This is a genomic window from Kribbella sp. NPDC058693 (assembly GCF_042715335.1).
In the GTDB taxonomy this organism is placed as follows: Bacteria; Actinomycetota; Actinomycetes; order Propionibacteriales; family Kribbellaceae; genus Kribbella; species Kribbella jiaozuonensis.
In genome coordinates this window covers 54891-170233 of record NZ_JBHXSQ010000001.1, presented here as the reverse complement: position 1 = coordinate 170233, position 115343 = coordinate 54891, and the positions used below count along the sequence as shown (strand labels likewise).

Annotated in this window: 104 protein-coding genes, 2 pseudogenes and 1 riboswitch (2 of these 107 cut by a window edge); of the genes and pseudogenes, 78 read left to right on the top strand and 28 right to left on the bottom strand. The window is 68.4% G+C overall.

The annotated features are described in order from the left end of the window. The 6 genes and pseudogenes from murD to ftsZ form a co-directional block, all read left to right on the top strand. Positions 1-242: the 3' end of a UDP-N-acetylmuramoyl-L-alanine--D-glutamate ligase gene (murD, locus tag ACFWUU_RS00830; protein WP_380171558.1), read on the top strand. Its footprint begins 1195 nt before the window's first position; the window shows 242 of its 1437 coding nt (coding positions 1196-1437); the start codon falls outside the window, past its left edge; it ends in the stop codon at positions 240-242. Between the two features lie 15 nt (positions 243-257). Next, complete coding sequence (gene ftsW / locus ACFWUU_RS00825; protein WP_137254532.1) at positions 258-1508, top strand: putative lipid II flippase FtsW; 1251 nt, start codon at positions 258-260, stop codon at positions 1506-1508. Between the two features lie 22 nt (positions 1509-1530). Next, entirely contained in the window at positions 1531-2619 is a 1089-nt protein-coding gene (gene murG / locus ACFWUU_RS00820) for an undecaprenyldiphospho-muramoylpentapeptide beta-N-acetylglucosaminyltransferase (protein WP_137254533.1), read from the top strand. Next, positions 2616-4088, top strand: coding sequence for a UDP-N-acetylmuramate--L-alanine ligase (gene murC, locus ACFWUU_RS00815; protein WP_380171556.1), 1473 nt, complete (start codon positions 2616-2618; stop codon positions 4086-4088). Before murG ends, murC begins: the two co-directional genes overlap by 4 nt. A gap of 18 nt (positions 4089-4106) precedes the next feature. After that, entirely contained in the window at positions 4107-4847 is a 741-nt protein-coding gene (locus ACFWUU_RS00810; RefSeq protein WP_380171554.1) for a cell division protein FtsQ/DivIB, read from the top strand. Positions 4848-5007: 160 nt separating this feature from the next. Beyond that, positions 5008-5953: pseudogene (ftsZ, locus tag ACFWUU_RS00805) on the top strand (cell division protein FtsZ); the annotation flags it as partial. Positions 5954-6600: 647 nt separating this feature from the next. Here the strand turns inward: ftsZ and ACFWUU_RS00800 are convergent. Next, positions 6601-7122, bottom strand: a complete 522-nt coding sequence (locus ACFWUU_RS00800; RefSeq protein ID WP_380171552.1) for an ArsR/SmtB family transcription factor — start codon at positions 7120-7122, stop codon at positions 6601-6603. A 56-nt stretch (positions 7123-7178) separates the two neighbouring features. On the opposite strand from ACFWUU_RS00800, the gene ACFWUU_RS00795 reads away from it, so the two are divergent. The 6 genes from ACFWUU_RS00795 (at position 7179) to ACFWUU_RS00770 (ending at position 11550) form a co-directional block, all read left to right on the top strand. Next, positions 7179-8162 (top strand): S41 family peptidase, encoded by a 984-nt coding sequence (locus ACFWUU_RS00795; RefSeq protein WP_380171550.1) that lies wholly within the window; start codon positions 7179-7181, stop codon positions 8160-8162. 9 nt (positions 8163-8171) lie between these two features. After that, positions 8172-8897, top strand: a complete 726-nt coding sequence (pgeF, locus tag ACFWUU_RS00790) for a peptidoglycan editing factor PgeF (RefSeq protein ID WP_380171548.1) — start codon at positions 8172-8174, stop codon at positions 8895-8897. Further along, positions 8894-9607, top strand: coding sequence for a YggS family pyridoxal phosphate-dependent enzyme (locus ACFWUU_RS00785; protein WP_380171546.1), 714 nt, complete (start codon positions 8894-8896; stop codon positions 9605-9607). The genes pgeF and ACFWUU_RS00785 overlap by 4 nt, the downstream gene beginning before the upstream one ends. An 81-nt stretch (positions 9608-9688) precedes the next feature. Beyond that, entirely contained in the window at positions 9689-10234 is a 546-nt protein-coding gene (locus tag ACFWUU_RS00780; RefSeq protein WP_380171544.1) for a cell division protein SepF, read from the top strand. A 50-nt stretch (positions 10235-10284) separates the two neighbouring features. Continuing rightward, entirely contained in the window at positions 10285-10590 is a 306-nt protein-coding gene (locus ACFWUU_RS00775; RefSeq protein ID WP_137254542.1) for a YggT family protein, read from the top strand. Between the two features lie 198 nt (positions 10591-10788). Then, the gene (locus tag ACFWUU_RS00770; protein WP_134098310.1) at positions 10789-11550 is read left to right on the top strand and encodes a DivIVA domain-containing protein; all 762 of its coding nucleotides are present in this window, start codon (positions 10789-10791) and stop codon (positions 11548-11550) included. A gap of 219 nt (positions 11551-11769) precedes the next feature. Here the strand turns inward: ACFWUU_RS00770 and ileS are convergent, their stop codons facing one another. Then, the gene (ileS, locus tag ACFWUU_RS00765) at positions 11770-14919 is read right to left on the bottom strand and encodes an isoleucine--tRNA ligase (RefSeq protein WP_380171542.1); all 3150 of its coding nucleotides are present in this window, start codon (positions 14917-14919) and stop codon (positions 11770-11772) included. A 485-nt stretch (positions 14920-15404) separates the two neighbouring features. Here ileS and ACFWUU_RS00760 point away from each other — a divergent pair, with 485 nt between their 5' ends. The 9 genes from ACFWUU_RS00760 (at position 15405) to ACFWUU_RS00720 (ending at position 26197) form a co-directional block, all read left to right on the top strand. After that, positions 15405-16106, top strand: a complete 702-nt coding sequence (locus ACFWUU_RS00760) for a TraR/DksA C4-type zinc finger protein (protein WP_380171540.1) — start codon at positions 15405-15407, stop codon at positions 16104-16106. A gap of 23 nt (positions 16107-16129) precedes the next feature. Next, entirely contained in the window at positions 16130-16693 is a 564-nt protein-coding gene (gene lspA / locus ACFWUU_RS00755; protein WP_380171538.1) for a signal peptidase II, read from the top strand. A 32-nt stretch (positions 16694-16725) separates the two neighbouring features. Beyond that, positions 16726-17631, top strand: coding sequence for an RluA family pseudouridine synthase (locus tag ACFWUU_RS00750; protein ID WP_380174245.1), 906 nt, complete (start codon positions 16726-16728; stop codon positions 17629-17631). Then, positions 17628-18278 (top strand): DUF998 domain-containing protein, encoded by a 651-nt coding sequence (locus ACFWUU_RS00745; protein ID WP_380171536.1) that lies wholly within the window; start codon positions 17628-17630, stop codon positions 18276-18278. The genes ACFWUU_RS00750 and ACFWUU_RS00745 overlap by 4 nt, the downstream gene beginning before the upstream one ends. A 105-nt stretch (positions 18279-18383) precedes the next feature. Then, positions 18384-21932, top strand: coding sequence for a DNA polymerase III subunit alpha (gene dnaE, locus ACFWUU_RS00740; RefSeq protein ID WP_137254547.1), 3549 nt, complete (start codon positions 18384-18386; stop codon positions 21930-21932). Between the two features lie 33 nt (positions 21933-21965). Further along, positions 21966-22592 carry a hypothetical protein gene (locus ACFWUU_RS00735; RefSeq protein WP_233714716.1) on the top strand — a complete coding sequence of 209 codons (627 nt, stop codon included), beginning with the start codon at positions 21966-21968 and terminating at the stop codon, positions 22590-22592. A 48-nt stretch (positions 22593-22640) separates the two neighbouring features. After that, entirely contained in the window at positions 22641-24464 is a 1824-nt protein-coding gene (locus tag ACFWUU_RS00730) for a DUF3352 domain-containing protein (RefSeq protein ID WP_380171534.1), read from the top strand. 73 nt (positions 24465-24537) lie between these two features. After that, the gene (locus tag ACFWUU_RS00725; RefSeq protein ID WP_380171532.1) at positions 24538-25791 is read left to right on the top strand and encodes an amidohydrolase; all 1254 of its coding nucleotides are present in this window, start codon (positions 24538-24540) and stop codon (positions 25789-25791) included. 34 nt (positions 25792-25825) lie between these two features. Next, on the top strand, positions 25826-26197 hold the full coding sequence (locus ACFWUU_RS00720; protein ID WP_380171530.1) for a VOC family protein: 372 nt from the start codon (positions 25826-25828) through the stop codon (positions 26195-26197). Here the strand turns inward: ACFWUU_RS00720 and ACFWUU_RS00715 are convergent, their stop codons facing one another. Together ACFWUU_RS00715 and ACFWUU_RS00710 are read right to left on the bottom strand one after the other, a co-directional pair. Further along, a complete protein-coding gene (locus ACFWUU_RS00715) occupies positions 26198-26953 on the bottom strand; it encodes an SDR family NAD(P)-dependent oxidoreductase (RefSeq protein ID WP_380171528.1) in 756 nt (251 codons plus the stop codon). It lies immediately after the preceding gene. A 27-nt stretch (positions 26954-26980) separates the two neighbouring features. Beyond that, the gene (locus ACFWUU_RS00710) at positions 26981-27700 is read right to left on the bottom strand and encodes an SDR family oxidoreductase (RefSeq protein WP_380171526.1); all 720 of its coding nucleotides are present in this window, start codon (positions 27698-27700) and stop codon (positions 26981-26983) included. Positions 27701-27800: 100 nt separating this feature from the next. On the opposite strand from ACFWUU_RS00710, the gene ACFWUU_RS00705 reads away from it, so the two are divergent. Both ACFWUU_RS00705 and ACFWUU_RS00700 read left to right on the top strand, forming a co-directional pair. Further along, positions 27801-28676 carry a LysR family transcriptional regulator gene (locus ACFWUU_RS00705; protein ID WP_380171524.1) on the top strand — a complete coding sequence of 292 codons (876 nt, stop codon included), beginning with the start codon at positions 27801-27803 and terminating at the stop codon, positions 28674-28676. A 39-nt stretch (positions 28677-28715) separates the two neighbouring features. After that, positions 28716-29852 carry a serine hydrolase domain-containing protein gene (locus ACFWUU_RS00700; RefSeq protein ID WP_380171522.1) on the top strand — a complete coding sequence of 379 codons (1137 nt, stop codon included), beginning with the start codon at positions 28716-28718 and terminating at the stop codon, positions 29850-29852. A gap of 3 nt (positions 29853-29855) precedes the next feature. Here the strand turns inward: ACFWUU_RS00700 and ACFWUU_RS00695 are convergent, their stop codons facing one another. The 4 genes from ACFWUU_RS00695 to ACFWUU_RS00680 form a co-directional block, all read right to left on the bottom strand. Beyond that, a complete protein-coding gene (locus tag ACFWUU_RS00695; RefSeq protein WP_380171521.1) occupies positions 29856-30428 on the bottom strand; it encodes a dihydrofolate reductase family protein in 573 nt (190 codons plus the stop codon). Between the two features lie 83 nt (positions 30429-30511). Further along, entirely contained in the window at positions 30512-32344 is a 1833-nt protein-coding gene (gene recQ, locus ACFWUU_RS00690; protein ID WP_380171519.1) for a DNA helicase RecQ, read from the bottom strand. 59 nt (positions 32345-32403) lie between these two features. Beyond that, positions 32404-32829 carry a VOC family protein gene (locus ACFWUU_RS00685; RefSeq protein ID WP_137254557.1) on the bottom strand — a complete coding sequence of 142 codons (426 nt, stop codon included), beginning with the start codon at positions 32827-32829 and terminating at the stop codon, positions 32404-32406. Next, entirely contained in the window at positions 32826-33668 is an 843-nt protein-coding gene (locus ACFWUU_RS00680; RefSeq protein WP_380171517.1) for a helix-turn-helix domain-containing protein, read from the bottom strand. The genes ACFWUU_RS00685 and ACFWUU_RS00680 overlap by 4 nt, the downstream gene beginning before the upstream one ends. Positions 33669-33790: 122 nt before the next feature. Between ACFWUU_RS00680 and ilvD the strand changes: the two genes are divergently transcribed. The 4 genes from ilvD to ACFWUU_RS00660 all read left to right on the top strand — a co-directional run bounded on the left by ilvD (position 33791) and on the right by ACFWUU_RS00660 (position 37174). Next, complete coding sequence (ilvD, locus tag ACFWUU_RS00675) at positions 33791-35641, top strand: dihydroxy-acid dehydratase (RefSeq protein WP_380171515.1); 1851 nt, start codon at positions 33791-33793, stop codon at positions 35639-35641. Positions 35642-35713: 72 nt separating this feature from the next. Continuing rightward, the gene (locus ACFWUU_RS00670; protein ID WP_137254560.1) at positions 35714-35965 is read left to right on the top strand and encodes a hypothetical protein; all 252 of its coding nucleotides are present in this window, start codon (positions 35714-35716) and stop codon (positions 35963-35965) included. Between the two features lie 12 nt (positions 35966-35977). After that, positions 35978-36196 (top strand): hypothetical protein, encoded by a 219-nt coding sequence (locus ACFWUU_RS00665; RefSeq protein WP_137254561.1) that lies wholly within the window; start codon positions 35978-35980, stop codon positions 36194-36196. Further along, positions 36197-37174, top strand: a complete 978-nt coding sequence (locus ACFWUU_RS00660) for a RimK family alpha-L-glutamate ligase (RefSeq protein ID WP_380171513.1) — start codon at positions 36197-36199, stop codon at positions 37172-37174. It begins immediately after the preceding gene. On the opposite strand, the gene ACFWUU_RS00655 is transcribed toward ACFWUU_RS00660, so the two are convergent. The 4 genes from ACFWUU_RS00655 to ACFWUU_RS00640 form a co-directional block, all read right to left on the bottom strand. Further along, a complete protein-coding gene (locus tag ACFWUU_RS00655) occupies positions 37146-37448 on the bottom strand; it encodes a type II toxin-antitoxin system PemK/MazF family toxin (RefSeq protein WP_130446637.1) in 303 nt (100 codons plus the stop codon). The genes ACFWUU_RS00660 and ACFWUU_RS00655 overlap by 29 nt on opposite strands. Beyond that, entirely contained in the window at positions 37448-37684 is a 237-nt protein-coding gene (locus ACFWUU_RS00650; RefSeq protein WP_130446636.1) for a YlcI/YnfO family protein, read from the bottom strand. Before ACFWUU_RS00650 ends, ACFWUU_RS00655 begins: the two co-directional genes overlap by 1 nt. Positions 37685-37719: 35 nt before the next feature. Beyond that, complete coding sequence (locus ACFWUU_RS00645) at positions 37720-38550, bottom strand: SDR family NAD(P)-dependent oxidoreductase (protein WP_380171511.1); 831 nt, start codon at positions 38548-38550, stop codon at positions 37720-37722. A gap of 86 nt (positions 38551-38636) precedes the next feature. Further along, entirely contained in the window at positions 38637-39308 is a 672-nt protein-coding gene (locus ACFWUU_RS00640; protein ID WP_134098356.1) for an LON peptidase substrate-binding domain-containing protein, read from the bottom strand. 263 nt (positions 39309-39571) lie between these two features. On the opposite strand from ACFWUU_RS00640, the gene hisD reads away from it, so the two are divergent. Genes hisD through hisH form a run of 4 tightly spaced genes read left to right on the top strand, consistent with a single transcriptional unit; the run spans position 39572 to position 43249 of the window. Next, complete coding sequence (hisD, locus tag ACFWUU_RS00635; RefSeq protein WP_380171509.1) at positions 39572-40897, top strand: histidinol dehydrogenase; 1326 nt, start codon at positions 39572-39574, stop codon at positions 40895-40897. Continuing rightward, complete coding sequence (locus ACFWUU_RS00630) at positions 40897-42015, top strand: histidinol-phosphate transaminase (protein ID WP_380171507.1); 1119 nt, start codon at positions 40897-40899, stop codon at positions 42013-42015. The genes hisD and ACFWUU_RS00630 overlap by 1 nt, the downstream gene beginning before the upstream one ends. Then, positions 42012-42611 carry an imidazoleglycerol-phosphate dehydratase HisB gene (gene hisB, locus ACFWUU_RS00625; protein ID WP_380171505.1) on the top strand — a complete coding sequence of 200 codons (600 nt, stop codon included), beginning with the start codon at positions 42012-42014 and terminating at the stop codon, positions 42609-42611. Before ACFWUU_RS00630 ends, hisB begins: the two co-directional genes overlap by 4 nt. Further along, the gene (gene hisH, locus ACFWUU_RS00620; protein WP_380171504.1) at positions 42608-43249 is read left to right on the top strand and encodes an imidazole glycerol phosphate synthase subunit HisH; all 642 of its coding nucleotides are present in this window, start codon (positions 42608-42610) and stop codon (positions 43247-43249) included. The genes hisB and hisH overlap by 4 nt, the downstream gene beginning before the upstream one ends. Here the strand turns inward: hisH and ACFWUU_RS00615 are convergent. Next, the gene (locus ACFWUU_RS00615) at positions 43246-43653 is read right to left on the bottom strand and encodes a ferritin-like domain-containing protein (protein ID WP_380171502.1); all 408 of its coding nucleotides are present in this window, start codon (positions 43651-43653) and stop codon (positions 43246-43248) included. The two genes, hisH and ACFWUU_RS00615, sit on opposite strands and share 4 nt — an antisense overlap. Then, the gene (locus tag ACFWUU_RS00610) at positions 43650-44204 is read right to left on the bottom strand and encodes a cell division protein FtsK (RefSeq protein WP_380171500.1); all 555 of its coding nucleotides are present in this window, start codon (positions 44202-44204) and stop codon (positions 43650-43652) included. Before ACFWUU_RS00610 ends, ACFWUU_RS00615 begins: the two co-directional genes overlap by 4 nt. A gap of 152 nt (positions 44205-44356) precedes the next feature. Between ACFWUU_RS00610 and rimP the strand changes: the two genes are divergently transcribed. The 9 genes from rimP (at position 44357) to ACFWUU_RS00565 (ending at position 53635) form a co-directional block, all read left to right on the top strand. Then, complete coding sequence (rimP, locus tag ACFWUU_RS00605) at positions 44357-44896, top strand: ribosome maturation factor RimP (protein WP_137254571.1); 540 nt, start codon at positions 44357-44359, stop codon at positions 44894-44896. A 1-nt stretch (position 44897) separates the two neighbouring features. Continuing rightward, positions 44898-45890: a transcription termination factor NusA gene (gene nusA / locus ACFWUU_RS00600; protein ID WP_380171498.1), complete on the top strand. Its 993-nt coding sequence runs from the start codon at positions 44898-44900 to the stop codon at positions 45888-45890. Positions 45891-45935: 45 nt separating this feature from the next. Continuing rightward, positions 45936-46232, top strand: coding sequence for a YlxR family protein (locus ACFWUU_RS00595; RefSeq protein WP_137254573.1), 297 nt, complete (start codon positions 45936-45938; stop codon positions 46230-46232). Between the two features lie 135 nt (positions 46233-46367). Beyond that, positions 46368-49619 carry a translation initiation factor IF-2 gene (gene infB / locus ACFWUU_RS00590; RefSeq protein WP_380171496.1) on the top strand — a complete coding sequence of 1084 codons (3252 nt, stop codon included), beginning with the start codon at positions 46368-46370 and terminating at the stop codon, positions 49617-49619. A gap of 113 nt (positions 49620-49732) precedes the next feature. Next, the gene (gene rbfA / locus ACFWUU_RS00585; RefSeq protein WP_371401525.1) at positions 49733-50173 is read left to right on the top strand and encodes a 30S ribosome-binding factor RbfA; all 441 of its coding nucleotides are present in this window, start codon (positions 49733-49735) and stop codon (positions 50171-50173) included. Beyond that, positions 50174-51061: a tRNA pseudouridine(55) synthase TruB gene (gene truB, locus ACFWUU_RS00580; protein ID WP_380171494.1), complete on the top strand. Its 888-nt coding sequence runs from the start codon at positions 50174-50176 to the stop codon at positions 51059-51061. It abuts the gene before it with no gap. A gap of 21 nt (positions 51062-51082) precedes the next feature. Then, on the top strand, positions 51083-51853 hold the full coding sequence (locus ACFWUU_RS00575; RefSeq protein WP_380171492.1) for a class I SAM-dependent methyltransferase: 771 nt from the start codon (positions 51083-51085) through the stop codon (positions 51851-51853). A 10-nt stretch (positions 51854-51863) separates the two neighbouring features. Continuing rightward, complete coding sequence (locus ACFWUU_RS00570) at positions 51864-52721, top strand: LLM class flavin-dependent oxidoreductase (RefSeq protein ID WP_380171490.1); 858 nt, start codon at positions 51864-51866, stop codon at positions 52719-52721. A 17-nt stretch (positions 52722-52738) separates the two neighbouring features. Then, positions 52739-53635, top strand: coding sequence for an NAD-dependent protein deacetylase (locus ACFWUU_RS00565; RefSeq protein ID WP_380171488.1), 897 nt, complete (start codon positions 52739-52741; stop codon positions 53633-53635). A gap of 40 nt (positions 53636-53675) precedes the next feature. On the opposite strand, the gene ACFWUU_RS00560 is transcribed toward ACFWUU_RS00565, so the two are convergent. Further along, positions 53676-54677 (bottom strand): SGNH/GDSL hydrolase family protein, encoded by a 1002-nt coding sequence (locus tag ACFWUU_RS00560; protein WP_380171486.1) that lies wholly within the window; start codon positions 54675-54677, stop codon positions 53676-53678. A gap of 120 nt (positions 54678-54797) precedes the next feature. Here ACFWUU_RS00560 and ACFWUU_RS00555 point away from each other — a divergent pair, with 120 nt between their 5' ends. From ACFWUU_RS00555 to ACFWUU_RS00535, 5 genes are all read left to right on the top strand, one after another. After that, the gene (locus ACFWUU_RS00555) at positions 54798-55760 is read left to right on the top strand and encodes a bifunctional riboflavin kinase/FAD synthetase (RefSeq protein WP_380171484.1); all 963 of its coding nucleotides are present in this window, start codon (positions 54798-54800) and stop codon (positions 55758-55760) included. Positions 55761-55885: 125 nt separating this feature from the next. Next, positions 55886-56149, top strand: a complete 264-nt coding sequence (gene rpsO, locus ACFWUU_RS00550; RefSeq protein ID WP_267901756.1) for a 30S ribosomal protein S15 — start codon at positions 55886-55888, stop codon at positions 56147-56149. A 272-nt stretch (positions 56150-56421) separates the two neighbouring features. After that, complete coding sequence (locus ACFWUU_RS00545; protein WP_380171482.1) at positions 56422-58638, top strand: polyribonucleotide nucleotidyltransferase; 2217 nt, start codon at positions 56422-56424, stop codon at positions 58636-58638. After that, entirely contained in the window at positions 58635-59948 is a 1314-nt protein-coding gene (locus tag ACFWUU_RS00540; RefSeq protein ID WP_380171480.1) for a M16 family metallopeptidase, read from the top strand. Before ACFWUU_RS00545 ends, ACFWUU_RS00540 begins: the two co-directional genes overlap by 4 nt. A 51-nt stretch (positions 59949-59999) precedes the next feature. Beyond that, a complete protein-coding gene (locus tag ACFWUU_RS00535; RefSeq protein WP_380171478.1) occupies positions 60000-61358 on the top strand; it encodes an FAD-binding oxidoreductase in 1359 nt (452 codons plus the stop codon). Here the strand turns inward: ACFWUU_RS00535 and ACFWUU_RS00530 are convergent. Beyond that, positions 61297-62478, bottom strand: a complete 1182-nt coding sequence (locus ACFWUU_RS00530; protein WP_380171476.1) for a cytochrome P450 — start codon at positions 62476-62478, stop codon at positions 61297-61299. The two genes, ACFWUU_RS00535 and ACFWUU_RS00530, sit on opposite strands and share 62 nt — an antisense overlap. Then, positions 62475-63101 (bottom strand): hypothetical protein, encoded by a 627-nt coding sequence (locus ACFWUU_RS00525; protein WP_380171474.1) that lies wholly within the window; start codon positions 63099-63101, stop codon positions 62475-62477. The genes ACFWUU_RS00530 and ACFWUU_RS00525 overlap by 4 nt, the downstream gene beginning before the upstream one ends. A 77-nt stretch (positions 63102-63178) precedes the next feature. On the opposite strand from ACFWUU_RS00525, the gene ACFWUU_RS00520 reads away from it, so the two are divergent. From ACFWUU_RS00520 to ACFWUU_RS00500, 5 genes are all read left to right on the top strand, one after another. Continuing rightward, on the top strand, positions 63179-63796 hold the full coding sequence (locus ACFWUU_RS00520; protein WP_380171472.1) for a TetR/AcrR family transcriptional regulator: 618 nt from the start codon (positions 63179-63181) through the stop codon (positions 63794-63796). 142 nt (positions 63797-63938) lie between these two features. Next, positions 63939-65621, top strand: a complete 1683-nt coding sequence (locus ACFWUU_RS00515; RefSeq protein ID WP_380171470.1) for an ATP-binding cassette domain-containing protein — start codon at positions 63939-63941, stop codon at positions 65619-65621. Between the two features lie 291 nt (positions 65622-65912). Continuing rightward, complete coding sequence (locus ACFWUU_RS00510) at positions 65913-67523, top strand: ABC transporter substrate-binding protein (protein WP_137254586.1); 1611 nt, start codon at positions 65913-65915, stop codon at positions 67521-67523. Further along, positions 67520-68446 carry an ABC transporter permease gene (locus tag ACFWUU_RS00505; RefSeq protein ID WP_137254587.1) on the top strand — a complete coding sequence of 309 codons (927 nt, stop codon included), beginning with the start codon at positions 67520-67522 and terminating at the stop codon, positions 68444-68446. Before ACFWUU_RS00510 ends, ACFWUU_RS00505 begins: the two co-directional genes overlap by 4 nt. Continuing rightward, positions 68439-69344: an ABC transporter permease gene (locus tag ACFWUU_RS00500; protein ID WP_137254588.1), complete on the top strand. Its 906-nt coding sequence runs from the start codon at positions 68439-68441 to the stop codon at positions 69342-69344. Before ACFWUU_RS00505 ends, ACFWUU_RS00500 begins: the two co-directional genes overlap by 8 nt. Before the next feature lie 35 nt (positions 69345-69379). On the opposite strand, the gene ACFWUU_RS00495 is transcribed toward ACFWUU_RS00500, so the two are convergent. Beyond that, positions 69380-70576 carry an RNA-guided endonuclease InsQ/TnpB family protein gene (locus ACFWUU_RS00495; RefSeq protein ID WP_380171468.1) on the bottom strand — a complete coding sequence of 399 codons (1197 nt, stop codon included), beginning with the start codon at positions 70574-70576 and terminating at the stop codon, positions 69380-69382. A 107-nt stretch (positions 70577-70683) separates the two neighbouring features. Here ACFWUU_RS00495 and ACFWUU_RS00490 point away from each other — a divergent pair, with 107 nt between their 5' ends. From ACFWUU_RS00490 to ACFWUU_RS00465, 6 genes are all read left to right on the top strand, one after another. Further along, on the top strand, positions 70684-71682 hold the full coding sequence (locus tag ACFWUU_RS00490) for an ABC transporter ATP-binding protein (RefSeq protein WP_380171466.1): 999 nt from the start codon (positions 70684-70686) through the stop codon (positions 71680-71682). Beyond that, a complete protein-coding gene (locus tag ACFWUU_RS00485; RefSeq protein WP_380171463.1) occupies positions 71682-72677 on the top strand; it encodes an ABC transporter ATP-binding protein in 996 nt (331 codons plus the stop codon). Before ACFWUU_RS00490 ends, ACFWUU_RS00485 begins: the two co-directional genes overlap by 1 nt. A 63-nt stretch (positions 72678-72740) precedes the next feature. Next, entirely contained in the window at positions 72741-74531 is a 1791-nt protein-coding gene (locus ACFWUU_RS00480; RefSeq protein ID WP_380171461.1) for a hypothetical protein, read from the top strand. A 36-nt stretch (positions 74532-74567) separates the two neighbouring features. After that, a complete protein-coding gene (gene dapB, locus ACFWUU_RS00475; RefSeq protein ID WP_380171459.1) occupies positions 74568-75314 on the top strand; it encodes a 4-hydroxy-tetrahydrodipicolinate reductase in 747 nt (248 codons plus the stop codon). Further along, positions 75315-75758: a hypothetical protein gene (locus ACFWUU_RS00470; protein ID WP_380171457.1), complete on the top strand. Its 444-nt coding sequence runs from the start codon at positions 75315-75317 to the stop codon at positions 75756-75758. It abuts the gene before it with no gap. Positions 75759-75943: 185 nt separating this feature from the next. Beyond that, complete coding sequence (locus tag ACFWUU_RS00465; protein ID WP_380171455.1) at positions 75944-78391, top strand: ATP-binding protein; 2448 nt, start codon at positions 75944-75946, stop codon at positions 78389-78391. A gap of 349 nt (positions 78392-78740) precedes the next feature. Here the strand turns inward: ACFWUU_RS00465 and ACFWUU_RS00460 are convergent, their stop codons facing one another. The 3 genes from ACFWUU_RS00460 to ACFWUU_RS00450 all read right to left on the bottom strand — a co-directional run bounded on the left by ACFWUU_RS00460 (position 78741) and on the right by ACFWUU_RS00450 (position 82376). Beyond that, positions 78741-80453, bottom strand: coding sequence for an alpha/beta hydrolase (locus ACFWUU_RS00460; RefSeq protein WP_380171453.1), 1713 nt, complete (start codon positions 80451-80453; stop codon positions 78741-78743). A gap of 105 nt (positions 80454-80558) precedes the next feature. Beyond that, on the bottom strand, positions 80559-81170 hold the full coding sequence (locus ACFWUU_RS00455; RefSeq protein WP_137254597.1) for a GNAT family N-acetyltransferase: 612 nt from the start codon (positions 81168-81170) through the stop codon (positions 80559-80561). 18 nt (positions 81171-81188) lie between these two features. After that, on the bottom strand, positions 81189-82376 hold the full coding sequence (locus tag ACFWUU_RS00450) for a DUF418 domain-containing protein (RefSeq protein WP_380171451.1): 1188 nt from the start codon (positions 82374-82376) through the stop codon (positions 81189-81191). A gap of 163 nt (positions 82377-82539) precedes the next feature. Between ACFWUU_RS00450 and paaA the strand changes: the two genes are divergently transcribed. Genes paaA through paaE form a run of 5 tightly spaced genes read left to right on the top strand, consistent with a single transcriptional unit; the run spans position 82540 to position 86001 of the window. Next, positions 82540-83448: a 1,2-phenylacetyl-CoA epoxidase subunit PaaA gene (gene paaA, locus ACFWUU_RS00445; RefSeq protein WP_380171449.1), complete on the top strand. Its 909-nt coding sequence runs from the start codon at positions 82540-82542 to the stop codon at positions 83446-83448. Continuing rightward, entirely contained in the window at positions 83445-83723 is a 279-nt protein-coding gene (gene paaB / locus ACFWUU_RS00440; RefSeq protein WP_130379720.1) for a 1,2-phenylacetyl-CoA epoxidase subunit PaaB, read from the top strand. Before paaA ends, paaB begins: the two co-directional genes overlap by 4 nt. Further along, positions 83720-84454, top strand: coding sequence for a 1,2-phenylacetyl-CoA epoxidase subunit PaaC (gene paaC, locus ACFWUU_RS00435; RefSeq protein WP_380171447.1), 735 nt, complete (start codon positions 83720-83722; stop codon positions 84452-84454). Before paaB ends, paaC begins: the two co-directional genes overlap by 4 nt. After that, the gene (gene paaD, locus ACFWUU_RS00430; protein ID WP_380171445.1) at positions 84448-84915 is read left to right on the top strand and encodes a 1,2-phenylacetyl-CoA epoxidase subunit PaaD; all 468 of its coding nucleotides are present in this window, start codon (positions 84448-84450) and stop codon (positions 84913-84915) included. Before paaC ends, paaD begins: the two co-directional genes overlap by 7 nt. Beyond that, entirely contained in the window at positions 84916-86001 is a 1086-nt protein-coding gene (gene paaE / locus ACFWUU_RS00425; RefSeq protein ID WP_380171443.1) for a 1,2-phenylacetyl-CoA epoxidase subunit PaaE, read from the top strand. Positions 86002-86013: 12 nt separating this feature from the next. On the opposite strand, the gene argG is transcribed toward paaE, so the two are convergent. Further along, entirely contained in the window at positions 86014-87447 is a 1434-nt protein-coding gene (argG, locus tag ACFWUU_RS00420; RefSeq protein WP_380171441.1) for an argininosuccinate synthase, read from the bottom strand. A gap of 129 nt (positions 87448-87576) precedes the next feature. On the opposite strand from argG, the gene ACFWUU_RS00415 reads away from it, so the two are divergent. The 4 genes from ACFWUU_RS00415 (at position 87577) to ACFWUU_RS00400 (ending at position 92335) form a co-directional block, all read left to right on the top strand. Then, positions 87577-88389 (top strand): metal-dependent hydrolase, encoded by an 813-nt coding sequence (locus ACFWUU_RS00415; RefSeq protein ID WP_380174243.1) that lies wholly within the window; start codon positions 87577-87579, stop codon positions 88387-88389. Positions 88390-88629: 240 nt separating this feature from the next. Beyond that, positions 88630-89568: a 4-hydroxy-tetrahydrodipicolinate synthase gene (gene dapA / locus ACFWUU_RS00410; protein WP_380171439.1), complete on the top strand. Its 939-nt coding sequence runs from the start codon at positions 88630-88632 to the stop codon at positions 89566-89568. Then, entirely contained in the window at positions 89565-91259 is a 1695-nt protein-coding gene (locus ACFWUU_RS00405) for a ribonuclease J (RefSeq protein ID WP_137254605.1), read from the top strand. Before dapA ends, ACFWUU_RS00405 begins: the two co-directional genes overlap by 4 nt. A gap of 47 nt (positions 91260-91306) precedes the next feature. Then, on the top strand, positions 91307-92335 hold the full coding sequence (locus ACFWUU_RS00400) for a LacI family DNA-binding transcriptional regulator (RefSeq protein ID WP_137254606.1): 1029 nt from the start codon (positions 91307-91309) through the stop codon (positions 92333-92335). Here the strand turns inward: ACFWUU_RS00400 and ACFWUU_RS00395 are convergent. Together ACFWUU_RS00395 and ACFWUU_RS00390 are read right to left on the bottom strand one after the other, a co-directional pair. After that, positions 92312-93376 carry a fatty acid desaturase family protein gene (locus tag ACFWUU_RS00395; protein ID WP_380171437.1) on the bottom strand — a complete coding sequence of 355 codons (1065 nt, stop codon included), beginning with the start codon at positions 93374-93376 and terminating at the stop codon, positions 92312-92314. The two genes, ACFWUU_RS00400 and ACFWUU_RS00395, sit on opposite strands and share 24 nt — an antisense overlap. 75 nt (positions 93377-93451) lie before the next feature. Then, positions 93452-94531 (bottom strand): fatty acid desaturase family protein, encoded by a 1080-nt coding sequence (locus tag ACFWUU_RS00390; RefSeq protein ID WP_380171435.1) that lies wholly within the window; start codon positions 94529-94531, stop codon positions 93452-93454. A 198-nt stretch (positions 94532-94729) separates the two neighbouring features. Here ACFWUU_RS00390 and ACFWUU_RS00385 point away from each other — a divergent pair, with 198 nt between their 5' ends. Together ACFWUU_RS00385 and ACFWUU_RS00380 are read left to right on the top strand one after the other, a co-directional pair. Continuing rightward, on the top strand, positions 94730-96256 hold the full coding sequence (locus ACFWUU_RS00385; RefSeq protein ID WP_380171433.1) for an alkaline phosphatase D family protein: 1527 nt from the start codon (positions 94730-94732) through the stop codon (positions 96254-96256). Between the two features lie 108 nt (positions 96257-96364). Next, positions 96365-98425, top strand: a complete 2061-nt coding sequence (locus ACFWUU_RS00380; protein ID WP_380171430.1) for a prolyl oligopeptidase family protein — start codon at positions 96365-96367, stop codon at positions 98423-98425. Positions 98426-98438: 13 nt separating this feature from the next. Here the strand turns inward: ACFWUU_RS00380 and ACFWUU_RS00375 are convergent, their stop codons facing one another. Continuing rightward, positions 98439-99803 carry an aminotransferase class V-fold PLP-dependent enzyme gene (locus ACFWUU_RS00375; protein WP_137254610.1) on the bottom strand — a complete coding sequence of 455 codons (1365 nt, stop codon included), beginning with the start codon at positions 99801-99803 and terminating at the stop codon, positions 98439-98441. Positions 99804-99819: 16 nt separating this feature from the next. Then, a riboswitch (SAM riboswitch) is annotated at positions 99820-99933 on the bottom strand. Positions 99934-100028: 95 nt separating this feature from the next. Here ACFWUU_RS00375 and ACFWUU_RS00370 point away from each other — a divergent pair. The 11 genes and pseudogenes from ACFWUU_RS00370 (at position 100029) to ACFWUU_RS00320 (ending at position 110676) form a co-directional block, all read left to right on the top strand. Next, positions 100029-100544 (top strand): DinB family protein, encoded by a 516-nt coding sequence (locus ACFWUU_RS00370; RefSeq protein ID WP_380171427.1) that lies wholly within the window; start codon positions 100029-100031, stop codon positions 100542-100544. After that, a complete protein-coding gene (locus ACFWUU_RS00365) occupies positions 100545-101321 on the top strand; it encodes a DUF4184 family protein (protein ID WP_380171425.1) in 777 nt (258 codons plus the stop codon). Between the two features lie 73 nt (positions 101322-101394). Beyond that, the gene (locus tag ACFWUU_RS00360; RefSeq protein WP_380171423.1) at positions 101395-104013 is read left to right on the top strand and encodes a DNA translocase FtsK 4TM domain-containing protein; all 2619 of its coding nucleotides are present in this window, start codon (positions 101395-101397) and stop codon (positions 104011-104013) included. 4 nt (positions 104014-104017) lie between these two features. Continuing rightward, positions 104018-104584, top strand: coding sequence for a hypothetical protein (locus tag ACFWUU_RS00355; protein ID WP_137254613.1), 567 nt, complete (start codon positions 104018-104020; stop codon positions 104582-104584). Positions 104585-104693: 109 nt separating this feature from the next. Continuing rightward, positions 104694-105458 (top strand): helix-turn-helix domain-containing protein, encoded by a 765-nt coding sequence (locus tag ACFWUU_RS00350; RefSeq protein WP_380171421.1) that lies wholly within the window; start codon positions 104694-104696, stop codon positions 105456-105458. Positions 105459-105515: 57 nt separating this feature from the next. Continuing rightward, positions 105516-105992: pseudogene (locus ACFWUU_RS00345) on the top strand (MiaB/RimO family radical SAM methylthiotransferase); the annotation flags it as partial. Positions 105993-106229: 237 nt separating this feature from the next. Further along, positions 106230-107489, top strand: coding sequence for a radical SAM protein (locus tag ACFWUU_RS00340; protein ID WP_380174241.1), 1260 nt, complete (start codon positions 106230-106232; stop codon positions 107487-107489). After that, positions 107486-108109, top strand: coding sequence for a CDP-diacylglycerol--glycerol-3-phosphate 3-phosphatidyltransferase (gene pgsA / locus ACFWUU_RS00335; RefSeq protein ID WP_137254615.1), 624 nt, complete (start codon positions 107486-107488; stop codon positions 108107-108109). Before ACFWUU_RS00340 ends, pgsA begins: the two co-directional genes overlap by 4 nt. Before the next feature lie 284 nt (positions 108110-108393). Then, entirely contained in the window at positions 108394-109626 is a 1233-nt protein-coding gene (locus ACFWUU_RS00330) for a DUF2332 domain-containing protein (protein ID WP_380171419.1), read from the top strand. A gap of 101 nt (positions 109627-109727) precedes the next feature. Further along, positions 109728-110222 (top strand): CinA family protein, encoded by a 495-nt coding sequence (locus tag ACFWUU_RS00325; RefSeq protein WP_380171417.1) that lies wholly within the window; start codon positions 109728-109730, stop codon positions 110220-110222. A gap of 163 nt (positions 110223-110385) precedes the next feature. Further along, positions 110386-110676, top strand: coding sequence for a helix-turn-helix domain-containing protein (locus tag ACFWUU_RS00320; RefSeq protein ID WP_137254617.1), 291 nt, complete (start codon positions 110386-110388; stop codon positions 110674-110676). A gap of 8 nt (positions 110677-110684) precedes the next feature. Here the strand turns inward: ACFWUU_RS00320 and ACFWUU_RS00315 are convergent, their stop codons facing one another. From ACFWUU_RS00315 to ACFWUU_RS00305, 3 genes are all read right to left on the bottom strand, one after another. Continuing rightward, entirely contained in the window at positions 110685-111125 is a 441-nt protein-coding gene (locus ACFWUU_RS00315) for a DUF4262 domain-containing protein (protein ID WP_170989742.1), read from the bottom strand. 120 nt (positions 111126-111245) lie between these two features. Continuing rightward, positions 111246-112031: an Fpg/Nei family DNA glycosylase gene (locus ACFWUU_RS00310; protein ID WP_380171415.1), complete on the bottom strand. Its 786-nt coding sequence runs from the start codon at positions 112029-112031 to the stop codon at positions 111246-111248. An 18-nt stretch (positions 112032-112049) separates the two neighbouring features. Further along, positions 112050-115343 carry the 3' portion of an ATP-dependent helicase gene (locus ACFWUU_RS00305; protein ID WP_380171413.1) on the bottom strand. It continues 1362 nt past the right edge of the window, so the window shows 3294 of its 4656 coding nt (coding positions 1363-4656); its start codon lies beyond the right edge, outside the window; it ends in the stop codon at positions 112050-112052.

Here is a 115343-nt window from a genome sequence, read left to right as displayed (position 1 = left end):
TGGGCCAGGACAAGCAGGTGATCGTCGAAGCACTCCAGCGACACGCACCAGATGTCCCGAGGATCGTCGTCGAGGCAACAGACACTGGAGCTATGCAGATCGTGGTGGGGGAGGCGGCGAAGCTCGCACAGGTGGGTGACACCGTGCTGCTCGCGCCTGGCTGCGCATCCTGGGACATGTTCGCCAACTACGGAGCCCGTGGGGACGCCTTCACCGAAGCCGTACGCGCGCTCGACGTCTGACCCGGAGGTGATCGCGTGACCTCGATCGCGGATCAGCCCGAGGGCAGGAAGAACAGCGAACGGGCCTGGGTCGCGGCGATCCGGGACGTGCTCGACCGGCCGCTGACGTCGTACCACATCGTGCTCGGCGCGACCGGCCTGCTGCTCGTGCTCGGGCTGATGATGGTGCTGTCGGCATCGAGTGTGCTGTCGCTGCGCGTCAACGGGAACAGCTACACGATCTTCGTCCGTCAGCTGATCTGGGTCGTGGTCGGCCTGCCGATGGCGTACGTCGCCTCGCGGATGACGCCACGGCACTTCCGGATGCTCGCGTACGTCGCGTTGCTCGGCTCGATCTTCCTGCTGGTACTGACCTACATCCCCGGCCTCGGCGTCGGCGTGAACGGCAACACCAACTGGCTGAACCTCGGCGGTCCGCTGCAGATCCAGCCGAGCGAGTTCGCCAAGCTGGCGATGGTGATGTGGTGCGCGGATCTGTATGCCCGCAAGGAGAAACTGCTCACCCAGTGGAAGCATCTGCTGGTCCCGATGGTGCCGGTCTGCGGTCTGGTGATCGCGCTGGTCGTCGGGCAGCACGACCTCGGTACGGCGCTGGTGCTGATGGCCGTGATGATCGGCATGATCTGGATCGTCGGCGCACCGACCCGGTTGTTCGTCGCGACGATCGTCGTGGTCGGCGCGGTGGCGACGTACTTCGTCAACGCGGAGAAGTACCGGATGCAGCGGGTCACGTCGTTCCTGGACCCGTTCTCGGACCCCATGGGCGTCGGCTGGCAGGCGTACCACTCGTTCTACGCACTCTCGACCGGCGGCTGGTGGGGCGTCGGGATCGGCAACAGCCGGCAGAAGTGGAGCAACCTGCCGGAGGCGCACACCGACTTCATCTTCTCGGTGATCGGCGAGGAGCTCGGCCTGGTCGGGTCGCTCACCGTACTTGCTCTGTTCCTCACGCTGGCGTACGCCGGGGTGCGGATCGCGACCCGGAACACCGAACCGTTCGTCCGCTATGCGGCAGCCGGGATCACCATCTGGATCATGGCCCAGACCCTCGTCAACCTGGGCGCCGTGATCGGACTGCTACCCATCGTGGGTATCCCGCTCCCGCTTTTGTCGTACGGTGGTTCCGCACTGCTGCCGACGCTGATCGCGATCGGCATGCTGCTGTCCTTCGCGAAGGCCGAGCCCGGCGCGCAGGCCGCCCTGAAAGAGACCAGGCGGCCCCGGTTCGGGTGGCTGCCTTCGCGGCGTACGCCGCAACACAAGTGAACCCGCGGGAGCGTTGAAAGCTGTGCCCAGCATCGTTCTGGCCGGCGGCGGTAGCGCCGGCCACACCTCACCCCTGATCGCCACCGCCGACGCGCTGCGCCGGATCGACCCGACCGTCGAGATCCTCGCCCTCGGGACCGAGCGCGGCCTCGAGACCCGGGTCGTGCCGGAGGCCGGCTACCGGCTGGAGCTGATCCCGCCGGTGCCGCTGCCTCGCAGGCCCACGCCGGCGCTGCTCGCCGTACCGGGGAAGATGCTGGCCTCGGTCAGCGCGGCCCGGCGGGCGCTCGACGAGGCCAAGGCCGACGTCCTGGTCGGGTTCGGCGGCTACGTCTCCACCCCGGCGTACGTCGCCGCCTGGCGGCGGAAGACGCCGATCGTCGTGCACGAGGGCAACGCGGTGCCGGGGATCGCCAACAAGTTCGCCGCCCGCTACTGCACGCAGCACGTGAAGACGTCGTTCCCCGGCAGCGAGCTGCCGCACGCCGAGTACGTCGGGCTGCCGATCCGGCGCGCGATCTCGACGCTGGACCGGGCCGCGCTGCGGGCCGAGGCGCGGCAGTTCTTCGGGCTGGACCCGGACGCGCCGACGCTGTTCGTGACCGGCGGTTCGCAGGGTGCGCGACAGATCAACGAGGCCGTCTCCGGCGCCGCCGCCGACCTGCAGGCAGCCGGAATCCAGGTCCTGCACGCGATCGGCCCGAAGAACAGCCTCGAGGTACCGCAGACCGGCCGCTATCCGTACGTCGTGCTGAACTACGTCGATCGGATGGACCTCGCGTACGCCGCGGCCGACCTGGTCGTCTGCCGTTCGGGGGCGAACACGGTGACCGAGGTGTCCGGTGTCGGACTACCGGCGATCTACGTTCCGCTGCCGATCGGTAACGGTGAGCAGCGGTTGAACGCCAAGCCCGTGGTGGACGTGGGTGGAGGTGTGCTGATCGACAACGCCGAGATGACCGCGGACTGGGTCCGGGCGAACGTGCCGCAACTTCTGCACGACCGCGAGCGTCTGACAGCCATGTCCACAGCTGCGACCGGTGTGATCCGGACGGATGCCGACGAGCGATTGGCGCGGATCATCCTCGATGTGGTGAGGTCTGCTTCGTGATCGTCACCGCACCTGACACGCTGCTGCCTGCCGAAAAGCTGGGCAGAGTGCACTTCGTAGGGATCGGCGGAGCCGGAATGTCCGGTATCGCCCGGATCATGGCCTCCCGCGGGATCGAGGTGTCCGGGTCCGACGCCAAGGACGGCAAGGTGCTTGCCGCGCTCCGGGCGCTCGGCGCGACCTGCTGGGTCGGTCACGCCGCCGAGCACGTCAAGGACGTCGACACCGTGGTGGTGTCGACCGCGATCCGCGAGACCAACCCCGAGGTGGTCGCCGCCCGCGAGGCCGGGATCCCGATCCTGCCCCGGGCCGCTGCGCTCGCCTCGGTGATGGTCGGCCGCCGTACGCTCGCGGTCGCCGGGACGCACGGTAAGACGACCACGACGTCGATGCTCACGGTCGCGCTGCAGCACTGCGGCGCCGACCCGTCGTACGCGATCGGCGGCAACCTGAACGAGTCCGGGTCGAACGCCCACGACGGCACCGGCGACCTGTTCGTCGCCGAGGCGGACGAGTCGGACAAGTCGTTCCTGACCTACTCGCCCGAGGTGTCGATCGTCACGTCGGTCGAGCCGGACCACCTGGACAACTACGGCGACGAGGCCAGTTACCGCAAGGCGTTCGAGGAGTTCTGCGACCGCGTGCTGCCCGAGGGCTTCATGGTGATCTGCCAGGACGACGCCGGCGCGCGGCGGCTGGCGGAGTACGCGCGGGACCGCGGCATCGACGTACGGACGTACGGCGAGGCCGAGGACGCGGATCTGCATGTCACCGAGATCACCGCGAACGGCGCGACGCAGTCGTTCGTGCCGGTGTACCGCGGTCGGAAGCTGCCGATGGTCCAGCTGCAGCAGGCGGGTAAGCACAATGCGCTGAACGCCTCGGCGGCGCTGACGGTCGGGCTCGGGCTCGGGTTCTCCGCGGCCGACCTGGCCGAGGGCCTGGCGGCGTTCACCGGCACGGGGCGGCGGTTCGAGTTCAAGGGGCTCGAGGACGGGGTGCGGGTGTTCGACTCGTACGCTCACCACCCGACCGAGCTGGCCGTGGACCTGACCGCGGCGCGCACAGTGGCGGGGGAGGGGCGCGTGATCGCGTGCTTCCAGCCGCACCTGTTCAGCCGGACGCGGATCTTCGCCAAGGAGTTCTCCGAGTCGCTGGCGCTGGCCGACGAGGTCGTGGTGATGGACGTGTTCGCGGCCCGCGAGGACCCGGAGCCAGGGATCACCGGGGCGCTGATCGCCAACCACGTGCCGCTGAAGCCGGACCAGGTCCGGTTCGAGCCGTCGTGGTCCGCCGTACCGCAGCTGGTCGCGGACCTGGCCGAGCCGGGTGACCTGGTGGTCACGTTGGGCGCGGGCGACGTGACGCTGATCGGCCCGGAAGTCGTTGGTCTGCTGGCCGAACGCGCCGCTGTGCGCGAATCGGCCCGCGAGCCTGCGGCCGACGCGCTCACACCTGTGGTGGAGTAATTGGGTGGGGTTTGTTGAATGAGCCAGAGCGTTGATCTGGCTCGCGCACAGCAGCGGTTCGCGCGCCGGCAACGGCTGGTGCGCTGGCGGAGTTGGCTGCCCTGGGCGATCGGCGGCGGACTGCTCGTCGTCGCCGGGCTGATCGTCTGGTTGTTCTACTTCTCCTCGGTGCTCGCGGTCTCGGGCGTCCGGATCAGCGGTGCCGACACGGTGCCGCTGGCAACGATCGAGCAGACCGCGGCCGCGCCGGTCGGCACCCCGCTGGCGAAGGTCGACCTGCGGTCGATCGCGGACCGGGTACGGGAGATCCCGGCGGTCGCGGACGCGCAGGTGACCCGCGCCTGGCCGAACAAGATCGTGATCGTCGTCACCGAACGGGTTCCGGTCGTGGTCGTCACCGACGGCTCGCGGTACGAGTTGGTTGACGCGACCGGTACGTCGTACCGGACAGTGCCGGATCGGCCGGCCGGACTGCCGGAGGCGAAGGTGACCGGGGTACGGCGCGACGTCACCGTGCACTCGGTGGTGACGGTTTCGGCGGCCCTTCCGGAGACCCTGCGGGCACAGGTGGGCACGATCTCGGCAGCGTCGCCGGACTCGATCACGCTCAACCTCAGCTCGGGTGTGAAGGTCGTTTGGGGTAGTTCCGATGACAGTGAGCGCAAGGCCGGGGTACTGAGCGTGCTGATGAAGCGGCAGGCGAAGGTGTACGACGTCTCGGCGCCCGATCTCCCTGTCACCAAAGGGGAAAAGCGGTGACGAGTCACATCCGGCGCATGCGCGGCGAGGCGCGTGGACTTTGCCCGGAGGCGTCCCGTACCGTGCGTCGTAATCTAAAGTTGACATAACTCTAAGCATTCACTTGAGGTTCAGTCTTTTCGCTGGACAACGGGAAACGAACGAGGCGAGAGGCGCGGACGTGGCGGCACCGCAGAACTACCTGGCACTCATCAAGGTCGTTGGTATCGGCGGGGGCGGCGTGAACGCCGTCAACCGGATGATCGAGCACGGTCTGAAGGGCGTTGAGTTCATCGCGATCAACACCGACGCGCAAGCGCTGTTGATGAGCGACGCGGACGTCAAGCTCGACATCGGCCGCGAGGAGACCCGTGGTCTGGGCGCCGGTGCGAACCCGGCGATCGGGCAGAAGGCCGCCGAGGACCACGCCGAGGAGATCGAGGAGGCGCTGAAGGGCGCCGACATGGTCTTCGTCACCGCCGGCGAGGGTGGTGGCACCGGGACCGGCGGCGCGCCGGTCGTGGCCCGGATCGCCCGCTCGCTGGGAGCGTTGACGATAGGTGTCGTCACGCGGCCGTTCTCCTTCGAGGGAAAGCGGCGCGCGACCCAGGCGGAGGACGGCATTGCCACCCTCCGCGAAGAAGTCGACACGCTGATAGTGATTCCGAACGACCGCCTGCTGACGATCTCCGACCGCGCCGTGTCCGTGCTGGACGCGTTCAAGCAGGCCGACCAGGTGCTGCTGCAGGGTGTTTCCGGCATCACCGACCTGATCACCACGCCCGGCCTGATCAACGTGGACTTCGCCGACGTCAAGGCAGTCATGTCGAACGCCGGCTCCGCGCTGATGGGTATCGGCTCGTCCCGCGGCGAGGACCGCGCGGTCGCGGCCGCGGAGGCGGCCATCTCGTCTCCGTTGCTTGAGGCAAGTATCGAGGGTGCGCACGGCGTCCTGCTCTCGATCGCGGGCGGGTCCGACCTGGGCCTGTTCGAGATCAACGAGGCGGCCCAACTGGTGTCGGAGTCCGCGCACACGGACGCGAACATCATCTTCGGCGCGGTCATCGACGACGCCCTCGGCGACGAGGTGCGCGTCACGGTGATCGCGGCCGGCTTCGACGGCGGCATGCCCAAGCGCCGCGAGCAGGCGATGAACCAGGCCCGCCCGCAGTCCTCGCGACCAGCCTCCCAGAGCTACTCGGCCCCGATGTCAGGCGGCTCGACGTCACAGTCCGGCCAGCAAGGCAACCAGCCCGGCGGTCAGGCTCCCGGCCAGCAGTCGGGCCAGCCCGGGACCGGCGGTCAGTTCACCGGCGGGCAGCAGGGTGCGGGCCAGGCTCCTGGCGCGACAGGGCAATCGGCTCCTGCGCAGCCCACGTCCAACGGTCAGCAGTCTGTGCCCACGCATTCGGTGCCGGGCCAGCAGCCGGCTTCGAACCAGGCGGCGCAGTCGTCCGCCCCGCAGCCGACTCCGACCGACGACACGGTCCCGGTGCCCGCGCCGACCGAGCCGCGCAACGGCGTCGGTACGACGAACTCCGCTCGCCCGCAGCCCGGCGACCCGGTCCGCACGGTCCAGCCAGGTCAGTCCGCGCCGCACACTCCGGCGTCGCCGACCGCACCGTCGACCCAGCACTCCTGGCCGACGCACGGTCCGAGCACTTCGGCAGGCAGCCAGTCCAGCCAGCCACCGCAGTCCAGCACCCCGAAGCCGAAGAAGCCGGAGCCCGAGGAAGACCTCGACATCCCGGACTTCCTGAAGTAACCGGAGACCTCAGCCGTCGGTCGGCGGCTGAGCCTGGCGCGGGCGGTAGACCGATACGACGACGCCGTACCGCGCCTCGTCCGGACCGGCATCGGTGAGCCCGTCGACCAGCCCGCTCAGAGTTTCGGCGAGTTCTTCGGCCTGAGCTGCGGTCAGCCGGAGGTTCCGGACTGTGAACATCGGGTCGGGATCGGCCGTTTCCAGGTCCGCCGCGATCGCCTGCAGCGCGACGGTGTTGTTCGCCCGCGCGCCTTCGCCGGTGAAGCCGAACCGCCGGACGGACCGGCGGTAGTACTGCTCGGTCCCACCACGGACCTGCCGCGTCTCTGCGACGTGGACCATGCCGGCGTCACGAAGTACGCCGAGGTGATGGGCGACGTTGCCCTTCGCCGTACCGAGTGCTGCGGCCAGCTGGCTGATCGTCGCCGCTTCCTGGCCCAGCGCGAACAGCAGACGGTGCCGCAGTGGGTGCCCGAGCGCCTTGAACTGAGCGGCGCTCGACACCTCGAGGTGATCCACGATCTCGGCCATGAATAAAGCGTCTAGAATTCTTGACGCTTTGTCAATCCGGATGCTCTACTCCTGCCATGGACATCGAAGAGATCAGAGCCGTTCTCGGCCGGCTGGGCGCGTTGGTCGGCGAGCACTACGTCTTCCCCGAGGTCGGCGCCGAGGTCAGGGACCGGCTGGCGACGGCGGTCGCCGACGGCCGGTACGACGAGCTCCGGACCCCGGAGGAACTGGCCGAACGGGTCACCGCCGACCTGCAGCTCGGCAACCGGGACAAGCATCTGCGGCTGATCTTCCGCCGCGACGGGTTGCCGGACGAGACGGACCCGGCGGCGGAGGAGGCGCACTGGCGCCGGCGGGCCGAGCTCGACGCCGGCGGGATGGCGCGCATCGAACGGCTCGACGGCAACATCGGCCTGCTGGAGATCCGCCCGTTGCTCTATCCGCCCGAGCTCGCCGGCTCGGCGGTCACGGCCGCGCTGTCACTGCTCGCATCGACCGACGCATTGCTCCTCGACCTGCGCCGTTGCCTCGGCGGATCACCGGATCAGGTCGCGTTCATCTGCACCTACCTGCTCGACTCCGACGAGCCGGTTCACCTGCAGGACCTGGTGAACCCGGGCGACGGAACCACGCGGCAGTTCTGGACATCGGCGTACGTTCCGGGTCCGCGGTTCAGCAAGGACAAGCCGATCTGGGTGCTGACCGGCCCGGCGACGTTCTCGGGCGGTGAGGAACTGGCGTACAACCTGCAGCAGTTCAAGCGGGCGACGATCGTGGGCGAACAGACGGGTGGAGGCGCGCACCCACGCCGCGGTTTCAAGCTGCACGAGCAGCTCGAGGCCTCGGTGCCGGTGGCGCGTTCGGTCAACCAGGTCTCCGGGACCAACTGGGAGGGCACCGGCGTCACTCCCGATCTCACGGTCCCTGCCGAGCAGGCGTTCGCAGAGGCGTATCGCCGGGCGGCCGAGCACGTGATCGGGCTGCCGGCAGAGCCGGAGCGCAACAGTGTGACCGACGAGGCGCGGACAGTACTGGGTCCGGTCGCTGTGGCTGGATAACCTTCAGACGTGTTCGGCTACGACGAGGTTCGCATCCCCGCCCGGGTCGTCTTCACGGATCGGTACGGCGGCGCCAGCAAACCGCCGTACGGCGAATTCAATCTCGGCGGGTACGGCGAGGACGCCGAGCGGATCGCCGAGAACTTCCGCCGGGTGGCGACCGCTTTCGACGTGGAGCCGGACGCGGTCGTCCGGGTCAGCCAGGTCCACGGCCGCGACGTCCACGTCGTCGGCCCGGACGACAACCTGCCGCTCGAGCAGAACCCGAAGGCTGACGGGCTCGTCACGACGCGTTCCGATGTCGTGCTCGCCGTACGCGCCGCAGACTGCCTGCCGGTGCTGCTGGTCGGCGACGGCGTGATCGGCGCGGCACATTCCGGACGCAAGGGCATGTACGTCGGCATCGTGCCGGCGACCGTCGACGCGATGCGGGACCTCGGCGCCTCGCGCATCACCGCCGTACTCGGGCCGTATGCGTGCGGGAAGTGCTACGAGGTTCCTGAGGAGATGCGCGCCGAGGTCGCGGAGCGCGTGCCGGCGGCGTACTCCGAGACGAGCTGGGGGACGCCGGCTCTCGACGTCGCGGCCGGGGTGAAGGCGCAACTGGCCGAGCTCGACGTCGAGGTGGTCGACGCGACCGCGTGCACGATCGAGTCCGAGAACCTGTACTCGTACCGTCGCGAAGGTCCGACCAGCGGCCGGATGGCGGGGCTGATCAAACTGGTGACGCCATGACGGATCGCGCCGACGAGCTGCGCAGCAACTTGCTGCAGGTTCAGGAGCGGATCGAGAAGGCCTGTCAGGCGGCCGGGAGATCCCGGGACGAGGTCACCCTTGTCGCGATCACCAAAACCTTCCCAGTCAGCGATGTACGGGCGCTGGCGGCCCTCGGAGTCCGGGACGTCGGCGAGAACCGCGAGCAGGAGCTCAAGGTGAAGGCGCCGGAGTGTCCGGACCTCACCTGGCACTTCGTCGGCCAGCTGCAGTCGAAGAAGGCCAGGTCCGTTGTGCGGAACGCGTCGATCGTGCACTCCGTCGATCGGTCGTCACTCGTCGAAGCGTTGTCCAAGGCCGCGGTCGCTGAGGAGAAGACGTTGCGCTGCCTGATCCAGGTGAGCCTTGCGGCGTACGGATCGGCCGAGGCGGCGACCGGCGCCGGTCGGGGCGGGGTCGAGCCCTCCGACGTACCCGATCTGGCCGCGGAGATCGCGGCCGCGGACGGGCTGGAGCTCGGCGGGGTGATGGCGGTCGCTCCGCTGGGATCGGACCCCGGCGAAGCCTTCGCCGGACTGCGGGAAGTAGCGTCGCGGCTACGCTCCGAACACCCTGGCGCCGACTGGATCTCGGCCGGGATGACCGGCGATCTGGAAGCCGCGATCAAGCACGGTGCGACACACGTCCGGCTCGGGCGCGCCTTACTCGGTACGCGTCCTCCACTCGGTTAGTGTCGACATCGAGCAGGTTTTGCTTCCTGCTCACCGTTGTTGTCGTTTCACCGTCGAACCGGATCGAGGTGCTGGAGGGCCATGAGCGGCGCACTGCGCAAGATGGGTGTGTACCTCGGCTTGGTCGAGGACGGGGAGCGCTACAACGCGCGGTACGACGACTACGAGTACGACGAGTACGACGACGACGCAGTCGACGATGTTGACGGGGACTCCCACGAGACCGAGCCGGTACCTGCCGGCCGGGAGAGCCGCGAAGCTCGCGAGGACCGCGAGACCACCAGCGGCGCGACGGTCAGCAAGTTCCCAGACCGGCGCGGGGTCGCGCCGTCCCCGGAGGTTACCGAGTTGGCCCGCATCACCACCGTGCACCCGCGCAGCTACAACGAGGCGCGCGTCATCGGTGAGCATTTCCGCGACGGCACCCCCGTCATCATGAACCTGACCGAGATGGATCACGCCGACGCCAAGCGACTCGTCGACTTCGCCGCCGGGCTGATCTTCTGCTGCCGTGGATCGATCGAGCGGATCACCACCAAGGTGTTCCTGGTCTGCCCGCCGAACGTCACGGTCGCCGCCGAGGAGAAGGAGAAGATCGCCGCGGACGGGTTCTACAACCAGAGCTGACGCTCTGGTTGGTTCCTGGCCTTCCGCCGTCTTCTACACTCATTGACGACATGAATGCTCTAGCGCTCGTCCTCAGTGTCCTCAGCTGGGTGCTGCTCGCCTTCTTCCTGGTACTGGTGGCGAGGTTCGTGCTCAGCCTGATCGTCATGTTCGCGCCCCAGTGGCACCCCAAGGGCCCACTGCTCCTGTTCTTCGAGCTGATCTACTCGATCACCGATCCGCTGCTGCGACCGCTCCGGCGGATCCTGCCCCCGATCGGGGCCGGCGGGGTGCGGATCGACCTGTCCATGCTGATGCTGTTCGTCATCGTTTCGGTGGCGATGTCCATCAACTCAACGGCTCTACGGTCGTTGTGAGGGTGAGAACGGCGAGGACTGGGTAGGTAGAGTCTCGGGAAAAACGGGGCCGTATCTACGGGGCCGCTCCGCTGGGCAGGACCGTTGTCGACCGCCCGGATTCCGTCATAAGACAACGAAGCGATAACGTGATCTACTGAGTCGCCGGGGTGCAACACTACGGGGACTCCGCCAAGACACAGACAAACGAGGTGAAAGATGCCGCTGACGCCGGATGACGTCCGCTCGAAGCAATTCACGCCCGTCCGACTACGGGAGGGCTACGACGTCACAGAGGTCGACTCCTTCCTCGACGAGGTCGAGGCAGAGCTCGAGCGACTTCTCGCCGAGAACGAGGAGCTGCGGGCCAAGCTCGCGGCGGCGCAGCGCGCGGGTGCGGACCAGCAGCGGCCGGTCGTCGACCAGACCGCCGCCCTGCCGCCTGTCGTGCAGCAGCCGAAGCCCCCGGTCGTGGTCGAGAAGCCGGAGGAGAAGCCCCCGGTGATGCCCGCGGTCGCGGCGGCTGGTGCAGCTGCGGCGGCCGGCTCGGTCGGCGACGCCTCCAGCTCGGCCGTCCGGCTGCTGGAGATGGCCACCAAGCACTCCGACGACCTGGTCCAGGAGGCGAAGGACACCGCCGACAAGATCATCGGCGAGGCCCGCGCCAAGGCGGAGCGCCTGGAGAACGAGGCGCGTGGCAAGGCCGACCGGATGACCGGTGAGGCCCGCGCCCGCGCCGAGAAGCTCGACGGCGAGATCGCGGAGCGTCGTGCGCAGATGCTCGGCACCCTGGAGAAGCAGAAGGGTCAGCTCGAGCGCACGATCGACGACCTGCACGCGTACGAGCGTGAGTACCGCAGCCGCCTGAAGACGTACTTCACCGAGCAGTTGAAGGCGCTCGGCAACGGCGACGACACGCTCAGCCCGCGCAACGGCTTCCGCCCGGAGGCCCGCGCCCAGGCTCACGGTCACGGCGTGTAAATAACACCTCGTTGAGGAGGCGGTGCTTTCCGGCGGCACCGCCTCTTCGTCATGTCTGGACACTTCTGACACACGGTCCCACCGTGGTGACAGGGCGTCAGGGCAGGCGAGAGATGTACGTCTGAGAAGTGCGGGTGATTCCCCGGCCGGTCCATCGGGGAACACACCACGGAACAGCTCGGCGCGAGCCCGGAAGTGCGGGCCCGCGCCGTACGGCTTTTACGCCTTGGTCAGCCAGTAGCTCAGCTGCAGGTCCTCTTCGGTGCCGCTGGCAACGTCTGCCTCCGAGGGGGCGGACTGGTTCAGCTCGACGGCGAGCACCTCGCGGGCGATCTCGTCGGCGTGCTTGCCCAGGGCATCGGACAGCTCGGCGTCGGTCGAGGTCAGCCAGACCTTGATCCGGTCCGAGACCTCGAGGCCGGCGTTCTTCCGGGCCTCCTGCAACGTCCGGACCACCTCGCGGGCCAGGCCGGCCTGCCGCAGCTCCGGCGTCACCTCGAGGTCGAGGGCAACGGTCTCGCCCTGCTCGTTGACCACCGACCAGCCTTCCTTCGGCCGCTCGGACAGCAGTACCTCGGACTCGCTCACCCGGACGTCCGCGCCGTCGACCACGACGCTCGCCGACCCGGTCTCCTTGAGCTCGACCGCGAGCGCACCGGCATCCGCGGCGGCGATCGCGGCCGCGACCACCGGCGTCTGCTTGGCGAACCGCTTGCCCAGCTCGCGGAAGTTGCCCTTGGCAGAGAACTCGACCAGATCCGCACCCGCGGCGGACAACGGCTCGACCGTACCCACGTTGAGCTCGTCGGCGATCTCCTGCAGCAGCTCGGGCGACAGGTCCGCGATCGCGGCCGATCCGACCAGCGCACGGCCCAGCGGCTGGCGCGTCTTCACCTTCGCCTCGGCGCGGGCCGACCGGCCGAGCTCGACGACCCGGCGGGCCATCGACACGTGCTGCGCGAGGACGTCGTCGATCAGCGTCTCGTCGTACGTCGGGAAGCTCGACAGGTGGACCGATTCGGGCAGCTCCGGCGTGACCGGGCGGAACACGTCCTGCCAGACCCGCTCGGTGACGAACGGCGTCAGCGGCGCCATCACCCGGGTCAGCACCTCGAGCGTCTCGTGCAGCGTCGCCAGCGCGCCGGCGTCACCGGCCCAGAACCGGCGGCGCGAACGGCGGACGTACCAGTTCGACAGCACGTCGACGAACGAGTTGATCAGCAGACCGAGCCGCTGCGTGTCGAACGCGGCGTACGCCTCGTCGGTGTCGCGGACCAGCCGGTGCGTCTCGCTCACCAGCCACCGGTCCAGCACCGAGCGGTCGGCGACGGACGGTGCGTCCGTTGGCGACCAGCCGGCCAGCCGGGCGTACAGCGCGTGGAACGCGACCGTGTTCCAGTAGGTCAGCAGCACCTTCCGGACGATCTCGTTCAGCACGTTCGGCCCGATGCCGCGCGCCTTCCAGGGCGAACCGGACGCGGCCATGAACCAGCGCACCGCGTCCGCGCTGTGGTCGTCCATCAGCGGGATCGGCTCGAGGATGTTGCCGAGGTGCTTGGACATCTTCCGGCCGTCCTCGGCCAGGATGTGCCCGAGGCAGACGACATTGCGGTACGACGACTCGTCGAAGACCAGCGTGCCGATCGCCATCAGCGTGTAGAACCAGCCGCGGGTCTGGTCGATCGCCTCGGAGATGAAGTCGGCCGGGTAGCTCTGCGCGAACTTCTCCTTCGATCCTTCCGCCCACGGGTAGCCCCACTGCGCGAACGGCATCGAGCCCGAGTCGTACCAGGCGTCGATCACCTCGGGCACGCGACGTGCCTCCTGACCGCACTGCGGGCAGTCGAAGGTGATGTCGTCGACGTACGGCCGGTGCGGGTCGGTGGCGCTCAGGTCGCGACCGGCGAGCTCGCCGAGCTCGGCCAGCGAGCCGACGCAGACCTGGTGGTCGTCGGCGCAGCGCCAGATCGGCAGCGGCGTACCCCAGAAACGGGAACGGGAGACGGCCCAGTCGATGTTGTTGCGCAGCCAGTCGCCGTACCGGCCCCATTTGACCGAGTCCGGATACCAGTTGGTCTGCTCGTTCTCGCGGAGCAGGGCGTCTTTCACCTGCGTGGTGCGGATGTACCAGGACGGGAGCGCGTAGTACATGACCGGGGTGTGGCAGCGCCAGCAGTGCGGGTACGGGTGCTCGTACGGCACGTGCTTGAACAGCACACCGCGCGCGTCGAGGTCCTTGACCAGGTCCTCGTCGGCCTTCTTGAAGAACTGCCCGCCGACCAGCGGTACGTCGGCGTTGAAGTGGCCGCTGGAGTCCACCGGGTTCACGACCGGCAGGTTGTACGAGCGGCCCACCGCGAGGTCATCCGCACCGAACGCGGGGGATTGGTGCACCAGACCGGTGCCGTCCTCGGTGGTGACGTAGTCCGCGAGTACGACGTAGTGCGCCGGCTCGTCGAACGGGACGAGCTCGAACGGCCGCTGGTAGTTCCACAGCTCCATCTCGCGGCCGACGTACTCGTTGGTCACCGTCCAGCCCTCACCGAGCCGGTCCAGCAGCGGCTTGGCGACGACCAGCGACTCCACGCCGTCCGTGGCGACGACGTACTCGACGTCGGGGTGTACGGCGACGGCCGTGTTCGACACGAGGGTCCACGGGGTCGTCGTCCAGACCAGCAGCGACGCCTTGCCCGCGAGCGGACCGGACGTCAGCGGGAAGCGGACGTACACCGACGGGTCGACGACGGTCTCATACCCCTGGGCGAGCTCGTGGTCGGACAGTCCGGTGCCGCACCTTGGGCAGTACGGCGTGATGCGGTAGTCCTCGACCAGCAGGCCCTTGTCGTGGATCTGCTTGAGCGACCACCAGACCGACTGGACGTACTCCGGGTCCATCGTCTTGTACGGGTGCTCGAGATCGACCCAGTAACCCATCCGGACGGTCAGCTCGTTGAACGCGTCGACATGCCGCAGCACCGACTCGCGGCACTTGGCGTTGAACTCGGCGATGCCGTAGGCCTCGATGTCGTTCTTGCCGCTGAAGCCGAGCTCCTTCTCGACCGCGACCTCGACCGGGAGGCCGTGGCAGTCCCAGCCGGCCTTGCGCTCGACCCAGAACCCCTTCATGGTCCGGTAGCGCGGGAACACGTCCTTGAAGACGCGGGCCTCGATGTGGTGCGTGCCGGGCATCCCGTTCGCGGTCGGCGGGCCTTCGTAGAACGTCCACGGCTGACCGCCGGCGGACTGCTCGAGGCTCTTGGCGAAGGTGTCGTGCTCGTCCCAGAGGGTGAGCACCTCGCGCTCGAGCGCGGGGAAGTCGACCTGGGCGGGAACCTGCCGCCAAGGGGTGTGAGGGGTTTCTGCCGCCATCTGTCCGTCGTCCTTCGTCGCCAGTGCTGCTGCTGAGCTGCTGTGGCGAGGGACGAAGCACCCGGACCAGCCGGGAGCCGCGCGGTACCACCCTCCTTGGTATCCCTCCGCGAGATACCCACTTCCTTTTGCTGCCGCTGCCGGTTCTAATAGGTCCCTTACAGACCGTTCTTCCGGCGGCTCCGGGGTGATGGCCCCATCAATGCCTTGCGGATCGCGGTTGTCAGTGTACGGCGTCGTACCAGCTGACTACGAATCGTTAATCGTTCTTGGGGGAGTGGCCGATGAGCCGACTGAAACGTTCGGTGACATAGCGTAGTCGCTGAGACGAGGCTGTGACGCGCGGAACATCGAGCGGACTTGAAGAACCGACTACCGTATGTCCACGGTCTGCGCGTCGGGCTGGCACGTGGTGATCACGTGGCCTACTGTCTTGCGACCAGTCCGCTTCAGTCTCCGACGAAGGCAGGGGGTAGCTGATCAGCATGGCTACATCGGCACAGAAGAAGTCCGCCCCCCAACGTTCTGCCGCGGCCAAGAAGAGCGCCGCGAAGAAGTCCGAGCCGGTCCAGAAAACGACGGCCCGGAAAGCCCCGGCACGGAAAACCCCGGCGAAGGCCTCGCCGGCCAAGAAGACTCCCGCGAAGAAGTCGGCGTCGACTTCCACCGCGGCCAAGAAGGCTCCGGCCAAGAAGATCCCTGCCAAGGAAGCCCAGACGAAGAGGGTGGCCATGAAGACGAACGAGAACAGGACCCCGGCCACGGCGCCGGCGAAGTCCGCTGCACATACGGCCGAAACCTTCAAGGTGAAGCCGGGCGAGGATCCGTGGACCGCTGCCGAGCTCGCCGAGCTCCGCACGGAACTCGAGGGTGAGGTCGAGCACCTCAAGGAAGAGATTCGCGACGCCGAGCAGGAGATCGCGGGCCTGTTCCGCGACGGCAGCGACGGCGCCGGGAACGACCAGGCCGACGTCGGGTCGACCACCCTGGAGCGGTACCACGAGCTGTCGCTGGCCAACAACGCCCGCGACATGCTGAACCAGATCGAGTTCGCGCTGACCCGGATCGACGACGGCACGTACGGCGTCTGCGAGAACTGCGGCAACGCGATCGGCAAGGGTCGGCTGCAGGCGTTCCCGCGTGCGACACTGTGCGTGTCATGCAAAGAACGCCAGGAACGCCGCTGAACGACCCCACCTCGTCTCACCAGGTGGGAGACGCAGAACCAACGGAACCGGCCGACGAATCGTCGGCCGGTTCTCCGCCGTCTCCTCCGTCGACCCGGTCGTGGAAATGGATCGGGCTGTTCGGCGGGGTCGGGCTGTTGATCCTGCTTCTCGACCAGATCACCAAAGCGCTTGCTTTGGCTCATCTCACGCCCGGTGAGCCGGTGAACGTGATCGGGAGCCTGCTCAAGTTCAACCTGATCCGGAATCCGGGCGCCGCGTTCAGTCTCGGGACCGGTTACACGCCGTACATCTCGGCGGTCCAGATCACCGTCGCGATCGGCGTGGTGTACCTGTCCCGGCGGCTCGGGTCGGCGGGCTGGGCGGTCGCCTTCGGGCTGCTGTTCGGCGGCGCGGTCGGGAACATCATCGACCGGATCTTCCGCGAGCCGTCGGCCTTCCACGGGCACGTGGTCGACTTCCTGCAGACGCCGCACTGGGCGATCTTCAACGTCGCGGACATGGCGGTGACGTCGGCCGCCATCCTGCTGGTGATCCAGACGCTGCGCGGGGTCAAGCTCGACGGGACCCGGGAGCAGCGGCGGTGACATCTGGAACCTCAGGGACGTCCAGGACCGTGATGGTGCCGGACGGACTCGCGGGGGAGCGGCTCGACGCGGCGCTGTCCCGGCTGTTCGGCGTGTCCCGGACCAAGGCGGCGGAGCTGATCGAGTCCGGCCTGGTCCAGGTCGACGGCGTCGCCGCGCCCAAGTCCGCCCGCGTCACCGCCGGGGTGATGCTCGACGTCGAGCTGCCGGCGCCGCCGTCCGAGGTGACCGTCGTACCGGAGACCGTGGACAACCTGCGGATCGTGTACGACGACGACGAGATCGTCGTCGTCGACAAGCCGGTCGGGGTCGCCGCGCATCCGTCGCCCGGGTGGACCGGCCCAACCGTGATCGGCCATCTGGCCGGCGCGGGGTTCAACATCTCCACGAGCGGCGCGGCCGAGCGCAAGGGCATCGTGCACCGGCTCGACGTCGGCACGTCCGGGCTGATGGTGGTCGCTAAGACGGAGTACGCGTACACCGCCCTCAAGCGCGCCTTCAAGGAGCGGACGGTCAAGAAGATCTACCACGCGCTGGTGCAGGGTCATCCCGACCCGTTCACCGGCACCGTGGACGCGCCGATCGATCGGCACCCGCACCACGACTACAAGTTCGGCGTGGTGGCCGGCGGCAAGCCGAGCGTGACCCACTACGAGACGCTCGAGGCGTTCCGGTACGCGACGCTCCTCGAGATCACCCTCGAGACCGGCCGCACGCACCAGATCCGCGTCCACATGTCCGCGATCGGCCACCCGTGCTGCGGTGACCTGACGTACGGCGCCGACCCGGTCCTCGCCGAACGCCTGGGACTGACTCGCCAATGGCTGCACGCGATGCGTCTCGGCTTCACCCACCCGGGCACCGGCGAGTATGTCGAGTTCACCTCGGAGTACCCGGCCGACCTGGACCAAGCCCTGGACCTGCTCGTCGACACATGAGGGCCCGCCGGGCGCTGACGATCGCCACCATCGTCGCGCAGGGAGTCTTCATCGTCGGCACGCTCGTCGGCGGCGCGATCGAGGGCCACGGCTACAACGCCGCCCGCCACGACATCAGCGACCTCGCGGCGCTCACCGCCCACCACGCGACCCTGGCCCGCTTCAGCCTCGGCATCGCCGGCGTCCTCACGATCGCGTTCGCGCTTCTCGTACTGCGGCCTGCCCTGCGCACCGCCGACGGCCGCGAGTCCGCCGGCGCCTGGCTGGTCGCCTTGTCGCTGGCAGGCTGGGACAACCTCAGCGACGCCTTCTTCCGCCTCGACTGCCGCGACGCGGACGTCGGCTGTGTGTCGACGGCGTCCTTCGACTCCTGGCACGCCAAGGTGCACCTCGCGTCGTACGTCGTCGCCGGCGTGGCGACGGTGATCGCGCCGTTCCTGCTCTCCCGCCGGATGCGCACGCTCGACGGCTGGCGCGACCTGGCCGGCCCGACCCGGATCGCCGGCTTCGTCATCGTCGCCGCGCTGGCCGTGACGGTGTTCAGCGGCGGCACCGCGGTCCAGGGTCTGGCCCAGCGGTTCGCGCTCTTCCTGGTGTCGTTGTGCGTCGTACCGCTCGCCGTACGAGTGCTGAGACTGACCGGATAGCGGGCGGGTTGGGGACTCGTCGGAGAGCCCGTTCGGAAACTGTCTGAAGGGCGAACTAGGCTGCTTCAGTCACGCTCACTTACGCCCTGGGAGGTCCGCGCCGATATGGGGTCCAGCGACAGTTTCGTGCATCTTCATGTGCACACCGAGTACTCGATGCTGGACGGCGCCGCACGGATCGACGAGTTGTTCAAAACCGCCCAGGAGATGGGCCAGCCGGCCATCGCGACGACCGACCACGGCTACGTGTTCGGGGCGTACGAGTTCTGGAAGACCGCGAAGAAGTACGACGTCAAGCCGATCATCGGCGTCGAGGCGTACCTGACGCCGCACACCCACCGCTCCGAGCGGAAGCGGGTCAAGTGGGGCGACGCGAACTCCGGTCGTGACGACGTCTCCGGCTCGGGTGCGTACACGCACATGACGCTGCTGGCGAAGAACACCTCCGGCATGCACAACCTGTTCAAGATGAGCTCGCTGGCCAGCCTCGAGGGCTACTACTTCAAGCCCCGGATGGACCGCGACCTGCTGAACACCTACGGCCAGGGCCTGATCGCGACGACCGGCTGCCCGTCCGGCGAGGTGCAGACCCGGCTCCGCCTCGGGCAGTACAAGGAGGCCGTCGAGGCCGCGTCGGAGTTCCGGGACATCTTCGGCAAGGAGAACTTCTACTGCGAGCTGATGGATCACGGCCTCGGCATCGAGCGGGACATCCAGAAGGACCTGCTGAAGCTGGCCAAGGAGCTCGGACTGCCGCTGGTCGCGACCAACGACCTGCACTACACCAAGCCCGAGGACTCCCAGGCGCACGCCGCGCTGCTGTGCGTGCAGTCCGGCTCGACGATGACGGATCCGAACCGGTTCAAGTTCGACGCGAACGAGTTCTACGTCAAGACCGCCGCCGAGATGCGCGAGGTCTGGAAGGACTTCCCGGAGGCCTGTGACAACACGCTGCTGATCGCCGAGCAGTGCGATGTCAGCTTCACCGAGGGCGAGGGCCGGTTCATGCCGCGCTTCCCCTGCCCGGAGGGTCACAACGAGGAGTCCTGGTTCGTCGCCGAGGTCGAGACCGGCCTGCACCGGCGCTACCCGGCCGGTATCCCGGACCAGGTCCGCAAGCAGGCGGAGTACGAGATCGAGGTCATCACCTCGAAGGGGTACGCCGGGTACTTCCTCGTCGTCGCCGACTTCATCAACTGGGCCAAGGAGCACGGCATCCGGGTCGGCCCGGGCCGTGGTTCCGGCGCCGGCTCGATGTGCGCGTACTCGATGAAGATCACCGACCTGGACCCGCTCCAGCACGGCCTGATCTTCGAGCGCTTCCTCAACCCGGAGCGGATGTCGATGCCCGACTTCGACATCGACTTCGACGACCGTCGCCGTCCCGAGGTGATCCGCTACGTCACCGAGAAATACGGCGACGACCGGGTCGCGATGATCGTCACCTACGGCACGATCAAGGCCAAGCAGGCGATCAAGGACGCCGGCCGGGTGCTGGACTACCCGTTCGCGATGGGCGACCGGATCACCAAGGCGATGCCGCCGTCGGTGATGGGCAAGGACATCCCGCTGTCCGGCATCTTCGACTCCGGCCACAAGCGGTACTCCGAGGCCACCGAGTTCCGCTCGCTGTACGAGTCCGACCAGGACGTCCGCAAGATCGTCGACACCGCCCGCGGCCTGGAGAACCTGAAGCGCCAGTGGGGTGTGCACGCGGCCGGCGTGATCATGTCCAGCGAGCCGCTGATCGAGCTGATCCCGATCATGCGCCGCGAGCAGGACGGCCAGATCATCACCCAGTTCGACTACCCGAGCTGCGAGACGCTCGGCCTGGTCAAGATGGACTTCCTGGGTCTGCGCAACCTGACGATCATGGACGACGCGGTCAAAAACGTCGAGGCCAGCCGCGGCATCACACTGGACCTGGACCAGCTGGCCAAGTCGCTCGACGACCAGCCGACGTACGACCTGCTGGCCCGCGGTGACACGCTCGGCGTGTTCCAGTTCGACGGCGGCCCGATGCGTGCGCTGCTGCGCCTGATGCGGCCGGACAACTTCGAGGACATCTCCGCGGTCGGCGCGCTCTACCGGCCCGGTCCGATGGGTGCGAACAGCCACACCAACTACGCACTCCGCAAGAACAAGCAGCAGGAGATCAGCTACCCGCACGATGAGCTCGCCGTCGCGCTGGAGCCGATCCTGGGGACGACGTACGGCCTGATCGTCTACCAGGAGCAGGTCATGGCGATCGCCCAGCAGCTCGCCGGGTACACGCTCGGTAAAGCCGACCTGCTCCGCCGGGCGATGGGTAAGAAGAAGCGCGAGGTCCTCGACGCCGAGTACGTCGGCTTCTCCGAGGGCATGAAGGCGAACGGCTTCTCCGAGCAGTCGATCAAGGCGCTCTGGGACGTGCTGGTCCCGTTCTCCGACTACGCGTTCAACAAGGCGCACTCCGCGGCGTACGGCCTGGTGTCCTACTGGACGGCGTACCTGAAGGCGAACTTCCCCGCGGAGTACATGGCCGCTGTCCTGACGTCCGTGAAGGACGACAAGGACAAGATGGCCATCTACCTGAACGAGTGCCGCCGGATGGGCATCAAGGTGCTGCCGCCGGACGTCAACGAGTCCGACTCGAACTTCACCCCGGTCGGCACCGACATCCGCTTCGGCCTGTCCGCGATCCGCAACGTCGGCGTGAACGTGGTCGCCGAGATCGTCGCGGCCCGGGAGGAGAAGGGCCGGTTCACCGACTTCGTCGACTTCATCGACAAGGTGTCGCTGCCGGTCTGCAACAAGCGCGTGATCGAGTCGCTGGCCAAGGCCGGTTCGTTCGACTCGATGAACCACGCGCGCCGGGCCGTGGTCGCGGTGCACGAGCAGGCCGTGGACGAAGCCATCGACCTCAAGCGGAACGAGGCGCACGGCCAGTTCGACCTGTTCTCGATGGGTGACGACGATGCGGATGAGGGCGAGGGCAACAGCCGCCTGACCGTCACCGTCCCCGAGATCGAGGAGTGGGACAAGGCCACCAAGCTCGCGCACGAGCGCGACATGCTGGGGCTGTACGTGTCCGACCACCCGCTGTTCGGCGTCGAGCACGTGCTCACCAACGGCAGCGACTGCACGATCGGTCAGCTGCTCGCCGACGAGGACCGCCCCGACGGCAGCCGGGTCACGATCGGCGGCCTGGTGACCGCGGTCCAGCGGAAGGTCAACAAGCGCGGCGACATCTACGCGATCGTCACGATCGAGGACCTCGAAGGTTCGATCGAGGTGATGATGTTCTCCTCGGCGTACCAGCTGCACGCGCACCTGCTCACCAACGACGCGATCATCCTGATGAAGGGCCGGGTACGCCGCCGCGAGGACCGGCTCGAGCTGAGCGGCGACGAGGTCGTCGTACCGGACCTGACCGAGGGCCCGAGCGGACCGGTCGTGATCACGATGGCGGCCAACCGGTGTACGCCGCCGGTGGTCACGCAGCTGCGCGACGTGCTGAAGTCGCACCCGGGGATGACCGAGGTGCAGCTCAAGCTGCAGGCGCGGCAGAAGACCGAGATCTGGCGGATCGCGGATCAGTACCGGGTCACGCCGACGGCCTCGCTGATGGCCGACCTGAAGGCGCTCCTCGGTCCGTCCTGCCTGGCCAGCTGATCGGCGCTGGAACCGATGCGGCACACTGTCGACGTGAGTCAAGAGTCGTCTCAGCCTTCGCCGTACGTGGCGCCGGCGTCGAGTAATCCGTTCGGTGCACCGCCGGTGGTTGAGCGTCCGCTGCCGTGGGCGAAGGCCGTGCTGGTGACGGTCGCGGTGTTCCTGGTTGCCGGCGTAGTGGCCGGCTGGGCGTGGCAGGAGTTCTCCCCGCTCGCGCAGTACACCGTGGACGAGCAGGGCGGTGCGCTCGGCGAGGAGCAGATGACCCGGATCTTCGGGCCGGACGGGACGTTCACCGCGATCGGATTCCTTGCCGCGCTGGTGCTCGGTGGAGCGCTGTTCTGGTGGCTGCGGAACTACGGTCCGTGGTCGGTGGCGATTGTTGCCCTCGGCGCCTGCTTGGGCGGGGGCGTCTGCTGGGGCGTCGGCATGCTGCTCGGGCACGACGCGATCGAGCCGCGGCTGCGCGCCGCCCGGCCGGGTGATCTGGTCGCAGCGCCGCTCGAGCTGCATACCTGGACACCGGTGGCCGCCTGGCTCGTCGGCGCTGCGCTCGCGTGCGCGGTGATCGCCGCCACGACGTGGCGCGCGGATCCTGTTGCTCCGGTTGCAACCACTTCGCAACCTCCTGCGTCAGACCCTGCGCCACCGGTCCACTAGCCTTTGCAGGTCCGGCGGGTGAGGCCACCGGAGCCAGCGAGGGAGCTTATGTCCGACCAGAACCAACCCCCCAACCCGCAGTACCCAGGCGCCGGCGGTCCGCAGTACGGTCCGCCGCCCGGCCAGAATCCAGCTCAGCACCCGGGCCAGAACCCGTGGCCGCAGCAGGGCCGGCCGCCGGTTCCGCCGCAGCAGGGTCAGCCGCCGCGGGGGCCGCAGGGACAGCCCCAGGGTCAGCCACAGTACGGACAGCAGCCCGGGTATCCGCCGCAGCAGCCGATGCACCCGCAGCAGGGTCAGCCGCAGTACGGCGGGCCGCAGCAGGGGCAGCAGTACGGCCAGCAGTATGGCCAGGGCGGTCCGCAGTACGGTCAGCCTGGGCAGGCGTCGTACGAGCAGATGCACATCGGTGGTCAGCCGCAGTGGCAGCCGGAGCCGAAGAAGAAGCGCGGCAAGGTGATCCCGATCATCGCCGCACTCGCGATGGTCCTGGTCGTGGCCGGCGGCGGAATCTTTGCCTACGGCAAGCTTGCCGGCGGCAAGCAGCCCGCCGACGTGCTGCCGGGTACGGCGGTCGCATACGCCCGCGTGGACCTGAACCCGTCGGCCGGCCAGAAGGTCGCCGCGATCCGGTTCATGATGAAGTTCCCGTCGGTGAAGGACAAGCTCGGCCTGACCGGCGACAAGGACGATCTGCGGCAGAAGCTGTTCGAGCAGATCAAGAAGTCCTCCGGTGACGACCTCGCCGACGTCGACTACGACAAGGACATCAAGCCGTGGCTCGGTGACCGGGCCGGTATCGCCGCGCTCCCGCCGGCCGACGGCAAGCGCGAGCCGGACGTGGTGGTCGCGGTCCAGGTGAAGAACCAGGACGCCGCGAACAAGGGCATGGACAAGCTCCTCGCGAACGAGGACAAGAAGCCGGGCCGCGCGTTCAGCGACGGGTACATGCTGCTGTCCGACGACCAGGCAACGGTCGACTCGGCCGTTGCGACCGCCAAGGACAACCCGCTGACCAAGAACGCGAAGTACAGCGCGGACATGGACAAGCTGGGCGAGCAGGGCTTCCTGTCGGGCTGGGCGGACGTGAAGGGGATCGCCTCGATCACCGGCAAGGTCGACTCCGGTCAGATCGCCGGCCTCGGCGACGCCACGACGGCGGTCGCGCTGCGGTTCGACGCGTCGTACGTCGAGCTCAAGGGCATCGGTCAGGGCGACAAGAGCATCAAGGTGAACTCGGGCGCCGACGCCGCCGACCTGATCACGAAGCTGCCGGACAGCACGGCCGGCGCGATCGCGATCTCCGGTGGCGACAACCTGATCGACACCGCGTGGCAGCAGGTGCAGAAGGCGGGCGGCGAGAACCTCAAGCCGATGCTCGACCGGATCAGCGAGGAGACCGGCCTGACGCTGCCGGACGACCTGAAGAGCCTGGCCGGCAAGAACCTCGCGGTCGCGATGGACAAGGACACTGCGAACGGTCCGAAGATCGCGGCCCGGATGGAGACCGACCCGGCGAAGGCCGAGCCGGTGGTGCAGAAGCTGACCTCGCTGCTGCGGCAGCGTTCGTCGGCCAACATCCCGATCGAGACCGCGAAGGACGACGACACGCTGGTGGTCTCGACCAGCAAGGAGTACGCCGACCAGGTGCTGCAGGGCGGCAACCTCGGTGGGACCGACAACTTCAAGCAGGCGCTGCCGGACACCAAGGGCGCGTTGATGATCGGGTACGTCGACTTCGCGTCGATCGGCTCGCTCAGCCAGCGGTTCGCCGACGACAAGGACCTGGCGGCGCTCCGCTCGGCCGGCATCGTCACCCGCTCGACCGGCGACGGTCAGGCCGAGTTCAGCCTGCGGGTCGTCGCGAAGTAGCCACTCGCTGAAAGCCCCGGGCGTCCGCACGTGGACGGCCCGGGGCTTCTTCGTGATCGTCTACAGTGCGGATATGGACGGGGACCTGGTAGCACGGTTGCGGTCGACCTACGAGGATCTGCACGCTCACCCGGAGCTGTCCGGGGATGAATACCGTACGGCGGGGATCGCCGCGAGCTGGTTGCGTGAACAGGGCTTCGACGTACTTGAGGGCGTCGGTGGAGCCGGTGTCGTCGGCGTGCTGAGTCAGGGCGACGGGCCGACGGTGTTGCTGCGTGCCGACATGGACGCCTTGCCGGTCGCCGAAGAGACCGGACTTCCGTACGCGAGCACGGTCGACGGCGTCATGCACGCCTGCGGCCATGACATGCACGTCACGTGCCTCCTCGGCGCTGCGGTCGAGCTGGCCGCCGACCGCGACGGGTGGCGCGGGACGCTGGTGGTCGTGTTCCAGCCTGCCGAGGAGCTCGGCGCCGGCGCTCGGGACATGGTCGACGACGGCCTGTACCAGAAGGTGCCGAAACCCGACATCGTTCTCGGCCAGCACGTGGCCCCGATCCCGGCGGGCACGCTGGGGTTGCGACCCGGACCCTCGTTCGCGTCCGCCGACACCCTGCGCGTCACGCTGTTCGGTGTGGGCGGTCACGGGTCCCGCCCGGAGGCGACGGTCGATCCGGTCCTGCTCGCGGCGACGACCACCGTCCGCCTGCACACCGTGGTCTCCCGGGAGGTCGCCGGCAACGACACCGCCGTACTGACTGTCGGTGCGATCAACGCCGGCACGAAGGCCAACATCATCCCCGACAAGGCCGAGTTGCTGGTGAATGTCCGCAGCTACTCCGAGCAGGTGCGCAGCCGGGTGCTCGGAGCGATCGAGCGCATCGTCGCCGCGGAGGCTCAGGCCGCCGGGGCCCCGCGACCGCCGACCGTCGAGCGACTGGAGGCCGTGCCCGCCCTGATCAACGATGCTGCCGCCACCGAACGGACGCAGCAGGTGCTGGAGTCCGTCGTCGGTGCCGGACGGGTGGTCGACCCGGGCCTGATCACGGGCAGCGAGGACGTCGGCATTCTCGCCGAGTCCGCCGACGCGCCGATCGTCTACTGGCTGCTCGGCGGGGCCGACCCGGCCGAGTTCGCCGGCGCCGAGTCGATGGAGCAGATTGTCCAGGTCGTGGCCGGTCTGCCGTCCAACCACTCGCCGCACTACCACCCGGTCCCGAGCCCGACGATCGAGATCGGCGTCAACGCACTGGTCACCGCGGCCCGCCACTGGCTCGATTCTTTGCCGGGTGATGTCGAAAAGCCGGGACCGGGTTCTACCTCCTGAGTGAAAGCACCTGTTCACGAGAAGGAGAACCACCATGAACCACATCAGCGAGATCCGGACCGTCGGCGTACCGGTGACCGACCAGGACCGTGCGGTCGCGTTCTACACCGAGACGCTGGGCTTCGAGGTGTTGATGGACGCCCCGCTGCCGCAGTTCGGCGGTCGCTGGATCGTCGTCGCGCCGGCCGGCTCGGCGGCGAGCATCGCGCTCGTGCCGGCGTCGGACGGCAACCCGGCCGGCGTCGACACCGGCATCCGGATGGGCAGCCAGGACGCGAAGGCCGCCCATCAGCACTTCCTCGACAGCGGCGTGGACACCGACGAGCTGCTCGAGTGGCCCGGCGTCCCGCCGATGTTCAGCCTGCGGGACCAGGACGGGAATCGTCTCTACATCTCGCAGTTCTGACTACAGCCGTACTCCGGTGAGCGAGGCGCAGGCCTCCAGGAATCCCTCCTGCGCCTCGCGATCCGAAGCCAGTGGATGAGTCCGATGCGGCTGCTCATGGTAGTAATACCCACCGCTGCCGGTGTCCGTCGCGGTCGCCAGCCACGCCTGCGTCAAGTGCCCCTGGCTGAGGTCGCCCGGCGCACCGCGACCGCCCATCTTGGTCGGCACCCAGCCGGGGTCGACCGCGTTCGACTGCACCTCCGGCCACAGCCGGGCGACGGCGAAGGTCAGCAGTACGTCGTGCAGCTTGGAGTCCGAGTACGCCTGCGCTCCACGCCACCGCCGTCGTACCCACTGCAGATCGTCCAGCACCAGGTCACCGCCGAGGTGCATGCCCGAGCTGAGGTAGATCAGCCGGTCCGGTCTATCGATGAGGGCAGTCAGCAGGTACGGCGCGAGCGCGTTGATCGCGAACACGTGCTCCAACCCGTCGACCGTCTCTCTTCGCGGCTCTTGGTACCCGACCGCCGCGTTGTGTACGACGACATCGAACCGGCCGGACTCGTTCGCCTGCCGCGCCACGTCCCGCGTCTCGTCGAGACTTGAGAGGTCGCCGACGACGGCCGTGGCCGCGCCCGGGACAGCCGCGAGAGCCTCGCGCGCACGTCGCTCGCTGCGAGCGTGGAGCACGACCTCATGCCCCTGTGCGACCAGCTCCCGCGCGAGCATCCGCCCGAGGCCGTCCGCCGAACCAGTGATCAGAGTGCGTGTCACAGCACCCACTCTGCCTCAGACGAGAACTCAGACCAGCACATGGCCGCCGTCGACCGACACGATCGAGCCGGTCGCGTACCCCTGGTTCATCAGATAGACGTACGCCGCCGCGATGTCCTGGGTCTCGCCGACCCGGCCGACCGGGATCAGTCGCGAGGTCTCGTCGTACAGCGTCTGCTGGTCCTCGACGGACATGTTCGACCACAGCGGCGAGCGGACGACGCCGGGCTTGACCGCGTTGACGCGCAGCGGGGCCAGCTCCACAGCGAGTGCGCGGACCAGCGAGTCGACCGCTCCGCAGATGCTGGCCGCCACCGACCAGCCCGGACCGGGACGGTCGCCGGCGGCGCCGGTCGTGAGGACGACGGAGCCACCGGGGCGGATCTTGGACGCGGCGGCGCTGACCGCACCGAGGGCGCCGAAGTAGCGAAGCTCGAACGCCTTGCGAGCCCGGGCGAGGTCCATCGACGAAACCTCAAGCAGGGCAAGCGACTCACCGGCCGTGTAGACGAGGTGGTCGAACGGGTCGAGGCCCGCGAAGAACTCCGTCACCGCCGCGGCGTCGGTGAGGTCGACTGCCTGACCCGAAGCCGAGTCGGGCAGGGACTCCAGAGCACGCTTCACCGATTCAGGGTTGCTCGAGGCAACGATCACGGTCGCGCCCTGGTCGGCGGCGAGTTGGGCGGTCGCGAGGCCGATACCCGACGTACCGCCGAGGACCACGACGCGTTGGTTCTGCAAGGACATGGCAAGACCTTTCGTGGGTGGGGATTCCCTTCCACGATGCGGTCGCCGGGCAGCTGCCGTCCAAGACCTGTTCCGGTCGCTGTAATACCCTGAAGGTATTATGGACCTCGATCTCCGCAAGCTCCGGTACTTCGTGGCCGTCGCCGAGGAACTGCACTTCGGCCGGGCCGCGGAGCGGCTGCACATCGCGCAGCCGGTGCTGTCCCGGCAGATCCGGGCGCTCGAGGACGAGCTCAGGGCGCAACTCTTCGTCCGCACCAAGCGCGCCACCGAGCTCACCCCGGCCGGGCGGCAACTGCTCGACGACGCGGGCCCGCTGTTGTTCGCGGCAGATGCGACACGTCGACCAGTGGCCCAAGCGGCACGCGGCTCGAAGACGTTCACCATCGGCTTCATGCCGGGTCTGACCGTGACCGAAGCAGTCCGCGCGTTCGGCGCGAGCCACCCCGACATCGACGTCGAGCTGATCCGGACCACCTGGAACGACCAGGTCGACGTACTGCACGACGGGCGGGTGGATGTCAGCATCGTCCGCCTGCCGATCGACCAGGCCGGGCTGACCGTACGCCCGCTGTTCGAGGAGCCACGCGTCGCGATGCTCCCCTCCGACCACCGCCTCGCCGGCAAGCCTGTCATCGACATCGCCGACCTCGCCGACGAGCACCTGCTCCAGGACCCGGACGCCGTACCGGAATGGCGCGACATCGCCCTCGAACTCCGCACCCGCACCGCAAAGCCGATCCCCGCAATGCGCAGCGTCGAAGAAAAACTCGAACACGTCGCCACCGGCCGCGGCATCTCGATCATCCCGCTGTCCGTGGCGACGTTCTACCGTCGCCCCGATGTTGTCGCCGTCCCCGTCACCGACCTTGCCCACAACAGCGTCTGTCTCGCGTGGGTCTCCACCCGGCGTTCGCGGCTGATCCAGGAGTTCGCCGCGCTGGCCGGGACCGTCGACTGGAACGCTGCCCGATAGGGCAGTGCCACCGGATGGAATCGGTGGCACGATCGAAGGATGCGGTGGAGCGCAGCCGCCCTCCTGGTGCTTGCGCTGATGGGATGTTCTGGTGGGGGAGACAGGCCAACAGCTCAGCCGGGCGCGCCCGCGACGCTGCCGGCGCCCGGCACGGCAACCCTCGAACCGGCGAAGGCCCGATCCTTGCAGGACGTCCTCGCGAAGGTGGTCGCCGTCCCGGACAGCCCGTCCGGCTCGCGAGGTGTGACCGCGGCCGTGGTCACCGACAACTGGGTGTGGTCGGGTGCGGCCGGAGCGGACATCCGCGGTACGGCGTTGCGGCCGAACACCAGCATCCCGGTCGAGAGCATCACGAAGACCTTCGTCGCCGCCGAGGTACTGCTACTCGCCGAAGCGAAGAAGCTCGATCTCGAGGCGCCGCTGTCGACCTACGTGCGGCACAAGCTGACCGCGAACAATGCGACCGTTCGGCAGCACCTGTCGATGACGGCAGGTGTGCAGGACTTCCAGTCGGCCGACTACGGCGAGCTGGCCGACGCGGTCGCCGCCGCACCGAGCAGACACTGGACGATCGACGAGGCGCTGAACTACCTCACGACTGCGGTCAAGCCGCCGGGCGGTTCGCCCAGCTACAGCAATCCGAGCTACGCGCTGCTCGCGATGCTGATCGAGAAGGTGACCGGTGGTCCGTTCGCTGCTGCGCTGCGGCGCGATCTGGTCGCGCCCGCCGGTCTGCAGCACGCGGCCTTCCAGGACGGGGAGAAGCCGCAGCCACCTGTGGTCGGTGACGACAACGACTCGTGCGGTGAACCCGACGGCTACGTCCCGTGCCGTGCCTTCGCGAGCGCCACCGCGCCGTACGGCGGGCTGGCCGCCGATGCGCCGACCGTCGCTCGTTGGGGTTACCAACTGTACGGTGGACGCGTGCTGCCGCCCGGCCCGACCGGCGAGCTGACCAAGGGCACCGAGTACGGCCTCGGCACGATGCTGATGGCGCGACAGTTCGGCCTCGGTACGGCGTACGGGCACGGTGGCGACGGACCGGACCATTCCAGCCTGCTGGTCGTGATCCCGGAGAAGCGGGTGTCGGTCGCGCTGATCTTCGCCGACGGCGGCCGGAACATCGGTGTGCCGATGGCCGAGCTGACGAAGGCGCTCGAGCCCTTGCTCAGCTGATCGTCAGCGACGCACCCGGTAGCGGATGTGGGTTGCCTGTGGGGTGTCGATCACGCGCGCGATCTCCAGCTCGATTCGCTCAGGCAGTACGTCGAAGAGGCGCATGCCGCCGCCGAAGAGGACCGGGACCTGGTCGATCTGTAGTTCGTCGAGTACTCCGGCTGCCAGCGCCTTCTGTGCGGTGACTGCGCCGTGTACCAGCACGTCCTTGTCGCCGGCAACCGCCTTCGCCTGAGCGATCGCGGTCTCGACGTCGGTGACGAACGTGACCTTCTCGTACGGCGAAGTCGCGGTCGGGTCGCTGGTGACGACGAAGATCGGTACGCCGTGGTGGTCGCCGCCGTAGAAATCGACCTGCTCGCCCGTGCGGCGGCCGACCACGACCGCGCCGGTCGCCTGCAGCTCGTCCCAGATCACGGCGGCCTTGCCCGCGGGTCGGCCGACGTCGCCGTCCTCGTTCAGGTACCACTCGTGCAGCCGCATGAACTCGTCGCCGCCCGGGTTACCGATCCCGTCGTTCGGGCCCGCGATGTAGCCGTCGGCGGACATCGACATCAACAACACAGCTGAAGACATGAGCGTTCTCCCTTGGCTCGATGGCGCGGCTGATCCGCACCATCTTCTGCCTTCGCGTCGAAGAACCCCGGCCGGTTTCGACATCAGTCCGCGGCCAGTGCCTCCAGTACGCCGTCGCCGTACTTGGCCAGCTTGTTCTCGCCGACGCCGCTGATCCTGCCCAGCTCAGCCAGCGACGACGGCAGGTCGGTCGCGATCTGCCGCAGCGTCGCGTCGTGGAAGATGACGTACGCCGGAACGCCCTGCTCCTTCGCCACCGCGCCCCGCCACGCGCGCAACCGCTCGAAGACCGGCGCCGCCTCCGGTGGCAGATCGACCGCCGCCTTCTTCCCGCCCGACGACCTACTCGACGACCGGACCCGCTCGGGCTCCCGGCGCATCATCACCTCACGCCGACGACCGAGCACCTCACCGCTCTCCTCGGTCAGTACGAGCGTGCCGTAATCACCCTCGACCGCCAGCAACCGCAGCGCCAGCAATTGCCGGACCACCCCGCGCCACTCGGAGTCCTTCAGCTCGGTGCCGATCCCGAACACGGTCAGCTCGTGGTGCCGGAACTGTTTGACCTTGTCGGTCTCCTTGCCGAGCAGGATGTCGACCAGCTGCCCGGCGCCGAACTTCTGCCCGCGCTCGTGCTGCAGCCGATACACCGTGGACAAGAGCTTCTGCGCCGCGATCGTGCCGTCCCACGACTCGGGCGGTGTCAGGCAGGTGTCGCAGTTCCCGCACGAGTCGCCGTGCTGTCCGAAGTACGCAAGCAGTTGCGACCGGCGGCACTGCACGGTCTCGCACAACGCGAGCATCGCGTCGAGGTGCGAACCGAGCCGGCGGCGATGCGCGAGATCACCCTCGGACGTGTCGATCATCTTCCGCTGCTGGACGACGTCCTGCAGACCGTACGCGAGCCAGGCCGTCGACGGCAGGCCGTCACGCCCGGCGCGACCGGTCTCCTGGTAGTAGCCTTCGACCGACTTCGGCAGATCGAGATGCGCGACGAACCGGACGTCCGGCTTGTCGATCCCCATCCCGAACGCGATCGTCGCGACCACGACCAGCCCGTCCTCCCGGAGGAACCGCGACTGGTTGTCCGCGCGCGTCCGGCTGTCGAGGCCGGCGTGGTACGGCACGGCCTCGATCCCGTTCTGCGTCAGGAAGGTCGCGGTCTTCTCGACGCTGTTGCGGGACAGGCAGTACACGATGCCCGCGTCGCCGGCGTGCTCGGTGCGGAGCAGGTCGAGCAACTGCCGCTGCGGGTTGTCCTTCGGAACGATCCGGTACTGGATGTTCGGCCGGTCGAAGCTCGCGACGAAATGCTTGGCCTCGGACAGGTTCAGCCGGGTCGCGATCTCCTTGTGCGTCGCCTCGGTCGCGGTCGCGGTCAACGCGATCCGCGGTACGTCGGGCCAGCGCTCGTGCAGCTCGGACAGCATCAGGTAGTCGGGCCGGAAGTCGTGCCCCCACTGGGACACACAGTGCGCCTCGTCGATCGCGAACAGCGAGATCTTGCCCTGGTCGAGCAGTCGCACGGTCGACTCGACCCGCAACCGCTCGGGCGCGAGATACAGCAGATCGAGCTCGCCGGCCAGGAACGCCTGCTCGACCTCGCGCCGCTGGTCGAAGTCCTGCGTCGAGTTCAGGAACCCGGCCCGGACGCCGAGAGCCGTGAGCGCATCGACCTGATCCTGCATCAACGCGATCAGCGGCGAGATCACCACCCCGACGCCGGACCGGACCAGCGCCGGGATCTGGTAGCACAGCGACTTGCCGCCACCGGTCGGCATCAGCACCAGCGCGTCGCCGCCCGCGACCACGGTGTCGATGATCTCGGCCTGCTGACCGCGAAAGGCGTCGTACCCGAAGACCCGGCGGAGGGTCTGCAGGGCTTCGGAGTCAGGCAGTGCGGTTGTCTCGCTCACCTCGGCGAGTCTAATGAGATCGACCGACAGATGCCGACTCGATCGCCGCAGCCTGTGGATTACTTCGGGATCTCACCCGCATACGTGCCGACGCTCCACAGATTGCCCTCGAAATCGCGCACGGTGAACCCACGCGATCCGTAGTCGGTATCCTCCAACCCGCGGACCACGACCGCGCCCGCACCGATCGCACGGCCGATCAGGCTGTCGGGATCGTCGTGCACGAGATAGACCGACTGGCGCTGATCCGTCAGCGCGGTGAACTCGTCCGGCTCGGCCTTCGCATCGGCCGAGCCCAGCATGATCCCGCCGCCGGTCGGCCAGGACAGCTCCGCGTGGGCGATCGAACCTTCGACGGCGCCTTGGTACGACGCGACCACGGTGAAGCCGAGGCCTTCGGTGAGGAACTTCAGCGCCGCTTGCCCGTCCCGGTAGTGCAGCCCGGGCCAGACGCCGATCACATTCTTCTCAGTCACAGTGTTCATACCTTCGAGACTCGCGCCCCGGCAGGGGTGAAGTCTTGAAGGTTTGGGAGTTCCTCGGTCATCCATTGCCGTGGCGAGCAACCCGCGATCGCCTGGAACTCACGGGTCAGATGCGCCTGATCGGCATATCCGGCCGCGGCGGACAGGTCGGCCAGTCGCGTCGTCGGGTGCTGGCGCAGGTGTCCGGTGACGCGCTCGAAACGCAGTACGCGAGCCGCGACCTTGGGCGCCAAACCGAGCTCCCGCGTGAAGCGGTCGGTGAGGTGGCGCCGGCTCCACCCGACCTCGGTCGCGAGCTCCTGGATGCCGATCGATCCGCGGGACGCGCAGAGTCGCTGCCAGGCCCAGCTGACCTCCGGCTGAGCCGTGCCCGCGTTGCGTTGGCCGAGTTGCTGCAGCAGCAAGCTCTCGATCAGGTCGAACCGCTTGTCCCAGCTCGGCTCTTCGCGCAGCTGCTCGGTCAGCTCGCGCGCCGACCGACCGAGCACCTCGTCGAGGCCGACCACGATCGAGGCGAGCTGACCCGGCGGCAGCCCGAGGAGCTCGCGGGCCGCAGGGGGAGTGAGCGAGATCTGTACCCCGGCCCGGCTGTCGGTCTGGCCGATATGCACCGCGGTGGAATGCAGCCCACCGGCGAGTGCGTCGTACTTGTCGACCGGGTGGCCCGGCCACGCGACACCGAGCGCCTCGTCCAGCGTGATGACGAGCGTCATGAACCGTGACGGCAGGCCGCGGTGCAGCTCCATCGGATACCCGTACGACGCGTAGCCGACGAGGTCGCCGACATACGGGCGCAGGGCAGGGTGCACCGGCCGTGTGTGGTGCTCCATCCCTGCCATGACCACAGGCTAGATCCAGCCTCGGACAGAATCAGCCCCTCCAGAATCCGGGACCCGCGTACCGCCATCCGGACGGGCGTGGCACCATCGGATAGTCGTCCGGACGTAGAGGAGAACCTGTCGTGCCCGCTTTGAGGTCCCGTACTGTCACCCACGGCCGCAACATGGCGGGCGCCCGCGCGCTCATGCAGGCCTCCGGGGTAGCCCGCGAGGACTTCGGCAAGCCGATCATCGCGGTCGCGAACAGCTTCACCGAGTTCGTCCCCGGCCACACCCACCTCGCCCCGGTCGGCCGGATCGTCTCCGAGGCGATCCACGCGGCCGGCGGCATCGCCCGCGAGTTCAACACGATCGCCGTCGACGACGGGATCGCGATGGGCCACGGCGGGATGCTCTACAGCCTGCCGTCCCGGGACCTGATCGCCGACTCGGTCGAGTACATGGTCGAGGCGCACTGCGCGGACGCGCTGGTCTGCATCTCGAACTGCGACAAGATCACCCCCGGCATGCTGAACGCCGCGCTCCGGCTGAACATCCCGACCGTGTTCGTCTCCGGCGGCCCGATGGAGGCCGGCCGGGCCACGCTGGTCGACGGGACGGTCCGTAAGCTCGACCTGATCGACGCGATGTCCGAGGCCGTCAACGAGAACGTCTCCGACGCCGACATCCTGCGGATCGAGGAGAACGCCTGTCCGACCTGCGGTTCGTGTTCGGGCATGTTCACCGCGAACTCGATGAACTGCCTGACCGAGGCGATCGGCCTCTCGCTGCCGGGCAACGGTTCCGTGCTCGCGACCCACACCGCCCGCCGCGCGCTGTACGAGAAGGCCGGCGAGACCGTCGTACAGATCACCAAGCGGTACTACGACAACGACGACGCGACCGTGCTGCCGCGGAACATCGCGACCAAGGAAGCGTTCGGGAACGCGATGGCGCTGGACATCGCGATGGGCGGGTCGACGAACACGATCCTGCATCTGCTCGCGGCCGCGCAGGAGGCCGAGGTCGGCTTCGACCTCGACGACATCAACGCGGTCTCGCGCCGGGTCCCGTGCCTGGCCAAGGTCGCACCGAACGTGGCGCCTCAAGGCACGTACTACATGGAGGACGTCCATCGCGCCGGCGGCATCCCCGCTATCCTGGGCGAGCTCCACCGGGCCGGCCTGCTGAACGAGAACATCCACACCGTGCACAGCGACTCGATCGACGAGTGGCTGAAGACGTGGGACCTGCGCGGCGGTTCGCCGTCGCCGGAGGCCGTCGAGCTGTGGCACGCGGCGCCGGGTTGCAAGCGTTCGGCGACGGCGTTCTCGCAGTCCGAGCGGTGGGAGACGCTCGACAGCGACGCAGCCGGCGGGTGCATCCGCGACCTCGAGCACGCGTACTCGAAGGACGGCGGTCTCGCCGTACTCAAGGGCAACCTGGCCGTCGACGGTTGTGTCGTGAAGACAGCCGGTGTGGACGAGTCGATCTGGACGTTCCAGGGACCTGCGGTGGTGTGCGAGTCGCAGGAAGAGGCCGTCGAGAAGATCCTGGCCAAGCAGGTGCAGCCGGGTGACGTCGTCGTGATCCGGTACGAAGGTCCGAAGGGCGGGCCGGGTATGCAGGAGATGCTGTACCCGACGTCGTTCCTCAAGGGCCGCGGTCTGGGCAAGGTCTGCGCACTGGTCACCGACGGCCGCTTCTCGGGCGGTACGTCGGGACTCTCGATCGGCCACGCTTCACCCGAAGCGGCGTCCGGCGGCACGATCGCCCTGGTCCAGGACGGCGACCAGATCCGCATCGACATCCCCGGCCGCTCGATCGAACTGCTGGTCGATGACGCCGAACTGACCGCGCGTCGGGAAGCTCTCGGCGGGGTCTACGCGCCGAAGAACCGCGAACGCAAGGTCTCCGCCGCGCTCCGGGCGTACGCCGCGATGGCCACGAGCGCGGACAAGGGCGCCGTACGGGACGTCTCCAAGCTCGGCTGATCCCACGCATTGTCACCGTGCTGCGTCCAGGCGTAGCTTGGCGACAGGGGATGCCTGACCTGGGGAGGGGTCATGGGGGACGAGCGGGAGGAACGATTCCGTGCTGCGCTCGACGAGGGGCGTAAGCCGGCGGTGTTCATGTTCCAGCCGACGAACTTCGAGCAGGTGACGCCGGAGCGACTGTCGGAGTGGGAACGCAGTGTCCAGGAGGGCTTCGGCCTGAACACGTACGGGTTCGAACGCGAAGTGCTGCTGCGCTCCGCGTCGTGGTCGAACTGCGGCAACGGCCAGATCTGCGCCGACGACTCCGACTGGCACGAGTGAGGGGCGGCGACCATGGCTGAAGCAGGCAACAGCAAGGCGCCGGTGGTCTTCATGTACCAGCCGACGCGGTTCGATCTGGTGCCGACGGACAAGCTGCAGGAGTGGGAGCAGCGGGTCCGCGACGACGTCGGGCTCCCGGTGGAGTTCGCGCGCAACGGCGGCGGATCGGAGTGCTTGTCCGCGACGCTGCCGAACGACTGCATGGACGACTGCGACTACCTGGCCGAATAGATGCCCCGGCCGTCGATCGCGGTACTGACGTTCACCGATGATCTGCACGCCCTGGTGATCCAGGCACATCTCCGTCGCAACCGCGGCGCGCTGTGCGAGGTCGTCGAGGTGGACACGATGGCGGATCGGCCCGGCGGGCTGAGCTGGTCGACCGACCCCGGCTTCGGTACGTCGGTGCCGACGCGGGACGGCGGCCGGCTCGATCTGGCCGGCTGCGACGCGATCTGGTTCCGGCGCTGGAACCACCCGCAGCGGGCCGCTCGCGAGCTGTCCGATCCCGCGCACCGCGAGGTCGTCGACGCGAGCTGTGCGAGCACGCTGATGGGTGCCCTGCGCAACGAGTTCGACGGGCGCTGGGTGAGTCACCCGGACGCGACCCGGCGGGCCGAGAACAAGCTGATCCAGTTGCGCGCGGCAACGGATGCCGGGTTCGTCGTACCGCGGACGCTGGTCAGTGAGGATCCGGACGAGATCCGCCGGTTCTGCTCGATGCTCGGCGGTCAGGTCATTCTGAAGGCGGTGCGTGGCACGCCGAGCAGTCAGCTCTACACGCTGCCGGTGACACCCGAGCATCTGGCCGACGACGATGCGCTGCGGCTCTGCCCGACGATCTTCCAGGAGTTCGTGCCCGGAACCCGGCATCTGCGGGTGTTGTGCTGCGGTACGACGTCGTACGCCGTCGCGATCGATTCGCCGGATCTCGACTGGCGGCGGAATCTCGACGTACCGATCGAACCGGTCGCGCTGGATCCGCTGGTGCAGGGGGCGTTGACGCGCGTGCTGGAGTTGCTGGAGCTGAGGATGGGCGTGGTCGACCTCAAACTCGATCCCGACGGCCGGCCGGTCTGGCTCGAGCTGAATCCGCAGGGCCAGTTCCTGTTCGTCCAAGGTCTGACCGGGCTGGACCTGACGGCCGGCTTCGCGGACTTCCTCTACGAGGAGGCCGCAGTCAGAGCTCCAGGTCGAACGCGAGGTTGATCGCCTCGGCCAGGAGCGGCTCCTGGTCCGGATGCAGATGGCCGATCAGACGGCCGAGCTGCGCCTTCGGGATGGTCTGGATGTTGTCGCAGGAGATCGCGCTCGGGTGATCCAGGCCGTTGTCCGGGCCGACCAGTACTTCGGTGGACAGGCCGCGGATCGTGCTGGTGATCGGCGCGACCGTGACGTTGGTGAGCCGCGGGCGGATCAGCTCGCGGGTCAGCACCACCACCGGCCGCGGTTTGTCGAGCCGGGCGATGTGGAGGGCACGCATCAGTCGAGGTCGCTGAGGACGGTGCCGGAGGCCGCGGTGGCGAGGCCGTCAAGGTCGTCGTACCCGCCGTGCTCGCTCAGGATGGCGAGGTCGCGGGCTGCCAGCTCGCGGCGGCGCTCACGTTCCATCGCCCGGGCGACCACGGACGCCCGGCTCGTCGCCTTGTCGGTGGCGACGAGCTCGTCCATGAAATCGACCAGGTCGTCCGGCAGCCTGACCGTGATCTGTTTGCTCATACCACGACCATACCACTCGAATACCGCTATGGGATTCATTTCGGTAGCGTCGTCTGCCGCTCCAGCGTCTCCCACAGTCGCGCGGCGGCCGCGGTGTCCTGAGCGGCGGCGGACGGGTCGGTACGGCGTTCGCGGGAGTAGTACAGGCCGGTCTCGTCGGCCACGTCGGGCGAGGTGGCCAACCAGACGAGCGTCTCGGCGCCCTGCTCCGGGGTGCGGGCGAACGGCTTGGTCATCGCCATCATCAGCTTCATCAGGCGCCCGTTGTTCAAGTTGAACCCGGTCGCGACCAGCCCCGGCTCGAACGTGTACGTGCGGATCATCGGCACCCGCTTCGCCAGCTCCGAGCTGAGCAGGATCAGCGCAAGCTTGGTCTCGCCGTACCGCCGCATCGAGCCGCCGGTGAGCTTGGCGGACGACGAGAAGTACCGCTCGCCGCTGAGGTCGTCGAAGCCGATCCGCTTCGCCCGCTCGTGCTCGTCCGAGGCGGTCCCGATCACCCGCGCCCAGGGGGAGAGGTGACCAACGAGCAGAGTGGTGATCAGGTACGGCGCGACCACGTTCAACGCCCACGTCAGCTCGATCCCGTCGGCCGACACCTGGTGGCTGATGAACATCGCGCCGGCGTTGTTCACCAGTACGTCGATCGCCGGCGCCCGCCCCCGGACGTCCCGCACCATCTCGCGGATCGACGCCTGCGACGTCAGATCCGCCTCGAACACGTCCGCCCCGCCGAGTTCCCCCGCAACCCGCTCGGCCTTCCCCCGATCCCTGGCCACCAACCCGACCCGAGCCCCCTGCGCCGCCAACCCCCGAGCGCCGGCCAACCCGATCCCGTTGGTCCCACCCGTGATCAACACGTACATCGCCCGACTCCTCCCCTAGGCATACCTCGACCGGAGTCTAGGGACGCACGGGGCCCGTCGCCCTCAGTTGGACGACGTTCGAAATGTCAGTTGGGGGAGAGCGTGGACCAGCTGATCAGGTCGAAGGCGGGGAGGGAGGGCAGGGCGGTGATGGCGGCGAGTTCGTTGTCGATGAGGCCGACGAGTTGGGCCAGGCGGGTGGTGACGTCGGTGGCCTCGAGGAGTTTCTGGCGGTCGGGGGTCATGAGCTTCATCGCCGCCGACATCAGGTAGGACAGCGTGCTCGGGTCGTCGGGCAGTTCGCCCAGGTGCAGGCCGGGGCGGCTGATCTCGCTGACGGCCTCGGCGTACTTCCGGAAACGCTTGACCGCGACCATCGCCGTACCCAGTGGGTCGTCGCCGAGGTCGTCGTCGAGCCACTCGACGTCCGCGACCAGGTAGTCGCCGGTGCCGTCGAGCTCCGAGACCTTGAACCGCCGGTTGCCGGTCAGCGTCACCTCGACCGGGCCGTCGTCGTCCGCGTCGAGCGTGATCTCGGAGATCGTCGCCGCGCAGCCCGTCCCGTACAGCGACCGGAAGACCCGCTCGCCCAGCTCGTACCCGTCCCGTACGGCGAGTGCCCCGCACACCAGCTCGCCGCCGTTCTCGACCAGGTCGCGGACCACCGCGCGACCCTGGACGTCGGTCACCGGAATCGGGAGCACCAGCCCGGGAAAGATCACCGTGTCGACAGTGAGCAACGGCAGGCGGGAGTCCATACCAACGAGCCTAGTGGACGAACGCCGCGACCACGCCCGGTGACGGCGCCGGTACGGCGAGGATTCGGCCGACCCGAACCTACAGCGATCCGCGCGCTCGGGCGTCCTCCAGGTTGACGAAAGTCACGACCTGGGAGGAACGAATACGCAACCGACGACCATCGATGGTCCGCGTCGGCTGAGGGTAGGTGCCGGTGCTCCTGGCTCGGCCGGGTTGTGGATACCGGTCGGGCCGGGAGGCGGTGCCCAACTAGACTGACGGCATGATTCGCCGCGTCGACCTGCGGGGCCGAGTGGCGGCCGGAGAGGTTACCGACCTCCAAGCCGAAGTGAATGCCCTGGTCCCCCGAGCCGTGTTCGACGTCGAGAAGGCTCTCGACGTCGTCCGACCCATCTGCCTGGACGTCCGCCATCGCGGCCTCGAGGCGATCAGGGAGTTCGGCGAGAAGTTCGACCATGTGCGCGTCGAGGACATCCGGGTCCCGGCCGAGGCGCTGAAGACCGCGCTCGAGGAGCTCGACCCGCAGGTGCGCAGCGCCTTCGAGGAGTCGATCCGGCGGGTCCGTGAGGTCAGCCAGGACGAGCTCACCGCCGACATCGCCTCCGAGCCCGCGCCCGGCGGGCGGGTGACCCAGCGGTTCGTCCCGGTCCAGCGGGTGGGCCTCTACGTGCCTGGCGGCCGCGCGCCGCTGGCGTCTTCAGTGGTCATGAACGTCGTCCCGGCGCAGGTGGCCGGCGTACCGTCCCTTGCCGTTGCATCCCCGCCACAGAAGGAGTTCGGCGGCCTGCCGCACCCGACGGTGCTGGCGGTTTGCGCGTTGCTGGGGATCGACGAGGTGTACGCGATGGGCGGCGCGCAGGCGATCGCCGGGTTCGCGTACGGGTTCGACGGGTGCCGCAAGGTCAACCTGATCACGGGACCGGGCAACATCTACGTCGTTGCCGCCAAGCGGTTCCTGCTCGGTGAGGTCGGCATCGACTCCGAGGCCGGTCCGACCGAGATCGCGATCCTCGCCGACGACACCGCCGACCCCAAGCACGTTGCTGCCGACCTGATCAGCCAGGCCGAGCACGACCCGATGGCCGCCAGCGTCCTGGTGACCCCGTCCGAATCCTTGGCCGCTGCCGTTGAGGCAGAGCTGCCACAGCAGGTGGCGCAGACCAAGCACCACGAGCGCGTGACCGAGGCCCTCACCGGTCAGCAGTCGGCCGTCGTCCTGGTCGACGACCTCGACCAGGGCACCGCGGTCGTCGATGCGTACGCCGCTGAGCACCTCGAGATCCAGACCGTGGACGCTGAGGAGCGGGCCGGGCTGATCTCCAACGCCGGCGCGATCTTCGTCGGCGGCTGGTCGCCGGTTTCGCTCGGCGACTACTGCGCCGGGTCCAACCACGTCCTGCCGACGGCCGGTTGTGCCTGCCACTCGTCCGGCCTGTCCGTGCGCAGCTTCCTGAAGGCGGTCCACGTCGTCAACTACTCCCGCGACGCGCTGCACGAGGTCGCCGGCCACGTGCTCGCGCTCGCCCACGCCGAGGACCTTCCGGCCCACGGCGCCGCCGTTTCCGCCCGATTCCCCGGAGAGCACTGATGGGCCGCTTCGACGGGTTGCCGATCCGCGACGAGCTGAAGAGCTTCGAGCCGTACGGCGCCCCGCAGCTCGACGTACCCGTGCTGCTCAACGTCAACGAGAACCCGTATCCCGCGAGCGAGGAGACGGTCGCGGATATCGCGGCCGCCGTCTCGGTCGCCGCCCGCGGGATGAACCGCTACCCGGACCGCGAGTTCCTCGACCTGCGCGCGGACCTCGCGGCGTACCTGGCCCGCGAGTCCGGTGCACAGCTGGAGCCCGAGCAGATCTGGGCGGCGAACGGGTCCAACGAGGTCATGCTGCACATCCTGCAGGCCTTCGGCGGCCCGGGTCGTACGGCGCTGTCGTTCGCGCCGACGTACTCGATGTATCCGGAGTACGCCAGGGACACGAACACTGCCTGGGTCGCCGGCCGCCGGGCCGAGGACTTCACCCTCGACCAGAGCAAGGCGCTGGCCGCGATCTCCCGGCACCACCCGTCGGTCGTGCTGCTTGCCTCACCCAACAACCCGACCGGGACGGCGCTGCCGATCGAGGTCGTCGAGGCGATCGCGGCCCGGACCGCGGCACTGGGTTCGGTGCTCGTGGTCGACGAGGCGTACGCCGAGTTCCGCCGCGCCGGGACGCCGAGCGCGGTGTCGCTGCTGTCGTCGTACCCGAATCTGGCCGTCGCGCGGACGATGTCGAAGGCGTTCGCGATGGCCGGCGGCCGGGTCGGATACCTTGCCGCGAGCAAGCAGTTCGTCGACGCGCTGCGGATCGTCCGCCTGCCGTACCACTTGTCTGCGGTGACGCAGGCCGTCGCACGGGCCGCGTTGCGGCACTCCGACGAGCTGCTCGGCCGGGTCGAGCAGCTCCGGGTCGAGCGTGACGAGACCGTCGACTGGCTGCGCGCGCAGGGCCTGCGCGCGGTCGACTCGGACGCGAACTTCGTGCTGTTCGGGACGTTCGCCGACCGGCACGCGGTCTGGCAGTCGTTGCTCGACGACGGCGTACTGATCCGCGAGACCGGACCGGACGGCTGGCTGCGGGTCTCGATCGGCACCGGCGAGGAGATGGCCGCGTTCCGCGCTTCACTGGAGCGCATCCTCAAGACAGACATTGGAAGGCTGACATGACGCGCACTGCCCGGATCGATCGGGAGACCAGCGAGTCCAAGGTCCTGGTCGAGCTCGACCTGGACGGCACCGGTCGCGCCGAGATCTCAACCGGCGTTGGGTTCTACGACCACATGCTCAACGCGCTGGCCAAGCACGCGCTGCTCGATCTGCACGTGAACACGGTCGGCGACCTGGAGATCGATGCGCACCACACGGTCGAGGACACCGCCATCGGCATCGGCCAGGCGCTTCGCCAGGCGCTGGGGGACAAGAGCGGCATCCGGCGCTTCGGCGACGCGACCGTCCCGCTGGACGAGGCGCTCGTGCACTGCACGGTCGACCTGTCCGGCCGGCCGTACTGCGTGCACACCGGCGAGCCCGAGGGCCAGGTCTACGCGATCATCGGCGGCGACTACGCCGGTTCGCTGACCCAGCACGTGTTCGAGACGCTCGCGTTCAACGCCGCGATCTGCATCCACGTCCGGGTGCTGTCCGGTCGCGACCCGCACCACATCGTCGAGGCGCAGTTCAAGGCGTTCGCCCGGGCATTGCGCGCCGCCGCCGAGCTCGACCCGCGGCAGCCGGGGATCCCGTCGACCAAGGGTGCTCTGTGAGCAAGAAGGTCGTCCTGCTCGACTACGGCTCGGGGAACATCCGGTCGGGGGAGCGGGCGCTGCAACGCGTCGGCGCCGACGTGACGGTGACCTCGGACTTCGAGCAGGCCTGCAACGCTGACGGCCTGCTGGTGCCCGGTGTCGGCGCGTTCGAGGCGTGCATGACCGGCCTGAAGGCGGTCCGCGGTGATGTCGCGGTGGATCGCAGGCTGGCCGGCGGCCGGCCCGTGCTCGGCATCTGCGTCGGCATGCAGATCCTGTTCGCCCGCGGCATCGAGCACGGCGTCGAGACCGACGGCTGCGACCAGTGGCCCGGCACGGTCGAGCGCCTGCAGCCCGAGGAGGCCCAGCCGGTCCCGCACATGGGCTGGAACACCGTCGACGTACCGTCCGGCAGCACGCTCTTCGACGGTGTCGACAAGGAGCGCTTCTACTTCGTGCACTCGTACGGTGTCCGCGACTGGCAGCTCCACGACACCCGCGAGTCGGTCAGCCCGCTCGTCACCTGGACGACGTACGGCGGTGACCGTTTCGTCGCCGCGGTGGAGAACGGTCCGCTCAGTGCGACCCAGTTCCACCCGGAGAAGTCCGGCGACGCCGGCGCAGCCCTCCTCGAGAACTGGGTCCGCTCGCTCTAAGCGCCCGGGAAGGCGATCGGTGCCCCACCCCAGGTGAGCTGGCTGCTCGCTGTACCGAGCAGGCTCTCGATCGCCCACGCCCGGACGGCAGGTTGTTCGGCGGCCTCGACCAGGTCGCCGTACACCGCCGCGATCCGGCGCTCGATCACCAGGACCAGCGCGGTCGCCGTGGCGGCGTTCGTGACCGCCTGGGGGAGGTCGTACGCCGGTTCGGCCGCGACCGGGGTCTCGCCGGCGGCGACGAGCAGCGCGCTCAGGTGATCGCGGTTGTCGCGGTGCCGCGCGAACGTGTCGGTCGCCTCCTGGAACCGCGCGCCGTTGAGCTTGCCGCCGGCCACGCCCACGCCGTACATCGCGGCATGCTCACCCGCGAGAGCTGCCTGCAAGGCCTCGACCTGATTCACGACTTGTCCTTCTTCTTCGGCGGGGTCAGCGTGGAGCTCAGCTGGGTCTGCGCGGCGGCGATCTCGGCGAGCAGGCGGGCCGGTGCGCCGGACAGCTTGGCCGCGGCGGCAGCGTTCGTGGCTGCTGCGATCGCCTCCTGCTTCGCAACCGTCGTCAGCGCGGCCACGGACGAGGCAGGCACTGCGACCGCCTTCGCAGCCTTGGCGGCCACGCCTTCGGTCTCCTTGAGCTTCACGAGGTGACTCGCGTGGTACTTCGCGCCGGCCGCGAGCTGGGCCCGTAACGCGGGGAACTTGCGGCTCACGTTTGCGTAGAGCTGGGACAATTGGGTCACCTGGGTCGCTGCCACACTGAGCGCCGCGACGATCGCCGGGTCCACGGTCGGAGTCTCCCCGGCCGGGCTCTGCGAGGACGACGGTCCACCGTTCACGGCACCCGGCGTACCGGACCCGGCGGCGGCGTCGTCCTTGCAGCCGGTCAGCGCGAGCGCGCTGGGAACAAGGGCGGCGGTCACGACAGCAGCGCGTCGGGTCAGGCGGCGTTCGAGCACGCCGGAACGATACCCGGTGACGCGCCGACACCTGCCTGGGACGAGCCGGTGACCCGGATCGCGGGACCGTCCGGATAAGGTGGGCTACTGCCCTTGGCGCGACCGCCAGGGGTGGAACGGGTGCACAACTGGAGAGAGAGGCAGGTCAACCTGTGAGCCGAAAGCCAGACCACACGGACACCACGAGCCTCGAGAACTTCCTGCGGCCGATCGTCGAGCAGTTCGGCTGTGACCTGGAGGCCGCCGATGTGACACCGGCCGGCCGCCGCCGGCTGCTGCGCGTCCTCGTCGACCGCGACGGCGGGATCAGCCTCGACGACGTCGCCGACGTCACCCGGGCCATCTCCAAGGCGCTCGACGCCGACGACATCATGGGCGACGGCGCGTACACGCTGGAGGTATCCAGCCCCGGCGTGGACCGGCCGCTGACCCTGCCCCGGCACTGGCGCCGCAACGTCAAGCGCCTGGTCGCAGTGACGCTGAACTCCGGCGGCAAGGTGACCGGCCGGATCAAGTCCGCCTCCGAGGAGGCGGCCGAACTGGACGTGAACGGCAAGGCGCGGACGATCGCGTACGCCGATGTGGCCAAGGCCAAGGTCCAGATCGAATTCAACCGGGCTGCCGGCAACGACACTGAGCCATCTATTTCTGGTGGAGAAACACCTGCCGACGGCACGGTGGAGGAGAACTGACATGGATATCGACATGGCCGTACTGCGGTCGCTCGAACGGGAGAAGGACATCGCCCTCGAGGTCGTCGTCGAGGCGATCGAGGCGGCGCTGCTGGTCGCGTACCACCGCACCGAGGGCGCCCAGCAGCACGCCCGGGTCGAGCTGGACCGCAAGACCGGGCACGTGACCGTGTACGCACGGGAACTGGCCGAGGACGGCACGCCGGCCCGCGAGTACGACGACACCCCGGCCGACTTCGGCCGGATCGCGGCCACCACGGCCAAGCAGATCATCCTGCAGCGGCTGCGCGACGCCGAGGACGAGGTCCGGTACGGAGAGTTCTCCGGCAAGGAGGGCGACATCGTCTCCGGTGTCGTCCAGCAGGGCCGCGACCCCCGCTCGGTGATGGTCGACCTCGGCAAGATCGAGGCCGTGCTGCCGGCCCCGGAACAGGTCCCGGGGGAGAAGTACGAGCACGGCTCCCGCCTGCGGGTGTACGTCGTCGGCGTCCGCAAGGGCTTCAAGGGCCCGCAGATCACGGTCAGCCGGACCCACCCGAACCTGGTCAAGAAGCTGTTCGCGCTCGAGGTCCCGGAGATCGCCGACGGAACGGTCGAGATCACCGCGATCGCGCGTGAGGCAGGTCACCGGACCAAGATCGCGGTCCGGACGCTGAACCCGTCGGTGAACGGGAAGGGCGCCTGCATCGGGCCGATGGGTCAGCGGGTGCGCAACATCATGCACGAGCTGCACGGCGAGAAGATCGACATCATCGACCACAGCGACGACCCGGCGACCTTCGTCGGGAATGCGCTGTCCCCGGCGCAGGTTACGTCTGTGGAGGTTGTCGACGCCGCAGCCCGTGCTGCCCGCGTCGTCGTACCCGACTATCAGCTGTCGCTGGCGATCGGCAAGGAGGGGCAGAACGCCCGTCTCGCCGCCCGGCTCACCGGCTGGCGGATCGACATCCGGCCGGATACCGATGTGACGCCTGAGCCGGAGAAGGTAGACTGATCTCTCGGTCGGTCGACTGAGTCGCAACCACACCCTGAGGAAGAAGTGACGGACGCGCGCCCTGGCAGGTCCCGGGAGCGCACCTGTATCGGGTGCCGGAAGCGGTCCAGTCCGGCTGATCTGCTGCGGATGACGGTTTCTGGAGGACTTGTCCTCCCGGATGCCGATCGTCGGGCACCCGGCCGTGGAGCGCACCTGCACCCCACGACGGAGTGCTTCGAGCTGGCTGTCCGGCGCAAGGCGTTCCCACGGGCCTTCAAGGTCCCGGGGCCGCTCGACGTCACCGGGCTGCGCGACTACCTCGCACAGCGTGATAATCAACAAGATGTACACGCGGTCTGACCGGACCGTGTGACCGACATGAAGGCGGGTCATCGACTCATGACCACTCGATGAGTGTCGAACGATGAGTGCAATGCGATGAGCATGTACGTCAACTAACGGTCCGCGCCCCAGGCTCGGACCAGAGGGAGAGTAGTGGCAAAGGTCCGGGTCTACGAGCTCGCGAAAGAGCTCGGAGTTACCAGCAAGGTCGTTCTGACCAGGCTGAACGACATGGGAGAGTTCGTCCGATCGGCGTCCTCGACGATCGAGGCACCCGTCGTACGACGGTTGGCGGAGGAGTTCGAGAAGAACCCGCCGAAGAAGCGCGCGGCCAAGAAGGCCGCCGCAAGCACGTCTGCCGCGCCGCAGGCGACCGCACCGGTCGCACCTGCAGCGCCGGCACAGAAGCCGGCCCAGCCGGCCACCCCGAAGGCTCCGGCCGAGCGCCCCGCGCCCGTCGCCGAGTCGGCTCCTGCTCCTGCCGCCGAAGCTCCGGCGGCTCCGGTGAGCAGGACCGAGTCCGCCCCGGTGGCCGAGTCCGCGCCGGCAGTCGAGTCTGCCCCGGCGAAGTCTGCCCCGGCTCCGGGCGCCCGCCCGGGCCCGCGTCCGGGCCCGAAGCCGGGTCCGCGCCAGTCCGCGCCGGCTGAGACCGCACCGGCTCAGGCGCCGGCGGCCGAGGCCGCTCCGGCTGCCAGGGCCGAGGCTCCGGCAGCTCCGTCGTTCGAGGCACCGGCCGCCGCGCCGGCAGCGGAGGCATCGACCCCGTCGACGGCTCCCGCCGCTCGGCGTTCGGACGGCGACACTGCGGGCCGTCCCGCTCCGCGTCCGGCCACGCCGGGCTCCCCGCGACCGGGTGGCTCCGGCCCGCGTCCGTCCGGCCCGGGTGGCCAGGGCGGCAGCCCGCGTCCGGGTGGTCAGGGTTCAGCTCCGCGTCCGGGTGCGCCCCGTCCGGGCGCCCCGCGTCCCGGTGCGCCCCGTCAGGGCGGCCAGGGTGGCGGTCCGCGTCCGGGTGCTCCGCGTCCGGGCAACAACCCGTTCAGCTCGACCCAGGGCATGCAGCGCGGTGGCGCGCGTCCGGGGCAGGGCGGTGGCGGTGGCGACCGGCAGGGCGCTCCGAGCCCGGCCGGGATGGCACCGCGTCCGCCGCAGGGTCGTGGCGGTAACGACCGCGACCGCGGTGGTAACAACGACCGGCCGCGCCCGAGTGGTGTGCCCGGTGCTCCGCGCCCCAACCCGGCGATGATGCCGAAGTCCTCTGCCGGCACGTTCACCGGCCGCCCGAGCGGTCCTGGTGGCGGCGGCGGTGGCGGTGGCCGCGGTGGAGGCGGCGGCGGTCGTCCCGGCGGCGGTCCCGGTGCAGGTCCGCGCGGTGGCGGCGGTGGCGCCGGCGGTGGCTTCCGTCCGGGTGGCGGCGGCCCCAGCGGCCCGCCAGGTGGCGGCGGTGGCCGTCCGGGTCCGGGCAACCGGGGCCGTGGCGGGACACAGGGCGCCTTCGGTCGTCCGGGTGGTCCGGCGCGTCGTGGCCGCAAGTCGAAGCGCGCGAAGCGCCAGGAATTCGACAACATGCAGGCCCCGGCGGTCGGTGGCGTCCGCGTCAAGCACGGTGACGGCGAGGTCGTGAGGCTTCCCCGTGGCGCGTCGCTGACGGACTTCGCCGAGAAGGTCGGAGTCGACCCGGCGTCGCTCGTCCAGGTGCTGTTCCACCTCGGCGAGATGGTGACCGCGACCCAGTCGGTCAACGAGGAGACGCTGGAACTGCTCGGCACCGAGCTGAACTACGACGTCCAGCTGGTCTCGCCCGAGGACGAGGACCGCGAGCTGCTGCAGTCGTTCGACATCGACTTCGGTTCCGACGAAGGCGATGAGGACGACCTGGCACCGCGGCCGCCGGTGGTGACCGTGATGGGTCACGTCGACCACGGTAAGACCAAGCTGCTGGACGCGATCCGGATGGCGAACGTCGTTGCCAAGGAAGCCGGCGGTATCACCCAGCACATCGGTGCGTACCAGGTGACGACCGAGGTGGACGGCGAGCAGCGGGCCATCACCTTCGTCGACACCCCGGGTCACGAGGCGTTCACCGCCATGCGTGCCCGTGGTGCGCAGGCCACCGACATCGTCATCCTGGTGGTCGCGGCCGACGACGGCGTGATGCCGCAGACGATCGAGGCACTGAACCACGCCCGGGCGGCGAACGTCCCGATCGTGGTCGCGGTGAACAAGATCGACGTCCCGAGTGCGGACCCGGCCAAGGTGCGCGGTCAGCTGACCGAGTACGGCCTGGTGCCCGAGGAGTACGGCGGCGACACGATGTTCGTCGACGTCTCGGCGAAGTCCCGGATCAACATCGACGGGCTGCTCGAAGGTGTCGTGCTGACCGCGGACGCGGCGCTCGACCTGCGGGCCAACCCGAAGATGCACGCCGAGGGCATCGCGATCGAGGCGAACCTCGACAAGGGCCGTGGTCCGGTGGCGACCGTGCTGGTGCAGCGCGGCACGCTCCGGGTCGGCGACTCGATGGTGGTCGGTCCGGCGTACGGCCGGGTCCGGGCCATGCTCGACGAGCACGGCAACAACGTCGAGGAGGCGACCCCGTCGCGTCCGGTCCTGGTGCTCGGTCTGACCGCGGTACCGGGTGCGGGCGACAAGTTCCTGGTGGTCGACGACGACCGCAGGGCCCGGCAGATCGCCGAGAAGCGGGAAGCCCGTGCTCGTGCGGCCGCCAACGCCAAGCGTCGCGCCCGTCGTACCCTCGAGGACTTCATGGCCTCGATGGAGAAGGGTGAGGCCCAGGAGCTGCTGCTGATCCTCAAGGGCGACGTGTCCGGTTCGGTCGAGGCGCTGGAAGACGCGCTGGTCCGGATCGAGGTCGGCGACGAGGTCAGCCTGCGGATCATCGACCGCGGTGTCGGTGCGATCAACGAGAACGACGTCAACCTGGCCATCGCGTCGAACGCCGTCATCATCGGCTTCAACGTGCGGCCGGCGGGCAAGGCCGGGGACCTGGCCGAGCGCGAGGGCGTGGATGTCCGGTACTACTCGGTCATCTACTCGGCGATCGACGACATCGAGGCCGCCCTGAAGGGCATGCTCAAGCCGATCTACGAGGAGGTCACCCTCGGCCAGGCCGAGATCCGGGAGATCTTCCGCTCCTCGAAGGTGGGCAACATCGCCGGTTGCTGGGTGACCAGCGGCCTGATCCGCCGCAACGCCAAGGTCCGGTTGATCCGGGACGGCGCGGTGGTCGTCGACAACACCGAGTTGTCGTCGCTGAAGAGGTTCAAGGACGACGCGTCCGAGGTCCGCGAGGGCTTCGAGTGTGGTCTGACCATCAACAACTTCAACGACATCAAGATCGGTGACGTCGTCGAGGCGTTCGAGCTCCGCGAGAAGCCGCGCAGCTGATAGTTCGGTGACGGCCCGGGCCGGCCGAAACGTGCTGGTCCGGGCCGTCGGAGTAACGTCCGGGGAGACGGTGTTCTCCCCGGACGTACTCATGAATGAGGGAGTGAGCCCTGATGGGTGAAGCAAGGGCGAAGCAGCTGGCCGACCGGATCCAGGTGCTCGTCGCGGAACTGCTCGAGCGCCGGGTCAAGGACCCCCGGCTGGGCTTCGTCACGGTGACGGACGCCCGGCTGACCGGCGACCTGCGCGAGGCCAGCGTCTTCTACACGGTGTACGGCGACGAGCAGGCGCGCGCGTCCACGGCGGCCGCGCTGGAGTCTGCCCGCGGCCTGATCCGCAGCGAGGTCGGCAAGGCGCTCGGTCTGCGTCATGCTCCGAGCGTCGCGTTCTTCCTGGACGCCGTACCGGAGAACGCCGGTCAGATCGAGGAGCTGCTGGAGAAGGCCCGGATGGCCGACGCCGAGGTGGCCAAGGCCGCCGCGGGCGCGAAGCCGGCCGGCGAGGCGGATCCGTACAAGCGCAAGGACGAAGACGACGAGGACGACGAGGACTGAGTGGCTGACTTCACCCCGGCATCCGACGGGATCGTCGTCGTCGACAAGCCGGGTGGGATGACCTCGCACACTGTCGTCTCCCGGGTCCGCCGGATCGCCGGGACCAGGAAGGTCGGCCACGCCGGCACCCTGGACCCGATGGCGACCGGCGTACTCGTCGTCGGCCTCAACCGCGCGACCCGGCTGCTCGGCCATCTGCAGTTGGCGGACAAGTCGTACGACGCGACGATGCGGCTCGGCGCGACCACGACGACCGACGACGCCGAGGGCGAGATCGTGTCGACGTACCCGGTCGACGGCGTGACGGCGGAGGCGATCTCCGCGGCTGTGGACGGCTTCAAGGGCGAGATCTCGCAGGTGCCGTCGAAGGTGTCCGCGATCAAGGTCGACGGCAAGCGCGCGTACGAACGCGTCCGGGCCGGCGAGGAGGTCGCGCTCAAGGCGCGTGCTGTCACGGTCTCGCGGTACGACATCCTCGACGTCCGGGTCGGCGCCGACGCGATCGACGTGGACGTGTCGGTCGACTGCTCCAGCGGCACGTACATCCGGGCGCTGGCTCGCGACCTGGGTGCCGAGCTCGGCGTCGGCGGTCACCTGACCGCACTGCGTCGTACCCGGGTGGGCGCGTTCGATCTCAAATCGGCCCACAGCCTGGGGTCGCTGGCCGAGTCCTTCGACTGGCTCCCGATCGCGGACGTTGCCGCCGGCACCTTCCCCCGGTACGACGCCGACGACACCCAGGCCGCCGCGATCCGGACCGGCCGCCCACTCCCCGGCCTCAACCTCGACCCGGGCCAGACCGCGATGTTCGACCCCACCGGCACCTTCCTGGCCCTCTACGAACCCCACGGCCCGGTCGCCAAACCCACGGCGGTCTTCGTCAGCTGATGCCCGTGGGTACTGGAACCCATGGGCGAGGAGGAGCTGGCAGTCGAGTTCGGGACCGTCGCCGAGTGGACGGCTGATGCCGTCGACGAGCTGGGTCCCGAGTACGCGATCGTCGCCGGCTGCCGGGGGAGCGGCGACCCGGCGTTACTCGATTGGCTGGCCAAGGCGTGTGGCATCGGCCCCGGGACATCGTTTGTCGACGTAGGCGCGGGTGTCGGCGGAGCGTCCGCCTGGGCGGCGCAGACGTACGGCGTACGCCCGGTGCTGGTCGATCCGATGGACGAGGCGTGCCGGTCCGTACGGCGGATGTTCGAGCTGCCCGCGGTGTGCGCGGCGGGTGAGCGGCTGCCCTTCGTAGATGACCAGTTCGACGTCGTCTGGTGCGTCGGCGTGCTGTGCACGGTGCACGAGAAGTCGGTGCTGCTTCGGGAGCTGCGGCGAGTGCTGAGGCCGGGTGGATCGCTCGGGATGATGGTGCTGGTGGCCGAGCCGTCGCGGCACAGCGACGTACCGCATGGGAACGAGTTCCCGCGTGAGGACGAGCTGGTCGGGCTGATCGACGACGCGGGCTTCGTGCTTCGCGAGTTGGTCGAGGCGCCGATCGACAACGTGCCGACCGAGTGGACGCAGCAGGCCGAGCATGTCGACGAGTTGCTGGAGAAGTTGCACGGGAGCGACGAGCGGTGGCTGGCGGCTCAGGAGCAGGCGAAGAAGATGTCGCACCTGCTGTCGACGCGCCAGGTGACTCGCCGGCTGGTGCACGCGGTGAAATCTGTCGGTGCCGTCTCGTAGCGTTCGACCCATGAAATACGGGTTCGTGATGGCGTACGGCGACGCGCGGGACGCGGCTGAGCTCGCGCCGATCGCCGAGGAGCACGGGTGGGACGGGTTCTTCGTGTGGGAGTCGATCTGGGGGATCGACGCCTGGGTGATGCTCGGGGCGGCTGCGATGACCACGCAGCGGATCCGGCTCGGGACGATGCTGACGCCGCTGCCACGGCGGAAACCTTGGGATGTCGCGGGTCAGGTCTCGACCGTGGACAACCTGAGCGGCGGCCGGGTGATCCTGGCGGTCGGTCTGGGGGTGACCGGCGACGACCGGTTCTGGCTGTTCGAGGACGATCCGGGGCGGAAGACCCGCGCGGAGCTGATGGACGAGTCGTTGGAGATGCTGCAGCACCTGTGGCGCGACGAGCCGTTCGAGTTCTCCGGGAAGCATTACCGGTCCAGGAAGATCGCCGAGCTGAACCCGCCGGCGCCACCGCCTCCGGTGCAGCAGCCGCGGGTGCCGACCTGGGTGGTCGGCGGCTGGCCACGGCCGAAGTCGATGCGCCGGGCGGCGCTGCAGGACGGCTGGCTGCCGAACTACGTCGCCCCGGCCGGCGGTGAGCCGGGTGAGCTGACGCCGGAGCTCCTCGCCGACGGCATCGACTGGATCCGCCGGGAGCGTGCCGCCCACGACCTGAGCATGGACGGGTACGACATCGTCGCCGAGGGCAACACCCGCGCCGACGACCCGAACGCCGCCGACACGGTCCGTCCGTGGGCCGAGGCGGGCGCCACCTGGTGGATCGACGCGGACTGGTCCTCGATGGATCGCGACGTCGTCCGCCAAGCCGCAGAACGCCGCCTCAAAGCCGGACCGCCTCGTATCGACTGAGCACGTACGCTGGAGTGGTGCGTTCTCGTCCGACCTTGGCATGGGCCCCTGGGCCTGAGGTGCTGGCGTTGGAGCCTGGGTCGACGGACATCGGCCCGGTCGCGCAGACCGTGGCCGCCGGGGAAGTCGTCGTACTGAGCGGCGCCGGCATCTCCACCGAATCCGGCATCCCCGACTACCGCGGCGAGTCCGGCAGCCTGCGGACGCACACCCCGATGACGTACGGCGACTTCGTGGCCAGCGAAGCCGGCCGCCAGCGGTACTGGGCGCGCAGCCATCTCGGCTGGCGCACGATCGCCCGCGCCGCCCCGAACGACGGCCATCGCGCCGTCGCAGCGCTCCAGGCCCGCGGCTACCTCAGCGGCGTCATCACCCAGAACGTCGACGGCCTCCACCAGGCCGCCGGCGCGCGCGACGTGATCGAGCTGCACGGCAACCTCGACCGCGTGATCTGCCTCAGCTGCGGTACGACGTCCGCCCGCGAGGTCCTCGACCGCCGGCTGAAGGATGCGAACCAGGACTTCGAGGCCGAGGTCACCCGGATCAACCCCGACGGCGATGCAGAGCTCCCCGCCGAGGCCGTCGGCGCGTTCCGGCTGGTCAATTGCACCAAGTGCGGCGGCATCCTGAAACCCGATGTCGTCTTCTTCGGCGAGAACGTGCCGCGGACCCGCGTCGAGCGCTGCTACAAGCTCATCGACGACGCGAACGCCGTACTCGTCCTGGGCTCGTCCCTCACGGTGATGTCCGGCTTCCGCTTCGTCCGGCATGCGGCGAAGTCCGGGACCCCGGTGCTGATCATCAACCAGGGGCTGACCCGCGGCGACCCGTACGCGACCCAGCGGGTCAATCTGCCGCTGGGTCAGGCGTTGACGGAACTGCTGGCAGAAACCACCGGGCCGAGCCCTGCGTGAGGTGGCTCGGCCCGGGGTCCGCAGTACGGATTGGAAAGGGTCAGCGTTGCGCGCTGGTCCGTACGCGGTTCAGGGAGGCCTGCACGGCCTGGGGCGATGCAGCAGCCTGCTTCGCCAGCGTCCGCGCCTTGGCGGCCCAGGCGGACTGCTCCGCCGCGGTCACCGTGGCCGGCGCACCGGTCAGCGTCTTGTAGGTGAGGGCGGCCATCCCGGCCTCGCCCTCGTAGCGCGGGTGGTAGTTGAAGGCCCGGAGCAGGTTGATGTCCTTGCCCTGGATCCACGCCTGCCCGTCCGGCGCACAGGCGTCGTGCCCGGTCGACGGCCCGAACGTGTCGACGTACGTCGCTCCGCCCGCCGCGGCCGCGTTCGACACGGCCGCGTTCAGCGCCTGCTCGATCGAGTACAGGTAGGTGTAGTCGCCGTCGGCGAACGGCAGCACCGACGGGCAGGTGCCGTGCTCCGGCGCGATCTTCGGGTACCCGATCAGCAGGATCTTCGCCTTCGGTGACCGGGCTTTGATGCCCTGGACAACAACTGCGATCCGGGTCTGGGTCTGCGCGATCTTGGCCCGCAGCGTGTCCACCCCGTCGACCGTGAAGTGGGCCTTGCACGGTGCGCCGGTCGGGTCGGAGGCCCGCAGCCCGGGGCAGGTGTCGATGATGCTGCCGAACACGCCGAAGTCGTTCCCGCCGATCCCCAGCGTCACGAGATCCGTGTCCGGCGTCAGCGCGTTGAACTGCGGCGCCGCCGTACCGAGCACTGTGCTCTGCGGCTGGGTCATGTTGGTCGTATCGGCGCCGCCGCAGCTCGCGTCGGTCAGACGCACGTGCAGCGCGGCCGCCAGCAGCTTCGGATAGTTGTTGTACGACCGGACGCAGCCGAGCGACAGTAGATCCGGCAGCGGGACGAACGGCGCCGACGTGTACGAGTCGCCGAGCGCGACGTAATGGAAGAACCGCGGAGCGGCCGAGGCGTTGGCAACCGGAATGCTGCCGAGCAGAACCAGTGCCGTGCAGGCAGCAAGCAGACGACGTAGCTTCACGAGACCTCCCCAGGGCTCACCCAGTGCGCGGCCCACCCTAAGTTGAGTCACGGCACGATTACAAGGGGTGATCGTGGACCTGCTGCACAGAATCTGCGGACGGCATGGAATCCTGCTGTCATGCGTGTCTGGCACGGATTGGACCAGGTGAGCCCGGATTTCGGGCCGACGGTCGTCACGATCGGCAACTTCGACGGTGTGCACCGCGGTCATCAGGAGGTGCTCGCGCACGCCAAGGCGCGGGCGGCCGAGCTGGGCGGACTGCCGGTGGTCGCGCTCACCTTCGACCCGCACCCGATGCGGGTACTGCGGCCCGACCACGCGCCGCTGATGCTGAGCGAACCCGAACAGCGGGCCGAGCTGCTCGGTCAGCACGGCGCCGACGCGGTGCTGATCCTCCCGTTCACCAAGGAGGTGTCGGGCTGGCCGCCGGAGGAGTTCATCGACCGGGTCCTGGTCACCGCGCTGCACGCGAAGGCTGTCGTGGTCGGCGAGAACTTCCGCTTCGGCCACAAGGCGGCCGGGCACGTCGACACGCTCGTCCAGGCGGGTACGCAGTACGGCTTCCAGGTCGAGGGCCTGAGCCTGGCGGGGGAGCAGCAGCCCTGGTCGTCGACGTACGTCCGCCAGCAGCTCGCCGACGGTGACGTCGAGGCGGCCGCGGAGGCGCTCGGCCGGCCGTTCCGGGTCACCGGCGTGGTCGTCGAGGGCGACAAACGCGGCCGTGAGCTCGGCTACCCGACCGCCAACATCCCCGCCGACCCGGGCGCCGCCGTACCGCAGGACGGTGTGTACGCCGGTTGGCTGACCGTGCTGACCCCGGCTCCCGGCGCTCCGGCGTACCCGGACCCACTGCCCGCGGCGATCAGCGTCGGCAGCAACCCGACCTTCGACGGCGTGGACCGCCGGGTCGAGTCGTACGTGCTGGACCGCGACGATCTCGAGCTGTACGGCGCGAAGGTCGCGATCGACTTCGTGGCCCGGCTGCGCGGTACGCAGATCCGTTTCGACACCATCGACGACCTGCTCGTGCAGATGAAGGCGGACGTCGACGGCGCCCGTGGCCTGCTGGCGGGGGATTAGGGTGACGCGTCCACGGACTGATACGCTGGCTGCTGCCGTCTGAACGGCCGCGGACAGAGAGTGCTCGGGTGAAGAATGCCCCGGTGCGCCGCGCAACGGAAATCGAGAGGAAACCTGTGTCATCGATTGATGCCGCAACGAAGAAGACGATCATGGGTGAGTACGCCCTGACCGAGGGTGACACCGGGTCCCCCGAGGTCCAGGTCGCGCTGCTGACGCACCGCATCGCACACCTCACCGAGCACCTCAAAGAGCACAAGCACGACCACCACAGCCGTCGTGGCCTGCTGCTGCTCGTCGGCCAGCGCCGCCGGCTGCTGAACTACCTGGCGAAGAAGGACATCAACCGCTACCGGTCCTTGATCGAGCGGCTCGGCCTTCGCCGATGACGTCGCGAGGAGCGGCCCCCGAAACCTGGGTGGCCGCTCCTGGCGTATCCGCGCCCGGGTGACCTCCCGGTCGCGGCACAACTGAATACAGACGCAAGACGTACGAGGCGACGCGAAGCGCGTGGCGGGAGGACGACCGGTCCTCGGTAGTGGCTTTCGGAACAACAGTTTCCGCGGGCCTCGATCGAAGACCGGCACCCCGGCAGCTCGCGCCTCGCAGTCGTCACACTGTGAGAGAGGGGTATCCCGTGTCGGGATCCACAAGTGCGCCCATGGAGGGCGCAGATTTCGCTGAGGCCGTCATCGACAACGGCAGCTTCGGCACCCGCACCATCCGCTTCGAGACGGGCCGTCTGGCCCAGCAGGCCGCGGGCTCCGCGGCTGCCTACCTCGACGGCGACACGATGGTGCTGTCGGCCACCACGGCCAGCAAGAAGCCCAAGGACCAGTTCGACTTCTTCCCGCTGACGGTCGACGTCGAGGAGCGGATGTACGCCGCGGGGCGCATCCCGGGCTCGTTCTTCCGCCGCGAGGGTCGCCCGTCCGAAGAGGCGATCCTGACCTGCCGGCTGATCGACCGCCCGCTGCGGCCGTCGTTCGTGTCCGGCCTGCGGAACGAGATCCAGGTCGTCATCACGGTCCTGGCGCTGAACCCGGACAAGCTGTACGACGTGCTCGCGATCAACGCGGCCTCGATGTCGACGCAGCTGGCCGGCCTGCCGTTCTCCGGCCCGATCGGCGGCGTCCGCGTCGCGCTGATCGAGGGCCAGTGGGTGGCGTTCCCGACCCACACCGAGCTCGAGGACGCGGTCTTCGACATGGTGGTCGCGGGCCGGGTCACCGAGACCGGTGACGTCGCGATCATGATGGTCGAGGCCGAGTCGACCCCGGGCACCTTCGAGAAGGTCGCCTCCGGTGTCCAGGCGCCGACCGAGGAGATCGTGGCCGAGGGCCTCGAGGCCTCCAAGGCGTTCATCAAGACGCTGGTCGAGGCTCAGGCCGATCTGGCCCGCCGGGCCGCGAAGCCGACCGGTGAGTTCCCGGTCTTCCCGGACTACCAGGACGACGCGTTCGCCGCGGTCGAGGCTTCGGCGAGCGAGGAGCTCGCCCAGGCGCTGACGATCGCCGGCAAGCACGAGCGTGACGACGCCACCGACGCGGTCAAGGCCGCCACCGTGGACAAGCTGGCCGCCGACTTCGAGGGCCGCGAGAAGGAGCTGTCCGCAGCCTTCCGCTCGCTGACCAAGAAGCTGGTCCGGCAGCGGGTGCTCAAGGAGAAGGTCCGCATCGACGGTCGCGGTCTGACCGACATCCGTCCGCTCAAGGCACAGGTGCGGGTGCTGCCGCGGGTTCACGGTTCGGCGCTGTTCGAGCGCGGCGAGACCCAGATCCTGGGTGTCACCACGCTGAACATGCTCCGGATGGAGCAGCAGCTGGACACGCTGTCCCCGGAGACCCGCAAGCGCTACATGCACAACTACAACTTCCCACCGTACTCGACCGGTGAGACCGGCCGGGTGGGTTCGCCGAAGCGTCGCGAGATCGGTCACGGCGCGCTGGCGGAGCGGGCCCTGGTGCCGGTGCTGCCGTCGCGCGAAGACTTCCCGTACGCGCTGCGTCAGGTGTCCGAGGCGCTCGGCTCGAACGGCTCGACCTCGATGGGTTCGGTCTGCGCCTCGACGCTGTCGCTGCTGTCGGCCGGTGTGCCGCTGAAGGCGCCGGTCGCCGGTATCGCGATGGGCCTGATCTCGGGCGAGATCGACGGTGAGACGCAGTACGTCGCGCTGACCGACATCCTGGGCGCGGAGGACGCGTTCGGCGACATGGACTTCAAGGTCGCCGGTACCAAGGACTTCGTCACCGCCCTGCAGCTGGACACCAAGCTGGACGGCATCCCGGCCAGCGTGCTGGCCGGTGCGCTGACCCAGGCCAAGGACGCCCGCCTGACGATCCTGGACGTGATGGCCAAGGCCATCGACGCGCCGGGTGAGATGAGCGAGTTCGCCCCGCGGGTCATCTCGGTGAAGGTCCCGGTCGACAAGATCGGCGAGGTCATCGGCCCGAAGGGCAAGATGATCAACCAGATCACCGAGGACACCGGCGCCGACATCTCGATCGAGGACGACGGCACCGTGTACATCGGCGCGACCGACGGCCCGTCGGCCGAGGCGGCCCGGGCCGCGATCAACGCGATCGCGAACCCGACCATGCCGGAGAAGGGTGAGCGCTACCTGGGCACGGTCGTGAAGACGACCAACTTCGGTGCGTTCATCAGCCTGCTGCCGGGCAAGGACGGCCTGCTGCACATCAGCAAGCTGCGTCCGCTGGCCGGTGGCAAGCGGGTCGAGGCCGTCGAGGACGTGCTCTCGGTCGGCCAGAAGCTGCAGGTCGAGATCGCCGAGATCGACGACCGGGGCAAGCTGTCGCTGATCCCGGTGATCGAGGGCGAAGAGAAGTCCGAAGAGAAGGCTGAGTCTTCCGCCGAGTGACTCGTGCAATCACCAGCACACTGCTGAGCCCGGAGGCGGGCGGTCCGGTGAAACGGACCGTCCTGCCCTCCGGGCTTCGTGTGCTCTCCCAATCCGTCCCAGGCTTCCGCTCGGTCACGTTCGGACTCTGGGTCGGCGTCGGCTCCCGGGACGAACCGGAGCAGCTGGCCGGCGCCACACACTTCCTCGAACACCTGCTGTTCAAGGGCACCGAGCGTCGCGACGCGCTGGAGATCTCCGCCGCGATCGATGCGGTCGGCGGTGAGATGAACGCGTTCACCGGCAAGGAGTACACCTGCTACTACGCCCGGGTGCTCGACTCCGACCTGCCGCTCGCGGTCGACGTCATCTGCGACATGATCACCTCCGCGACGCTGACCAACGCGGACGTCGAGAGTGAGCGCGACGTCATCGACGAAGAGATCGCGATGCACGCCGACGAGACGTCGGACCACATCCACGACCTGTTCGCCGAGCAGCTGTGGGGCAGGTCCCCGCTCGGCCGTTCGATCACCGGTACGCCGGAATCGGTCGCCGGACTGTCCCGCCAGCAGGTCGTGGGCTGGTACCGGCGGCGCTACAAGCCGTCCAACATCGTGGTCTCGGTGGCCGGCAACGTCGATCACGCCGAGGTCGTTCGCCTGGTACGCAAGGCGTTCGAGCGCCACTGGGTCACCGGCGAGGCCGAGCCGGTCGCGGTACGACGTGACCCGGGCAAGCGGATCCCGACGTACGGCGGGGTGCAGGTGCACCACCGCGACGTCGAGCAGGCGCATCTGGTGCTCGGGATGCCCGGCCTGGTCCGGAGCGACGAGCGGCGGTACATCGCCGGCGTACTGCACGGGATCGTCGGCGGTGGGATGTCGTCGCGGCTCTTCCAGGAGGTGCGGGAGAAGCGCGGCCTGGCGTACTCCGTGTTCACGTTCGGCTCGGCGTACGCCGACTCCGGCATGGTCGGCGTGTACGCCGGATGCCTGCCGAAGAAGGCGCCCGAGGTACTCGACGTGATCCGCGGCGAGCTCGAGGCGATTGCCAATGGCAACATCACGCCGGACGAACTGCTGCGCGGCAAGGGCCAGATGCGCGGCTCGGTCGTGATGGGCCTGGAGGACACCGGCGCCAAGATGACCCGCATCGCCAAGGCGGAGCTGGTATACGGCGAGCTCCCCACGGTCGACGAGATCCTGCACCGGATCGACTCCGTCACTCTCGACGAAGTCACAGCCCTGGCCGCTGACCTCTACGCCGGCACCCCGGCCCTGACCGTCATGGGCCCGTTCGACGAGGACACCACCGCCTTCACCGTGTAGCTCCCGGGTGGCAGACTGAACTATGGCCTGGGGGAGGCTTGGGGGCAGGTCGTGGGCACACTCGAGGACTTCCGGGGTGAGCTGATTCATCCGGGCGATCCGTCGTACGACGAGTATCGCCAGGTGTGGAACGGGTCGATCGATCGTCGGCCCGGGGTGATCGCGCGATGTACCGGCGTCGCCGACGTGCGAAGTGCGCTCGCGTACGGGCGTCGTACCGGCGGGCCGGTCGCAGTGCGGGGTGGCGGGCACAGCTTCCCGGGCCACTCGACGTGTGACGGCGGGATCGTGCTGGACCTGAGTCCGTTGAAGGGGATCCGGGTCGATCCGGTACGGCGGACCGCCCGCGCGCAGGCCGGCGTACTGCTGGGGGAGCTCGATCGCGAGACACAGGAGTTCGGCCTGGCAACGCCGGCCGGGATCGTCACGCACACAGGGCTTGCCGGGCTGACGCTGGGCGGCGGGATCGGCTGGCTGATGCGCAAGTACGGACTGACGATCGACAACCTGCTCTCCGTCGATGTCGTCACGGCCGAGGGCGAGTTGCTGACTGCTGATGAGGAGCACAACGCGGAGCTGTTCTGGGGGATCCGCGGCGGTGGCGGGAACTTCGGTGTCGTCACGGAGTTCGAGTTCCATCTGCATCCGGTCGGCCCGACCGTGTACGCCGGAATAATCGCGTGGCCGATGGAGCAATCTCCTGAGGTGATGCGCTTCTACCGTGACTGGATCAAGGATGTCCCGGACGAGCTGACCACGGCGATCGTCCACCGGTGTCTGCCGTCGCTGCCGACGATCCCGTCCGAGCTGCACGCCCGGCCGGCTGTGGTTGTGGTGGTGAGCTACTCCGGTGCGGTCGAGGACGGCGAGCGAGTGGTCGCCCCGTTGAAGGCGTTCGCGCCACCAATGCTGGACCTCTGCACCGCGCGGCCGTTCCTGAGCCTGCAGTCGATGCTCGACCCGACCTTCCCGCACGGGCGCTGGTACTACACCCGAGCGTGCGACGTCGACGAGCTGACCGACGAGGTGATCGGCATCGCCGTCGAACGTGGTCAGGCGATCGACTCGCCGTTCTCGCTGTTCCCGATCTTCCATCTCGGCGGCGCGATCTCACGCGTGGACCCGGACAGCACGGCGTACGGCGGCCGCTCGCACGGGCACGCGTTCAACTTCGTTGGCGCCACCCTCGGTCCGGACGGGTTCGACGCGCAGCGCGAGTGGGTCCGCGAGTCCTCGAAGGCCCTCGAACTCCACCAGGCCGGCGTCTACATCAACTTCCTCACCGACGAGGGCAGCGACCGGATCCGCTCGGCCTACGGCGCGACGACGTACGACCGGCTGCAGGCACTCAAGCAGAAGTACGACCCCGGGAACCTCTTCCACCTGAATCAGAACATCCCGCCGAGCTGAGCCGGACGGGCAGTGTCCGGTAGCCACGGAGGACGAGGCGGTCGCGGCGGGTGGCCGGGCCGGCCGGCGCGATCGTCGGGAAGCGGTCGACCAGGCGAGCGAACGCCACCTTCGCTTCCAGGCGAGCCAGGCTGTTGCCCAGGCAGATGTGCGCGCCGGCGCCGAAGCTCAGCGGTTTGTTGTCGGCGCGGGAGGGATCGAAGCGATCGGGCTCCGGGAAGCGTGCCGGATCACGGTTCGCGGCGCCGAGCAGCAGGATGAGATCGCTGCCTGCAGGCATCGAGACGCCGGCCGCCGACAGCCCGTCGGTACGGGCGACGCGGGTCGTGACCTGCACTGGCGAGTCGTAGCGCAGTACCTCTTCGACGAAGGCAGCCGGATCTGAGGCGAGGTGTGGTTGGCCGATCAGGATCGCGAGGCCGTTGCCGAGCAGGTCCGTGGTCGTCTCGAAGCCGGCGACCAGGAGCAGAATCAGGTTCGCGAGCAGCTCCTCGTCGGACAGCCGTCCGTCTCCCGCGTCCCGCGCTGCGACCAGCGCACCGACCAGGCTGCCGGGTGCCGGATCGCGGATCAGCCGGACGAAGTACCCGCCCAGCTCACGTGCAGCCGCGTCCGCGGACTCGTCGGACGCGTCGGTGAGCTCGAGCGCCGCGGTCAGGTCGGAGGCGAGCGGCCGGAAGCGATCGCGCTCCGATGCCGGTACGCCGAGCAGCTCGCAGATGACCGTGACCGGCAGCTGGAAGGCGAACCGGTCCATGAAGTCCACCTCGGCCGGGAGACTGCCGAGCAGGTCGTCGACCGCATTCTCGATGGCCGGCTGCAGAGCGGCGACGCGGCGTGGCGTGAAGACCTGTGAGATCAGCGAGCGCATCCGCCCGTGCTCGGGCGGGTTGGACCGAAGGATCGAGCGCCGCATCAACTCCAGCGCCGGTTGGCTCGAGGGATCGGTCCGGATCCCGAAGCCCGGATTCCGCAGTACCTCGTTGACCGCCGCGTAGCCGACGATCACGAAGACGGTGTCGGTGATCGGCAGGACCGGCCCGAGACGATGCGCCTCGGCGTACAGCGGGAACGGATCGGTCCGGCCCGCGGGGGAGAGCAGCGACTCGATGAGGTTCATACCCGCCGCCCGAGGAGGAGGTAGCCGACGGCGTACAGGGTCGCGCCGGCGACTTCGAAGATCTGGATCAGCCCGAACTTCGGACCCGAGGTGAAGATGAACAGACCGCCGATCGTGTAGGCAAGCGCGCCGACACCGAGCAGTACGCCGGTCAGCCGTTGCCGAAGCGTCCATCCCAGCCAGAGATAACTCAGCGGGAAGACGAGCAACGCCGGGAACACGATCAGGGCGGCCGGGGTGTCGAGGTCGGCGGGTTCGTGCACCATGCTCGGCGCGTACTCAGCCCGCACCGGGTTGTGCGAGCCGTCGAAGATGATCAACGCGAACCAGAGCAAGGTGCCGACCAGCGCGGCGTACCAGGCTGCGAGGTCGCGGCGCCGGGTGACTTGGTTGCCTAGCGCAATCATGCTGGCCAGGCAGACGATCTGGAGTGCCAGGCCGGCCGCCTGGATGTCATGCGTGAGCCCGTAGCGCTCGCCGACGTTCGCGATGCTCCAGCCGTCCCGTGCGGGATGCAGCAGGGTCCCGAGCCAGAACACCGGCCCGCCGATGAACGCGGTCAGTCGTGCGGTGGTGCGCAGTTGCCGGCGCAGGCCGGCCGGCGCGGGCAGGGTCTCGGTCATCGCTGCTCCGATTCACTAGAGTGTCCCACTAGCGAATCACTAGTGACTCGCTCTAGTCAACTGGTAGTCTGCCGGTCATGAGCACGCGAGCGGAGAAGGCGCAGGCCAACCGGCAACGGATGCGGACCGCGGCGCAGACCCTGTTCACCAGCCGGGGGTACTCCGCGACGTCGATGCAGGCGATCGCCGACGAGGCCGGGATGGCGGTGCAGACGCTGTACTTCACCTTCCGGACCAAGCGCGCGCTGCTCAGTGAGTTGCTCGACGTCGCGGTCGCCGGTGACGACGAGCCGGTGCCGACTCTCGACCGGCCTCGGGTGGTGGCGGCGATCGACAACCCTGATCCGGTGGCGCAACTGCATGAGCTGGCGGGGATCGCCCGGGAGATCTACGAGCGGGTCGCGCCGGTTCTCCAGGTCGTCGCGCATGCTGCGCCGGGAGATCCCGAGATCCACGAGCTGTGGATGACCAACAACGCCCAGCGCGCCGTCGTGATGGAGCGGTTCATCACCGCCCTCGCCGGCAAGACCCCGTTCCGCGGCGGGCTCGATGTGGCGATGGCGACCGATATCGCGCTCGCTCTGCAGAGCCCGGAGATGTACCAGTTCTTCACCACGCGTCGAGGCTGGTCGCCGGCGCGCTGGGAGCAGTGGACCGCGGACGCGCTCGTGACACAGCTCCTTCCACCCCGGTAAAGTCCTGCGTCACAACGTGATCTGCCACTGGATCCCATCTGGACGGGCGGGGCCCGATTCAGGGATGACACGCATTTGACGGCTGAGATGAGCTGCGCTCATGGGCGCGGCTCCGGCCTGCTCTGCGTGGAAGAGGATCCTTGTGCTGGATGCGTTTCGTACTGCCCGCACGTCGTTGGTCGATGCCGTCCGGGTTGCTCCGGGGTGGCTGGCGGCGTACTCGATGGTGCAACTGGTCCTGGCGTTTCTGCCGGGTGCGCAGGTTGTGCTGATCCGCTCGCTGGTCGACGGCGGTGGGACCTGGGGACCGCTGCTGGGGCTGACCGTCGTGGTCGGTGCGATGTACCCGATCACCCAGGTGTCGAACATCGCCGGTCAGCGGATGATGTTGCGGCTGAGGCTCGACTATCGCGTTGAGCTTGCGCACGTGGCGGCGCGGTTGAGTCCGAGTCGGTTGGCCGAGCCGGATGTGGTCAGGGATCTGGAGGCGAGTCAGTCCGCCACGGATCCCATGAGTGATGTCGCCGGCAAGCCGGTGCAGGTGTTGAGCGCGGCGGTCACGTCGGTGCTGTTGTGCATCGCGATCGCGTCGATCAACCTGTTGTCCGGCCTGTTGGTGCTCGCCGCGCTGGTGCCGACCGTGCTCGCGTTCACGCTGATCTCGCGGATGGAGGCGAAGGGGTGGCCGCGGGTCGGCGAGCACGAGCGCGCGGCGGCGTACGCGACCGAACAACTGATCCAGCAGCGCTCAGGCACCGAGCTCGCCGTTCTCGGATCCGGGTGGAAGGTTGCCGACCTGATCGCCGACAGCCGGACGCAGGCGACTCACGTCCTCGACCGGATGATCAGAACAGCGATGAACTTCGAGCTGGTCGCGGCCGTCGTCACCGTCTTGCTCTTCGGTGGAGCGCTCATAGCACTCGTGGGCGGTGGCGCCAACGGGGGAGCGGCCGCCGCCGCGGTTGCCGGTACGATCACTGGTCTCAACGCGATCCGCCAGTGTGGGTATGCGTTCGGCAGCATCGTGACGGCGGCCCCGCAAGCCATGATCTACAGGCGTTTCGTCGACAGCGTGCCGCCCGCAGCGCGCCAGACCGTCGTACCGCAGGTAGAATCAATCGCCCTCGAGCATGTCAGCTTCCGGTACGGCGAAGCACCCGTGCTGCAGGACGTCTGCATCGAGGCGCGCCGCGGCGAACTCGTCGCGCTGGTCGGCGTGAACGGTGCGGGGAAGTCCACCGCGATCAACCTGCTCGTCGGCAGCCTGAGTCCGGACTGCGGACGGGTGCTGATCGACGGCAAGGATGCAGCGGACCTGACCGAGGCCGAGAGGCTCGGGTACTTCGGCCTGCTGGTACAGGAATTCGGCCGCTTCGAGTTCACCCTCCGCGATGCCGTGGCGCTGGGATCGCCGGACCCGGTGAGCGACCACGCCGTGCACGCCGCCCTCGCGGATACCTTCGCGGTCGGCCTGTCCCTGGACACGCAGCTGGGTCAGCAGTGGGGCGGCACCGGCATATCTGGTGGCCAATGGCAACGACTTGCGCTGGCGCGGATCCGGCTGCGGGACGCCGGCGTCTGGATCCTCGATGAACCCACGTCGGCCATCGACGCGGAAGCCGAGCGCGAGATCTTCGCCGACCTCCGCCGCACCAAACAAGCACGCATCACGATCGTCGTATCGCACCGCGCCTGGACGTTGCGTGAGATGGATCGCATCTACGTCATCGACGGCGGCGCGGTGGTGCAGCAAGGAACCTACCCCGAACTCATGGCGCGGCAAACCGGCCGGTTCGCCCGGCTGTTCGCGGCGCAGCACGAATAACTGCGTGCAAGCGTTCGAATACTCGGTGCAGGGCAGACTGAGCATTTGTGAGCACATGACCAAATTGCTGTGATCTGGCTTGTCATCTGATGACTCTGACGGACTGATCTGATTAAGTGTGTGCTCGCGCCGTGAGGAACGGCTGGTCATCTGAGGTCTTGGCAAAGTAACGCCTACGTTACGCGCCGCCGCTTTGTGCCTGACAACGTTGACATGCGCAGTTTCGACCAGCAACCATGACGCTTGATCCGCCCGCCTAGCGGCCCTCCCGCCGAGGAAGTTGGTTTGACCGTGCGACGTCTGACTGGGGTAGTGGGGGCGGCACTCGGCTTAGCGCTGGTGCTCGCCTCGTGTGGGGACGGCAAGAGCAGCGACAGCGGCTCCGGAGGTGGCGCGAAGAGCGAAGTCATCGCGATCGCCGCCGACCCGCTGGAGTACATCAACCCGCTGAACGAGAACGGCAGTCCGGGCATCCAGATCGCGATGGCGATGTTCGCCCCGCTGGTGACCACGGACCCGAACACGGGCAAGCTGCAGAACGTGATGGCCGACTCGGTCACTCCGGACAAGACCAGCCAGACCTGGACCATCAAGCTGAAGCCCGGCAACACGTTCCAGAACGGCCAGGCCGTCACCGCGAAGGACTACGTCGACAGCTGGAACATGACCGCCGAGGGCTCGAACGCCTGGAAGAACAACGGGTTCTTCTCCAAGGTCGACGGGTACGAAGCGCTGAACCCGCCGACCGCGGACGGCGCCACGCCGAAGCCCACCGCGGTGAAGACGCTCAGCGGCCTGAAGCAGGTCGACAACCTGACCTTCACCGTGAAGCTCAAGGTGCCGTTCTCGCAGTTCGGCCTGACCCTGCAGTACCTCGGCCTGGCCCCGCTGCCGGAGGAGGTCCGGAAGAACCCGGACGCCTACAAGCGCAAGCCGATCGGCAACGGCCCGTACAAGCTGGCCGCCGACTGGAACGCCGGTGACGACATCAAGCTGGCCAAGTGGGACGGCTACAAGGCTTCCGCCGCGCCCGAGGCCGACTCGATCACGTACCGGTTCATCCCGAACGCGGACACGGCGTACAACGAGTTCCTGGCCGGCAACGTCGACTTCACCGACGTGCCGTCGACCAAGGTCAAGAGCTTCAAGACCGACGCGCCGGACCAGTGGGTGACCAGCGTCAGCTCCGGTGCGAACTACCTCGTGTTCCCGGCCTGGGACGCGCGGTACAAGAACCCGAAGCTGCGGCACGCGTTCTCGGAGGCGATCGACCGCAAGGCATTCGCCGACCTGGTCGGCCTGTCCGACCCGGCCAAGGGCCTGATCGCGCCGGACATCAACGGCTACCGCGCCGACGCCTGCAAGTACTGCGACTTCGACGCCGGCAAGGCGAAGGCCGATCTGCAGGCGGCCGGCGGCTTCTCCGGTGTCGTCAACATCAGCTACAGCACCACGTCCGCGACCGGGCAGATCTTCGCCGAGGCGATCGGCAACATGCTCCGGCAGAACCTCGGCCTGCAGGTGAAGTACACCGGCAAGCAGGGGTCGGAGATCACCGAGCTCGCCGACAGCCGCAAGCTGGACGGTCTGCGGTTCGGCGGCTGGGGTCACGACTACCCGTCGATCGAGGACTACCTGACGCCCATGTTCAAGTCCAACGGTGACGCGAACTTCGCCGGCTACAGCAACCCGGCGCTGGACGCCGTCCTGGCCAAGGGCGACGCCGAGCCGGACCAGGACAAGGCGATCAAGCTGTACCAGCAGGCCGAGGACATCGCGCTCGAGGACATGCCGCTGATCCCGCTGTACACCAAGTCGAACGCGTACCTGCACTCGGCCAAGATCGAGCCGCGGGTGTCGAAGTACGTCGGTGTCTCGGCGCTCTGGGCCACGTTCAAGTGATTCGATTCGTCGCTCGCCGCGTCCTCGCGGCGATCCCGATCGGACTGGTCGTCACGCTGGGGGTCTACGCGCTCGTCTTCGCGATGCCCGGAGACCCCCTGCGTGAGCTGGCCGGTGACAAGCCGATCCCGGCGGCCGTACTGGCGGCCAAACGGGCCCAGTTCCACCTCGACGACCCCTTCATCGTCCAGTACCTGCTGAGCATGAAGGACATCCTCACCGGCCACTTCGGTACGACGTTCGCCGGCGCGGACATCGCCGACCAGCTGCGGCTGCGGATCCCGGTCACGCTGAAGCTGACGTTGCTGGCGAACGCGTTCCAGTGGACGCTCGGGCTGTTCTTCGGCATCTACGCCGGGTTCAAGCGCAACGGCTGGGTCGACCGGTCGTTGCTGCTGACAACCTTGGTACTGCTCGCGGTCCCCGGGCTGGTGGCGTACTTCGCCGCGCAGTACCTGTTCGGGGTCGAGCTGAAATGGTTCCCGGTGTCGGGTGTGCTCGAAGGGTTCCCGAGGTCGTATCTGCTGCCTGCGTTGGTGATCGGCGTCCTCGGGTTCGCCGGGCTGGCCCGGCTGCTGCGGACGTCGATCGTGGAGACGGTCAACGCGGACTTCGTGAAGACCGCGCGGGCCAAGGGCCTGGGGGAGCAGCGGGTGCTGTGGCGGCACATCCTGCCGAACGCACTGCTCCCGGTGATCACGTTCATCGGTCTCGACCTGGCCGGCATGTTCGGCGGCGCGATCATCACCGAGAGCATCTTCAACCTGCCCGGGCTCGGCCAGTTCATGTTCCAGGCGATCAAGCTGAAGGAGGGCGGCGTCGTGGTGCTGCTGTCGACGCTGGCCTTCATCTCGTTCATCGTGATCAACCTGCTGGTCGACGTGCTGTACGGCGTCGTGGATCCGAGGGTGCGCAATGTCTGACGTCCAACAGATCACCGCGGCCGTCGGCGCCGAGGCGCAGGAGCTCGGCGACGGCCGCACCCTGTCCAACCGCGAGCTGCTGCGGGCGTTGCTGCGTAAGCCGCAGTTCGTACTGTGCAGCCTGCTGCTGCTGACGTTCTTCACGATGGCAGCGGTGCCGAAGCTGTTCACGTCCGCCGATCCGCGGTTCTGCGAGCTCGCCAAGAGCCGGCAGGGCCGCGGTCCCGGGCATCCGTTCGGCTTCGACATCCAGGGCTGCGACTACTTCGCCAACGTCATCTACGGCGCCCGCCCGTCGGTGCTGGTCAGCATCTGTGCGAGCTTCGGCGTGTTCATCCTGGCCGGCTCGCTCGGCCTGCTGGCGGGGTACTTCCCGGGTTTCGTCGACGGCCTGATCTCGCGGACGGCCGACGTACTGTTCTCGATCCCGGGCATCGTGGTGCTGATCGTGATCCTGAACTCCGTCCAGAACCGGAGCATCTGGATCATCGTCGGCGTCATCTTCCTGATCGGCTGGCCGGGCGGTATGCGGCTGATGCGGGCGACGGTGTTCTCGGTCCGCAACCGCGAGTACGTGCTCGCGGCCCGGTCGATCGGGGCGCCGCCGCTGCGGATCCTGCGCAAACACGTGTTCCCGAACGCGATGGCGCCGCTGCTGGCGATGACCACTTTGGGCATCGGCGGGATGGTCGGACTGGAGGCCGCGCTGACCTTCCTCGGCGTCGGTCTGCAGCCGCCGTCGATCTCGTGGGGTTCGCAGTTCGGCGTGGCCGCGTCGTACCGCGACACCCCGCACCTGTTCATCTGGCCGGCGTTGTTCATCTCCACGATGACGATCTCGTTCATGATCATCGGCGACTCGATCCGGGACGCCCTCGACCCGAAGTTGCTGCGTTGACGTCCTCCCCGGCTCGAAGTCAGGGATTCCAACTACTACGCGGAGGTAGCGCGTTGAGGTTCACGTTTCGGCGAGACCCGTACTGGCGTCTCTCGACGTGCGCTGACGGCCCGTCCGGCCGCGATGTTAACGGCTGCGTTCACGTCCGCGTTGGCCCGATGCCCGCAGGCTACGCATCGGAAGACCGCTTGACTCTCACGGTTCTCCGGCGCGCAATGCCTACAGACACTGCAGGTCTGCGATGTGTACGCAGGGTTGACTTTCTCGATGCGGCCGGCGGCCTTGTGTTGCAAACGACGTACCAGAAGCCCCCAGCCGTTGGAGAGGATTCCTCGGTTGAGCCCGGCTTTGGCGCGGCGACCGTTCGGCACGAACGTGCCCGGTCGTTCGGGGTCATGTCTGGGTTGCGGTCGCTTGGTCATCTGGGTAATCCGCAGGTCTTCGACGCGGATGAGATCGAAGCGTCGAGCCAGGTCGGTGGTGGTCTTCTCCACCCAGTCCCTGCGACGGTCGTGAGCCCGAGCATGCAGTCTGGCGATCGAGGCTCTCACCTGCCGACACCGCTGGGATCCGTCGCGGCACCGGGCAAGGCGGCGTTGCAGTTGCTTCAGCCGTTCGAGTTCGCGTTCAGAGAGTCCAGGACAGGTCAGGAGCTCACCGCTGGACAGGGCGGCCGAGACGGCAACGCCTCGGTCGACGCCGATCACCTTGCCGGTGCCTGGTGCGGGGACAGGCTGCGGGATGACGGCGAACGCGATGTGCCAGCGACCTCTCCGATCGCATGTGATGCGGTAGGACTTCGCGTCGGGTACGGCCCGAGACAGCCTGAATCGCACCCATCCGACCTTCGGGACGTTGACGGCGGCCCACTTCCCGTTGAGTTTGACAACGCGGGACGCTTGATGGCCGACGATGCGGAATCCTTTGCACAGGCTTGCTTTGCGCCAGGTGGGTCGCCGGTGGGTACCGGAGTAGAAGTTCTTTGTGGCTTGGTCGAAGTCGCGCAGCGCTTGCTGTTGCACGGTCTGCGACCCCGCCCGCAGCCAGCCGAACGCAGCTCGTGCTTCGGTCAGTTGCCGCGCCTGATCGAGGTACCCAGGCGTCGGCGGCTTGTCGCGCGTCCACATCGACCATTGTTCCAAGGCCAGGTTCCACACGTACCGGGCATGCGCGCATTGCTCGAGCAAACCAGCGTCCTGCGCCGAGGTCGGGTACATCCGGAACCGGGACACGCCAAATACCCAATCAGCATGCGCCGACATTTTGCCCCGATGCCAGAAGGGAGGGAGCGGCGGTTTCCCCTTGCCCTGAATGGCGTGGTCCCGCTGCGACCAGGCCGATGACTATTGGCGAAGTACTGCTCAAGGTCGAAGACCTCACCGTCGAATTCGACACTCCGCGCGGGCCGGTACGCGCCGTCGACGGCGTCTCGTGGCAGGTGCGCGCGGGGGAGACCCTTGCGATCCTCGGCGAGTCCGGGTCGGGGAAGAGTGTCTCGACCCAGGCGCTGACCGGGATCCTCGAGATGCCGCCCGGCCGGATCCTGACGGGTACGGCGGAGTACCGCGGCGCCGACCTGATCCAGATGACGACCAAGGAACGCCGGCGGATCGTCGGGGACCGGATCACGATGGTGTTCCAGGACTCGCTGTCCGCGCTGAACCCGGTCCAGTCGGTCGGCACCCAGATCGCCGAGTGCTATCGCGTGCACCGTGGCCTGTCCAAGAAGGACGCAATGAAGAAGGCCGCGGAGATGCTCGACCAGGTGCGGATCCCGGCCGCGGCGAAGCGGGTGAACGACTACCCGCACGAGTTCTCCGGCGGTATGCGGCAGCGCGTGATGCTCGCGATGGCGCTCGCGCTCGATCCCGACGTACTGATCGCCGACGAGCCGACCACGGCGCTCGACGTGACCGTGCAGGCGCAGATCCTCGAGCTGATCGCGGAGCTGCAGGCCGAGCGTCAGATGGGCGTCGTACTGATCACCCACGACCTCGGCGTGGTCTCGGACGTCGCCGACAACGTCGTGGTGATGTACGCCGGGCACGTCGTCGAGCGCGCCGCGACGGCGGAGGCGCTCGAGCATCCTGTTCACCCTTATACCGAAGGGCTTCTGGGCTCGATGCCGTCGGCGGATCTGAAGGGCCAGGAGCTCCCGACGATCCCCGGTACGCCGCCGTCGCTGCGCGCGATCCCGTCCGGCTGCGCGTTCCGGACCCGGTGCCCGATCGCGATCGACGACTGCGCGCGCGACATTCCGCCGTTGCTCACGGTCGCACCAGGACGTGACGCTGCCTGCATCCGCCGTACGACGCTCGCCGAGAAGGAGGCGGTCTGATGGCCGACGAGTTGCTGGTGGCAACGAATGTCGTGAAGCACTACGACATCAGCCCGGCGCTGAACTTCGGTGCCAAGACCCTGGTCCGCGCCGTCGACGGTGTCGACCTCACGCTCCGCAAGGGCGAGTCGCTCGGCATCGTCGGTGAGTCCGGCTGCGGGAAGTCCACGCTGGTCCGGCTGCTCGCCGCCCTGGAGAAGCCGACCGCCGGGCAGATCGAGTACAACGGTGTCGACGTCAGCAAGCTGAGGGGCCGCGAGCTGCGGCGCTGGCGGCGCAACGTCCAGGTCGTCTTCCAGGACCCGTACTCGAGCCTGAACCCGCGGATGCGGGTCGGCGAGATCGTCGGCGAGCCGTTCCTGGTCCACCCCGACGTCGGCAGGGGCCTCGACATCCGGACCCGGGTCCGCGAGTTGCTCGAGCTGGTCGGCCTGCGGCCCGAGGACGAGACGAAGTTCCCGCACCAGTTCTCCGGCGGCCAGCGGCAGCGGATCGGCATCGCGCGGGCGATCGCGCTCAACCCCGACGTACTGCTGTGTGACGAGCCGGTGTCGGCACTCGACCTGTCGGTCCAGGCCCAGGTGGTGAACCTGTTGATGCGGCTGCAGCGTGAGCTTGGTCTCAGCATCATCTTCGTCGCCCACGACCTGTCCGTGGTCCGGCACGTCTCCGACCGGGTCGCGGTGATGTACCTCGGCAAGGTCGCCGAGCTCGGCCAGCACCAGCAGGTGTACGACGTTCCCGCGCACCCCTACACGCAGGCGCTACTGTCCGCGGAGCCCGGTCTGGCCCGGAAGGGCCGCGAGCGGATCGTGCTCGCCGGTGACCCGCCGTCGCCGGTGATGCCGCCGTCCGGATGCCGGTTCCACACCCGCTGCCTGCGGGCCGAGGCCAGGTGCAGCACCGACGTACCCGAGTTGCGGCAGATCCGCTCGGGGCAGACCGTTTCGTGCCATTTCGCCGAGGATGCGCAGACCGCCTACTCCCCGGCGTGAGTAATAGCTGTTGAGTGATGGCCTAGGGTGGCGGCCGTGGGTGTTTCCTCGGCGAGCAGGCGAATGGTGCTGCTCGTAGGGGTGATCGTGGTCGCCGGCGGGCTGGCGGCGTGGTGGATCGTGACCGCCGGCCGGGCCGCCAACGAGGGCTTCGACATCACCGACGAGGGCTACTACCTGCTGTCCTATCGCTGGTGGGACAGCAATCCGCTGGCGCTGACCGGTGTGCAGTACCTGTACGGGCCGATCTTCGAGTGGTTCGGGTACAACATCGACCGGCTGCGGCTGTTCCGGCTGTTCACGGTGATCGTCGTCCATCTGCTCTTCGGCTACAGCTTCATGCGCTGGTTGCGCGGGCGGCGGCCGGGGATGCCCGCGACGAAGCTGTGGGAAGTCGCCGGGATGGCGATCATCCTGGCCGCCGGCGGGATGTGTTACGCCTGGCTGCCGCAGTCGCCCGGGTACAACGATGTGGTCCTGCTCGGCGCGCTGACGTTGGTGTCCTGCGTGCTGTGGATGGCGACAGCGGTCGATCGCGGCGATCCGGTGCCGTTCTGGGTGCCGGTCGTCGCCGGCCTGGTGATCGGCATGATGGTGCTGGCGAAGTGGACCTCGGTCGTGGTGATCGGGCTGATCGTCCTCGCCGCGGTCGTCGTACTGGCCGGTCAGAGCTGGCGGGCCGTTGCCCGAGGCATCCTTTTCGCGCTGGGCGGGGTCGCCGTCGTGGCGCTCGTCGTCCAGCTGTTCGTGGTCCGGCTGAACGTCGCGGTGCCGGGCATCCTGACCGTCAACAGGTTCATCGCGGGTACGTCGTACTCGCCGACCGAACTGCTGCAGTTCTACTGGTCGAGCGGGATCAAACTGCTCGGTCAGACCCTGCGCGCCCACGGCCTCCTGCTGCTCGCAACCGCGCTCACCGTGATCGCCCGCTGGCGCTGGCTCCGCCTCGCCGCCGCCGTTCTGGCGCTCGTCGCGCTGGTGTTGTCCGTACGACGAGTTGTCGTCGACGGCGGCGCGATCGGCGGATCGCAGCACACCGCGACGTACGCCGTGACGCTCCTGGCCGCCGTACTTGTTGCCGTTGTCGCTGCCGCCGGCGCCGTGATCGCGCACCGGTTCGGCGTGACCGAGTGCTCGCGGCTGAGCCGGGAGAACACGCGGACCTGGGTGATCCTCGGCCTGCTCGTGCTGCTGCCGCTCGTGCAGGCTTTCGGGACGAACACTGCGCTCTACACGATCGGGTTCAACGCGTTCGCCGCCTGGGCCGCGGTGATGATCGCGGTGCTGACCGGGATCTGGGCCACGCCGATCGTCGCGCGCGTGACGCTCGGACTCGTCCTGGTGGGCTCGCTGGTCGCGACCGCCTCGATCGCCTACACCGGGCTGTTCCGGTATCCGTACCGCTCGGTCGGGCACTCGCAGCTGACCGCGGCGTCGAAGCTGCCTGCCCTGAAGGGGCTGTACCTGTCGCCGGCGGCCGAGGAGAACTACAGCCAGCTGGCCGCCGACCTCAGGCCGTACACCGAGCCGGGCGGTCGCCCGATGCTGGCGTTCGACAAGATGGCCGGCCTGGTGCTGATCCTTGGCGGCAGGCCGCTCGGCGAGGCGTGGATCGCGCCGGCGGAGCGTGCCCGGACCGCGGCCGGTATCGAGGAGGTCTGCCGGAAGGGACGTCCGGAGCGGGCGCCGCTGATCATCCTCAACCGGCAGATCTCGGATTCGGAGATCACCGCACTGCAGTCGTGCGGGCTGGACTTCCACGCCGACTATCAACAGCTCGCCCCGCCCCGGCAGACGATCGGGCTGCAGGTCTGGGTGCCCAAGGCCGAGCGGGGCGCCCGGTCGCGCGGATGAGATCCTGTTCCACAAATCCGGACAGGAAGGGTGCGCATGATCAAGGTCGGTGTGCTGGGGGCCAAGGGCAGGATGGGCGCTCAGACGTGCCTCGCGGTCGAGGAGGCCGCCGACTGTGAGCTGGTCGCGCGGCTCGACCAGGGCGACGAGCTCGACGATCTGACCAAGGCCGGTGCCGAGGTCGTCGTCGACTTCACCCGGCCCGAGGTCGTGATGGACAACCTGGCGTGGTGCATCGAGCACGGCATCAACGCCGTGGTCGGCACGACCGGGTTCGACGAGGAGCGGCTGGCCACGCTGCGGTCGCAGCTCGCGAGCAGCCCGTCCACCGGCGTACTGATCGCGCCGAACTTCTCGATCGGCGCCGTCCTGATGATGCAGTTCGCCGCCAAGGCGGCGCCGTACTACGAGTCGGTCGAGATCGTCGAGCTGCACCACCCCGACAAGGTCGACGCCCCGTCCGGGACCGCACGCCGTACGGCGGAGCTGATCGCGGACGCGCGCCGTGAGGCCGGATCCAAGCCGATCCCGGACGCGACCACGACCGCCCTCGACGGCGCCCGCGGCGCTGACGTCGACGGGATCCGGGTGCACGGGGTCCGGCTCCGCGGCCTGATCGCGCACCAGGAGGTCCTGCTCGGCGACGAGGGGGAGACCCTCACGATCCGCCACGACTCGATGGCCCGTACGTCGTTCATGGCCGGCGTCCTCCTCGGCGTACGCCGCATCGGCAGCACCCCCGGCCTCACGGTCGGCCTCGAGCACTTCATGGACCTCGCCTAGATGAGTGCCAAGCGGACGGCGATCCTGCTCGCGATCGTCTTCGTCGCGTATGCCGTTCTGCTTGGCTGGCGCGGGGTGCTGCTGATCGGGACCGGTGATCCGGTCGCGATCGTGCTGGGGATCGCCGTGCTCGTCATCCCGGTGCTCGGTGCGTATCTGGTGTGGCGAGAGCTGCAGTTCGGCCGGCAGACCGAAGTACTGGCGCGTGAGCTGGAGGCGTCGGGTGGTCTGCCGGTCGACGATCTGCCGCGGCGGCCGTCCGGGCGGATCGATCGAGCGGCAGCGGACGAGGCGTTCGGGAAGTACCGGGCCGAGGCGGAGGCGGCTCCTGACGACTGGCGGGTATGGTTCCGGTTGTCGACCGCGTACGACGCAGCGGGAGACCGCAGACGCGCCCGCGCGACCATGCGAGCGGCGATTTCCCAGCACGACAAGACCTCGTGAGTTACTTGGGAGTTAGCTGTGAAGGTCCCGAGAACACTGACAACGCGGTGCTGAACGGGATACCTTCAAGAAGGTACGTGGCAGCCGCCACGTAAAGGTCGGAGACTGGGTGGGGCCGTCCTGTGCCATCAGAAGGGTCTCGCCGCGGCTCGGACGACGTGCAGGGGGCCGGATTCGGTGGCCTGTTGCGTCGGCACCGGCGTGAAGCCGGGCTGTCGCAGGAGGCATTGGCCGAGCGGGCCGGTCTGAGCGTCGACGCGATCGCGGCGTTGGAGCGCGGGCGCCGGCGTGCGCCACGGGCGCACACGCTGCGTCTGCTGGCTGACGCGCTGCGACTCGGCGATCCCGACCGCTCCCGGCTGACCGCGGCCGCGCGCAAAGAGGCGGACACCACGCGGACGCCGATGCGCCAACCACCCGCGCACACGAACGAGCTGATCGGCCGCACGACCGAGCTGACCGCTACGAGTCGCCTGCTGGGGCAGCGAATCACGCGTTTGCTTACGTTGACCGGCCCGGGCGGTGTCGGCAAGACGAGACTCACGCTCGCGGTGGCGAACGAGGTGGCGGACAGCTTCCAGGACGGCATCTGCTGGGTGCCGCTCGCGTCGCTGACCGACCCGGCCGCCGTCGTACCTGCCGTCGCGGCGTCTGTCGGCCTGCATCCGTTGGAGAGCACCCGGCTGGTCGAGGAGATCGCCGAGCAGATCGGCCGGAGCACGATGCTGCTGGTGTTCGACAACTGCTCGCACGTGGTGGCGACGGTCGGCCAGATCAGTGCCGCATTGCTCGAATACTGCCCGAACCTGTCGATCCTCGCGTCGAGCCGTGAGCTCCTCCGACTCCCGGGCGAGAGCGTGTACGTCGTACCGGCTCTCTCGCTGCCGCACGACGCGGACCAGCTGGAGTCGTCCGAAGCGGTCCGGCTCTTCGTCGAGCGCGCGACCGCCCGCGGGTACGACACGACCGGACAGCTCGACCAGGTGGCCCGAGTCGTCCGCCGGCTCGAAGGCATGCCGCTCGCGATCGAGCTCGCCGCCGCACGAACGAACGTGATGACGATCGAGGAGCTGGCCTCCGAGCTCGAGACGTCGTTCGGCATCCTGGCCGGCGGCTCGCGGACCGCGTCACCACGCCAGCAGTCGATGTACGGCGCGATCGAGTGGAGTCATGCCCTGCTCACGCCGGCCGAGCGGGACGTGTTCGCCCAGCTGTCGGTGTTCGTCGGTGGATGGACGCTGAACGCGGCCGCGACGGTCATGTCCGGCCAGGCGCATCCCGGTCCGCTGGAGCGGGCCGAAGCGCTCGACCTCACCGGACGGCTGGTCGACAAGTCCCTGATCCGGGTGACCCGGCGACGCGGCGTCACGCGGTACTACATGCTTGCGGTCATCCGGGAGTTCGCCGCCGACCGGCTGGTAGCCGTCGGCCGGACGGACGAGGCGGCCGAGCGGCACGCGCAGTTCTACATCAGCCTGGCCGAAGAGGCCGAGGGGCATCTGCGCGGTCCGGCGCAGGAGGAATGGCTGGACCGGCTGGAGAACGAGATGTACAACCTGCGGGCCGCGATGGCATGGGCCTTGCGGACCAGCTCGCCTGCGGCTGCACTGCGGTTGTCCGCCGGCCTCTGGCTGTTCTGCTCGATGCACGGTCACTACGCCGAAGGCAGCCAGTGGTTGGAGCGGGCCTTGGCGCTAGGAGACTCGCTGCCGGCCGATCTGATGGCCGAGCTGTCTCCGTGGTGTGCGAAGGCCAATCTGGGCGCGGGGACGCTGGCGTTCCTGCAGTGCGAGTACGACGCCGCAACCGACCGCCTGCAGACCGCCCTGCGCCAGTACAAGGAGCTGGGCGACCCCGGTGGTACTGCGCTCGTGCTGCAGCGCCTCGGTGGAGTCGCCCGCGAACGCGGGGACTACGGCGCCGCGGAGGACCTGCACTGCGAGAGCTACGACCTGTACGAGAGCCTCGGCGACCGTGCCGGGATGGCCTGGGCGCACAACCACCTCGGCTTCGTTGCCTGGCTCCGCGGCGACCTGGACATCGGTGCTCGTCGGTGCCAGCGCGCTCGCGACGCCTTCCGGATCGTCGGCGACGGCGAAGGACTCGCCTGGTCGCTGATCAGCCTCGGCACGATCGCGCAGTACCGCGGTGAGCTGGTCGAGGCGGAGGACCTGTTGCAGGAGAGCCTCGCGCTGTCGCAACGGCTCGGGTACCGCGAGGGCGTGGCCTGGTCGCTGAACCAGCTCGGCATCATCGAGCGGCGCCGCGGCTACACCGAGCGCGCCGTACACCTGCTGGACGAGAGCCTCGCCGAGCATCGCGATCTGGGTGACCGGTGGCGGTCGGCCAGCGTGCTCGAGGAACTGGCAGCAGTCGCGCAGCAGCGGGATCGGAGCGAGTACGCCGCGTTCCTGCTCGGTGCGGCGGACGGAGTACGAGAGGTCATCCGTGCGCCTGTTCCGGTGATCGAGAAGGCCGACTGCGAGGCCACGCGAGCCGCCGTCGAAGCGGCACTGGAACGGCGAGCCTTCCGGACCGCCTGGTCGGCAGGCCGGGCTGCGCCGCTGGCCGCGGTGGCCGACGGCTATCCGCCACCCGGTGGGACTGCGGCCGATTCACCGACTCTGAACTAAGCCCGGACATGCCTCGCGAGGCACCACGACCTGGGGGATCGACGGTGCCCCGCGAGGGATCTGGAGGCGCGAGCGCGTGTTCGTGACCCGGCCGGCTGTGCCTTTCTGTCTGACCCCCCAGGCAGTCCCCCCACCTCACAGCCGGCCGAAGCCACGTCCGCGATGGTCACCCGTCATCGAGCCCTCCCAGTCGACGACCGGTTCCTCCGCGCTGACTCAAGGTTGCCGTTATCACGCTGTGTCAGACAGGGACGCAACCCTGACATCGCCCTGACAAATATGTCCTGACAACGAAAGCAGCCGCCGGAATTCGCCGAAGGTGATCGGAATCTGCCGGTGTGTAGGCAATTCAGTGCAGATATCCGGAAACAGCTTTTGTGAATCCGGCGATCCGTCGTAAAGGAGTTTCCTTGCCGTAACCGGTACCGGCGCCGTCGAGGCCGGGCATCAGCTTGTCCGGCGCCGGGATGCCTTCGCCGGCGCAACTGGAGTCCTTGGCCGGCGCCTTCCCGGTGGTGAGGAACGTGTTGACGATCCTGTCCGCGCAACGGTTCACGCCGCCGTACACACCGTGGTCGCCTTCATTCGTGACGGTCAGCAGTCGCGAGCCGGCGTACCTGCTGCGGGCCGAGACGGCGAGGCCGTAGTTGGTCGCCGGATCGTGCACCGACTGCACCATCAGCGTTGTGGGCAAGCCTTTGCCGGTCGGCGTCGGCATGGTCAGGTTCGGGCGGTTCCAGTAGAAGCACGGGTTCTCGGTCATCGTCCAGCCGATCAGCGGGAAGTGCGGACCGAGGCGGGCGGCCAGTTGCGCGCCGGCTTCCGGACCTTGCGGCCAGGCCGTGTCGTTGCACGTGATCGCGTTGAACGTCGCGTCCTCCGAGTCGACCGTGCCGAACGTGCGGAGCCCGACCGGCGCGCGGTTGGCGCGCTGCACGAGCTGCTGCTGGCGAGCCAGCGAGAGGCCGTCGACCTGGCGCTGCGCGGCCTGCGGGCCGCCTTTTGCCTGCGCCGCGGAAAGGTCGCGGATAAATGCCATATCTATCGCGAGTGAATAGAAGTCGAGCTTTGTATACATATCGTTGGAGATCATCATGTCCAACGCGTTCTGGTCGTACGTCACCTGAACTGCCGCGTCCAGGAACTCCTCGACCGCGGGCCGCTCCTTCAGCGCCCGGCGCAGGTGTTCGTAGGTCCGGATGACTGCACCGGGTGACGAACCGAGGTGCAGTTGGTCGTCGTACTTCGCCGCCCACGGCGCGAAGTCCTCACGGAACCGGCGCTCGAACGCCTGCGGCTGGCTGACGAACGTGTCGAACCACGTCCCGGTGAAGTCGGTGTTCGAGTCGAGCACGAAGCGGCCGACGTGATCGGGGAAGTAGGTCTGGTAGTACGCGCCGAGCCAGGTCCCGCCGGAGTACCCGACGTAGTCGATCTTGTCGAAGCCGAGCAGCTGCCGGATCAGGTCCATGTCCTGCACGGTCTGCGCGGTGGTGATGTAGGGGAGCAGGCCGCGGGACTGTCTGTCGCAGTACTGCTTGACCATGGCCGAGGCATCGGTGATCAGGGCCTGGTTCGCGGGGTCGCGGTCGCGGGCGTCCATCGTGTACCCGGGGCTGCCGTCGCAGCTGACATTGGTGCTGCCGCCGGTGCCGCGCGGGTCGAAGCCGACGGTGAGATGGTCCTTGGCGAGCGGAGCCTGGCTCGCGAGGTACGGCGCCATGCCGAGGCCGGCGCCACCGGGCCCGCCCGGGTTGCCGAACACGACCCGGCTGGGCTTGCCCTTGGCCGGTGCGACCTTGCTGACCGCGATCTGGAGGTCGTTCCCGGCGTACTGGTTGGCCCAGTCGCGCGGGACGGTGATCTTCGCGCAGTACGTCCGGAACTCGGGTTCGCCGCACTGGATCCAGTCGGGTCTCTGCTTGAGGTACTTGTTCGCCACCGGATGCGGCTTGTCGACGACGGTCGCCGTCTGCATCGAGGCGGTCGCCCCGGACCCCGGTACGACGAGAACGGCAGCAGCGGAAATGCCCAGGCCGACGGCCAGGGTCAGGTACTTCATGCAGAACTCCAGCGGATGGCGTTACGTGATCGGACCGTGACAATCTGTCATGCCCGCAGCACGCGGTCGAGCACCACCCCCGGCTCGTCGCCGATCGGGGACCTGCTACGCGTCGCCAGGATCTGTGTGAAGGCGGATCTGCTTGATCCGGACCGACTCGTCGCCGTAGAGATCGAGCTCGCGGTGCGCACCGTCCGGGGCCCAGCCGGCCTCGGTGTAGAAGGCGCGCAGGACGTCGTCGGTCGAGTTGACCCAGACGGTCAACCGGCTGAAGCCGTCGGCGCGGATCGTGTCGACGACGGCGTTCAGGAGCCGGGAGCCGTGGCCGGCGCGTGTCGCGTCCGGCTCGACCGCGAGCTCGGCGATGACCGCGTCGCGCCGCGGGTCGGTATCCGGGTCGTCGGACGGCGTGATGGCCGCGAAGCCGACCAACGTACGGCCGGCCAGCGCGACCATCACCCGGTTCCGTGCCTCACCCGGCGCGAGCAGCGCGGCCCGCCACTGGGCTGCGAACTGCGCCGGGTTCAGGTCCGCGAGGACATCGGCCGGCAGGAGTCCGGCGTACGCCGACCGCCAGGCCGCGACCTGGATCTCGCCGATCTCGTTCGCCTCCGCCGGCAGCGCGAGTCGCACACTCGACTCGGCCACCGGAGTCTCGCCGGACTGTCCGGAGAGCTCGGAGAGGTTGGCGGGTTCCGGTACGCCGAAGTCACTCATGTCTCTCATCCTCGCAAGTCAGTACACGAGCCGCCGCAGCAGGGTCTCGGCCGGCCCGCGGTAGGAACGCTTGCTCATCGCGTAGGCGCCGACAACGGAGACGATCCAGACCCCGATCGCGACCAGCGCCGCGGTGTACGCCGTACTCCCGAACCGGAGGTCCAGCGTGAACGGCGCCAGCAGGACCAGCCACGACACCGACTGGAACAGGTAGCCCGACAGCGACCGCTGACCCAGCGCGGAGATGGCGCGAACCGGCAACGACAGCTTGCTGATCCGGGCGACGAGCAGACCGAACAGTGCGACGTACCCGGGTCCGCCGAACATCCCGCTGACGTGGGACAGGTAGCTGAGCGAACCGACCGCCGACTCGTCGACGTGCAGCCAGCCGGCGCCGACGAACGCGAGCGGCAGACCGCCGAGGACGGTGATGCCGAGACCGATCGAGGCGACACAGGTCAGCAGAGTCTTGTGCGCGGCCGGGTTCTCGAGGATCTGCCTGCGGGCGGCCCAGATACCCAGCCAGACGATGACGATGAAGCCGAGCACGCTCGCGAAGTGCATCGGGTACTCGTGCAGCCGGTCGACCATGCTCCCGAAGTACGACGTTGCGGCCAGCGACGGGTTCGGCTCGTTGGTCAGGGCGTGGGCCGGACCGGAGCTGTTGAGGACGGCGAGCGCGGCCTTGGCCCCGAAGACGAGAACCTCGACCGCCATGAACGCCCAGATGACGAGGACGATCCGGTGGAACTTGTCGCTGCGGTTCAGCAGGAACAGCGTGCAGATGATGCCGACGACGCCGTACGCGCCGAGGAAGTCACCGAAGTACAGCAGTGTCGCGTGCAGCAGACCGAAGGCGACCAGCCAGCCGTTGCGCTTGAGCAGGATCCGCCGTGCTGCGCCGGGAGTCGCGCCCGAGTTCCGCTGCCGGCGGGCCAGCTGGACCAGGCCGTAGCCGAACATCACCGCGAACACCGGGTACGCACGGGCGTCGACGAAGGTGAGCTTGACGAAGTTCAGGATGCGCTCGAAGCCGTGCGGCGCGCTCTCCACGCCGGGCTGGCCGGCGAAGGCGAAGTTCGCGCTGTTGGCCAGGCCGATCAGCAGCAGCATCGCGCCGCGGATCAGGTCGGGAGCCAGCGCACGTTCCTTGCCGGTGACCGGGCCGCGATAATCGACGGCCGGGACGGTGGTTGTGGTGGTCACGGGGTCCTCCGGAAAACTGTGTAAGGGCTGAGCTGTTGCCTCAATCCTCGCGATACCGGCCGGCCGTCCCCAGAGCGCTGAACCCACTCCCGAAGTGGGTCCAGCACCACCTTTGTGACACTTGTTGTTGATTCCGAGAAAAACTGTCACATATGGTGGGGGTATGGACTTCCAGGCGACCATCGACGCCGACGGCCGGATCGAGCCGCGGGACGCGATGCCGGACGGGTATCGCAAGACCCTGATCCGGCAGATCGCGCAGCACGCGCACTCCGAGATCATCGGCATGCAGCCCGAGGGCAACTGGATCAGTCGTGCGCCGTCACTGCGCCGCAAGGCGATCCTGATGGCCAAGGTGCAGGACGAGGCCGGGCACGGTCTCTATCTGTACGCCGCCGCCGAGACGCTCGGGGTGGATCGGGCGGACCTGCTCGACCTGCTGCACAGCGGCCGGCAGAAGTACTCCAGCATCTTCAACTACCCGACGCTGACCTGGGCCGACATCGGTGCGATCGGCTGGCTGGTCGACGGCGCCGCGATCGTCAACCAGGTCCCGCTCTGCCGCTGCTCGTACGGTCCGTACGCGCGGGCGATGGTGCGGGTGTGCAAGGAGGAGTCGTTCCACCAGCGGCAGGGGTTCGAGATCCTCTACACGCTGTGCAACGGGACGCCTGGGCAGAAGGCGATGGCGCAGGACGCTCTCGACCGCTGGTGGTGGCCGTCGCTGATGATGTTCGGCCCGCCGGACACCGCGTCCACGCACTCCGAGCAGTCGATGGCCTGGGGGATCAAGCGACACAGCAACGACGAGCTGCGGCAGCGTTTCGTCGACATGACCGTTCCGCAGGCCGACGTACTCGGGCTTCGGGTTCCTGATGACGGACTGGTGTACGAGGACGGGCACTACCGCTTCACCGAGCCGGACTACACCGAGCTGTACGACGTGGTGAAGGGCAACGGCCCGTGCAACCAGGAGCGGCTGGCGCATCGCGTGAAGGCGCACGAGGACGGCGCCTGGGTGCGCGAGGCCGCGGCTGCCTATGCAGCGAAGAAGGAGGCTCGGGCCGCATGATCGAGCCACTGTGGGAGGTGTTCGTCCGCTCGCGTCGCGGGTTGTCGCACACGCACGTGGGCAGCTTGCACGCGCCCGACGCCACGATGGCGTTGCGGAACGCGCGCGACGTCTACACGCGCCGGCAGGAAGGTGTGTCGATCTGGGTGGTGCGCGCGTCCGACATCACCGCGTCCTCGCCGGACGAGAAGGACGAGTTCTTCGACCCGGCCGGCGACAAGGTCTACCGGCACCCGACCTTCTACGAGGTCCCGGAAGGTGTCGAGCACCTGTGAACGATCTGTGCGTCTACACCCTCCGGCTCGGTGACGATGCGCTGATCTCCGCGCAGCGCACCGCCGAGTGGATCGCGGCCGCACCGCAGCTCGAGGAAGACGTTGCCCTCGGCAACATCGGGCTGGACCAACTGGGGCAGGCGCGATCGCTGCTGCAGTACGCCGGTTCGATGGACGGCCGCACCGAGGACGAGCTGGCGTACTTCCGGGACGAGCGCGAGTTCTTGAACCTCCAGCTGTGTGAGCTGCCCAACGGCGACTTCGCCGTCGCGATGGCGCGGTTGCTGTACTTCGCGACGTACCAGCACCTGTTGTACGACGAGCTGCGGTCGAGCGCGGACGAGACGCTGGCCGGCGTGGCGGGGAAGGCGGTCAAGGAGGTCGCGTACCACGTCGACCACGCGACGCAGTGGGTGCTCCGTCTCGGCGACGGAACCGACGAGAGCCACCGCCGCATGCAGGCCGGCCTGGACGCCCTCTGGCCCTACACCGCAGAACTCTTCGAGTCCGACGCCCTGGTGCAGCGCTTGCCGGTTGCCGTAGACCCGTCGACGCTCCAGGACGCTTGGCTTGATCGAGTGCTGGCCGTCATCGACGAGTCCACGTGCGAGCGACCTTCGTCGTCGTACCAGCACACCGGCGGTCGCGAGGGACGGCACACCGAGCACATGGGGTATCTGCTGGCCGAGCTGCAGCATGTGGCGCGATCCCACCCGGGTGCGACATGGTGACCGACGCCGCAATCCTGGAAGCAGCCGGCGAGGTCGCGGACCCCGAGGTCCCGGTCCTGACGATCGCCGACCTGGGCGTACTGCGCGGCGTCCGCCACGAAGGCGACGAGGTGGTCGTCACGATCACCCCGACGTACTCCGGCTGCCCGGCGATGGACCTCATCCGCCACGAGGTCGAGCTGACCCTCAACCACCTGGGCGTCGACGGCCGGGTCGAGACCGTCCTGTCGCCGGCCTGGACCACCGACTGGATGTCCGAGGCAGGTAAGGCGAAGCTCGTCGACTACGGCATCGCGCCACCTTCTTCAACCGGACCGGTGATGCTGCGGTTGAGCGTTCGCTGCCCGCTGTGCGGTTCGCCGGACACATCGGAGCTCAGCCACTTCGGCTCCACGTCCTGCAAATCGCTCTGGCGCTGCAACAGCTGCCGCGAACCCTTCGATCACTTCAAGGCGATCTGAATGAGGACTGTCGCCCCCCGCCGCCGCGCCACCTTCCACTCGTTGAAGGTCGCCGCGATCGACGCCATCACCGACGACTCGGTCGCGATCACGTTCGCCGTACCGCCCGAACTGGCGGACGAGTACGAGTTCACCGCCGGGCAGCACCTGACGATCCGCCGACACGGCGACGAGATCCGCCGGAGCTACTCGATCTGCTCCCCGGCCGACTCCGGCGTACTGCGGATCGGCGTGAAGCGGCTCCCCGGCGGCGAGTTCTCGGCGTACGCCGCACAGGAACTGAAGGTCGGCGACGAGCTCGAGGTGATGACACCCCTCGGCCGGTTCGGTACGACTCTCGATCCCACCCAGACAAAGCATTACGCCTTCGTCGCCGCGGGCAGCGGGATCACCCCGGTGCTCTCGCTCGTCGCGACGATCCTCGCCGTCGAGTCGACCAGCCGCGTCACGCTGCTCTACGGCAACCGCACCGCGGGCTCGGTGATGTTCGCCGACGAACTGGCCGACCTGAAGGACCGGTACGCCGAGCGCCTGCACCTGGTGCATGTGTTGTCCCGCGAGACGACCGAGGTCGAGCTGTTCAGCGGGCGCATCGACGCGGACCGGCTGAAGCGGATGTTCGCGACGATCCTGCCGCTGGACTCGGTCGACGAGTGGTTCCTCTGCGGGCCGTACGCGATGGTCGTCGGCGCCCAGGAACTTCTCCTAGGCGAAGGCGTGCCGCGTGAGCACGTCCACGCGGAGCTTTTCCACGTTGGCGACGAGGCTCCGAAGGCGCCGGTCGAGGAAACGGCCACGGACGAGGACGCCGCCCAGGTCACGATCATCTTGGACGGCCGCCGTTCGACGTTCTCGCTGGGCGAGCACTCGAAGGCGGTGCTGGACGCGACGCTCGCCGTACGCTCCGACGCTCCCTTCGCCTGCAAGGGCGGCGTCTGCGGCACCTGCCGGGCCAAGGTCCTGGAAGGCTCCGTGAACATGGACACCAACTGGGCCTTGGAGCCGGACGAGATCCGGGCCGGTTACGTCCTCACCTGCCAGTCCCACCCGACGACGCCGACGGTAACTCTCGACTTCGACGCGTGAGACCAGCCGGCGTCAGTCGGTGCCGGACTCCATGGCGGCGCGGTCGAGGAGTTCGTCCTCCTCGGTGGCTTCGCCGCGGGAGGCGATCGCTTCGGCGCCGCCGGTGGGCAGTTCGCCGATGAGGTCGGTGGAGGAGGCGAGCGCGGGGTTCGAGCTGCCGAACATGCCGAGACCGGCGTACTGCTCCAGCTTCGACCGCGAGTCGGCGATGTCCAGGTTCCGCATCGTCAGCTGACCGATCCGGTCGACCGGGCCGAACGCCGAGTCCTCGATCCGCTCCATCGACAGCTTGTCCGGGTGGTAGCTGAGCGCCGGGCCGGTGGTGTCGAGGATCGAGTAGTCCTCACCCCGCCGGAGCCGGAGCGTGACCTGGCCGGTGACCGCCGTACCGACCCAGCGCTGGAGCGACTCGCGCAGCATCAGCGATTGTGGGTCGAGCCAACGACCTTCGTACATCAGCCGGCCAAGCCGGCGGCCCTCGTTGTGGTAGTTCGCGATCGTGTCCTCGTTGTGGATCGCGTTCACCAGCCGCTCGTACGCCGAGTGCAGCAGCGCCATCCCCGGCGCCTCGTAGATGCCCCGGCTCTTCGCCTCGATGACGCGGTTCTCGATCTGGTCGGACATGCCCAGGCCGTGCCGGCCGCCGATCGCGTTCGCCTCCAGCACCAGGTCGACCGCGGAGCCGAACTCCTTGCCGTTGATCGTCACCGGCCGACCCTGCTCGAACCCGATCGTGACGTCCTCGGCCTCGATCACGACCGACGGGTCCCAGTGCTTCACACCCATGATCGGGTCGACGGTCTCGAGCCCGGTGTCGAGGTGCTCGAGCGTCTTCGCCTCGTGGGTGGCGCCCCAGATGTTCGCGTCGGTGGAGTACGCCTTCTCGGTGCTGTCCCGGTACGGCAGGCCGTGGGTGACCAGCCACTCGGACATCTCTTTCCGGCCGCCGAGCTCGTGCACGAACTGCGCGTCCAGCCACGGCTTGTAGATCCGCAGCTGCGGGTTCGCCAGCAGGCCATAGCGGTAGAACCGCTCGATGTCGTTGCCCTTGAACGTCGACCCGTCGCCCCAGATCTGCACGTCGTCGTCGAGCATCGCCCGGACCAGCAACGTGCCGGTGACGGCCCGGCCGATCGGGGTGGTGTTGAAGTACGTCCGGCCGCCCGACCGGATGTGGAACGCACCGCAGGCCAGTGCTGCGAGCCCTTCCTCGACCATCGCCGTACGGCAGTCCACCAGCCGGGTGATCTCCGCGCCGTACGCCGTGGCGCGACCCGGCACCGACTCGATGTCAGGCTCGTCGGCCTGCCCGAGATCGGCGGTGTACGTGCACGGGATCGCACCCTTGTCCCGCATCCACGCAACCGCAACCGACGTGTCGAGACCCCCAGAAAAGGCGATCCCGACCCGCTCACCGACCGGCAAAGAAGTAAGCACCTTGGACACAGGAAAAGTATGCACCCTCCTGCATGATTATGCAAAACGGTCTGGACGGTTGTTGTCAGCGTGGCTGCTGGGGCTGGTGAGGTCTTGCAGGGGAGGATTAGGGGGACTGTGAGGGGAGTGAGGCTCCGGATGATGGGGCGGTCGCATGCTTTGTCGGGGTGGTGCGCTGGACTGGCAGTGGCTCCGCTGATCGGGCTGACGTCGGTGGCGGAGGTGGTGCCGTTCGCGGCGGCCACCGCCGGGTACGCCTTGCTGCCGGATCTGGATCACCCGGGCGCGAGTGCGTCCCGACTGCTCGGTCCGGTGACCCGCTTGGTTTCAGGAGCGGTACGGGCGTTCTCCGGCGTGCTCTACAACCTGACGAAGGGCCCGCGCGACGAGGAGAGCACCGGCAAGCACCGTCACGCGACCCACACGCTCGCCGCGGCGATCCTGCTCGGCTTCCTCGCCGCAAACCTCGGCGACCGTGGCAAATGGGCCGTGCTCGCCATCGCGGTAACAGGCCTCGTCCTGGCGGCCGACGCGCTGGGGGACTGGATCATCCTCGCCGTCCTCGCCGCGGCCGGCTGGTCCGTCGTCGGTACAGCCGATCCACTCACGCCGCTGCCCGGCACGGCGGCTGCTGACGCAGTACAAGCAGGTCTGACCCAGATCGGTAGTTGGATCGGCGTCGCCGTCGCAGTCGGCATGTTCGTCCACTGCCTGGGCGACAGCCTGACCCGCTCCGGCTGCCCGTGGCTCTGGCCGCTCCCGATCCGCGGCGAGACCTGGTACGAGCTGCGTCTCCCGCGCCCGTTCCGCTTCAGCACCGACAGTTGGGTCGAGCGCCTGGTGGTCGCACCGATCCTCCTGGTCGCCGGCGTACTCCTCCTCCCCGGCGCCCTCTCCGCCCTCCACAACCTCTTCGCCGCGACCCAGATCTGGATAGCCGGTCAGTCGTGAACGTCCCGACACGCCGGGTGAAGGAAAAGCATTGGAAGTCACAATAGATAGACGGAATGCAGCCGTTCGATCACGTAGAGTATTTGCAGAAGTTTTTCCGGACTTTTTTTGAAGAAGCTGTAACGACTCCTGGGCCGGGCCCGATAGGACGAGTGAGCCTGGTGGCTGCCCGGACCCCCGAGCGGACAGCCACCAGGCCTACCCATTTCTCCGGGGCTTGGGAGCGGTAATCTGAGGGCCATGTCCTCGCCAGAATCCACGCCCTCGTCGGGCCCGTCCGCGGCCGGCTCAGCGGCGCTGCCGTTCGGCCGTCTGACGACCGCGATGATCACGCCGTTCCGGCCCGACGGGTCCCTCGATCTCGACGCCGCCCAGAAGGTCGCCAAGCACCTCGTGGACGGCGGCAACGACGCCCTGGTGCTGAACGGGACGACCGGCGAGGCGCCGACGACCTCCGACCAGGAGAAGGTCCAGCTGATCGAGGCCGTCCGCGAGGCCCTCGGCGGCCGCGCGAAGATCGTCGCCGGGGTCGGCACCAACGACACCGCGCACACGATCGAGTGCGCCCAGCAGGCCGAGGCCGCCGGCGCCGACGGTCTGCTCGTCGTCACGCCGTACTACAACAAGCCTCCCCAGGACGGGCTGCGCGCGCACTTCACCGCGGTCGCCGACGCCACCGGCCTGCCGAACATGCTGTACGACATCCCTGCCCGGGCCGGGGTGGAGATCAGGACCGAGACGCTGATCGCGCTCGCCGAGCACCCGCGGATCGTCGCGGTGAAGGACGCCAAGGGCGACCTCGCCGGGACCACCAAGGTGCTGGCGAACACCGATCTGTTCTACTACTGCGGTGCCGACGAGCTGAACCTCGCTTCGCTGGCGATCGGCGCCGTCGGTATCGCGAGCGTGGTCGCCCACGTCGCGAGCCCGGAGTACCGGCAGCTGATCGACGCCGTGGTGGCCGGCGACCTCGCCACCGCACAGGAGATTGATCGACGGCTGGTGCCCGCCGTCGAGACGATCATGACCAAGACCCAGGGCGCCATCATGGTGAAGGCCGCGCTCAAGCTGGCCGGCGTCATCGAGCACGCGACACTCCGGTTGCCGCTGGTTGAGGCGACCGCCGAGCAAGTGGACTGGCTCACCACCGACCTCAAGACGGCAGGACTGATTGCATGAGCCATCCCCATCCAGATCTCGACGCGCCCGGACCGCTGACTCCGGGCGCTTTGCGGGTGATCCCGCTCGGCGGCCTCGGCGAGGTCGGCCGGAACATGACCGTGTTCGAGTACGACGGCAAGCTGCTGATCGTCGACTGCGGAGTACTCTTCCCGGACGAGAACCAGCCCGGCGTGGACCTGATCCTGCCGGACTTCGAGCCGATCCGGGACCGGCTGAACGACGTCGTCGCGGTCGTCCTGACCCACGGCCACGAGGACCACATCGGCGGGTTGCCCTACCTGCTGCGTGAGCGGGGCGACATCCCGGTGGTGGGATCGCAGCTCACGCTCGCGCTGCTCGAGGGCAAGCTGAAGGAGCACCGGCACCGCAACGTGCCGCAGCAGATCGTGGCCGAGGGGGAGACCCTGCAGATCGGCCCGTTCATCTGTGAGTTCGTCGCGGTCAACCACTCGATCCCGGACGCGCTCGCGGTCGCGATCAAGACCCCGGCCGGCGTCGTGCTGCACACCGGCGACTTCAAGATGGACCAGTTGCCGCTGGACAACCGGATCACCGACCTGCGTGCGTTCGCGCGGCTCGGCGAGGAGGGTGTCGACCTGTTCATGGTCGACTCCACGAACTCCGAGGTGCCCGGCTTCACCACCCACGAGCGCGACATCGCGCCGGTGCTGGACCGGGTCTTCACCAACGCGAAGAACCAGCGCATCATCGTCGCCTGCTTCGCCTCGCACGTGCACCGTGTGCAGCAGGTCATGGACGCGGCTGTGAAGCACAACCGCAAGGTCGCGTACGTCGGCCGCTCGATGGTCCGCAACATGGGCGTGGCCCGCGATCTGGGCTTCCTGAACGTCCCCGGCGACACGTTGATCGACATGCGCGAGCTGGACGACTACCCGCCGGAGCGGGTCGTGCTGGTGTCCACCGGTTCGCAGGGCGAGCCGATGTCGGCGCTGTCCCGGATCGCGGCCAACGACCACAACGTCGTACAGCTGCAGCCGGGCGACACCGTCGTACTGGCGTCGTCGCTGATCCCCGGCAACGAGAACTCGGTGTACCGGGTGATCAACGGCCTGATCCGGCACGGTGCGAACGTGATCCACAAGGGCAACGCGCTCGTGCACGTGTCCGGTCACGCCAGCGCCGGCGAGCTGCTGTACTGCTACAACATCGTGAAGCCGCGCAACGTGATGCCCGTGCACGGCGAGGTCCGGCACCTGCACGCGAACGCCGACCTCGCGATCCAGACCGGCGTACCGCGGGAGAACGTGGTCGTCGTCGAGGACGGCGTGGTGGTCGACCTGATCGACCGCAAGGCTGTCGTGGCGGGCAAGGTCGACTGCGGGTACGTGTTCGTCGACGGCTCGACCGTCGGCGACATCACCGAGACCTCGCTCAAGGACCGCCGGATCCTCGGTGACGAAGGGTTCATCTCGGTCATCGCGGTGATGGACTCGGTGACCGGCAAGCTGACCGCCGGGCCGGAGATCCAGGCGCGCGGGTTCGCCGAGGACGACACTGTCTTCGACGACCTGAAGCCGAAGATCGAGGCCGAGATCGAGAAGGCGATCGGCAGCGGTGTCGACGACATGTACCAGCTGCAGCAGGTGATCCGCCGGGTGGTCGGCAAGTGGGTCAGTGACACCCACCGCCGCCGTCCGATGATCATCCCGGTCGTGGTGGAGAGCTGATCACTCGGTGTAGCCTCGGCGCGAGCTAAGGAAAGGGTGGGCCGGCGATGAGCGTCAGCGGGGTGAACGGGACGGGTCAGCGCCGGCCCACGATGAAGGAGGTCGCCGCCCGGGCGGGGGTCGCACTGAAGACCGTCTCCCGGGTGGTGAACGAAGAGCCGAATGTCAGCCCCGAGCTGACGGCCAAGGTCCAGGCCGCGATCAAGGACCTGAACTACACGCCGAACGAGTCGGCCCGGATGCTGCGCCGCGGCAAGACCGGGACGATCGCCGTGGTCATCCGCGACATCGGCGACCCGTTCTTCGCCTCGCTCGGCCGCGCCGTCGAGCTGTGGGCGCGTTCGTCCGGCTCGGTCGTGATGATCGGGCTGACCGACGAGGACCCGGAGCGGGAGAAGGACGTCTGCCTCGAGTTCGTCGCCCGCCGGCCGGACGCGCTGATCATGGCGCCGATCGGCGAGACGCAGGAGTACCTCGCGCCGCATGTCGACGCCGGGATGGCGGTCGTCACGATCGACCGTCCCGCGCACGGCATCGAGGCCGACGCCGTACTCGCCGACAACGCGGGCGGGATCGACCAGGCGATCGACCACCTGGTCCGGCAGGGTCACCGCCGGATCGCGTACCTCGGCGACGACGAGCGGATCTTCACCGCCCGGGAGCGTGTCGTCGCCTATCGCGCGGCGATGGCCCGGCATCGCATCGAGGTCGACGAGGACCTGGTCCACCTGTCCGAGCCGACGACCGAGGGCATCGGCATCACGCTGTCCGCCGTACTCGATCGGGCCGAGCCGGCCACTGCGTTGCTGTCGGCAAACAACATGACGACGGCAGAGGTACTGCGGGGTCTGGCCGGCCGTCGCGATCAGGTGGCGCTGGTGTCGTTCGACGACCTCGCGCTGGGGGATCTGCTCAGCCCGGGCCTGACCGCGGTCGCCCAGTCGGCCGACGTGATGGCGCGGACCGCGATCCAGCTGATGACCGAACGCCTCCCGGAGCCGCACCGGCCCGGACGCACGGTCCGGGTCCCGGTGAAGCTGACGATCCGGGGATCAGGCGAGATTCCCCCGCGTTGACCTGAGCTCGGCCGCCAGCGGGCAGTCGAACGGGTCGCGGGCGCGGAGGCCGACGTTGTTCAGGTAGTCGACGACGATCCGGTACGACGCGAACAGGCCAACTTCGGAGTACGCGATGCCTTGGAGTTCGCAGTACTCGCGGACGATCGGCTGGACCCGCCGGAGCGTCGGTCGCGGCATGCTCGGGAACAGGTGGTGCTCGATCTGGTAGTTGAGCCCGCCCATCGCGAAGTCGGTGAGGATGCCGCCGCGGATGTTGCGCGACATCAGCACCTGGCGGCGGAGGAAGTCGAGCTTGGATCCGGCCGGGACGATCGGCATGCCCTTGTGGTTCGGGGCGAACGCGGCGCCGAGCAGTACTCCGAAGACCGCGAGCTGGATCCCGAGGAACGCGGTGGCCTTCCCGGGCGGCAGCAGCAGGTAGAGCGCGGCGACGTACGCCGTGATCCGGGATGCGATCACGATCGCGTCGATGCGATCCGCGCGGCTCGCGTCCTTGCGGAGCAGGTGCCGCAGGCTCGAGGCGTGCAGGCCGACGCCTTCGAGGGTGAGGAGCGGGAAGAAGAACCAGCCCTGCCGGGCGGCGAGCCAGCGGCCGATCGGTCCGCGCTCGACGACGGCCTCGGGAGTGAAGGCGAGGACCTTGAGCTGGACGTCGGGATCACGGTCGGTCTGGTTCGGCGCGGCGTGATGCTTGTTGTGCTTGCTGCGCCACCAGCTCGCACTCATGCCGAGGATGCAGCCGGCCAGGATGCGTGCGGTCCAGTCGTTGCGCGCGTTCGAGTGGAAGATCTGCCGATGCGCACTGTCGTGGCTGAGGAAGGCGACCTGCACCAGGACGAGCGCCAGCGCGCCCGCGAGCCAGAGTTGGTGCCAGGTGTTGCCGAGCAAGATCATGCCGGCGACGACGCCGAGCAGGGCGCCACCGACGATGCCGATGCGGGTGAAGTAGTAGCCCTGCCGACGGCGGAACAGACCCAGTTCACGCACGGTCCGCAGGAGGTCCGTGTACATGCTGACGTACTGCTGTTGCGCGCTCACGCTGGCCAGGGTGAGGTCGTGGCGTGACGCCGGGCGTGCGGCCAGATGGCCCGGCGAGGTCGGCTTGGCAAAGTGCTACCCCCGGTAGGTCGCTACGAGCGGGCATTCGAACGGGTCGCGGGCCCGGAGGCCGACGTTGTTCAGGTAATCGACGACGATCCGGTACGACGACAGCAGGCTGACCTCGGTGTACTTCACTCCGTGCAGCTCGCAGTACTCGCGCACGATCGGCTGGACCCGCCGGAGCGTCGGGCTGGGCATGTTCGGGAACAGGTGATGCTCGATCTGGTAGTTGAGACTACCCATCGCGAAGTCGGTGAACACACCGCCGCGGATGTTGCGCGACATCAGCACCTGGCGGCGCAGGAAGTCGAGCTTCATCGTGGCGGGGACGAGCGGCATGCCCTTGTGGTTCGGCGCGAACGAACCGCCCAGGCAGATGCCGAAGATCGCGAGCTGCAGGCCGAGGAATGCTCCCGCCTTGCCGATCGGCAGCAGCAGGAACAGCACGGTCAGGTACGCGGCCAGGCGGCTGACCACGATCGCGGCCTCGATCCGCTCGACCTTGGTCGCCGAGCGGCGGAGCAGGTGCTGGACGCTCGCGACGTACAGGCTGAGGCCCTCGAGGGTGAGCAGCGGGAAGAACAGCCAGCCCTGGCGACGGGTCAGCCAGGCCTGGAAGCCGGTACGCCGGCCGGCGTGCTCCGGGGTGAACGCGATCACGCCGATGTCGATGTCCGGGTCCTTCTGCAGCTGGTTCGGCGCCTGGTGGTGCCGGCTGTGCTTCGACCGCCACCAGCTCGCGCTCATGCCGACCAGTCCGCCGGCCAGCAGCCGTGCGGTCCAGTCGTTCCAGTGGGCCGAGTCGAAGATCTGGCGGTGCGCGCTGTCGTGGCTCAGGAACGCGACCTGGGTGAGCACGAGCGCCAGTGCACCGGCCATCAGCAGCTGCAGCCAGGAGTTGCCGAGCAGACCGAAACCGACCCAGACCCCGATGAACGCGGCCACGACGAGGCCGATCCGGGTGAAGTAGTAGCCGCGACGTCGTTTGAGCAGACCCAGCTCACGGACCGTGCGGAGCAGGTCGGTGTAGAGGTTCGTATGTCGGTGTTGAGCCCGTAACGGATCGTGGTCTTCGGCAAGCAGCTGTGACATGAGAGACGCCTCGGTTCCTGTAGTGCATCGGTCGATGCGCTACCAGGTCCAGGGCAGCGTCACGAGAAGGGTGCTGAGGTCCCAACGGAACCACGTCGAGTAGCCGCGCACAAGTTGGCGTCAGGCTCCCCGGGCGATTTGAGACCCAGTTCGCCCGGCTTTCACCTGACCGTCATCAGCGGGGCGCACCTTCGGGTCATGAAACTGAGTCGCCGCCAGCTCTTGGCCGCATCCACGGCTGCCGGAGCCACCCTCGCCGTACCAGGTATGGCCTCTGCTGCTCCGAATCTCGTCCGCCGCGACCGGCCCACCCTGCCGTCGGGGATCGCCAGTGCCGACGTGACTCCGTCCTCGGCCGTCGTCTGGTCGAAGACCGACCGGCCGGGCCGTCTGGTCGCACAGCTGACGAGTCACGGCCGGTTCGACCGGGCGATCCACCTGCGCGGCCCGAAGACCTCGGCCGACGACGACTTCACCGCGCGGCTGCCGCTGCGCGGGCTGCGGCCGGGGCAGCGGTACGACTACCGCCTCGGCTTCGAGGACGCGAACGGCCGGATCGGCCAGACGCTCGACGGCTCGTTCACCACGCCGGGCCGCAACCGGGCCGTTTCGTTCGTGTTCACCGGCGACACCGCGGGCCAGGGGTACGGCATCAACCCGGAGCTCGGCGGGATGATCGCGTACAAGGCGATGCACGAGACGCGGCCGGACTTCTTCCTGCACTCCGGCGACAACATCTACGCCGACGGCCCGCTCGCGGCCGAGCTGAAGGTTGCCGACGGCACCGTCTGGAAGAACATCGTGACCGAGGAGGTCTCGAAGGTCGCCGAGACCCTGGCCGAGTACCGCGGCCGGTACAAGTACAACCTGATGGACGCCAACGTCCGGTCGCTGTACGCCGATGTACCGCTGGTCGCGCAGTGGGACGACCACGAGACGCTGAACAACTGGTACCCGGGCGAGATCCTCACCGACGACCGGTACACCGAGAAGCGCGTCAACGTCCTCGCCGCGCGGGCGAAGAAGGCGTTCCTCGAGTACCTGCCGATGGAGCACGTGTCCGGGCGTGACCGGATCTACCGCAAGGTCAGCTACGGTCCGCTGCTCGACGTGTTCTGCCTGGACATGCGCACGTACCGCGGTGCGAACCCGGTGCCGTCGACCGTCGGGCCGGTAGCGATGCTCGGCGCCGAGCAGGCCGCCTGGCTGGTCCGCGAGGTCGCGGCGTCGCGGGCGACGTGGAAGGTGATCGCCAGCGACATGCCGCTCGGCCTGCTGGTGCCGGACGGTGACCTGATCGAGGCGGTCGCGAACGGTCTGCCGGGTGCGCCCGGTGGCCGCGAGCACGAGATCGCCTGGGTGCTGAGCCAGTTCAAGAAGCGCAAGGTGCGGAACGCGGTCTGGCTGACCGCCGACGTGCACTACGCCGCGGCGCACCACTACGACCCGTCCCGCGCGGCGTTCGCGGACTTCGACCCGTTCTGGGAGATCGTGGCCGGCCCGATCAACGCCGGTACGTTCGGGCCGAACGCGCTGGACAGCACGTTCGGGCCGGAGGTCGTGTTCTCGAAGGCGGCCGACTTCCCGAGCCAGTCGCCGGCGGGTGGCAACCAGTTCTTCGGGCACACCGAGATCGACCCGCGGACCGGCGTGTTCACGGTCTCGCTGCGCAATCTGTTCGGCGACGTGCTCTGGACCAAGGACCTCACCCCGGCCCACCACTGAGTGGGCCCCCGTCGTACTCACCCGGCTCCGGCGCCTGTGCGGGATGCCGCCCACCGGAGCGGGTGAGTACGACGTCTGTCAGGCGGGGGTTCGGTTAGGTTTGGCGTCATGACCGCTTATCCCGAGAGCCGCCGCGACGATGTGGTCGAGACCCTGCACGGTCGCGAGATCGCCGATCCGTATCGCTGGCTGGAAGATCCTGACTCGCCGGACACCCAGGACTGGGTCCAGAGGCAGAACGAGTTCACCCAGGCCGAGCTTTCCGGTTACCCCGAGCGGGAGTGGTTCCAGACCACGATGTCCGCGATCCTGGCTCGCCCGCGTGCCGGTGTGCCGTCCAAGAAAGCAGGCTGGTACTTCGTCGGCCGCAACGACGGCACCCAGGCCCAGGACGTCATCTACGTCGCCGAGTCGCTCGAGGAGCTGCTCTCCGGCGGCCGGGTGCTGATCGACCCGAACACGCTGTCCGAGGACGGCACCGACTCGCTTGGCACGTTCACGGTCAGCCCGGACGGCAAGTACTTCGCGTACGGCATCAACGAGAGCGGCAGCGACTGGACGACGTTCCGGCTGCTCGACATCGCCACCGGTAAGCAGGTGGACGACGTGGTCTCGGAGGCCAAGTTCTGCGAGGCAGTCTGGTTGCCGGACAGCTCGGCGTACCTCTATCTGCACTACCCGTCGAGTGGGCGCAGCGAGGGGACCGAGACGAAGTCGCTGACCGGTGGGCGGCTGACGCTGCACAAGGTCGGCACGCCGCAGTCCGAGGACGAGCTGGTGCTGAGCTTCCCCGGTGAGGACCAGATCTTCCTCGCGCCGGAGGTGTCGGAGGACGATCGGTACCTCGTCGTACACATCACCGAGGGGACCGATCCGGCCACCCGCCTCTGGGTCTACCCGATCACGGCGGACGGGCTGGGCGACCCGTCGAAGGTGGTGGACTCGTTCGCCGACGAGATCGCCTTCGTACGGATGTCCGGCGACCAGCTTGTACTGCGGACCGACCGCGACGCCTCTCGTGGCCGCGTGGTCCTCTCGTCGCTGTCCGGTGAGTTCACCGACCTCATCCCCGAGGGCGAGGCGACGCTGCAAGCAGTCCGGGGTACGGCGGACGGACTAGCCACGCTGACGCTCGTCGACGCACAGCCCGTGCTGACGCTTTATGGGTTGGATGGCTCCGGCCAGCGTGTGGTCGACGTACCTGGCGGTGGCGTAGTCGATCTGAACGCCGGACCGGAGTACGACGAGCTGTTCATCGGCCTGTCGACGACAACGGACCCCACGCTGTCGTACGTCGTCTCGACCGGGTCAGGCGCCGTACGCGCGCTGCCGGAGCTGGTCCGCGGATCCGGTGGCTTCACGCCGCCAGAGGTGACGGTGACCCGCCAGATCGCGGCCGGCCGCGACGTGCCGTACTTCCTGATCACACGGTCGGACCTCGACTTCTCTACTCCGCGTCCGACGCTGATGTGGGGGTACGGCGGGTTCCGCATCCCGATCCAGGCCGACTACCGGCCCGGCTGGCCGGCGTGGTTGGCGGCCGGGGGAGTGCTGGTCATCGCGAACCTGCGCGGCGGTGGTGAGTACGGGACCGAGTGGCACGACGCCGGCCGGTTGAAGAACAAGCAGAACGTCTTCGACGACTTCATCGCGGTCGCTGAGCACCTGCGCGACACCGGCGTCACCACTCCGGCGCAGCTGGCCGTGCACGGTCGCAGCAACGGCGGGCTGCTCGTCGGTGCGGTGATGACGCAGCGGCCGGATCTGTTCGCGGTCGCACTGCCTGGTGTCGGGGTGCTGGACATGCTGCGCTTCCACAAGTTCACAGTGGGTGCGGCGTGGGCGTCCGACTTCGGTTTGCCCGACGATCCGGAGCAGTTCGAGGACCTGTTGGCTTACTCGCCATTGCATCGCGTCAGCGACGGCACGTCGTACCCGGCGACGCTGGTGGTCACAGGTGACCATGACGACCGGGTGGTTCCGTTGCACAGTCACAAGTTCATGGCGGCGCTGCAGCATGCCCAGACCGGTCCGCAGCCCGTCTTGACTCGGGTGGAGGTCAACACCGGCCATGGCTTCGGCAAGCCTGCCGCGATGGTCGCGGCGGAGTGGGCGGACCTACTGGCGTTCGCTGCTCACCATGTAGGTCTCGTACCTCCTGAGCAGTAGGAGGGCTGCTGTACTACCAGATGCGCGGCGCTTGGAGGTCGCGGGGATCGTCGGACGGCTGACAGCCGTGCGCGGTCTCCGCGTACTCCGCCCGCGGACCACTGGTGGCCAGCGTGCGTACTGCGTTGACGAGGCGGTCCACGTGCTCGCGCGTCGTCCCGAGGCCGAGGCTGGCGCGAACCGCCGTACCGTGCTCGGGCGAGTCGGCGAGAAGGTGGCCGACCAGCGGGTGCGCGCAGAACTTGCCGTCACGGACGCCGACGCCGTACTCCGCGCTGAGTGCCGCAGAGACGAGTGTCGAGGTCAGGCCGGCGATCGTGAAGCAGACAGTGCCGACGCGGTCCGCGTCCTCGCCGAAGATCGAGTACGTCGTGACGCCGTCGATCTGGGCGAGACCGGTCCGGAGGCGGGCCAGCAGACTGCGCTCGTGCTGCTCGATCGCGTCGCGGTGCTTGCTGATCGCGGCACACGCACTCGCCAGCGCAATGGCTCCGATGACGTTCGGAGAGCCGCCCTCGTGCCGGGCCGGGCCGGTCGCCCAGACCACGGTGTCTTCGGTGACCGCGTGCGTCGCGCCACCGCCGTACAGGTAGGGATCTGCGGCGTCGAGCCAGTCGGAGCGGCCGATCAGCGCGCCGGCGCCGTACGGCGCGTAGAGCTTGTGACCGGACAGCGCGACCCAGTCGACATCGAGGGTGGAGATGTCGACCGGACGGTGCGGGGCCAGCTGCGCGGCGTCGAGGCAGACCCGCGCGCCGTGGGCCTTCGCCACCTTGGCGATCTCCGCGATCGGGAAGATCTCGCCGGTGACGTTCGAGGCGCCGGTGATCACGACGAGCCGCGGGCCTTCGGGAGCTTCGCGGAGTGCGTCGGCAACCTTCTTGACGGCTTCTGTGGAGCTGGACGGCGCGGCGAGGCGAACAGTGCGCTCGGCCGGCCAAGGGAGGAGAGCGGCGTGGTGCTCGGACTCGAACACGATCACGGTCGCGTCCGCCGGCACCGCGCGGGCCAGCAGGTTGAGCGCGTCGGTGGTCTGGCGGGTGAAGATCACCTGGTCGTCGGAGCGCGCGCCGACGAAGGCGTGCACCTCTTCACGAGCCCGCTCGTACCACTGCGTGGTGATGCGGGACGCATACCCGTTGCCACGGTGCACCGACGCGTACGACGGCAGCGCCGCCTCCACGCTGGCCCGGACGGACTCCAGACACGGGGCGCTCGCGCCGTGGTCGAAGTTCGCGTAGTCGGTGACCCGGCCGTCGGCCAGCGGGACCAGGAGGTCGGAACCGACGGTGGCAGGGATGCTGCCGGTGCTTCGGTGCGCCACCGTCAGGCGGGGCGTCGTCGTACTGGCAGGCTCGAGGATGGAGAGAATCGACATGCTGCTGCTCCCAGGAAGTCCGCACTTGCCGAGCGGGGTATCCGCACGGCCTGGTCTTCACCCGGGGCACCCCACCGCGGAGGAGGGTTGCCGGCCAGCGAGCCGGGGCTTGTCGCTGACACTCATGACCTGCCGAGTACGGTAACGAACCGGCCACGGGCACCGCCAGTGGCTATCTCATTTAATGAGATTGACGAACACATCGCGAGACAAACGAGGAAAACGATGACCTGGAGAGCACCCGCCGTCGAGCGACCGGACGGATCGCTGACCGCGCCCGAACGCGAGCTGCTGCAGGGTTATCTGGACTTCTACCGCACCACGCTGCTGTTCAAGTGCGCCGGTCTGACCGCCTCGCAACTCGCGGAACGGCCGTCGCCGCCGTCCAACCTCTCGCTGCTCGGGCTGATCCGGCACCTGACCAAGGTCGAGCGGATCTGGTTCCGGATCCACTTCGCAGAGCCACCGGCCGAGCCGTTGTTCGCGCCCGAGCTCGGCAAGGACGCGGACTTCGAGCTGATCGATGCGGCCGACGCGCAGGCGGCGTACGAGGGTCTGATCGCGGAGTGGAAGCTCTCCGACGAGGCGGCGGCCGATCACTCGCTGGACGACCGCTTCACGTTCGGCGGGACCGAGTCGACGCTGCGGATGATCTACATCCACCTGATCGGGGAGTACGGCCGGCACTGCGGTCACGCCGACCTCTTGCGGGAACAACTCGACGGCACCACGGGCGCGTAAATGCCGTTCACCCTCGCCCACCCCGCGGCGGTCCTCCCGCTGATCCGGCGACCTCTCGTGGCGTCAGCCCTGGTCGCCGGCGCGGTCGCGCCTGACCTGCTGTACGTCGACCCGATCTACCGGTTCGCCACGCAGTACATCAACGGCAACTTCACGCTGACGCTGACACATGAGTTCACCTCGGCGTTGTGGCTCGACCCGCTTCTGGCGCTCCTGCTGCTCGCGGTGTTCAACCTCGTCCTCCAGCGCCCGCTCATCGCCCTCGCCCCGGCGCCGCTCGCCGCCCGCCTGCCTTCATCGGCTACGCCGAGCCTGCTGTGGACGGTGATTTCGGCCGTCATCGGCGCGGTCACTCACGTCGTCTGGGATTCCTTCACGCACGGCGACGGCTACTTCGTCCGCCACTTTCCAGGCGTCTTCCGCGCGACCGTGACGCCGGCCTGGGACGTGAACCGCATCCTGCAGTACGTCAGCACACTCGGCGGCTGCCTCGTCCTGGCGATCTGGCTCTACCGCTGGTACCGCCGTACGCCGCCGTCGGTCACTCCCCGTGACCTGGTCGCGCCCTGGGCGAGGTACGTCGTGCTTGTCGCCGGACTGCTGCTCGCCGTCGCCGGCGCGATCGTCGAAGTCGGCCGGGCAGACGGCGCCCTGAGCGGGGAAACGGCGGTGCGGCTGGCCCTCTCCGGCCTGGTGTCGGGCGCTCTCGCCGCGCTGACCTGCTACGTCGTCGTCTGGCAACTGCTCCGCTTGCGGAGACGCGTGGTCACGCTGTGACGCTACGGATGGGGCAGCGTGATCGGCGTGTGACACATGGGACTCAAGGGGTTATCGGGGTAGCCTGATCAGTATGGCGACCCGCACGTCTTCCCCGGCGCGGGCGCAGAAGTCGGCAGCCAAACGGCCGAGCACGGCTCGTTCGGCTGCTGGTGGACGCTCCCGTCCGTCCGGCGCCCAGAAGCGTGGGCAGAGCACGAAGCGCGGTGGATCATCCGCTGCGCGGACCAGCACGCCCAAAAACAGCGGACCGGGCCCGTTCGCGGCCGCCATGCTCGCCCTGTGTCGCGGGGTGGTGAAGGTCTGGATCGGCATCGCCCATCTGCTCGGCAGCATGGTGCGGGGGATCGGCCACAGCGCCCGCGACCTGGAGCCGGAGCATCGCCGTGACGGCGCCGGCCTGTTCCTGATCGGTCTGGCGGTCGTCGTGGCCGCCGCAATCTGGTGGGACCTCCCGGGCGCTGTCGGCAACGGCGTACGCACGGTTGTCGGCGGCAGCATCGGCATGCTCGGCTGGGCGCTGCCCTTGATGCTGCTGCTCATCGCTATCCGCACCCTGCGTCACCCGGACCACAACGGCCCGGCGGGTCGTCAGGTGATCGGCTGGACGGCGGTCTGCCTCGGCGTACTCGGCCTGATCCACATCGCCAACGGTCTGCCCCGGCCGAGCAACCCGGCCGACGGCCCGTTGCGTGACGCCGGCGGCGCGATCGGGTACGTCATCTCGTCGTTCCTGTCGGACCTGCTCACGCAGTACGTCGCTGCGCCGCTGCTGGTCCTGCTCTCGATCTTCGGCGCGCTGGTCATCACCGGCACGCCGGTGTACGCGATCCCGCTGCGGTTCCGCGCGGCCTTCGACGTACTGATGGGGCGTACGGCGCTGCCGGAGGACGCTCCGTCCGTGGTGGCCGCGCCGACCGACGACACCGTCCGGCTGACGCGCAAGCAGCGCCGGGCGAAGGCGGCAGAGCTCGAGGAGGATGGTGAGCCGACGGTCAAGCCGTACGACTCGCCGGTGCTCGAGGGCCGCGAGATCTCCAAGCGCGGGCGCAAGGCGAAGGCCCCTGCGACGGAGGAGGACGCGTACGACGTCGACGCTTCTGACGTCAGCGCCGAGCCGGCCTTCGAGGCGGCCGCTGTGCCGAGCAAGCCGTCGGCCCCGCCGCCCGAGCCGCCGCCGCACACGCCGCTGCCGCAGCGCGTCGAGCAGCTGAGCCTGTCCGGCGACATCACGTACACGCTGCCGGACGGGCAGATGCTCAAGCCCGGCTCGGTGCACAAGGCCCGGACCAAGGCGTCCGACCAGGTCGTCGACCGGCTGACCGAGGTGTTCGAGCAGTTCGGTATCGACGCCCAGGTGACCGGCTACACCCGCGGTCCGACAGTCACGCGGTACGAGGTCGAGCTCGGTTCGGCGGTGAAGGTCGAGAAGGTCACCGCGCTGTCGAAGAACATCGCCTACGCGGTGGCATCGGCCGACGTACGCATCTTGTCGCCGATCCCGGGCAAGTCCGCGATCGGTATCGAGATCCCGAACGTCGACAAGGAGATCGTCAGCCTCGGCGACGTGATCCGCTCGGCGACCGCCCGCAACGATCACCACCCGATGGTGGCCGGCCTCGGCAAGGACGTCGAAGGCGGCTTCGTCGTCGCGAACATGGCGAAGATGCCGCACCTCCTGGTCGCGGGTGCGACCGGCTCGGGTAAGTCGTCGTTCGTCAACTCGCTGATCACGTCGGTCCTGATGCGCGCGACGCCCGACGAAGTACGGATGATCCTCGTCGACCCGAAGCGGGTCGAGCTGAACAACTACGAGGGCATCCCGCACCTGATCACGCCGATCATCACCAACGCCAAGAAGGCGGCCGAGGCGCTGCAGTGGGTCGTCCGCGAGATGGACATGCGGTACGACGACCTCGCGGCGTTCGGCTTCCGGCACGTCGACGACTTCAACAAGGCCGTCCGCGGCGGCAAGGTGAAGCCGCCACCAGGCTCCGAGCGGGTGCTCACGCCGTACCCGTATCTGCTGGTGATCGTCGACGAGCTCGCTGACCTGATGATGGTCGCGCCGCGAGACGTCGAGGACTCGATCGTCCGGATCACCCAGCTGGCGCGTGCGGCCGGTATCCACCTCGTGCTTGCGACGCAGCGGCCGTCGGTGGATGTCGTCACCGGTCTGATCAAGGCGAACGTGCCGTCGCGGCTGGCGTTCGCGACCTCGTCGCTGGCCGACAGCCGCGTCATCCTTGACCAGCCAGGTGCGGAGAAGCTGGTCGGTCAGGGTGACGGTCTGTTCCTGCCGATGGGCGCGAGCAAGCCGATGCGTATCCAGGGCGCGTGGGTCACCGAGTCCGAGATCCGCGGCGTGGTCGAGCACTGCAAGACGCAACTCGAGCCGACGTACCGCGAGGACGTCACGGTCGCGGCCGGTCCGAGCAAGGACCTCGACGACGAGATCGGCGACGATCTCGACCTGGTGGTGCAGGCCGCCGAGCTGATCGTTTCCACCCAGTTCGGCTCGACGTCGATGTTGCAGCGTAAGCTCCGCGTCGGTTTCGCCAAGGCCGGCCGGCTGATGGACATCCTGGAGAGCCGCGGCGTCGTCGGTCCCAGTGAAGGTTCGAAGGCCAGGGACGTCCTGGTCAAGCCTGACGACCTAGAGGACTTCATCACCACCCTCCGAGGAGAGTGACAGCGTGACCGCCGCGAGCGCACTGCCCAGGCAGGATCGATTCGACGTCGACCCCAAGCCCGTGCCGTTCACCGTCCGCGCCTCCCAGAAGGTGCACGGCGGGCTGGCCGTCGGCGCCGCACTGGTCGCGCTCGGCTTCGCCGCGTCGGCGTCCACGAGTCCGACCGGGATCCTGCGCTGGATCGCCGCGGCGGGCTTCGCCGTACTTGCTGTGGTGTGCGCCCGCGCGCTGACGGTGGGGGAGATGCTCGTTGCCGACGACGTCGGCATCCGGCTGCGGATCGGCAACGAATGGATCGGCACCCGGTGGGAAGACATTGAAGAGGTGACGGTGCTGCAGCGCCGGCATCCGCTCGACGACGGGCGGATCGCCGTACATCTGCAGGATCCTGGGCCGATCCTCGGTGCGATGCCGAGTTCGTCCCGCAAGACAACTGATGCCAACCGTCGACTGACGGGATCCTCACTCGCGATACCGTTCGGGTTGACGGCACGGCCGTCGAACGGGGCAGTGGTGCAGGCGTTGCACATGCTCGCGGATGCCAGATGTCCGGTCAGGGAACAACTCTGACTCGTGCGTGACCCCGTCGTACCAAGGCCGTTGACTTGATGTCTGCGGTCCGGCGAGTGACGTCGGCAGTCCGCACAGGTGATCGGACGAACGAGAGGATGGTGGGGAAGTGAGCATCGGCAGCGATCTCACGGCGGCCCGCGAGCGGGCCGACATGACGATCGAGCAGCTGAGCGCTGCGACCCGGATCAGAACCGGGCTGCTGATCGCCATGGAGGCCGACGATTTCTCCCGCTGCGGCGGGAACTTCTACGCCCGTGGGCACATCCGCTCCATCGCTCGCGTGGTCAAGGCCGACCCCGCTCCGCTGATCGCTGCGTTCGACGCCGAGCACGCGGTCGAGGATGAGAAGGCCCGTCGCGAGGAACGCGCCGCGGCCAAGGGCCCGACGCTCCGCCCGGCCCGCCCGCGCTGGGCGATCGTGGTCGGCGCGATCCTGGTCATCCTGATGGGCTGGGGGATGGTGCGGCTGTTCACGCTGCCGAGCGACATCGAGGCGAACGCGTCGAAGACAGCGGTCACCACGGCGACCGTCACGACGCCGACCCCCAAGGCGCCGGTGACGCCGACCGTCCGGCCCACCAAGAAGCCGACGACCGCCAAGCCGCCGGTGCTGATGACCGCGCTGACGCTGACGGCAAAGAACGACGGCACGTACCTGACGGTCCGCGACAAGAAGAACCGCCGCCTGTTCCAGGGGCGTCTCAGTCCCGGTATCGCGCAGTCGGTGACCAGTTCCGGCGATATCCGCGTGACCGTCGGCAATCCTGGGAACCTCATCGTCACGCTGAACGGCAAGCGCGTCCCGACGAAGCTCTACAAGTTCACCGCCCACCCGAACGGGACTCTCAGCAAGACCGCCGGCAGCTCCTGATCGTGCTGTGAGATGCGCTGCTGAGTTAGGCCGGGGAGTGTACGGCGAGTCATACTCATGGTGATGAATACGCAACCCACCACCGTCGCCCTGGTCACGCTGGGCTGTGCCCGCAACGATGTCGACTCCGAGGAACTGGCCGGCCGACTCGAGGCCGGCGGCTTCCGATTGGTCGACGACGCCGCTGAGGCGGACACGGTGGTGGTCAACACCTGCGGATTCGTCGAGGCCGCGAAGAAGGACTCCGTCGACACCCTGCTGGCCGCCGCCGACTACAAGGACTCCGGCCGTACGCAGGCCGTCGTAGCAGTCGGCTGCCTCGCCGAACGGTACGGCGACCAGCTCGCCGAAGCCCTCCCGGAAACCGACGCAGTCCTGAGCTTCGACGACTACACCGACATCTCGGACCGCCTCCGCTCCATCCTCGCCGGCAACAAACACCAGCCCCACGTGCCGCGCGACCGCCGCAAACTCCTCCCACTCGCCCCCGCCGACCGCCACTCCACCCCAGGAGTAGCCGTCCCGGGCCACGGCGACCAGCCGAGCACCGCGCACGAGCCCACGACCGCCGACCAGCCGACTGCTGATGGGCGCGCGGCTGTCGTCGGTTCACACATCCCCGAGCAGCTTCGGCCCAAGGATGCCTCCGCGCTTGCGGGTTCCGGTGAGCCCGGCGACGGTCTCAAGGGACGGTTCGTCACCGGTGCGCCGGAAGAGCTGAAAATCGACGCCCCCGACCTCGCGGCCGCACCGGCCAGCGGTCCCCGCGTGATGCGTCGACGCCTCGACGGCGGCCCGATGGCGCCGCTGAAGCTCGCCTCCGGCTGCGACCGCCGTTGTGCGTTCTGCGCGATCCCGATGTTCCGCGGCGCCTTCATGTCCCGCCGCCCCGCCGAGGTACTCCGCGAGGCCGAATGGCTGGCGGAGAACGGCGTACGCGAGCTCTTCCTCGTCTCCGAGAACTCCACCTCGTACGGCAAGGACCTCGGCGACCTCCGCCTGCTCGAGACCCTCGTCGGCGAGATCGCCCAGGTCCCCGGCATCATCCGCGTCCGTGTGTCGTACCTGCAGCCCGCCGAGATGCGCCCGACGCTGATCAGCGCGATGACCTCCACCCCGGGCGTCGTCCCGTACTTCGACCTCTCCTTCCAGCACGCCTCCGGCCCGCTCCTGCGCCGGATGCGCCGCTTCGGCGACTCCGAGCGCTTCCTCGAACTGATCGCCCAGGTCCGCGCCACCGCCCCGACCGCCGGCATCCGCAGCAACGTCATCGTCGGCTTCCCGGGCGAGACCGAGGAAGACGTCGACATCCTCTGCGACTTCCTGTCCCGCGCCGGCCTCGACGCGATCGGCGTCTTCGGCTACTCCGACGAGGACGGCACCGAAGCCGAAACCTACGACGGCAAACTCGACGAAGACACCATCGCCGCCCGTCTCGACCGAGTAACCCGCCTGGCCGAAGACCTAACCTCCGCCCGAGCCGAGTCCCGCATCGGCGAACTCCTCGAAGTCCTCCTCGAATCCACCGAGGACCTCGACGCCGACGCCCTCGACGCCGACGCCCTCGACGCCGACGCCCTCGACGCCGACGCCCTCGACGCCGACGCGCTGGATGGCGACGCCCTCGACGCTGACTCGCTCGACTACGCCGCGCAGGAGAGTGACGAGGGCGCCGGCGCTCCCCGGCCGACGTCCCGCGTCGCGGCTCCCGCTGCGGTGCACGGCGGTGCCAAAACCACCGACGCGGCGAGCGGCGGCCACGCCTCGTCCGCCATCATCTCCACCGACGCGGAGTCCCTCGACGATGAGACTGTCTGGTCGAGTGCCGGGCGGACCGGTGAGGGGCGGGCTGCGCATCAGGGGCCTGAGGTGGATGGGTCGACGACGGTGACCGGGCTCCCGGACGGGGTGCGGGTCGGCGATCTGGTGTCTGCGAAGGTGGTGGCGAGCGACGGTGTCGACCTGATCGCCGAGTTCGCCGCGCTCGTGAGCACCCCGGACAGCCGTCCGGCAGCTAACCTGACCGCGTGACCAACCCGCCAACGAACCCGGCTCCGCGCGCCGCGGGCGGCCATCTCCACGCGCCCAGCGCCTGGAACGTGCCGAACGCGCTCACGGTCCTGCGGCTGGTCCTGGTACCGCTGTTCGTCTGGCTCCTGCTCCGCGAAGGCGGTCACACCGACAGCAACCGCCTGCTCGCCACCGCCGCCTTCGTGGTCGCAATCGTCACGGACCGCTTCGACGGCGACATCGCCCGCCGCTGGAACCTCGTCACGAACTTCGGCAAGATCGCCGACCCCATCGCCGACAAAGCCCTCACCGGAGCCGCTTTCCTGGGCCTCTCGTACCTGGGTGAACTCCCGTGGTGGGTCACGATCGTCGTGATGGTCCGCGAGTGGGGCGTCACCGCCCTCCGCTTCTGGGTAATCCGCCACGGCGTCATGCCCGCCAGCCGAGGCGGCAAACTCAAAACCGTCCTCCAGGCGATCGCCCTAGGCCTCTACCTCCTCCCGTGGCAGGACCTCAAAATCCTCCACTGGACCGCCATCACCATCATGGCCGCCGCCGTAATAGTCACCATCATCACCGGCCTCGACTACGTAGGCCGAGCCCTCCGCCTCCGCGCCGCCGCCAAACGCCCCCTCCCATAACCCACACGCACCACCCGCGCATCCCACCCCAACCACCAACCCGGCCGCCACCTCACCGACATTTCCGCACGCCGCACCACGTGCCCGACGGTCCCGCACGCCGCATCGCGTGCCCGACTGTTCCGCACGCCGCACCGCGTGCCCAACGGCTCCGTACGCCGCATCCCGCCCCCGACGGTTCCGTACGCCGGATCGCACAGCCGACAGTTGCGTACGTCGGATCGCATGGCCGAAGGTTCCGTACATCGGGTCGGGTGGCCGGTCGGATGACTAAACTCGCTCGAGTGCCGAGGCCGACAGCTGTAACTGCAGGATCCACGGGCAACCACAGCAAGCTCGCGCAGACCTACCGCCGCTTCGCGGAAGTCGACGCCCCCAAGATCTCGCCCTTGTACGAGCGCCTCGCCCTAGCCCTGAGCGAGTCCGACGCCGCCCTCCGCGCCATCGAATCCGCCCCCACCCGCAAACGAAACCCCGCCCTAATCCTCGCCGCCCTCCACCACCTAGCCCTAACCGGCCAATCCCCAACCCTCGCCACCGCCTACAAGGCAGCCACCTCGCCGGCATCCGTGGACCCGGCATCTGCCAAGCCAGCACCTGCCGGTGCGGTACGTGCGGAGGTTGGGCTGCCGTCAGCCACAGGCTTTGAGGCGACCGCGTCCGCGGAGATGGCCGCTCGTGCCGGCATCGACAGCGACTCTGCTGTTGAAGCTGCGGTTCGGACGTTGGTGGAGATGACCGAGGCTGTGGTTGGTGTTGTCTCGGGGCGGAAGGTGCGGGGGAATGTGGGTGGCAATCACGCGGTGTTGTATCCGGCGATTGCCGAGGTGGCACGCAGGGTTGGTGCGGGCGCGATCGGGCTCATCGACGTGGGGTGCTCAGCTGGCTTCAACCTGAACGTCGATCGCGCCGGCATCACCTACGGCAACGGACAAACGCTGGGAAACCCGTCGTCTCCAGTGCAGGTATCGGCGTCGATCGTGAAGGAACAGGCTGTTCCGACGCACGCGATGCCTGAGGTTGTTGCGCGAATCGGCATCGACCCCGAGCCAATTGATACGAGCGACGCGGATGAGGCTCGGTGGCTGCGTGCTTGCCTGCCACCGGACCAACCGGAGCAGATCGCGAGGCTCGAAGGGGAGCTGGAGTTGGCGGCCTCGGCGCCTCCGTTCTTGATGCAAGGTGACGCTCTCGAGTTACTACCCGATGCCCTCGCTCGGGTGCCGGCAGATGCCCTGCCTGTGGTCACCACGACATGGGCGCTCTCGGACTTGCCGCTGGAGAGCCGCCTGCGCTTCCTGCAATGTCTCGACGCAGCGGCGACCAACCGGCCAGTCGCGTGGGTCTCGGTGGAGGGAGTTGGAGTCGCGCCGGCGATCCCGACCTTCGGTGACCGTCCTGCATCCGGGCACAGCATCATCGGCCTAGCCGTCTTCAACCATTCGACCCTGCAGGCCGAATCGGTAGGCCGCTGCTGGTTGCGTGGTCAGATGCTGGCCTGGCTGGCAGATTCGTAGTCCTCAGCACACCTTGAGCAGTCACCCGCGTCAGATGTGGCGCCAGCTGGTTCTTGTTCAACAATGCGATGTGTACAGATCGAGTGCGCGGGAGGTTTCGGGTGGCTGAGGACGGGCTTGAGGCGGCGGTCGAGCGGTTCGTGGGCCTATTGATGGAGCGTCGCGTGACGGTTGCCACCGCTGAGTCGTTGACAGGTGGGATGGTTGGGGCGGTTCTGACGGATGTGCCGGGGGTGTCGGCTGTGTATCGGGGTGGCCTGGTCGTCTACGCGACTGATCTGAAGGCCAAGCTCGCCGGCGTGCCCGAGGACCTGCTGGCTGCTGTAGGCCCGGTCCACGCGGACACGGCCGCCGCACTGGCCAGCGGCGTACGGGAGCGTCTGGAGGCGGACTACGGGCTCGCCACGACCGGTGTGGCCGGTCCGGACCCGCAGGCCGGCATCGAGGCCGGCACGGTGTACGTCGCGGCGGCTGGACCGGGGTCCGTGCAGGTGCGCAAACTGCAGTTGTCCGGTGACCGGTCAGCCGTACGACGGGGGAGTGTGCAGGCCGTCCTCGAACTCGGAGCCGCTGTTGTGGCGGAAGAACTCGACTGAACGAGGTGTTGGGACCAGCATGGTGACAGGTAAGGCGGAGTGGCGCGGCGCACCGAAGGTGGACGTTGCGAGGGGTAGTGACCCAGCAACAGGTACCGTTGGTTCCTACGGTCGAGCTACCGTGCGAGTAGAAGCGGCCGGACAGGCGGAAGGGAGAAACCTCATGGTGCTGGTTCGTGGCCTGCTGGGCGACGTGCTGCGGCGTAAGCGGCTGCGCCAGGGGCGCACTCTCCGCGAGGTGTCCGCTGACGCACGCGTCAGCCTCGGTTACCTGTCCGAGGTCGAGCGCGGGCAGAAGGAAGCCTCCAGTGAGCTGCTGGCAGCGATCTGTACGGCGCTCGATGTGCCGCTGTCGACGGTCTTCGCCGAGGTGAGCGAGGATCTGGCCCGCGAAGAGGCTCTGGTGCTGGCGCACCCGACCATCGAGCCGGAGGTTGTGGCCTCCGCGGCCTGAGCCCCTGGTCATCGCCCACTCCCATCAGGAGTCGGGCTGCTGTCGGACGGCCGGATCAATGCCACGCGCGACGGCCAGAGCAACTGCAGCGCGGGCAGCGGTGGATCGCCCGGCTGCCGGAACATCTGGTTTGCCGTGTACATGTGGTGGATCGAGTCGGGAAACCGGAGCAGCTGAGCCGTCTCCGGAGGCGGAAAGAAGCCGGCCAGGTCGTCACCCTCGTCGAATACGGCCCCGCCCATCACCGCCCACGCGAGCGGTTTGAGCCCGAGAAAGGCCCAGCACGGCTCCGGATCGAAGACGATGATCTCCGGATGCCGGTAGAGGCTGAGCCCCAGCGTGTACCCGAAGGCCGGATTGCGGCCGCCGTCGCCCTCGACGTACTGCATCGTCCAGCCAAAAGTCCGGATGTTGTCCTCGATCTGCCGCGAGATCTGCTCGTTGCTCACTCCGCCGCACCTGTCGCACATCGCCCTCTCCTCTCCGATCGAACATTTGTTCGATGCGTCAGAGAAGATATCCGCGTTGTTGTCTGCCGGCGGCGTTGTCCACAGGCCAGTTCTGGCCGGTCAGCTCTCGGGTTGGCAAGCAGGGCACCAGTACGTGACCCGTTCGCGGGTCGGTTCGCCTAGCGACGCCGTCAGGATCGTCGTGCCGCAGCGGTGACAGGATTTGCCGGCGCGTTCGAACACCCAGGAACGTTGTCCCGGCCGATCGACCCCGGTGCTGACCTGCGTGCCGTTGCGGACATTCGCCTTCATGAGCTTTCGGCTGAGGTCGACTGCCGCAGGGACGTCGACGGCCGAGATCGGTCGCCATGGGTGCAGACCGAGCAGGAAGCAGACCTCGGTCCGATAGAAGTTGCCGATCCCGGCGAGGTTCCGCTGGTCGAGCAATGCCTCGCTGACTGTCCGGCCGGGGTCGGACTCGAGATTCGCGATCGCGAGTGCGCGGTCGAACGACGGTGACAGCAGATCAGGTCCGAGATGACCGACCAGGCTGTCCTCGTCGTCGGTCGCGACGACGTCCAGGACCGGGAGCCGATAACCGACAGCCGTCCACGGCGCGGTTTCGAGGACTGCACGGATCTGATGATCGGGCCCGCCGTGCCACCGTTCGGCCGGCCGGTACAGATGCCAACTGCCGTCCATCCGGAAATGACTGTGCAGCGTCAACCCACCGGAGAGTCGCATCAGGATGTGCTTGCCGCGAGCAACTACTTCGAGCATCGTCCGACCGCTCAGGTCGGTCGTCGCGAGCGAAGGCACGCGGAAGTCCGTACGCACGAGCTCTTGACCGGCGAGAGCCTGGTTGAGCCGTTTACAGGCTCGCCAGACAGTGTCTCCTTCGGGCATGACCGATCGCTCCCGACGTCAGGCCCGAAGCCGCAGACCACGTGGTGTCGCATGGAAGCCGGCCTTCGCCAGCGCATCGCCGAACGCCGTGTGCCGAACCTGCTCACCATCGGCCGTCTCGACGCTCAGCTTGCCGAGCTGGCCATCCCGGATCGACAACGCCAGCGCATCAACCGCCGGCTGAAGCAGGTCGGGATCCTCGGTGAAGCTCAGCACGGTCCGCCCGCCGCGTTCGACGTACACGATCAGTTGCCCGTCGACCATGACGACCAACGCACCAGCCTTCCGGCCGGGACGGTGCCCACCTGCGCTCTCTCGCTCGGGCCAGGGCAGGGCAGCTCCGTACGGATTCGCGGGATCGGAAGCCGCGAGTACGACGGCCCGCGCCGTCAGCTCCTCGTCCTTCCTGCCACGGCCACCACCGCCTGGCCGGGCGCCACCCGGCCCGAATCGTCCAGCAGGACCGAAGGGACCGTCAGACCCCGGCGAGGCTGGGGTCGAAAGCTCCGCGAGCGCACGCAACCGATCCACGGCTCCAGGCAGGGCGAACTGAGCAGCCCCGAGCCCCGCAACGAAGTACCCGCGCCGGCACCGCCCGGACTCCTCGAATGCGCTGAGCACCTTGTAAACGGCGGCGAATCCACCGGGCGTCCGCTCGGTGATGACCGACCCACGGGTGACGATCCCGTAGCGATCCAGCAGCGTCTCCGCTGCCGCATGCGCTCGCCGGGTCGCATCCGAACTGCGGGCCGGAAGCAACGACCATCGCCCACCTGCCGTCGGCGGACCACTCCGCGCGGGCATCGCAGGCCGCCCGGGCCGCATCGGACGGCCCGGCCGTGCGCGAGGCGTCGTACGACGGGTTCGATGACTGCCTCGGCCGCCGCCGACGAGCGATCGGACCGGGGTGAGAGTGTCATTGGTGAGGTACCCGGCCCAGACGAGATCCCAGAGGACGCCGACCAACGTCTCGTCCTCTACGACGCCGTTTGCGGATCCGACCGCATCGCTGAGTTGGCGGAAGAAGAACGCGCCACCGCCCGACAGCGCATCGAGCACAGCCTGGTGCGTCTCACCCAGCTCGAGATCCGGATCCGGATCGGGCAACGTCAGGTCGCAGTTGTCTGCCAGATGGAGCGACACCCACCCATCTGTCCCCGGCAGCGAACCCGATCCTGCCCACACCACTTCGCCCGTCGCCGTCAGCTCGTCCAGCATCGACGGCTGATACCCAGGCACTCGTGACGGCAGCACGATCGACTCCAGCGCCGACGCCGGCACTGCGCATCCTGCTAGCTGCTCGACGGCGCCGAGCAGTACGTCGTACCCGCGACCGCGGCTGCTCGTGATCCCTTGCCATGCAGGCAGGAACCGGGCCAGCGCGGACGGATCAACCGGCTCGACCTCCTTGCGCAAGGCAGCGAGGGATCGCCGCCGCAGCAGTCGGAGGACCTCGCTGTCACACCACTCAAGCGCGATCCCACCCGGCAGGAACTCGCCTTCCACAACTCGTCCGGCCGCACCCAGCCGCCGCAACGCTTCGCTGACAACGGCAACCCCGATCCCGAGATTCGTCGCGAGATCGATCGCCCGGAACGGCCCATGCGTTCGCGCATACCGAGACACGAGGTCGCCAAGTGGATCGGCGACCGGCTCCGCATGCGCCTCCGCGACCCCAGGCGGCAGTGGCACGCCGAGGGAGTCCCGCAACCGTGCCACGTCCTCGACAACTGCCCACCGATGCTCACCCGCGATCCGAACCCGCACCACTCGACGGGCGGCCGCCAACGAGGTCAGCCACGATTCAGCATCCGAATCATCGACACACCGTTGCGTTGCCTCCGACAACGACAGCGGACCGATCATCCGCAGTACGTCGAACAACCCTTCGGCGTCGCGCGCACGGCGATCCTCGGCCAGCCGCTGCAGCTCGGCCTCGGTGCGCAGCACGACCTCGGCGTCAAGCAGCTCCCGCAGCTCGGTCCGCCCGAGGAGCTCAGCCAGCAAACTCTGATCGAGCGACAGCGCGGCCGCACGCTTCTCGGCAAGCGGACTGTCGCCTTCGTACATGAAAGCGCCGACATAGCCGAAGAGCAGGGACTTCGCGAACGGCGATGCTTCCGACGTCTCGACCTCGACGACAGAGATCCGGCGCTCGCTGATCCCGGTGAGCAGATCCTTCAACGCCGGCAGGTCGTAGACGTCCTGCAGCACCTCACGCAATGTCTCGAGCACGATCGGGAACGACCCGTACTTGCTGGCCACGCTCAACAGCTGCGACGCCCGCTGCCGCTGCTGCCACAGCGGTGATCGCCGCCCTGGATTACGCCGCGGCAGCAACAACGCCCGCGCAGCACACTCCCGGAACCGCGCCGCGAACAACGCCGACCCGCCGACCTCAGTGGTCACCAGATCCTCGATATCAGCGGGGTCGAACAGCACGAGGTCCGCACCCGGCGGCGCCTCATCGGTCTCCGGCAGCCGCAGCACGATCCCGTCATCACCTGAGACCGACTGCGCGTCCATCCCGTACCGATCCCGGAGCCGGGCCGCGATCGCAAGCGCCCACGGGCCGTGCACCTGACCGCCGTACGGCGAATGCACGCAAACCCGCCAGTCGCCCAGCTCGTCGCGGAATCGCTCCACCACGATCGTCACGTCATCCGGCACTCGGCTCGTCGCGTCGCGCTGCTCGGCGAGGTACGACACGAGGTTGTTGGCGGCGTACTCGTCCAGGCCCGCGGTCCGCGCACGATCGATTGCCTTGCTGGCCGGCAATGACGCCATCTTGCGGACGAATGCACCGGTCGCCGCACCAAGCTCCGCCGGCCGCCCGACCGCATCGCCCTTCCAGAACGGCAACCTGCCCGGCTGGCCCGGGGCGGGGGAGACGAGCACCCGGTCGTGGGTGATGTCCTCGATGCGCCAGCTCGATGCCCCGAGCGTGAAGACGTCGCCGACGCGTGACTCGTACACCATCTCCTCGTCGAGCTCGCCGACGCGATGATTCGTCGACTCGCCGACCAGGAACACCCCGAACAGCCCACGATCCGGAATCGTCCCGCCGCTCGTCACCGCGAGCCGTTGCGCGCCGGGCCGACCGGAGATCTCGCCACTCACCCGGTCGAACACGATCCGCGGCCGCAGCTCCGCGAACTCGTCCGACGGGTACCGACCGGACAGCATGTCGAGCACACCGTCGTACGCCGATCTCGGCAGCGTGGCGAACGGTGCGCAGCGGCGCACCAGAGCAAACAGTTCGTCGACTTCCACGGAATCGAGCGCGACGATCGACACGATCTGCTGAGCCAG

Excerpts from the sequence above, each read along its gene's own strand:
- ACFWUU_RS00630 (WP_380171507.1), top strand. The coding sequence starts at position 40,897 with ATGGGCCGCTTCGACGGGTTGCCGATCCGCGACGAGCTGAAGAGCTTC.
- ACFWUU_RS00795 (WP_380171550.1), top strand. The coding sequence starts at position 7,179 with ATGGACATCGAAGAGATCAGAGCCGTTCTCGGCCGGCTGGGCGCGTTG.
- ACFWUU_RS00705 (WP_380171524.1), top strand. The coding sequence starts at position 27,801 with ATGGACCTCGATCTCCGCAAGCTCCGGTACTTCGTGGCCGTCGCCGAG.
- ACFWUU_RS00695 (WP_380171521.1), bottom strand. The coding sequence starts at position 30,428 with ATGTCTTCAGCTGTGTTGTTGATGTCGATGTCCGCCGACGGCTACATC.
- ACFWUU_RS00645 (WP_380171511.1), bottom strand. The coding sequence starts at position 38,550 with ATGTACGTGTTGATCACGGGTGGGACCAACGGGATCGGGTTGGCCGGC.
- ACFWUU_RS00745 (WP_380171536.1), top strand. The coding sequence starts at position 17,628 with ATGAGGGCCCGCCGGGCGCTGACGATCGCCACCATCGTCGCGCAGGGA.
- ACFWUU_RS00800 (WP_380171552.1), bottom strand. The coding sequence starts at position 7,122 with ATGGCCGAGATCGTGGATCACCTCGAGGTGTCGAGCGCCGCTCAGTTC.
- rbfA (WP_371401525.1), top strand. The coding sequence starts at position 49,733 with ATGGGTGAAGCAAGGGCGAAGCAGCTGGCCGACCGGATCCAGGTGCTC.
- paaD (WP_380171445.1), top strand. The coding sequence starts at position 84,448 with ATGGTGACCGACGCCGCAATCCTGGAAGCAGCCGGCGAGGTCGCGGAC.
- paaE (WP_380171443.1), top strand. The coding sequence starts at position 84,916 with ATGAGGACTGTCGCCCCCCGCCGCCGCGCCACCTTCCACTCGTTGAAG.
- ACFWUU_RS00310 (WP_380171415.1), bottom strand. The coding sequence starts at position 112,031 with ATGCCCGAAGGAGACACTGTCTGGCGAGCCTGTAAACGGCTCAACCAG.
- ACFWUU_RS00575 (WP_380171492.1), top strand. The coding sequence starts at position 51,083 with ATGGGCGAGGAGGAGCTGGCAGTCGAGTTCGGGACCGTCGCCGAGTGG.
- ACFWUU_RS00380 (WP_380171430.1), top strand. The coding sequence starts at position 96,365 with ATGACCGCTTATCCCGAGAGCCGCCGCGACGATGTGGTCGAGACCCTG.
- ACFWUU_RS00375 (WP_137254610.1), bottom strand. The coding sequence starts at position 99,803 with ATGTCGATTCTCTCCATCCTCGAGCCTGCCAGTACGACGACGCCCCGC.
- hisD (WP_380171509.1), top strand. The coding sequence starts at position 39,572 with ATGATTCGCCGCGTCGACCTGCGGGGCCGAGTGGCGGCCGGAGAGGTT.
- ACFWUU_RS00530 (WP_380171476.1), bottom strand. The coding sequence starts at position 62,478 with ATGAACCTCATCGAGTCGCTGCTCTCCCCCGCGGGCCGGACCGATCCG.
- ACFWUU_RS00460 (WP_380171453.1), bottom strand. The coding sequence starts at position 80,453 with ATGAAGTACCTGACCCTGGCCGTCGGCCTGGGCATTTCCGCTGCTGCC.
- ACFWUU_RS00660 (WP_380171513.1), top strand. The coding sequence starts at position 36,197 with ATGCCCCGGCCGTCGATCGCGGTACTGACGTTCACCGATGATCTGCAC.
- ACFWUU_RS00785 (WP_380171546.1), top strand. The coding sequence starts at position 8,894 with ATGACGGATCGCGCCGACGAGCTGCGCAGCAACTTGCTGCAGGTTCAG.
- ACFWUU_RS00385 (WP_380171433.1), top strand. The coding sequence starts at position 94,730 with ATGAAACTGAGTCGCCGCCAGCTCTTGGCCGCATCCACGGCTGCCGGA.
- ACFWUU_RS00455 (WP_137254597.1), bottom strand. The coding sequence starts at position 81,170 with ATGAGTGACTTCGGCGTACCGGAACCCGCCAACCTCTCCGAGCTCTCC.
- hisB (WP_380171505.1), top strand. The coding sequence starts at position 42,012 with ATGACGCGCACTGCCCGGATCGATCGGGAGACCAGCGAGTCCAAGGTC.
- ACFWUU_RS00555 (WP_380171484.1), top strand. The coding sequence starts at position 54,798 with ATGCGTGTCTGGCACGGATTGGACCAGGTGAGCCCGGATTTCGGGCCG.
- ACFWUU_RS00545 (WP_380171482.1), top strand. The coding sequence starts at position 56,422 with ATGGAGGGCGCAGATTTCGCTGAGGCCGTCATCGACAACGGCAGCTTC.
- paaA (WP_380171449.1), top strand. The coding sequence starts at position 82,540 with ATGGACTTCCAGGCGACCATCGACGCCGACGGCCGGATCGAGCCGCGG.
- ACFWUU_RS00680 (WP_380171517.1), bottom strand. The coding sequence starts at position 33,668 with ATGGCAGGGATGGAGCACCACACACGGCCGGTGCACCCTGCCCTGCGC.
- ACFWUU_RS00320 (WP_137254617.1), top strand. The coding sequence starts at position 110,386 with ATGGTGCTGGTTCGTGGCCTGCTGGGCGACGTGCTGCGGCGTAAGCGG.
- ACFWUU_RS00390 (WP_380171435.1), bottom strand. The coding sequence starts at position 94,531 with ATGTCACAGCTGCTTGCCGAAGACCACGATCCGTTACGGGCTCAACAC.
- ACFWUU_RS00485 (WP_380171463.1), top strand. The coding sequence starts at position 71,682 with ATGGCCGACGAGTTGCTGGTGGCAACGAATGTCGTGAAGCACTACGAC.
- ACFWUU_RS00730 (WP_380171534.1), top strand. The coding sequence starts at position 22,641 with ATGTCCGACCAGAACCAACCCCCCAACCCGCAGTACCCAGGCGCCGGC.
- ACFWUU_RS00750 (WP_380174245.1), top strand. The coding sequence starts at position 16,726 with ATGGTGCCGGACGGACTCGCGGGGGAGCGGCTCGACGCGGCGCTGTCC.
- ACFWUU_RS00780 (WP_380171544.1), top strand. The coding sequence starts at position 9,689 with ATGAGCGGCGCACTGCGCAAGATGGGTGTGTACCTCGGCTTGGTCGAG.
- ileS (WP_380171542.1), bottom strand. The coding sequence starts at position 14,919 with ATGGCGGCAGAAACCCCTCACACCCCTTGGCGGCAGGTTCCCGCCCAG.
- ACFWUU_RS00405 (WP_137254605.1), top strand. The coding sequence starts at position 89,565 with ATGAGCCATCCCCATCCAGATCTCGACGCGCCCGGACCGCTGACTCCG.
- ACFWUU_RS00520 (WP_380171472.1), top strand. The coding sequence starts at position 63,179 with ATGAGCACGCGAGCGGAGAAGGCGCAGGCCAACCGGCAACGGATGCGG.
- ACFWUU_RS00655 (WP_130446637.1), bottom strand. The coding sequence starts at position 37,448 with ATGCGTGCCCTCCACATCGCCCGGCTCGACAAACCGCGGCCGGTGGTG.
- ACFWUU_RS00360 (WP_380171423.1), top strand. The coding sequence starts at position 101,395 with ATGGCGACCCGCACGTCTTCCCCGGCGCGGGCGCAGAAGTCGGCAGCC.
- ACFWUU_RS00775 (WP_137254542.1), top strand. The coding sequence starts at position 10,285 with ATGAATGCTCTAGCGCTCGTCCTCAGTGTCCTCAGCTGGGTGCTGCTC.
- ACFWUU_RS00500 (WP_137254588.1), top strand. The coding sequence starts at position 68,439 with ATGTCTGACGTCCAACAGATCACCGCGGCCGTCGGCGCCGAGGCGCAG.
- ACFWUU_RS00370 (WP_380171427.1), top strand. The coding sequence starts at position 100,029 with ATGACCTGGAGAGCACCCGCCGTCGAGCGACCGGACGGATCGCTGACC.
- ACFWUU_RS00480 (WP_380171461.1), top strand. The coding sequence starts at position 72,741 with ATGGTGCTGCTCGTAGGGGTGATCGTGGTCGCCGGCGGGCTGGCGGCG.
- dapB (WP_380171459.1), top strand. The coding sequence starts at position 74,568 with ATGATCAAGGTCGGTGTGCTGGGGGCCAAGGGCAGGATGGGCGCTCAG.
- ACFWUU_RS00725 (WP_380171532.1), top strand. The coding sequence starts at position 24,538 with ATGGACGGGGACCTGGTAGCACGGTTGCGGTCGACCTACGAGGATCTG.
- ACFWUU_RS00525 (WP_380171474.1), bottom strand. The coding sequence starts at position 63,101 with ATGACCGAGACCCTGCCCGCGCCGGCCGGCCTGCGCCGGCAACTGCGC.
- ACFWUU_RS00650 (WP_130446636.1), bottom strand. The coding sequence starts at position 37,684 with ATGAGCAAACAGATCACGGTCAGGCTGCCGGACGACCTGGTCGATTTC.
- ACFWUU_RS00700 (WP_380171522.1), top strand. The coding sequence starts at position 28,716 with ATGCGGTGGAGCGCAGCCGCCCTCCTGGTGCTTGCGCTGATGGGATGT.
- paaB (WP_130379720.1), top strand. The coding sequence starts at position 83,445 with ATGATCGAGCCACTGTGGGAGGTGTTCGTCCGCTCGCGTCGCGGGTTG.
- ACFWUU_RS00570 (WP_380171490.1), top strand. The coding sequence starts at position 51,864 with ATGAAATACGGGTTCGTGATGGCGTACGGCGACGCGCGGGACGCGGCT.
- ACFWUU_RS00415 (WP_380174243.1), top strand. The coding sequence starts at position 87,577 with ATGATGGGGCGGTCGCATGCTTTGTCGGGGTGGTGCGCTGGACTGGCA.
- ACFWUU_RS00710 (WP_380171526.1), bottom strand. The coding sequence starts at position 27,700 with ATGTCCTTGCAGAACCAACGCGTCGTGGTCCTCGGCGGTACGTCGGGT.
- ACFWUU_RS00470 (WP_380171457.1), top strand. The coding sequence starts at position 75,315 with ATGAGTGCCAAGCGGACGGCGATCCTGCTCGCGATCGTCTTCGTCGCG.
- nusA (WP_380171498.1), top strand. The coding sequence starts at position 44,898 with ATGGATATCGACATGGCCGTACTGCGGTCGCTCGAACGGGAGAAGGAC.
- ACFWUU_RS00770 (WP_134098310.1), top strand. The coding sequence starts at position 10,789 with ATGCCGCTGACGCCGGATGACGTCCGCTCGAAGCAATTCACGCCCGTC.
- ACFWUU_RS00670 (WP_137254560.1), top strand. The coding sequence starts at position 35,714 with ATGGGGGACGAGCGGGAGGAACGATTCCGTGCTGCGCTCGACGAGGGG.
- ACFWUU_RS00340 (WP_380174241.1), top strand. The coding sequence starts at position 106,230 with ATGCGTCGACGCCTCGACGGCGGCCCGATGGCGCCGCTGAAGCTCGCC.
- ACFWUU_RS00640 (WP_134098356.1), bottom strand. The coding sequence starts at position 39,308 with ATGGACTCCCGCCTGCCGTTGCTCACTGTCGACACGGTGATCTTTCCC.
- ACFWUU_RS00665 (WP_137254561.1), top strand. The coding sequence starts at position 35,978 with ATGGCTGAAGCAGGCAACAGCAAGGCGCCGGTGGTCTTCATGTACCAG.
- ACFWUU_RS00490 (WP_380171466.1), top strand. The coding sequence starts at position 70,684 with ATGACTATTGGCGAAGTACTGCTCAAGGTCGAAGACCTCACCGTCGAA.
- dapA (WP_380171439.1), top strand. The coding sequence starts at position 88,630 with ATGTCCTCGCCAGAATCCACGCCCTCGTCGGGCCCGTCCGCGGCCGGC.
- ACFWUU_RS00365 (WP_380171425.1), top strand. The coding sequence starts at position 100,545 with ATGCCGTTCACCCTCGCCCACCCCGCGGCGGTCCTCCCGCTGATCCGG.
- ACFWUU_RS00720 (WP_380171530.1), top strand. The coding sequence starts at position 25,826 with ATGAACCACATCAGCGAGATCCGGACCGTCGGCGTACCGGTGACCGAC.
- dnaE (WP_137254547.1), top strand. The coding sequence starts at position 18,384 with ATGGGGTCCAGCGACAGTTTCGTGCATCTTCATGTGCACACCGAGTAC.
- ACFWUU_RS00685 (WP_137254557.1), bottom strand. The coding sequence starts at position 32,829 with ATGAACACTGTGACTGAGAAGAATGTGATCGGCGTCTGGCCCGGGCTG.
- ACFWUU_RS00810 (WP_380171554.1), top strand. The coding sequence starts at position 4,107 with ATGAGCCAGAGCGTTGATCTGGCTCGCGCACAGCAGCGGTTCGCGCGC.
- ACFWUU_RS00400 (WP_137254606.1), top strand. The coding sequence starts at position 91,307 with ATGAGCGTCAGCGGGGTGAACGGGACGGGTCAGCGCCGGCCCACGATG.
- ACFWUU_RS00760 (WP_380171540.1), top strand. The coding sequence starts at position 15,405 with ATGGCTACATCGGCACAGAAGAAGTCCGCCCCCCAACGTTCTGCCGCG.